Genomic DNA, 100,307 nt, shown 5'->3' on the forward strand with positions numbered 1-100,307 from the left:
CATCGCATACAAAGCGGACTGCGGATGAATAAGCCAGTTGAAGAACAACGCATCGAAGCCCGTCTTGTTCCCGAGATACTTGAATACGTCGGTAAAGATGAACTGCCAGATGTAGCCCAGAATAAGGCCGCCGATCAGGTTCGGCATGAAAAACATCGTGCGGGCCGCGTTGCTCACGCGCAGCTTCATCGTGACGAGCAGCGAGAAGGCAAGCCCCAGCACGTTGACCAGTATAAGCGCCAGCACGGTAAACTCGATCGTATGCCACGCGGAGTTCAGGAAGCGGTCGTCATGAAACAGCGTCACATAGTTGTCCCAGCCCACAAATACCTTCGGATTGGCCGGAATGCCGTCCCATGTAACGAAGGAATATCCGATCCCGATAATAAACGGGATGATGACCACCGTCGTGAAGACGAGCAGCAGCGGGACGGTAAATAAGGCAAACCAGGCCTTGTTGCTCTTGGTCAATGGAATCACCTCGGTTCAATGAAGTAGGCGGCTAATTGATCGCCTTGTTTGAAAAGCGAAAGCCTAACGCCAATTTCAGGGTTAGGCTTTCGGCTGTTGCTTGAGGAAATGTCAGGCGCGCGCGGTTTACTTCGCGCCTTTCGCCCAAGCGGCATCCAATTTTTGAAGGAACTGCTCGCCCGTCATGTCTTTGGAGAGGAAGAAGTCCTGCGTCGCCGGCGCCAGGTCGTTGACGATGATGCCCTGCGGGAAGTAGCTGTTCGCCCAAGGAATCGTCTTGCCGGCCTTCGTCGCCTCGAACACGACCTGGGACAGCGGATCGAGGTTCGCAGCTTCAATGTTGGTCATCGCCGGAATGAACTTGAACTCGTCAACGATCGCCTTTTTGCCGGCATCGCTCGTGAACATCCAGTTGAGGAACGCCGAAGCGGCCTTGATCTGGTCGGCGTCCGCCTTGTTGTTGACGACCCAGTTGCTCGCCACGCCTACCGCGATCTTGTCGTTGCCGGACAGCGGCAACGCCATCATGCCGACGTCGAAGCCGAGATCACCGTAATCCTTCAGCATGCCGTAGCTCCAGTTGCCCTGGTGAACCATCGCCGTCTTGCCGGTCGCGAAGTCGCCCATTTGCGAGTCGTACTTTACTTCCATCGGGTTAACCGTGTTGGCCTTGATCGCTTCCATGAACTTGGCGAATTCCTGGAACTCCTTGGTGTCGGCCATCTTGACTTCGCCTTTGTTCAGCTTGTCGATGAAGCCCTGCGGATCGGACTGCAGCGCGAACGGCGTATTGATGATATGTCCGATCAGGAAGTAGGCTTCCTGCGAAAGGCTGAGTCCGTTTTTGCCTTCGGCCTTGAACTTCTCAAGCGTCTTCGTGAACGAAGCGAGGTCGGTGACGTCCTTCGGGTCGACCATGTTCTTGTTGTAGACGAGACCGAAGCCTTCGACGCCGTACGGTACGCCTACGACCTTGTCTCCGTCCTTCAGCGCCATATCGGGCGCGATGTTTTTGGCGAACGCTTCGTTCGAGAGGTCCGCATAATACGACTTGAATTTCTCGGCCTCGGCCCCCGTCCCTACGCTGAAAATCGTAGGTCCTTCGCCCGCAGCGAGCTTGGCCTGGAGCTGCGTCATGTAGGCGTCGCCCGCCGAGCCCCATACCTCGACTTCGTTGCCGGTTTCCTTCTTATAGGTTTCTGCCAGCGCCTCCAGCGGTTCTGCAATCTCGACCTTGGATTGGAACAGGGAGATTTTTTTCAGCTTCTCGGCGCCGGACGAGCCGCTTGCACCTTTGTTGTCATTGTCGTTGCCGCAAGCCGCCAGCATACCTACAACAGCCGTAGCCGCCAGTAAAACAGAAACATTTTTTACTAACTTCAAATAAAACGCCCCCTCAAATCATGTTATTTAGTAAATTCAATAAAACTTATTGTTCATATACCCAATATATAAACTATTGAAACCGCTGTCAACCTTATTATATGCGAAAATCAAATAAAAATCGCAATTTATTTAGTAAAATCAAGTAAAATAAGTATTTGCTTTATTTGACGGTGCTTCTCCACTTGACTGTCGCCCCAAGTTTGAACGGCTCTTGACCGCGGGATTCGCCGCCGATCAGCTCCAGCATTTTTTTGGCTGCCAGGTACCCGCTCTCGTACCGCGGTATCGCGACCGTCGTCAGCCCCGCCATCGCTGCGATGGCCGAATCGTCGAAGCCGGTCACGGAGATGTCCTCCGGCACCCGAATCCGATGTTCCTCGAACGCCTTGATCGCGCCCAACGCCATATTGTCGTTCGCGCAGACGATTACCTCCGGGAGATCGTTGCTCAGCAGCATGAGCTTGGCCGCTTGATAGCCGCTGTTTTCCCTGTAGTTGCCGTGATAGTAATATTTCTGGTCAAAAGGAAGGTGATTGCGCGACAGCGTATCGGCGAAGCCTGCGAACCGCTCCTTGTTATCCAGCGTATAACCGAGTCCGCCGATATAGCCGAAGCGCTTCATGCCGCGGTCGATCAATGCTTGTACAAGCTCGCACATGACCGGATAATTGTCGACGATCACGCTTTTAGCATTTCCCTGAACGCCTTCCATTACTCGGTCCATCAGCACGAGCGGCATCTCGCTGGCTGCCACGTTCGCCAGAAATTCGTCGGACATGCTGCCGTCGAGGCAAATGGCGCCTCTTGCAAAGCTGCCCTGCATAAATTCGGCGCTCGATTTGTTCGTGCAGACGACGAGATTAAACCCGTTTTCCGTCAGGCAGTCGCTGATGCCTTGAATAATTTTCAAATAAAAATCGCGATCGAAATCGCTAAAAATAAACAGAATTGTACGATTATGATCGGCTCTTGATTTTTTACCCGCGCCGTTTATCTCATAACCATGCTCCTCGCATATCTTTAAAATCCGTTCCCTCGTCTTTTGTCCGACGTTTTTGCGTCCGTTCAGCACGTTGGACACGGTCGATATGGATACGTCCGCGATCTGCGCAATCTCCTTTAAGCCGATCATCGATGCTCGCCCTCTCCAGCATAGGTTTACTACACCCATCATATCGTATACAAATTTTTTTGTAAATTTTACTTAACTAATTACTTTGACACTACCCATTCCGGGAATAGCTATCCATATCGGTTCAACAAAAGCATACAGAATCATATATTGACTTGATATATATCAAGTCGATATAATGACATTGATCAATGGACATTGAATTGAATAAATCGAAGTTATTCAGGTTGGAGGTTTTTTGCCGATGAACAGTCAGGATGTCATTTTAGGCTTGCTCCATCGCGAGTCCCTCTCAGGTTATGAGATTAAGCAAAAGCTGGAGATGCCACTGTCCTTTTTTTTCGATGCAAGCTTCGGAACGATCTACCCTACGCTATCGAAGATGGAGGCCCTAGGCTATATCGTGAGGGAAAGCGTCATGCAGGAAGGACGCCCGAATAAAAACATGTATTCGTTGACCGCCGAGGGCAGGGCACAATTCGAGCGATACTTGCAATCGCCGGTTGAGAAGGACAGCTATCGCTCCGATTTTCTCGTGCGGATGTTCTTTGGAGAGTATTCGGATGAAGATACGCTCGCCGACTGGATTCGTGACGAGGTCCGCAAAGCGGAAGCGGCCACAACGCAGCTCGACCGGATGAAAAGCGAGTGGGCCAAGGACATGCCGGCATCGAAAACGCTCTGTCTGGACATCGGCATCGAGCTGAACGAGTCTAAGGCCAAGACGCTGCGCGAGGCGCTAAAGCGGCTGACGGGATCGGCAGATATGTAACGCCGGAGCCTGCTGCTGCGGCATCCACGCGGGGACAATGAACAATGGAAGGGGATCATGAAGAAATGTCTACTACGTCCAAAAAAACAGGACTTATCGTCTTGTCCATGGCACTCGGTCTGCTGATGGCTTCGCTGGACAACACAATTGTGTCTGCAAGCATGAACAAAGTGATCGAAAATATCGGCGGGTTCGAGAAAGTATCGTGGGTGTTTACAGCCTATATGCTCGCGTCGACGAGCACGATGCTGATCTTCGGCAAGCTGTCTGATATGTTCGGCCGCAAACGGTTTTATCTGATCGGCATTAGTCTGTTCCTGCTCGGCTCGGCGCTGTGCGGAACGGCGCAGACGATCGATCAACTGATCTGGTTTCGCGTTGTTCAGGGCATCGGCTCCGGCTCCGTGTTCCCGATTTCGTTTTCCATTATCTTCACGCTATTCGCCGATCCGAAGCAAGCGGCGAAGCTGTCCGGCGTCATGGGCGCCGTGTTCGGCCTGTCCTCCGTGGCCGGCCCCCAGCTCGGCACGCTGATCTCCGAGCAGATGAGCTGGCGTTGGTGTTTTTACGTCAATGTGCCGATCGGCATCGCTTCCATGCTCGTGCTCGTTTTCTCCCTGCGTGAATCGAAGGCGGAAAAAAAGCCGCGGATCGACTATTGGGGCGCGATCCTGCTCGTCGCAGGTACGGTTTCCGTGCTGATGGCGCTGGAGCTGGGCGGCAAAGACTATGCATGGGCGTCCTGGCAGATCATCGGATTGTTTGCTCTCGGCGCGGTGGCAGCCGCCTTTTTTATCGGCGTCGAGCGCAAAGCCGAAGAACCGATGCTCCCGCTGACTATTTTCAAAAACCGCCTCGTCCTCGGCATTAGCCTGCTCTGCTTCTGCCAAGGTGTCATCATGTTTTCCGCGATCGCCTACCTCCCCTTGTACGCGACGGCCGTTCTTGGCAAAACGAATGCAAACGGCGTGTTGACGCCTATGATGGCTTCCTTGATCGGCGGCGCGATCATCTCTGGTTTTTTTGTCGCCCGCTTTCGATTCCGCACGATTCTGTTCGCCAACATGGCGTTCGGCATCCTCGCCGCCGTCCTGCTGATGAACCTGTCGCCGGATATGCCTTACTGGCAAGTCATCGCCATCATGATCCTGCTCGGACTCTGCGTCATCGGCCCGCTCATGAGCCTCGGCCAGACCGCGGTCGCGATGTCCGTTAATCCGCGGTATATCGGCATCTCTTCCTCGGTCGTCGGCTTCTGGCGCAATATCGGCGGCGTGATCGGCGCCTCCGTCATGGCGGTACTCGTCAATGCGAGTCTAAAGGATAGCTCTCGCGAGGCCATCTCGAGGTTCAGCATTCCCGCGGATCAAGTCGGCAAACTGGCCAATCCCGAGACGGTCGTCAAAGGCGCGGCCGGCATGCCCGCCGATCTGCTGGCCTTCATGCGCGGGGAGATCGGCAGCGCCATCTCGCACGGCTTCGTCCTGGCTTTGTGCGTCATGATCGCAGGCGCGCTCATCGCGCTGACGGTCGGCAACGCCCGCTACCGCAAGCCGGACGATTCGAACGCAGCCTCGACAGAGGCGCTCTCGGCTTGAATCGAGACATGAGCCATCTGCCTGCGGCAATCGCGTCGATTAACCCTCGTAGTTGTCTGATCAGCGGGCAAGGCCGCCTTCTATTCGAACATTATAGGGAGACCTCCCTTGCGGATGAGCCTGCCGTCATCAACTCCTGCACAAAAAGCGTACTGTCCGCTTTGATCTGCATCGCCATCGGCCGCGGACTCCTTCCCGATCCCGCGAATACGCCGGTATCGACGTTTTTTCCGCAGCTGTTGGCCGACCCCGACATTCGCAAGCGGGATATGACGCTGCAGCATCTGCTGACGATGACAGCCGGTTATCGATGGGACGAATTCGGCGGATTGAACTCCTTTCCCCGGATGACACGTACGACGGATTGGATCGCTTATGTGATGGGGCAGCCGCTATCGGAGCAGCCGGGCGTGCGTATGACTTATAACTCGGGCGTCTCCCAGCTGCTGTCGGCGATCCTGTCGCAGGCCGCCGGCATGAGCGTCGCCCGTTTCGCCGAAGAGACGCTATTCGGCACACTCGGCATCCGCCGATACGAATGGGAGACCGATCCGCAGGGCATTCATACGGGCGGCTTCGGACTGCGTCTGCTCCCCGCCGATCTGCTTAAGCTGGGTGAAATGATGCTGAGGCGAGGAAGCTGGGGCGGCAATTGTCTGTTCCCGTCCGAATTGGCCGACAGGTCAGTTCGTCCCGTCGTCAGGGCGAGCCCGCCTTATGAGGGCGAATACGGATGGCATTGGTGGTGCGGCACTTATTCGCCTCGGCAGAGCGAAATTGTCGGCGCGTCGGACGGCGAGCGTACGAAGGCCGCCTTCTACTACGCACGAGGTTTCGGCGGCCAATTCTTGTACGTCGTGCCGGAGGATGAACTCGTCGCGGTCGTCACACAGGACAGCCGCAAACGCAAGCAGCCTGATCTGTTTTCCACGTTGATCGCGCCGATGATCGGCGGACGTTAAGCGGGAAATTGAGCATAGATTTGATTCTCTGAAGGCAGAAAAAACGCCAAGCAGCGCAGTGCGCATCGCTTGACGTTTTTTTTCATACTTTTCATACTTCCATTTCGTTATCAAGTCCGATGGATGCCTCTTGTCGCCGTCGGATCAGTGGTTCTTCGCTTCCTCGACGATCGCGAGGACCAGCTCGGTCACCTTGACGATGTCGTCGGCCTTGATCCGTTCCTTGGTCGTATGGATGTCCTCGTAGCCGACGGCCAGATTGACGGTCGGTATGCCATTGCCGTTGAACATGTTGGCATCGCTGCCGCCGCCGGACGCGAACAGGCTCGGCGTGAGGCCGACGCTGCGAATCGCGGCGCTCGCGATCTGGATGACCTCGTCCGTCTCGGTATAGCTGTACGCGGGATAGATCACTTCGCTGACGAACTCGAACGTCGCGCCGGTCTCCTCGCAGGCGCTGGCAACGGCCGCCCGCATCAGCTCGGCCTGCGCCTCGAGCTTCTCGTTGGACCGGCTGCGCACCTCGGCATAGATCTTGATTTTGTCGACGACGACGTTGACCTCGCCGCCGCCCTCGAAGCGCCCGATGTTGGCGGTCGTCTCCGCGTCGATCCGGCCGAGCTTCATTTTGGATACCGCCTTGGAAGCGACCTGGATCGCGCTGATGCCGTCCTCGGGATTGACGCCGGCATGCGCCGCCTTGCCCTGGATCGTAATATACTGGCGGGAATTGGTGATCGCCGCCGCGGCGATCTCTCCGATCTTGCCGTTGGAATCGAGCGCATAGCCGAACTTCGCCTTGAGACGGGAGCCGTCCATCGCGCGGGAACCGAGCAGGCCGGACTCCTCGCCTGTCGTGATGACGATCTGGAGCGGGCCGTGCTGCGCGTCCGACTCCTTCAGCACGCGCAGCGCTTCGAAGATCGCCGCCAGGCCCGCCTTGTCGTCGGCGCCCAGAATTGTCGTGCCGTCGCTGCGGATGTAGCCGTCGTCGTCGAGACGCGGCTTGACGCCGACGCCCGGCGCCACCGTATCCATGTGGGAGGTGAACAGCAGCACCGGCGCTTGCTCGGAGCCCGGCGTAGCAGGCAGCCAGGCGAACAGATTGCCCGAGCCGTGCCCGATCTTCGCGGCGACGTCGTCCTCTTCGACCTCGAGGCCGAGCGCCTCGAGCTTGGCGATGAGCACCTTGCGAATCTCCTGCTCATGCTTCGTCTCGCTGTCGATGCGCACCAGCTCCATGAATTCCTCTAGCAGACGTTCTCTTTGGACCACGGTGGAATCCTCCTCGTAAGCGTTGTTCAAATCGGTTAAAATAGAATCATATACGCGTCAAAGCGACTATTCAGCAAAGGGTGGTACAATCGTGAACAATAACCGCTGGTTCAAAATCGTCGTCTACGTCATGCTCATCGCCATGCTCGCCTCTACTGTGCTGCTGTCGATCGGATCGCTGCTTCAGTAACGTCCGCGACGGTCCCGTAGCCGAACACATCTCGAAAATGCGGCAGCAGACGGTCCGCAACACCCATGACGTCCAGCGTCAGCCCCGTCTCGGCTTCGAGGGAGGTCACGCCGAATTCCTGGATGCCGCAAGGCACGATGCCGGCGAATCCCTCCTGCTCGACGCCCCGCTTCACATTGAACGCGAATCCGTGGCTCGTGACGAAGCCCCGTCGGCCGCGCGCGCGGTTGAACTTGACGCCGATGGCCGCCACCTTGCGGTCGCCGATCCAGACGCCGGTGTACTCGGGCTTCCTGCCCCCTGTCAGCCCGAACTCGGCGAGCACGCGGATGAGCGCTTCTTCGAGATCGCGCAGGTACTTGTGCAGGTCGAGCCCCTCGGCATCCAGGTACAATAGCGGATACCCGACCAGCTGTCCGGGGCCATGATATGTAATATCCCCGCCGCGGTCGATCTCGAACACCGATATGCCGCGCCGGGAGAGCTCGTCCGGACTCATCAGCAGATGCTCGGGATGACGGTCCGTGCCGATCGTATAGGTCGGCGGATGCTCCAGCAGCAGCAGCGTATCCCGCCGCTCGCCTGCGCCGATCTCCCGGATCAGCGCCTTCTGCAGATCCCACGCTTCTCCGTACTCGATCCGGCCCACGCGGGCCACGTCCACAATGCTCATGATAGACTCGCCTCCATTAACCTCCCTATTGTAGCGCAAGCCCGAATCGCCCGCAAACCGGCTCCGCGCGTGTCTCCGCTTCGATAAGCGGTGAGAAGGCACGATGCCGGCCCTATCGTATCGCAGAACAAAAGACCGCCCGCGGCTGCGACCATGCGCAGCGCCGGCGGCCAGCTGCCGCGACAAGCGATCTAAATCAATACAGCTTCGTCTCCGGACCGTAGCTCTCCAGATTTTCCTTGACCCGCTGCAGGAAGCGTCCGCAGATGACGCCGTCGAGAATACGATGGTCGAGCGACAGGCACAGGTTCACCATCGAGCGGACGCCGATCATGTCGTTGATGACGACCGGACGCTTCACGATCGATTCGAACGTCAGAATCGCGGCCTGCGGATAGTTGATGATCGGCTGCGACAGAATCGAACCGAACGAGCCCGTGTTGTTGACCGTGAACGTGCCGCCCTGCAGATGCTCGAGCTTGAGCTTGCCGAGCCGCGCCCGGTTCGCCAGATCGTCGATCTCGTGTGCGATGCCGGCGATGTTTTTCTGGTGGGCGTTCTTGATGACAGGCGTGATGACCGAGTCTTCGGTGCCTACGGCGAGCGCCATGTTGATGTCGCGCTTCACGATGATCTTGTCCGTCGCCCATACCGAGTTCATGATCGGATAATCCTTGATCGCGTTAACCGCCGCCTTGACGAGGAACGGCATATACGTCAGGTTGATGCCTTCGGTGCGCTTGAACTCTTCCTTGAGCTTGCTGCGGAGCACGACGAGATTGGTGACGTCCACCTCGATCATCGTCCAGGCGTGCGGAATCTCGGTCACACTCTGCCGCATGCGCGTCGCGATCGTGTTGCGGATCGGGGTCACGTCGATAAAGTATTCGCCGCGGCCCGGCACTTCGTGGCCTTCGATCTCGATCGTCGGGATGCGCGGCGACTCGGACAGATGGAGACCGCCCGAACGCACCTGCACACGCGGGTCCATCGGCTCGACCGGCACGGGCGCAGGCGGAGCTGCGGCTGCCGGCGCTGCGCTAGGCGATGCCGTCGGCGCGTCGGAAGCGGCGGATGCGGCCGGAATGGCTGCCGCGCCGGACGCTGCCGCCGAGGTGACGGCAGCTGCGCCGCCGGCCGACGCCGCGGCCAGCACGTCGGCGCGCGTGATGCGGCCGCCCATGCCGGTGCCGGCGACGCGGGCGAGATCGAGGCCATGCTCTGCGGCCAGCTTCAGCACGGCGGGGGAATAGCGCTGACGCATCTCGCCGCCGGAGACGGGAGCGGATGCGGCCGCAGGCGCCTTGGGCGCCGACGCCGCGCTCGACTGCTGCGCCTCGCGCGCTGCCGCGCGCACGGCCTCCTCGGTCGGCTGCAGGCCTGCCGCCAGCGCGCCGCCGGGAATCTCGGCGTAAGCGTCCGCTTCCTCCGTCTCGATGAGGCAGATCGCGCTGCCGACGTTCACCGTCTCGCCGTCGCCCGCGAGCACCTTGACGAGTACGCCGCGCGCCGTCGAAGGCAGCTCGGCGCTCACTTTGTCGGTGATCAGCTCGCACAGCGGCTCATACATCTCGACATGGTCGCCCGGCTTTTTGAGCCAGCGGTCGACCGTCGCCGTCTCCAGCGATTCGGCCAGCTTCGGCATGATGATTTCGGTAATCTTTTTGCTCACGTCCTCATGTCTCCTTCCCTAAGCGATCTTAGTAACGCGCCAGCTCCAGCATGGCCGTCTTCAGCTTTTCTTTGTTCAGCATGAACAGCTTCTCGCCGATCGGATTGTAGGGCATGGCGGGCACATCCGGACCGCATACGCGGCGGATCGGCGCGTCCAGGTCGTACAGCAGCTCCTCGGCGATGATCGCGGCGACCTCGGCGCCGACGCCGCCCGTCTTGTTGTCCTCGTGAACGATCAGCACCTTGCCCGTGCGCGCCGCAGCCTCGAGGATGCCTTCGCGGTCGAGCGGCTGAATCGTGCGCAGATCGAGAATATGCGCCTCGATTCCTTCCTCGCGCGACAGCTCCTCGGCCGCCTGCATCGCGAAGTGCAGCGGCATGCTGTAGCCGATGACCGTAATGTCGGTTCCTTCGCGCATGACGTTGGCTTTGCCGATCGGCACCATATACTCGCCTTCGGGCACTTCATCGCTGACGAGCCTGTAGCATTTTTTATTTTCGAAAAAAATGACGGGGTCCGGGTCGCGGATCGCAGAGATCAGCAGGCCCTTGGCGTCGTAGGCGGTAGCGGGAGCGACGATCTTGAGGCCCGGCGTGCCGAAAAACACGGATTCCGTGCACTGCGAATGATACAGGCCGCCGAACACCCCGCCCCCGATCGGCGCGCGGATGACGACCGGACAGCTCCAGTCGTTGTTCGAACGGTAGCGGATCTTGGCGGCTTCGCTGATGATCTGGTTGGCCGCCGGGAACATGAAGTCGGAGTACTGCATCTCGGCGATCGGCTTCATGCCCGCCATCGCCGCGCCGATCGCCACGCCGGCGATCGCGGATTCGGCCAGCGGCGTATCGATCGCCCGATCCTCGCCGAACTGCTGCTGCAGCCCCTTCGTCGTGCCGAACACGCCGCCCTTGAGACCGACGTCCTCGCCGAGGACGAACACGCTGTCGTCTCGCTCCATCTCTTCCTTCATCGCCGTGCGGATCGCCTCGATATATTCGATAACCGGCATGGTTCAGCGCACCTCCCCGTTGTCTTCGGCGTACACGTAGCGGAAAGCATCCTCGGCCGCCTGATAAGGCGCCTGCTCGGCGTACGCCGTCGCCTCGTCGAGCTCGCGGCGGATGCGCTGCTGCAGCGCCTGCTCGCGGTCCTCGGACCAGAGCCCGAGCGCTTCCAGATAAGCCCGATAGGCCGGAATCGCATCCTTCGCCTTGTTCGCGTCCACCTCTTCCTTGGTCCGGTAGGCCATGTCGTTGTCCGAGGTGGAGTGCGGCGTGACGCGGTACGTCATGATCTCGATCAGCGTCGGGCCTTCGCCGGCCAGCGCGCGCTCATGCGCCTCGCGGAACACGCGGTACACCTCCAGCGGGTCGTGTCCGTCCACGCGGATGCCGGGGAAGCCATAGCCGAGCGCGCGGTCGCTGATGCGGCCCGCCGTCTGCTTGGAGAGCGGCACCGAGATCGCGTAGCCGTTGTTCTCGCAGACGAAGATGACGGGCAGCTTCTGCACGCCGGCGAAGTTGCAGCCCTCGTGGAAATCCCCCTGATTGCTCGAGCCCTCCCCGAACGAGACGAGCGCGACGGACCGTTCGCCGCGAATCTTCGAGGCGAGCGCGAAGCCGACGGCATGCGGCACCTGGGTCGTCACGGGGCTCGAGCCCGTCGCCATCCGGAGCCGGCGGCAGCCGAAGTGCGCGGACATCTGGCGGCCGGCGGAGTTCGGGTCCTCGCCCTTGCCGAACAGCGCCAGCATCAGCTCCTTGACCGTCATGCCGAGCGTCAGCACGAGCCCGTAATCGCGATAGTACGGCAGGAACCAGTCCCGCTCCAGGTCCATGGCGAAGCCCATCGCCACCTGCGACGGCTCCTGCGTGATGCCCGATATGTGGAAGTTGACCTTCCCCGCACGCTGCAGCACCTGTCCGCGCTCGTCGAACCTGCGCGCGAGCATCATCGTCTCGTACATGGCGACGGCCCGCTCGTCCGTCAGTCCGAGTTCGGCATGCAGAGCCTGCTTTTGTACGCTGCCTTTCTGGGTCATATGGCGTCCCTCCCGGCTTTTCGTTTTTTTAGAATTCCTATTGGCGCTAGTGTTATAACCTGGTCTTAATACTTGAACCTAGAACCTATTATACATTCGTGCGCCGCAAAAAGAAACTGCGGACTGCCGCGGGCGCACGGCACTCCCCGAACGCAAAACGGCCTCGCCGGCAAGCCGCGCGAAACCGCCTGTTGCGGGAGCGCCGGATCGTGTCGCGGCGCTCCTCGTCATGAACCGTGCGCGGCCGAGCCGGACACGGCTTGCATCACTTCCTGCATCGCCTCCGACAGCGTCGGATGCGGGTGGATCGCGCGGCCGATCTCCCACGGCACCGCGTCGAGCAGCTTCGCAAGCGAGGCCTCCGCGATCAGGTCCGTCGCATGCGGGCCGACGATGTGCACGCCGAGCAGGTCGCCCGTCTTGCGGTCGGCGACCGCCTTGGCGAAGCCCTCGGGCTCGCCCTGCACGAGGGCTTTGCCGAAGATGCGCATCGGCAGCTTGACCGTGCGCACGTCATAGCCCTGCGCCTTCGCGGCGGCCTCGGTCCAGCCGATGGCGGACGCCTCGGGCCGGCTGTAGATCGCCCGCGGCACGTCGCGGTCCGCGGTCCGCGGGATGGCCTGGCCGAGCAGATGCGCGACCGCCACCTCGGCCTCGTGCATCGCCGCATGAGCCAGCTGTATGCCGCCGATGACGTCGCCGATCGCATAAATATGCGGCTCGCCGGTCTGCAGGGTCGCCGGATTGACCGTCACGAAGCCGCCGCTCGTCTTGACGTCCGTATTTTCGAAGCCCAGCGTCTCTACATTGCCGACCCTGCCGACGGATATGAGCATGCGCTCCGCCCGCAGCGTCTCTGACTCGCCCGCCGACGTCTCGACGCGCACGGACACCTCGCCATCCGCGCCGACGCAGGACGACGCATCCAGCTTCGCCCCGAGCAGCAGCTTGACGCCGCGCTTGCCCAGCTGCTTGGCCAGCTCGGCCGAGATGTCCCGGTCCTCGCCCGGCAGCAGCCTGTCCGCCGTCTCGACGAGCGTCACCGCCGTGCCGAAGTCGGCCAGCAGCGAGGCCCACTCGACGCCAATGACGCCGCCGCCGACGATGATGACGCTATGCGGCCGCGACGGCCACGCCAACGCCTCGTCGCTCGTCACGACGCTGTGCCCGTCGTAGGGCACACCTTCGAGCCGCCGCGGACGGGAGCCCGTCGCGACGATCAGATGGCGGGGGACGACGGTCTCGGACTCGCCGTCCTCCAGCTCCACCGCGACGGCGCCGGCCCGCGGCGAGAAGATCGACGGGCCCATCAGACGCCCGCCGCCCCGCACGATCTGGATGCGGTTCTGCTTCATGAGCGCCTCCACGCCCTTGTGGAGCTGGCTGACAACCTCGTCCTTGCGGCGCATGACGGCCGTCCAGTCCACGCTCGCTTCCGCGGACGCCGGGAGGCTGATGCCGTAAGCAGCGGCATTTTGCACCGTCGCATATACTTCTGCGCTGCGCAGCAGCGTCTTGCTCGGAATGCAGCCCCGGTGCAGACAGGTGCCGCCCAGCTTGTCCTTCTCGATGATGGCGACGCTGCGCCCGGCCTGCGCCGCGCGGACGGCAGCCGTATAGCCGCCCGGTCCGCCGCCCAATATGGCGACATCGACTTCGATCGGCATATTCTATACCTCCGAATGGAAATGTAATGTTATGTATGCCAGGAAATCTGTGCGCTGACCCTCCCATTATAGCGTCTGGGCGAGCAATAATAAAACCTCGGCTGCCGGATTGCCAGGCATTCTCGTTTGCAATAGACATATTCTCAATAAATCGCTATCATAGAGAACATAGAACAGGAAGGTGGACAGGACCGTTGAAGCTCGTCATCTCGCGCTTGATCGCCATTCTCTTGCTCGTCGTGCCCGGCATTGCCGCCGCATGGGGCTTCCTGCTGATGAAGGACGCCTTGTTCGATTACTTCGCCCAATTCGGGAACGTCGATTTGCCTGACCCCCATTTTAACTTGCTATCCTTTTTATTAGGATTTCTGTTGTTTCTCGTCGGCGTCGGCTTCATCGGCGGCTGGATTTTTTTCCGGGACCGCAAGCACAACTACGTATCGCCCCGCTTCAGAGCGAAGCGTCCGCCCCGTCCCCCGCGCGACGGCAGCAGCACGGGCGGCGGCAGCAACGGCTAGTTATTCGGACAGCGACCATTGAAGATCAGGAGCAGCGCGGCAGCGCTGCTCCTTTTTAGTGCGATCGATGGGTGACAGCCGGCTGCGAGGGTGAATGAACACGCGCGCCTGGCGCGGCATCGGGTGCGGCAAGCGCGGATTGCGCCGATGCACACGCGCTCGAGCGCAGCATCCGGTGCTGCTAGCGCGGTCTGTGCTGCCGCATGAGCCGGCAGCCCCCCGGACCAGCCCGCCTACTCTGCGGCGGCGTCTTGCGACCGCTTGCGATACGCCCTCGGCGTACAGCCGTAAACACTGCGGAACAGCTTGATAAAGTAGCTGAAGTTGTCGAACCCCGCCTCAAGCGCGATCTCGGAGACGGCCATGTCCGTACCCGTCAGGCGGCCGGCCGCGTAGCGTATGCGGTAATGATTGACGTACTCGACCGGCGTCCTGCGCATATAGGCCTTGAACAGACGGCTGAAGTGTCCCTCGCTCATGCCGGCGACGTCCGCGAGCTCGCGCAGGCTTAGCTTGCGGGCGAAGTGAGTCTCCATATGGGTCAGCGCCTGCTTGAGCCGCTGCGCCGAATGGCGCTCGCCCTCTTCGCCCGGCGGGCGCGCCTGCCACTGACCCGCGCTGATCAGATCGGCGAACACGCCGAGCAGGCCGATCCTGACCCGCAGCTCGCGCGCCGGATCGCGGGCCCCTTCGAGCCGGTGGATCGATTCGAGCGCCGCGATGACGGACTTCCCCCAGTCCGTCCGGGGCGTCCAATGCGGAGGCAGGCCGGATTGTCCCCGCGCCAGCGGCCGAATGTACCGCGCCGATATCGGATCGGCAGGACCGCTATCCAGCCATTCGAGATCGCAGACGAGCGCTTCATAGGCGCAATCCTCTCCGCCGAGCGGGTACCCGCCGTGCAGCATGCCGCCCGGCACGAACAGCGCTTCGCCGGCGGCCACCTCGTAGGTTGCGAGCCCGATCTGGAACAAGGCGCGGCCGGCGGTGACGCGCAGGAACTCGATCTCCTCGTGCCAATGCGAATCGAGTATGCCCTGCTGCGCCGTCCGCTCCTGCCGGTAGAAACCTACAGGAAAGTCCGGCGTGCCGTGCTGACGGTCCTCTTTTAACAATTTGATATCCATGCCGATCCGCCCGTCTCAGAATTGTGTTATTAATAAGCATAATATTGCAAGTAAATCAATAATTCAATCGTTATCATGTTACTTGTAGAGAGCGGTTCCATCATCCATACGCAACTCGAACAGGGGGCCTGATTCCGTTATGAAATTCAGCAACGGCTATTGGATGACACGCGAAGGGTACGAGGTAATGACGCCCTATGAGGTTCACAGCATCGATACCGCACCGGGCAAGCTCACGATATACGCGCCGCACCGACATCTCGATCATCGCGGCAATACGCTGAACGAGGCGCTCACGACGATCGAATTCGACTCGCCGCTGCCCGACGTCATTCGCGTGAAGCTGTACCGTCACAAAGGAAGCAGGCGGCTCTCTCCCGGCTCGTTCCCGCTCGCAGTCCCGCATGACGGCTTCCGCGCAGAGATCGCGGATACGGCGGACAAGGTGACGCTGACGAGCGGCGATACGCGCGTGACCGTCACGAAGGCGCATCCGCTGCGCATCACCTATGATTACAAGGGCCGCAAGCTCACCGGCAGCGGCTTCCGCCAGACCGGCTTCGTGAAGGGCGCCGACGGCGTCCACTACTTCCGCGAGCAGTTGGACCTGGCCGTAGGAGAGGTCGTCTACGGACTCGGCGAGCGCTTCTCCGCGTTCGCGAAGAACGGGCAGAGCGTCGACATCTGGAACGAGGACGGGGGCACCGCCTCCGAGCAGGCCTACAAAAATGTGCCGTTCTACGTAACCAACCGCGGCTACGGCGTGTTCGTCAATCATCCGGAGCTCGTCTCGTTCGAGGTGGCGTCGGAAAAGGTGTCCAAGACGCAGTTCAGCGTACGCGGCGAGCAGCTCGAATATATGGTTATCGGCGGCAATACGCTGAAGGACGTGCTCGGCAACTATACGACGCTGACCGGCAAGCCGGCGCTGCCGCCGGCGTGGACGTTCGGCCTGTGGCTGACGACTTCGTTTACGACGAATTACGACGAGGACACCGTGAACAGCTTCGTCGACGGCATGGCGCAGCGCGATCTGCCGCTGTCCGTCTTCCACTTCGACTGCTTCTGGATGAAGGAGTACCAGTGGTGCGACTTCGAATGGGACGAGCGCGTGTTCCCCGATCCTGCGGGCATGCTGGCCCGGCTCAAGGCGAAGGGGCTCAAAATTTGCGTCTGGATCAACTCCTATATCGCCCAGCGCTCCAAGCTGTTCGACGAAGGCATGGCGCACGGCTACCTGCTGAAGCGGCCGGACGGCAGCGTGTGGCAGACCGATATGTGGCAGTACGGCATGGGTATCGTCGACTTCACGAATCCGGATGCCTGCCGCTGGTTCGGCGACAAGCTGCGCGCGCTCGTCGACATGGGCGTCGACAGCTTCAAGACCGACTTCGGCGAGCGCATCCCGACCGATGTCGTCTACTACGACGGGTCCGATCCGCAGCAGATGCACAATTACTACACGCAGCTGTACAACAAGGTCGTCTTCGACGTGCTCGAGGAGAAAAAGGGCCGCGGGGAAGCGGCGCTGTTCGCCCGGTCGGCGACGGCCGGCGGCCAGCAGTTCCCGGTCCACTGGGGCGGCGATTGCGAGGCAACGTTCGAGTCGATGGCCGAGAGTCTGCGCGGCGGACTGTCTCTGGGCCTGTCGGGCTTCGGCTTCTGGAGCCACGATATCGGGGGCTTCGAGCAGAGCGCGACGCCGGATCTGTACAAGCGCTGGGTCGCCTTCGGCCTGCTCTCCAGCCACAGCCGCCTGCACGGCAGCACGTCGTACCGGGTACCGTGGCTGTTCGACGAAGAAGCGGTCGACGTGCTGCGCCACTTCACCAAGCTCAAGCTGCGCCTCATGCCTTATCTGTTCGCCCAGGCCGCGGCATCGAGCCGCGCGGGCCTGCCGATGATGCGCGCCATGCTGCTCGAGTTCGGCGAAGACCCGGCCTGCGACTATCTGGACCGCCAGTATATGCTCGGCGACGCCCTGCTCGTCTCGCCGGTCTTTGGCAGCGACGGCGAATCGGCCTACTACCTGCCGAGAGGCAGATGGACACATTTCTTGACCGGCGAGGTCGTGGAGGGCGGCTCCTGGCATCGCGAGCGCTATGACTACATGAGCCTGCCGCTGTATGCGCGCGAAGGCTCGCTGATCGCCGTCGGCGCGGTAGACGACCGGCCGGACTACGACTATACGGCGGATGTCTCGCTGCATCTGTTCGAGCTGCGGGACGGCGCCAGCGCATCGGCCGATATCGTCGGTGCGGACGGCACGGTGCGGCTGACGATCACCGCGACGCGCAGCGGCGGCACGATCACGGCCGAGGCCTCGGGCGAAGCCGCGGCGGCTGCCCGCTGGTCGCTCGTGCTGCGAGGCATCAAGGCCGCGCGCATCGTCGGCGGCGTCGGCACGTCGGACGCTCACCCGGACGGCCTCTCGATCCGCACGGCGGACGGGTCGGATTCGATTATCGTCGAGCTGTGACCACTCCGCTTCTCCACGCCAGCCCCAACGCCTCTCGCAGTAGAGGCGTTGGGGCCATTCGCGGCCTCATCGACCCTATCTCCTCTCGTCGTACAGGCGATCCGCCCATCCGCAGCCTCACCAATCCCATCGCCTCTCGTCGTACAGGCGATCCATCCGCTCGCGGCCTCACCAACCCCATCGCCTCTCGTAGTGAAGGCGATCCGCACATTCACGGCCTCACTAACCCATCGCCTCTCGTGGTGAAGGCGATCCGCACGCTCACTCCTGAGACTCGGCGCGTAAATGCGAGTGAAACGGAAAACCGCACAAATCTGTGCGGTTCGAGACGTGCGCGGGCACGACAGCGAGTGAGCGGCGGGCGAAATGGCGCGGGTGAAGCGCAAGGTGACGCGGCGCGAAACCTAAATGCGAAAAAACCGCACAAATCTGTGCGGTTCGAGACGTACGCGGGCCCGGCAGCGAGTGAGTGACGAGCGAGATGGCGCGGATGGAGCGCAATGTGACGCGGCGCGCGGCTCGAATGCGGAAGAACCGCACAAATCTGTGCGGTTCGGGTGCGCGCGGGCGCAGCGGCGAGAGGAGGATGGTTGGCGATACGGCATACGCTCACTCGCTCACTTCGACGACAATCGTGTCCAGCAGTCGTCCCTGCACATAGGGCAGCAGCCGCCAGCGGCCTGCCTCGGGCAGCGTCATCGTCGTGACGGCGGTACGGTCGGCTCCGTTCAGCTTGCCGGACAGGGCGTTGGCCGAGCTCCACTGGGCTGAGCCGAAGACGTCGATCAACTCGTCCGAGCCTTGCTTGACCGCCTTCAACACGAACGGTCCGTTCAGCAGGGCGTCGTCACCCCAAAAATGCCACATGTACTTTTGGCCTTTCCCCGCCACAAAGCCCGCATCGATGAATCCGACCTCGCTCTCGATCCCGCGCATCATATATGCGCCCGACCGGAACTCGGGCGTAATATCCCACGAAGGCTCGTTCATCGACAACCGAACCTGGCCGTAGAGCTTGCCGTCCAGCAGCACGTTCAAGTCCCATAGCCCCGCCAGCGGCAGTACGAATCTAGCCGTATACCGCTCCAGGCTCGCATACCCCGAGCTTGGTTGTGCGATGACTTCAGAGGACAGCGCCTCCTTCGCGCCCGTAGCGGGATGGACGGCTTGAAGCGTCAGCGTTTTCCCCGCATAGGCGGCGAACGGCTCGTCAAAGTGAAACATGTAGCCCGCTTTTTTTCCCGCCTCCGCCTGCGGCTCCGGATAGACGGTGAAAAGTCGGCGTCCCGCAGCGTCGTAATACTTGTTCTGCACCGCCGGTACGCCGGACAATCCGCCGGGATTGTTTTGCCAGGGCAGCGCCCCGTCTTGGAACCGAAGCCAGCCGCCCCACAGGAGCGCTGCGATCAGGACAGGCGCGCATACGGCCGTCATAATGGACAAAAAGCTTCGTCCGTGCGCCGGACTACATGCTGCTTCAATTGCGGTGTGAACCGCAAACCGGCATAGGGCGGATCGGCCATCATTTTGGCCCAGACCGGTGTTTCCTCGTCCATCTTTATGCCTCCTCGCACGACAACAAGTCGTTCATCCGTTTTTTGGCCCGATGCAGCCGAGACTTGACCGTGCCTTCGGACACTTTCATAAAAGCGGCGACTTCCTTTTGCTTGAGTCCGTAATGATATTCGAGCACCAATACTTCCCTGTACTTGCGGGGCAGCTTCATGACTGCGGTCCATACGTCGCGATTATCGAGCCGGTCGAACACGACCTGCTCCGCCGACGGAGCGGCGCCCGCTCCGAGCTTGTCGGTCAAGGTTACTTTGCGGATGAAGGCGCTCTGCAAATAATGAATCGCTTAGTTTCTCGTTATCGTCGGCAGCCAGCTTTTGACGGAGCAGTCTCCCCGGAATGCGTGCAAGCCGTTATAGGCGGCGAGGAACACTTCCTGCGACAGATCGTCGGCGGTATCGTGGCGGCCCGTCAGAAAATAAGCGAAGTTCCACACATCGTCTCCGAACAAATCCATCAGGTCGCGCAGCACGGCACTCCGATCGTAGCCCTGTGTCAGATGCTTTAAGTACTCCCACTGGTCCGCCAACGCCTCCACCTCAATCAATAAGACCGCACAACCGCTCATAAGGTTCCATCCTGCCACAAAAAGACGACTTCCTCCCGTTCGCCGGGTGAAAGTCGTCATGTTTGCAGCGCTACGCTTGTTTGCCTGCCCCCGCCAGCTCCTCCAAAAGGCCGGCGATGATGCCTTCGTAGTCTTCGTCGTTCAGCGAGAACAGCTCTTCCCTCGTTTTGCGGGCGTCCCTGCTCAGCTCCTTTTTGTCGTTCCAGAGGAACACCTTGCCCAGCCGCCGCTCCAGCTGCTCCCGGTCGCCGCCCCGGCCGATATATCGTTGCATGATCTCGAAGTCGCGAATCCCCTTCTTCAGCAGCTTGTAGCGGAGGGACAGCATCGGCTTCCCGTCCCGGCCCGGATAGACGAAGTTCGTATCGCCGGCCGGGAAAAACGGGTAGTGGTACGAAATTTTGTTCAGCGGATCGTTCGGCCATACCGTGTAGTTCCAGCGGAGGAAGCCGTCCAGCCGGAACAGCCAGACGAGCCAGGGGATCGCTCTGCTCTCCAGCAGATGCGAAGCGATGAACGTGTTCGGGATTATGGGGTCGCAGGCGACGTAGAACAGGGTTCGCCCGCCCTTTTCCCGCTTCAGGGCCATCAGCTCATCATACTCGCAGGCGACGCAGCCCAGATAGGGCACATGGTCGATGAGGCCATCCTCTTTGATAAACTCCGCATGGTTGATCGCCACTTTGTACTGGAAGGAGGGCGCCATCGCCTGAAGCGTCTGCAGTCTCCCCCGGAACTTCTCGAGATCGGCCGGCTCGTCCGCGAGAATCCGCACCTTGTCGATCCAGCCCTTGGCGGTGAAGTTTTGTTCCAATGCGGCCACATAGCGCTCGAGCTCGCTTTTTTCCTTCATATACTTGAAGGTGCCGCTGTTCTCGTCGAAATATCGGATCCGGATGGCGTCGTCGATGTCCGGGATCACCCGGCCGTAGCCGGCTTCCTCGATCACCCAGATGTTGAGCAGGCCGAACACTTCGATCTCGCTGTCGATGCCGTACTGCATGCACAGCTCCACGTACCGGTTGAGCGCCGAATAATCGTACTTCCACTCGCCGTCCGACCCGCGTATCACCTTTACGATGTTGTACTCGAACATGTTGGCGGGATCGATCCGGTCCCAGAGAGAGCCCTGTCCCGACCACGGAATCTCGGAGACGACGACGGTTGCGGCTTTCTGTCCGAGCTCCGCCATAGACGCCACATAATTTTCCATAATGGCAAAATGCCGCTCGCTCCACAGTTCCACATCGTACTTGCGGGCGATATTGGAATTGTGCTGCCACAAGTCGAGGTAGAACGAATAGTCCGCCGGCTTCGGCAGGTCCACGTCCACCACCTTGACCTCGAAGCTCAGCGTTCCGACGATCTCCTCGTCGCCGAACATCCGGTGCTTATACACGGTTATCTCCGGCGTATACACGCCGGGCTTCGCGTCCGCGCCGAATTCGACTTCAATCCAGACCGGCTGCACCCGTTTGCTGTCGACATGCACGACGGACTGATCGAGGATCATGTCCGACTTGAACTGCCGGTCGTCGTCCTCGACGAGTCCGATCAGGCTTGCCTTGGCGCTCCCCGCCGCGAGACCCGGCACGTCCACGCGCACGCGGATGACATCGATCGGCCCGCGCTCATAGAACGCCGTATCGCCGCCTGCGCCCACCAGCATCTCGTCCTCCGAATAGACGAGCAGCTGCACAGCCGCGCGGTCGTTTTTGCCGCAGGTCAGACGAATCTGCTTCGGTTCGCCGAACGGCACCGTAAACTTGTGTATGACGCCAAGCACGTACTTGTAGCTCTCATGCTCCAGACCCAACGTAATTCCCATGGTCGCCCTCCGCTATCATTAATCCCTTCTTCCAGAGTATAGCTGCGCCGGATCGTTGAACCGTATGCAATTTTGCCGCGAGTATATGGATTATTCACGTATTATGATAGATTGGAATGAGGAAGCGCCATGGAGGATCCAGCGTCGGGGGGCGACACAAGTGGAGTTAGAGAGCTTCTACCGGGTGCCGGACGACGATGATCGCGGCAGCAGCGAGCCCGGCCATTATTTGCTGGTCAATTCGGCGGGCTACTACAAGTTCGAGTCCTTCTACCGCATGACCCGCCGCCAGCGCGGGCGTGAGGATTTTTACCTCTCCTACAATCATGCCGGACCGATGACGATCTACCTGGAAGGAACGAGACGGATGCTGGAGCCCGGCAGCTTCTTCGTGTACCGTCCGCACGAGGAGCAGCACTACGGCCATTGCCAGGAGCAGGAGTTCGTGGCCTATTGGGTCCACTTCACCGGCTATGGAGCCGAGGAGCTGCTGCGTCAGACCGGGCTGCTGGAATGCAATGCGTCCTTCATCGGCGTCGCCCAAGAGACGGCGGATTCGTTCGTGGGAATGATGAACGAGCTGCGCGACCGGAAGGCGGGATACGAACTAGCCTCCGCTTCGCTGCTGTCTTATTTGTTCTCGCAAATCTCACGCAAGCTGGACAAGCAGTCCCGATCGGAATCGGGCGGCCGAATCCGCAACGAGATCTACGATGCGATCAAATACATTCACGATCATTATGCGGAGCAGATATACGTCCGGGAGCTGGCCCGCCTGTCGCATCTCAGCGCGGACCGGTTCACGACGCTGTTCAAGCGCATTACGTCCACGACGCCGCAGCAATACATTCTGCGCTTCCGGCTGCAGCGGGCGGGCGAGCTGATGAAGCGCACCAGCCTCAGCATTCAGCAGATTGCCGGCATGACGGGCTTCGAGGACCAGCTGTACTTCAGCCGCATCTTCAAAAAGCATTACCGCCAAACGCCGTCCGATTACCGGTCGAGGTTCCATCATGAAGCCTGACGTTCTCTCTTCCCTGCTGGCCGCAGCCGAGCTGAAGGTGCTAGGCTTCGACAACCACCTGCTGCGCGCCAGCAATTACCGCAATCGCATATGAACGGACCTCACCGGGTCCGGGCGAGCAGATAGATGAAGTACGGCGCCCCGATCACGGCCGCGATGATGCCGGTCGGCGTATCCGACACGCGGCTGATCGTGTCCGCCGCGATAAGCAGCACGCTGCCGGACAATGCCGAGGCCGGCAGCAGAATCTCGTGCCGCGAGCCGACGAGCCGTCTGGCGAGATGCGGCCCGATCAGGCCGATGAAGCTGATCGCGCCGCCGACGGCTACGCAGCTTCCCGCGAGCGCGACGGCGGCGAGCAGCAGCAGCAGCCGCTCGCGGTGCAGGCGCGCGCCCAGGCCCATGGACAGATGCTCGCCGAGGCTCAGCACATTCAGCGTCCTCGCCTTGGCCATCACATACGGGATCAATACCGCCATCCAGGGCAGCAGCGTCAGTACGAACTGCCAGTTGGCGCCCCACAGGCTCCCGGCAAGCCAGGTCGCAGCGAACTGGTATTGATCCGGGTTGAGGCGCTGCGTCAGCACAATCGTGACGGCGCTGATGCCCGCCTGCACGGCAATGCCGACGAGGATGAAGCGCAGCACGGAGACGCCGTCCGACCGCTTGTACGCGAGAAAATAAACGATCAGCCCCGCAGCGGCGGCGCCCATAAAGGCGAGCAGCGGCAGCGTATACGGCGGCGAGGCGCTGATCGACGGCTTCAAGGCGACATAGGTGATCACGACGAGTCCGGCGCCCGCGTTGACGCCGATCAATCCGGGATCCGCGAGCGGATTGCGCGTGATGCCCTGCATGATGCAGCCGGCCAGCGCGAAGCCTGCCCCGACGAGTATGGAGATGACGATGCGCGGCAGTCTGAACTGGAACAGGATGAGCGATTGCTTGTCCGTCCCGAGGCCGAGCAGCGTCTTGCCGACGTCGAGCGGGCTGAGCCTTATGTAACCCGTGTTCATGCTGACGATAAATACCGCGACGACGAGCAAGCCCATGCCGATGACCGTCGACCAGGCCTTCGCCCTTCGTTTCGTGTCCGCGGCGGCGTAGATCGATTTGGCAGCCATCTCTACAGCCCCCTCCCTTCCCTGCGCGCCAGATACAGGAAGTACGGCACGCCGAGGATGGCGATGATGGCTCCGACCGGCGTCTCGGCGCCGGGCCTCACCATACGCGCGCCCAGATCGGCCAGCACGAACAGCAGCGCGCCGAGGATCGCCGAGCAGGGAATGATCCAGCGGTAGCTGACGCCGACGAGATAACGGGTAATATGGGGGATCATCAGGCCGATAAAGCTGACGAAGCCGACCACGGACACCGAAGCGCCCGCGAGTATGAGCACGACGACGGAACCGAGCAGCTTGATCCAGCCGACGCGCACGCCGATGCCCGCCGCGGTCTCGTCGCCGAGGCTCAGCAGCGTGATATAGGGCGCCAGCAGCAAGCCTGCCGCGAGCCCGCCCCCGATCCAAGGTCCGACGACGTCCACCTGGGACCACCTGACCCCCGCCGCGCCCCCGAACAGCCAGAAGTCCAGCCCCTGACCGATTCTGAACTTGAGCGCGATGCCGTCGCTCAGCGCGATCAGCAGCGCCGATATGGCGGAGCCGGCGAGCGCGAGCCGGACCGGCGTCAGACCTCCCCGCGACAGGCTGCCGATGCCGTAGATCAGGCCGGTGGCGCCAGCGGCGCCGGCGAACGACAGCCAGATCAGCTGATTGAAGGCAAGATGCGGGATAAAGGCGAAGCTGATCGCCAGCATGAAGCCGGCGCCCGCGTTAATGCCGAGCAGCCCCGGATCTGCGAGCGGATTGCGCGTCATGCCCTGCATAATCGAGCCCGCCACGGCAAGCGCCGCGCCCGTCAAGGCGCAAGCGAGCGTCCGCGGCATCCGCAACGCCCGGATGATCTGATGGTCGGTGAGGTTCGGGTCGAAGCGGACCAATGCCTTCCATACGACGGACAGCCCGATATCCTTGGCGCCGACGGAGATGGATAAGGCCATGCAAAATGCAAGTACGACGATGCCACCGAGCAATATGACGGATGCGGAGAGCGGGCGGGTCCGCGGCTTAGACGCCGCAGACTCCGCCATTTCCCCGTTTGATTGTACCTCCATGATCAGAACCTTCCTCGACCTGTAGTGGATGTCAGCGGGCTGCGCCGCTGAATTGCGCCTGGTGAAGACGACTGTAAATTCCGCCGGACGACACGAGCTCGTCGTGGCGCCCCTGCTCCGAGATGCCGTCCTCCGTGACGACGACGATCCGGTCGGCGTTTTTGATCGTCGCGAGCCGGTGCGCGATGACGAGCGTGGTTCTGCCGGCCGACAGCTCCGACAGCGACTGCTGGATCGCGGCCTCCGTCTCGGTATCGAGCGCGGAGGTCGCCTCGTCGAGGATGAGAATCGGCGGATTTTTCAGGAACATCCGCGCGATCGCGAGCCGCTGCTTCTGGCCGCCGGACAGCTTGACGCCGCGCTCCCCGATGATCGTATCGAGACCGAGCGGCTGGGCGCGGATGAACTCCTCGAGCTTGGCTCTGCGGGCTGCGGTCCAGATCTCCTCCTCCGTCGCGTTCAGCTTGCCGTAGGCGATATTCTCGCGCACGGTTCCGGAGAACAGGAATACGTCCTGCTGGACGATCCCGATCTGCCGCCGCAGCGAAGACAGCTTCATCCGCCGGATGTCGATGCCGTCGATCGTGATCGCGCCGCCGGTCACCTCGTAGAAGCGCGGCAGCAGGCTGCACAGCGTCGTCTTCCCGGCGCCGGACGGTCCGACGAAGGCGACGGTCTCGCCGGCATGAATGGACAGGTCGATGCCCGACAAGGCATTTTTGTGAGATTCATAGGCGAACGACACGCCGTCGTAGCGGATCTCGCCGGTCAGCTTGGTGATCTCGATCGCATCGTCGGCATCCGAGACGTCGGGCTCCGTCTCCATCAGCTCGACGTAGCGCTTGAACCCGGCAATCCCGCGCGGGTACAGCTCGATGACGGCGTTGATTTTCTCGATCGGCCTGAACAGTACGTTGGTCAGCAGAATAAATGCCAGAAATTCGCCGTAGTGCAACTGGCCGCGGATGACGTACCAGGCGCCCGCCACCATGACGACGAGCGACACCAGGCGCATCAGCATATAGCTGGCCGTGGAGCTGCGCGCCAGAATCTTGTATCCGAGCAGCTTTGCCTTGCGGAACAGCTCGTTGTTGACGCGGAACAGCGCCTTCTCGTGCTCCTCGTTGGCGAACGCCTGCACGACGCGGATGCCTCCGATATTATCTTCCACCCGCGCGTTGTAATCCGCGATGCCTTTGAACATCGCGCTCATCGCGCCCGTCATCTTGGCGTTGAAGAAGATGGACAGCACGATCATGACCGGCACGGTCGCGAACGTGATCAGCGCGAGCTCCGGGTGTATGAAGAGCATAAGGCCGAACGCCCCCGCCAGCGTCATGACGGCGATGAACACATCCTCCGGACCATGGTGGGCAACCTCGCCGATGTCCATCAGATCGGTCGACATGCGCGACATCAGGTGGCCTGTCTTCGTGTTGTCGAAAAATTTGAAGGAAAGCTTCTGCAGGTGATCGAACAAATTGCGGCGCATATCCGTCTCGATGTTGATGCCGAGCATATGCCCCCAGTAAGTGACGACGAACTGCATAAATGAATTCAGCACGTATACGGCCAGCAGCCCCCCGCAAGCCCACAGGATCAGTTCCCAGTCCTTGCCGGGCAAGAGCTTGTCGACGACCTGATTGACGGCCAGCGGGAATCCGAGCTCCAGCAGCGCGGCGAATATGGCGCAGCAGAAATCAAGGTAAAACAGCCCTTTGTACGGTCTGTAATAAGAAATAAAACGACGAATCAATGCATCTTCCTCCTAAATGGGGTCGGGTCACGCCTAGCGACCGAGTCGACGAAGCGCTCCGCCGACAGCCATAAGCTTGCCGCTACGCCTCGACGCGCTGCGCAGCCTCGTACGCCGCTCTTCTGGACGCCCGCTCCTCCTCACTGAGCTTCGGGCAGGCATAGCAATATTGACCGCCTTCGGTGCGATAGTACAGGCAGCAAGCGCTCTTCATCGCCGTCGTCCCGCCGGGCTCCGTCAGGGAAGCGATCTCCTTGATCCTGACAGACAGCGGGTGTCTGGTCCTGCCGAAGACGGCAGGCGGCAATCGGAGCAGGGCATCATAATCCGCGTCGATCCGCTGCCCGATCTCCGTCTCGCCCGCCTTCAAGCCGGATTTCCACACGTTCATATAATAGTTGTACTTGGACGGCAGCTGTCCCCACAGACTGCCGACCGGTGAAGCTGACGCCGCCGCGGCGGCTTCGATCAGCGGCCGTATGAGCCGGCCGTAAAAAGAGGTATAGACGCTCTCCAGCCAAAGCTTGCGATCCGCGGGCGATGCGGGCGCTACGTCGGTTTGCCAGCGCAGCAGTCTGAAGGCTACAATCGGATATTTGCCATCAAGATAACGAATGACGACCGTTATATGCTCCGGGGAAAAGTCGAAACTCCGGTTTGCGGCCGAAACGGCGGTCTGCAGCGCGACGCCGAGCGGTGCCAGGCTCCCGCAAAAATAAGCGGCCGGTACCTGCACGTCCAGCGCCCGGATATGCGTTCCGTAAGCCTCCAGCAGCCGCCTCATGCCCGCAGGGGCCGCAAGCTCGGCGCACGGGATCGAGAATACCGCTTCGTTGTGCTCAGCCGTATCGATCCAATATCGCTCGCGGCATATGTCCTTCAGCTGCGCTTCGTTCATCGAACGTCCTTCTTCCGTTTCAATCTGCCCTTCCTTCAATGATAATGAATCTCATTCTTGAATTCAATCTTTTTGTCGCAAATGCCGCTATAGACGAAAAAACCGCCCTTCTCCCGGCAGGAGAAGCGGCGGCTTCGAACGCAAGCTGCGAGGCTTATGATTTGGCTGCCGGCGAGGCGGCAGGCGAAGCCCCGGCGGAGGCGGCAGGCTCGTCCTCCTTCAGCAGCAGGTTCTCGTAGCCAGCATCCTTTTTGGCGGTCTCGATCCATTCGGAGGCGCCTTCGTTCACCTTCTCGTCGAGGTAGGCAGATCTCACCTTGTCCTTGACGCTGTCATACGTAGAAGCGACTGCTTCCTTGCGATCGGTAACCAATATGATGTGGAAGCCGTTGGGCGACTCGACGACTCCGCTCATCTCGTCTTTTTTGAGCTTGAACGCAGCGGTCTCGAACTGCTCGTTCATCACGCCTTTGCCGAAGAAGCCCAAATCTCCGCCGTTCGCCTGTGAGCCGGTATCGGTCGATTTTTCCTTCGCGACGGTCGCGAAGTCCGCGCCGCCCTTGAGCTGCTTGAGCACGGCTTCGGCCTCGTCCTTCGTCGCCAGCAAAATATGCGAGGCGCGAACCTGCTCGGGCGTATCGAAGCTTGCTTTGTTTTTGTCGTAATATGCCTTCAGATCTTCTTCTTTGGGCGAGAGCTTCTTGTCGAAGATCGCGCGCATCTCGACCTGCGGCAGAATCTGGTTCTTCTTGTAAGTGTCCAGCGTCATGCCGCTCGAGGACAGCGCCGCTTCGAAGTCGGCGTCGGTCGCGAAGTTGTATTGCTGCTTGATCTTGGCGACTTCTTGATCGATCGCTGCATTCGCGTTGGCTTCTTTAAAACCTGCCTTGTCCGCTTCGCTCGAGATGAGCTTGAGCGTCATATAATTGTCGAGCATCGATCCCGCTTGCGCTTTGCCGACCTGCTCGTACATGACATCGTAAAATTCGGTCTTCGAAATATCCTTGCCGTTGAGCGTGCCGACGGCACCCTTCAGGCTGCCGCCCCCGTCGTTCTGACGAACCAACACGACAACCAGCGCCACTACGGCGAGCGCTGCGACGATCCAAGGCACGATGACGGAAGCCTTGGGGCCGGTGCCCGCAGCTGCCGCAGCAGGCGTCTCCTCGAGCGCCTCAGGCGCAATATCGCCGAACGCCGGCTCGGTCGGCTCGATCCGTTCAACCGGATCGGTCGGCTCGCCTGCAGCGTTCAGCTCCTCGCGCTCGGCAGCGGCCTCGGACGCTGTCTCGTCTCCGCCGCCGGCCGCGATATTTCTTTCCTTTTCCAAATCGCTCATTGCTATAATTCCCCCTTGAATAATGTGCAGCTATTCATCCACTATATCAAATTGTGGACGAGATACCTTAAGCTAAGCTAAAAATTGAACCGCGATTGCATAAATTCGAGCGCCTTGCGATTCTGGTCGCCGCCGACCGCATGTCCCAGGAACGGGTACACCTCGATGCGCTTGTCCGATTCGATCCGGTTGTACGCCGCATAGATCGTCTCCGGCATCGTCACGGGGTCCTTCAGTCCGACCGATACGAGCAGCGGAATGCGAATCCGCCCGGCCAGATTCATGATGTCAAAGTAACTGAGTGTGCGCAGCACGTCGTCCAATCGCTCCGGGAACCGGTTGAGAAAATCGGCCGCCTCGGTCAGCGAGCTCGAGGAATTCAGGATGCCGAAGTCCATATGGCACATATTGGGGATGTGTGCGACCGCGATTGACGGCACGTCCGACAGCGCAGCCGCGATCAGCGCCAGGCCGCCCCCCTGGCTGCCGCCCTGCACGCATATCCTCCCGGCGTCCGTCTCCTCCTGCGCGGCTGCCCATTCGAGCGCCTTGACCGCATCCATCGTAATCGCTTTATAATAGCATTCGTCCTTGTCCAAAATGCCTTGCGTCATCCAGCCGCGCGTCATACCGTGCCGCTGTTCGAGCAGATTGCCCGTGTCTCCGCCCTGTCCCCGGACGTCGACGGCAAATACCGCCATTCCCATCATCGCGTATTGCGCATAATCCTCGGGATAGCCTCTGCTGCCGGTATAGCCGTGAAAGATGACGGTGCAAGGAAGCTGCTCGCCTGCCGTCCTGCGCTTCGGCAAAATGTACCAGCCGTGAATCCGCGTGCGATCGTAGCCTTCGTATTCGACCTGGTAAGCCAGCATATCGCGCAGCGGCGTCTCCGTCAGTACGCGGGTCGCGTTCAGCGGCTTGTCCTTGGCGCTGCGAAGCGTCTTGTCCCAAAAATCGGCGATGTCCGGCTCCGCTGTCGGCGCGGGCATGTACTTCTCCAGATCGGCTATGCGCCTTTTGATTGCGTCGCTCATTCGCTTTACCTCCGATTCCCCAGCTTGTCGTTCACCTTTTGGACACAACAGGCCTATCTTACCATCGATACCCAGGCGTGTCGACCATAAAAATGCCCGGCCTGTCGCAGGTTTGGACGCCACCATGGCGGTGAAATCAAACTACTCCCCAAGCCCGCGGCCGGACGATGAAGTCAGCAACTGCAATGTAAACGAGTCGGCAGGCGGAGTGGGTGTGAGCGGGCGTTATGTGAGGAGGGCGGGGCGTCACAGGACGCTGGCGTATAGACGATGACGTATATGCTGGCGTATATTAGATAACTGCAAGTGTGCAGTTATTTTCTCCCGAGCCACGACGCTTGGCTGCGATAGCTGCATTTATACAGTTAATTTTGATCCTGCGCCGGATATAAGCCACTTTCCGAGAAATTAACTGCATATTTGCAGCTATCGTTTCGAATATGTCGCAGTCTCGAGAAATTAACTGCATATTTGCAGCTATCGTTCCGAATATGTCGCAGTCTCGAGAAATTAGCTGTATATTTGCAGCTGCCATGGCCTTGGCGCGATCCGGTTTTTAACCAGACAACTTTGCACCGCCCCCAGCAAAACAGGGGGCTTCCCCCAGTCATTTTCATGACCGGCGGGAAGCCCCTGCTTGTTTGCTTGTTTAGTGCAAGCCGCTTACAGCCGCCCGAGCAGCCGGTACAGCGCCTGCGCGCTCTCCGCGCGGGTCAATCCGGCCTTGGCGTCGAACTTGCCGCTATCCCTTCCGCTCAGGAGACCGGCCTCGGCTGCGCGGGCGATCGAAGCGGTCGCCCAGCCGCTGAACGCGTCCGCATCGCCAAACGCGGCGCCCGCGCCTCCCGGCACCTCGCTTGCCGCGCCGCCGGCATAATCATAGGCGCGCATGAGCATCACGGCCATCTCCTCGCGGGTCACGCGCTCGTTCGGCGCGAAGCGATCGCTGCCGCGTCCGTTCACCAGCCCCGCCTCGACGGCGGCGGCTACATCGGCGGCATACCAGGCGCCAGTCCCGACATCGGCGAACGTCGCCCCGCCGTCCGGCGCCTTCAGGCCAAGCGCGCGGCTCAGCATCGCGGCGAATTCGGCGCGCGTGACGGCGGCGGCGGGCGCGTAGCCGCCCTCGCCCTTGCCGTTCACGATCAGCTTCGCCGCAAGCGACGTCACCGCCTGCGCCGCCCAATGTCCGGCCGGCACATCTGCGAACGACGCGTCAACCTGCAGCGCCGCGTACTTGCCGAAGTGCGACACGGCCGCCCGTAGACTGCCGTCCGCCGTCCACGTTCCGCGGACGTACGACAGCTTGCCGTCGGCGTTCACCTCGTAGAGATTCGTCGTCTCGCGGTCGGCTCCCGCGCCGACGCGCAGCACCAGCTCGGCCGGCTGAGCCGATGCGCCCACGAGGCGACTTCGGCCATCCTCGCCGATGACGGCCAGCGACAGCTCGTATATGTCGCCGGCCGCCTTGACGCTGCGGCCGCCGCCCTGGGCCTTGGCTGTCAGCCCAGTCGCTGCCGATGCATCCAGCGGCGCGAAGCCGATCGCGATCCCGGCGACAGCGTCGCCCTTGTCTACCGCTGCCGACAGCAGCGCCGCCGGCAGTGTCAGCGCAAAGCCTTGCTTGACGAGCATGAGCTTGCCGTCCTTCAGCAGACTGCCGGCATCGGCGGGCAGCAGCACCCGCGTCGTGCCGCTCGGCAGCTCGATCTTCGCGACACCTGCGGCATCCGGCACAAGCCGGTCCGCCGTGAGCTTAAGCTCTGCGGGAGCGGGTGTTGGCGTCGCGTTCGGCACGATGAATTCCGGCGTCGGCGTCGGGGTAGCTGTCGGAGTAGGCGTCGGGGTAGGCGATTCCGACGGCTTAGGAGACGGCGACTCCGACGGTCCCGGCGACGGCGATCCCGACGGCTCGGGAGATGATGTGCCGCCCCCGCCCGTCCGCGTAATTTTCAGCTTAATCGTCTTGGTTGCCTGGGATGCTCTGCCTTTATCCGTATAGAACGGCAGATTCAGCGTCGCCTCCGTCGGCTCGATGTGCAGCGCGAATTCGTTCGCCCCCTGAGCGAGCGGGATACGCTCCACCAGGACGTTGCCGTAGGCATCCATCGCGCCCTCCGGAATCGGCTGTCCGTTAATCGTGAACGCTACGCCGTAAGGCACGGCCGCCCGCAACGTAAAGCCGTCCTCCTCGGTCGTATACACGATATCGTCCCCGTACGATTTGCGCGGCTGGTAGATCGCCATCGGCATATCGACCCAGCGCAGCACATAATCGTCGACGATCATCTTGTTGCCGCCCTGATTGGCGATTCGCAGCTGCATGTTCGTATCGGTCGAGCTGTACGCCCAGTTGCCCGGGTCGGTCGTATCGTTGGGCTGATGGCTGTGGCTCGTGAACGCTTCCTTGCTCCATTCGCCCCGCGCATACTTGTACTGGATCGACTTGCCCGCCATCATTTTGAATTGATATTCCACCAGGCTGCGGTCCGTAGCCCCGCTCGGCACGGTCAGCTTCGTCGACGATACATTCCATCCATTAAAGTCGCCCGCAATCGTAATATCGTCGGTCGTCGGCGTATAATCCGGCAGATGCAGCCGCAGCGTAACCTCGATCATCACGAGCTTCGGCGTCACCGTCTGCGGTTCGGACCAGGCGCGGTTGTAGGCTGCGTCGAAAGCCGCGACCTTGTACGTGTAGGTCGTATCGTTGTTCACCGTGTAGTCGGTATACTGCCGCGCATCCTTGCCCGCGACTGCAATCTTGCGATAGACGGCCTCTGTCACCGACTGCCGGTAGATCTCGAAGCCCGCAATATCCGCGTCGTCAGCCGTCCAGGAGAGACTGGCGCGGCCCGACTCCTCCAGCAGCGTTCCGAGCGCCGGCGCGGCCGGCGGCTCCAGGTCGGTATCGGATTGCAGGACGTTTACCGAGTTGTCGGCGGAAGACGTCCAGGTTTGTTCGTTGTCGCTCGAAAAAGCGGCATAGTAGCGGTATACGCCAGGCGCGGTCGGCTCGAAGGTCGCGCGGTACACCTTGGCCCCGCCCGCGTCCTCCTTATACTTCAGCGTCACGCTCGCCGCGCTTTCCGGTCCCGATTGTTCCAGGTAAAAGTACAGCTTGCCCGGCAGGTTCGGCGCCGCCCGGCCCGCATAGACCGCATCGTCCGTCAATCCGGGTACGGATACCGATACCGTAATATCCCCGACCTTCAGGCCGACGCCGGCGTAGACGACACCGGTCACGGACGACGGCAGCGAGACTGACTGAATGGGATACGCAGGCGTCGCGGACACCATGCCGCCGAGCAGACTCTCGGACTGGCCGCTGTAAGCGGTGACGGCATAGTAATACTTGGTCGAATTCACGATTCCCGCCGTATCGCGGTAAGTCAGCGTATCCGCCCCGACGGTGCCGATCAGCGTCGGCGCGCCGCCTTCGATAAGCGCACGGTACACGCGATAGCCTGCCGCCCCGTTCACGGCCTGCCACGACAGCTCAACCTTGCCGTTGCCGCCAGCGGCCGCAAGTCCCTGCACCTCGCCGATCGTGCCGAGCTGACCTGCGGATACCATCATGACGCCCGACAATGCGGGCAGCGTGAGCTTCAGCTTGCCGCCTTGGACCGTCGCCTCGATCTCGCTGCCGAGCCGATCGACGAGCTTCAGACCGTCCGGCAAAAAGCCGGTCACATCGGCTTCGATCTCCTGTACAGTCGCCGCGCGATTGATCGCGACCAGGCCGCCCTTGTCCGCCGTTTTGCGCGCATAGGCGATGACATCGCCTTGCGCGTACGCCATCTTCAGCTCGCCGGTGCTGAACACCGCGTTATCGTGACGGACGGCCGCCGCGTCCTGATACATCTTGAACAGCTCTGCATACTGTCCGACTCCCGTGTAGCCGGCTCCCGTCTCCTTGACCCGTTCCCACGGGAACGTGCGCCGCGAATCGGGGTCCTTCGTACCCGTCACGCCGACCTCGTCGCCGTAGTAGATCGTCGGCGCACCCGGATAGCCGAGCTGGAACAGCGCGACCAGCGCCTGCTGCTTCAGCGCCTTGCTCGACGCCTCGGGGGCGATGACCAGATGCTCTTCCTCATAGTTCGGAAAATCGAGCTTGGTGATCGAGCGGGTCGTATCGTGCGAGTCCACCAGGTTCAGCATGACCTGCCAGGCTTCCTTCGGATAGTCTTCGCGGATCGATTCGAGCGTCTCGTTAAACGCCTTCGCGTCGCCGCCGATCATAAACGTCTGCAGCGCGCCGCGGAAGCGGTAGTTCATGACCGAGTCGAACTGGTCGCCGAGCAGATACGGCGTCGCAACATTCCATTCCTCGCCGAGAATGATCGGATCGTCGATCGCAGCTCCGTTCGCGTCCTTGCGGCCCGCCGTCGACTTGACGGCCTCGCGGAACTTTTTCCACGTCCCTGCGGATACGTCCGGCGCAACGTCGAGCCGCCAGCCGCTCGAGCCCATCCATTCCCAGCGCTGGGAGACGGTGCTCTGCATGGCCGCCGCGGCGTCCTCGTCGGAGCGGCCGGACAGATCGTGGCCGATGACCTCCTCGCGGTAGCCGACATTGTTCCACTCATGCGCTTCGTTCGGTCCGCCGATCGCGTCCGCATCGCCCGCCTGCGGCGTCTTGGCGTCCATCGCCGGCAGCGAGTCGTAGCCCCACCAGGCGTCGTACTTGTAATGCGTGTTCGTGCTGTCGCGGTCCGGCACCTTTTCATTTTCAACCGTAAACCAGGTCGTATAGCCGAAGTCGTCCGGATACTTGTAGTTCGTGCCCGTCTTCGGGTTCACCCGGTTCGTGTAAAACGACTGTGCCTCGCTCTCCGCTTGGGCCAGCGTCTTGCCCGGCGTCGCGTTTTGAATGTCGTACACCTTGGCCCAATATTCGTAGGCGCCGATCTCCGGATACTTCTCATAGCGGTCGAAATAGACGGAGTCGTCGCCGACATGGTTGAATACGCCGTCGGCGATGATGCGTATGCCCTCGGCCTTCGCCGCCTTGGCGAAGTCGATAAACACCTTGTCCGACGCAACCCGCGTCGCCTCGTAGTTCAGTCCCGACGCAGGATCGCCCGGCGTATTGTACACCGGCTCGCCGAACATCGGATCGAGATGCTTGTAGTCCGTCGCATCGTATTTGTGATTGGATGCCGCCCAGGCTACGGGATTGAAGTAGATCGTGTTCACGCCGATCGACTTCAGGTAGCCGAGCTTCTGCTGCACGCCCTGCAGGTCGCCGCCGTAGAACTCGTTTGTCCAGATGCCGTCGGACTTGGCATTCGGATAGTACGGCTGGTTCTCCGGCTTCACCCGGTCCGGATTTTCCGGCACATCGTTCCAGCTGCCCGCCACTTGACCCGGCGCCGGCTCGCCCGTCACGCCCCCGTCGAAGTATTGCAGCTTGTACGGCTCGATCACGCTCGTGTCGTCGGACTCGGAGCGGTTGCCCCGGTAGCCGTCCGCCAGCTTCGCGCGGTTGTTCGTTTTATCGCCGTCGAAAAAGCGATCCGGGAAAATCTGATAGACGACCGCGTTTTTCATCCAGTCCGGCGTATGATAGTCGGCGCTGTATACGGTCAGGTCGAACGGAACCGCACCCTCCTCCGATACGACGCCTGTACCGCCGCGGCCGATATTGCCGTTTTTATCGTCGCCCAGCTCCACCTTCGTAGAGCCGTCGATCAGGATGAACTTGTAGCCCCACACCCCGATCGGCGTGAAGACCGAGCTCGGGATCGTCGTCTCAAAGTAGTCGCTGCCCGCCACGGACGTCGTCTTGTGCATATCGTACGTCGTCGCCTGGCCCTCGCCGTTCGTCAGCTCCACCCGCGCGAGCTGCACATCGTCCTTGGCGGCGGCGACGCGAAGCGTCAGCGCCTCGCTCCCTTCCTTGATCGCGCCGAACGGCTTCTTGAACGTCAGCGAGCGGCTGTCGAACTTGACGCCCGACTTGTCGATCTTCCCGTCGAAGCCGCCGTTCAGCAGCACGGTTTTGGCGCCGAGCCGCTTGTCCGCATTGGCATAGTCGATCGTGAACACCGTATACGAATCCGCCTCGGCCGAGAGCGCCAGATTGCCGCCGCCGTCGCCGTAGCTCTCGCTCCAATCCGAGCCGAAGGCCACCTTCGCCTCGTAGCTGCCCTCGGGGATGCTTGCCTGATACTTGAAGACACTGCCGTTAAAATTGTAGTCCACAAAGCGCAGCGCGGACGTCGAGGGCGACCAGTCGGCGGCTTCGCCGAGCTTCTGCTGCAGATTGCCCACGAGCCGCGGCCATTTGCTCTCGTCCAGCGACGGGACGTACTGCGGCAGCCCTTCAACGCCCGATACCGAGATGCGGGCCGCCCCGAGCTCCTCGTTGACGTAGAAGTTGACCTTCTCCTCCTCCTGCAACGTCATCGAGAAATTGTTGCCGTCATTGTTGAAGCCGTCCCAGGTGCCGTTTTTGGTCAGCTTGAACTCATAATCCCCTGCGGTCAGCACGACCGAGTAAGCATAAAACCCGTCGACCAGATGCTTCATTTTGCCGGACGACGTAGCAGGCGTGTTGTCCCAGCCGGTGAACGAGCCCGCGACCACCCACTGACTGTCGCCGCCCGGCTGGTCGACGAACATGTCCGGCTGTGTGGCAGCGCTTGCATGCTGTGCCGCCCAGACGCCTGCCAGCAGCTGCAGAGCCAGCAATGAAGCGGTAAGCGTCGCGATTCCTCTGCGAATGCGGTGCCAAGCAATCGACTTCATCAGAACCAATCCTCCCGAATAATGAACCGAATAATGAATGCGCAAGCAAACAACATGTCGTGCAAAGAATGCTTTAAACTTGTGCAAACGTTTGCCCTGTTGCTCGTGGAAATAGCATATCATCCCGTAAAAAAGGCTGTCAACGGCTTTTGTAAGCGCTATACAAATAAATTTTTCGAGATTTTTTGTGCAAACGTTGCACAAACCATCCTTTATACAGTTCCGGACACACCTCGCTCGCGACAGTACAGCATTCGGAATCACCGGACAGGCTTGTTTTACCGCGAGTTTCGCCCTTCCGCGTGGGCCCGCAAGGTTCAGAATTCGTTCAACGGCGAGTGGTACTATTATCCTATTATTAAATGGACCAACAAGGAGCTGACCAGATGATTCGACAATCGTTTGCAAAAAAAGCGTTGTGCTGGGTGGCAGTCATGCTGCTGATCGTATCCGGCATCACATTCAAAGCCGAGCGGGCAGGCGCCGTGACTTACGGATCGACTGTACTCGGGGGGACAGGCGTTGCAGGCTATAGCGGCGACGGCGGACCGGCGACGGCAGCCCGGTTGAACGGCCCGTCCGGGATCTGGCGGGATATGAACAGCGGGGTCATATACATAGCCGACACGCTGAACAACCGAATCCGCAAGATTGACGCCAACGGCATCATCACCACGGTCGCAGGCACGGGGAGCGCAGGGTATGCCGGAGACGGCGGGGCGGCCACTTCAGCCAAATTGAATGAGCCGACAGATGTCATGCTGGACGGCAGCGGGAATATGTATATTGCCGATAAATCCAATCATCGCGTGCGGAAGGTGAGCCCCAACGGGATCATTACTACTGTTGCCGGGACGGGACAAGGCGGGTATAACGGCGACGGCATCTCTGCTCTCTCGGCCCGATTGAACGAGCCTTACGGCTTGGCGCTTGATCTTAACGGGAATTTGTTGATTGCAGATTCAGTCAATGCGCGGATTCGCCAAGTCAATGCTGAGGGCATCATCAGCACAATTGTCGGAACAGGAACTGTGGGCAGCTCGGGAGACAATGGAGCGGCGACTAGCGCCAGAATCAATCAGCCCTATCATCTCGCGGTGGACACCAACGGTACGCTGTACATTGTGGATGCCGGCAATCAGAACGCCCGCAAGGTGGATACAAACGGCGTTATAACGACGCTCAAAGGCAAAAATCCCCGGCTTCCCGCAAACTACCCGGCATCTGATTTATCTATTTATTTCCCGCAGGGAATTGCGGTGGATGGCCGAGGGAATGTGTACGTCCCCGATTCCCTCAACAGGGAGATCCGGAAGCTGGACAGCAACGGATATGTTTATGATATTAGCGCAGGAGACAGCTATGTTCATGGCCTGAAGGTCGACAGCAACGGAACGATTTATTTCGTGGATAACAATCAGCATAAATTAACCCGAATGACCCTTCTCTCAGAAAATGCCGGGCTAACTAGCGTCGCCGGAGCCTCCGCCAGCGCGCCGGGAGGCGGCGACGGCAGTACAGCGGGCAATGCGGTGACATGGGCGGTTAGCCTTCCGCATAGCAAGACCGCCATCGGGCGGGGAGATGTTGTTGCGGCTGCGGCCGCCACAGCCAAGCTGTATACGAACAGCTCCTTTTCAACCGAAGTAACGGGGAGCGGCTCGATTCCATTGGCCGAGACCGGCACTACGACCATTTATGTGAAGGTGACGGCCGAGGATGCCTTTACCACAAAATATTACGCAGTCAGCGTGACCCGCGCTCCTGCGCTCAGCCAGGATGCAGGCTTGACGAGCGTAGCCGGCCTGACAGACAACGCGCCCGGAGGCGGCAACGGCGCTGCGGCAGGAACAGCGGTAACCTTGAAGATCAACGTGCCCGACAGTCAGTCCGCTGTCGGACTGTCCGAGATCATTCCGAGCGCGAATGCCACATTCAAATTGTATACGGACAACGGATTTACGAATGAAGTGACGGGCAACGATTCCATCCCGCTGACCTCGAACGGAACCACGTATGTCTATGTGGCGGTAACGGCCCAAGATACGACGATCGTAAAATATTATGCGGTGGCCATTTTCAGGGCTGCTCCGCTCAGTCACGATGCCGGTCTCTTCAGCCTGGCAGGCCAGACGGACAATGCTCCCGCAGGCGGCAGCGGCGGTACGCCGGGCGATGCCGTGGCATGGTCCGTCAATGTGCCCAACGGCACCACCGCCATTAGTCGTGACTCGATCGTTGCGGCTGCGGACGCCAGCTTCCGGCTGTACACGGATAGCGCCTGGGTGCATGAGGTAACTGGCAGCTCCGCGATCTCATTGACCGAAGACGGAGCGACAACCATCTATGTGGCCGTTACAGCTGCGGACGCGACGACCGTGAAGCACTATGCGGTAACGGTCAATCGCGCAGCGCCGGCCAGCGCCGACGCAGGATTGGCCAGTCTCGCCGGCCAGACGGACGATGCGGTCGGAGGCGGCAATGGATCAGCTGCCGGAGAGGCCATCACATGGAAGTTAACCGTGCCCGACAGCAAATCCGAATTAAGTCGTACGGATGTCGTCCCGGCGGCAGGCGCTACCTTCAAGCTGTATAAGGACAACGAATTTACCGAGGAAGTGACGGCTTCCGGGACGATTCAACTGGCGGCCGGCCACAGGACGACCGTTTATGTGGCGGTAACGGCGGAGGATGCGGCGACTGTGAAATATTACGCCGTGAGCGTATTGCGCGAGGCAGGAGCTACGCCTACGCCCACGCCTACATCCACATCAACGCCTACACCCGAGCCTACATCTACAGCTACGCCCACACCTACGCCTACGTCCACATCAACGCCTACACCTGAGCCTACATTTACAGCCACGCCGACACCGATGCCCACGCCCTCAACTGCTGTGGAGTCCGAAAGCGTCGAGGTGTACATCAACGGCAAAGCGGAAAAGACAGGTAACTTGACCACAACGAAGATTAATAATCGAACCGTATCTACACTGACACTGGATCAGCAGAAACTTTCCGGGAAGCTGGCTGCGGAAGGACCGAATGCGCTCGTAACATTGGTCATCAACAAACAATCGGACGTTGTTGTCGCCCAATTGACCAGCGATAACATCGGAATATTAACGCAGTACGGTGCAACGCTGGAGATGAAGACGGCGACAGCCTCCTACAAGCTGCCGTCCAAAGAGTTGGATTCGGCCAAGCTGGCCGCTCAATTAAAAATCGATTCCGACCTGCAAAACATGGGGCTGCAAATCGAAATAACGAGCGGTGGAGCGGACAACGCAAAGCTGGTTGAGGACGCTGCACAAGCAGGCGGCTTTAAGCTCATCGTTCCGCCTTTGGACTTCGCAGTGAAGGTGATTCATCAGGGCAAGTCTTATGAGATTCCGCGCTATACTGCATATGTCGAAAGAACAATTGCACTGCCCGACGGCATTGATCCGAGCAAGGTCACAACGGGACTCGCGATTGAGCCGGACGGCACAACGCGCCATGTGCCGACTAAGGTTGAATTCATGGACGGCAAATACTATGCGAAGATTAACAGTCTGACGAACAGCGTCTACTCGGTTGTATGGAATCCGGTGACGTTCGCGGACGTGGAGCGGCACTGGGCCAAAGACGCGGTAAACGATATGGGTTCGCGACTCATTATTCAAGGCGTGAGCGAAAAGGCGTTTAAGCCCGACGCGAACATCACGCGCGCAGAGTATGCGGCAGTCATCGTACGCGCGTTGGGGCTGAAGCTGGGCGAAGGAGCCAACCCCTTCGGCGATGTTGCAGCCGACGCATGGTACGCAAGCGCGATTCGAACGGCGGTATCCTATCGCCTGATCGACGGCTTCGGGGACGGCACCTTCCGCCCGAATGACGAGATTACGTGGGAGCAGGCCATGACGATGATCGCCAGAGCGATGAGCGTTAGCGGTCTGAATAACAAGCTGCAGGGGCGTAAAGCGAGCGCAGCGTTCAGCCCGTTCGCCGATGCGAATACGGTTGCCGCATGGGCCAGGGATGGCGCGGCCGATACGCTGCTCGCGGGCATTGTAACCGGCCGTACCGGCAGCAGGCTGGAGCCTCAAGCGCACGCTACACGCGCCGAGACAGCGGTGATGGTTCGACGGCTGCTTGTACAGTCGGATTTAATTCAGAATTAAGCCGGAGCAGGCTGTCCCGATGCCATGATTGCATGGCTTCGGGCAGCCTGCCCCCGTTTTTTTTAGATAACCCCCCCCTAAATGCAGATCCTGCAGCTGGTTATCGCGCATATCTAAATAAAAAAGACGCCCGAAAGCGTCTTCTTCGTAAAGCTGCCGATAAATTCAACGTAAACTTCTTACGTAAATCCCCTCCGTCCTTACTCCCACGTGAAGATTATGATACCTTGTGCTCGATGCGCAGCTTGTCCGCCACCATGGCGATGAATTCCGAGTTCGTCGGCTTGGACTTGGCGATGTTGATCGTATAGCCGAACAGATGGCTGATGCTGTCGATGTTGCCGCGCGTCCAGGCGACTTCGATCGCATGGCGGATGGCGCGCTCTACGCGGGACGGCGTCGTCTTGAATTTCTCGGCGATGGCCGGGTACAGCGTCTTCGTGATCGCACCCAGGATCTCGATATTGTTGTAAACCATTGTGATCGCCTCGCGCAGGTACTGATAGCCCTTGATATGGGCCGGCACGCCGATCTCGTGGATGATGCTGGTGATGTTGGCGTCGAGGTTCTTGGGCTTGCCGATCGGGACGATGTTCGAGCGACCGCCGCTCGTGAATACCGATGAGCCCGACGAGGAGACGGAGACCGGAGACGGCGTTCCCGCCAGCTGACGAATCCGGTTGGCGAGCACGTCCATATCGAACGGCTTCAAAATATAATAGGAGGCCCCAAGCTGTACCGCCCGCTGCGTGATGTTCTCTTGGCCGAAGGCGGTGAGCATGATAATCTTGGGCATCGGAGACAGGTTGAGGTCCCGCAGCTTCTCGAGTACGCCGAGACCGTCAAGATGCGGCATAATGATATCCAGGATCAACACATCCGGAACGTTCCGGGTTTCTTCCAGCTGGCGAATGACCTCTTCTCCGTTGTACGCCACGCCGATGACGGTCATGTCCTCCTGTTCCTCGATATACTCGGACAGCAGGTTGGTGAATTCTCTGTTATCGTCTGCAAGAAATACTTCAATCCGCGGCAATGTTGTATCCTCCCTCACAAGCTTAAGATAATGTTAGAAACGCTCACCGTTTCCCTCATTATCCGAATTCGACAAAGCGTTGGCAATTCCTTCTTCGCATAATTTTTTTCTTTATTTTTTTATCGATATGACATATAATAAAGAATTTGCGTCATATGACGATGAATTTCTGTTTTTTTCGACAAAAAGATGTCGCAATAAAGTCCAAGGCGTTAAACCGCCTTGGACTTGTAGGGTGTAGGCTTAAGCATGATTCCCGCGTCTTGCAGCATCCACTCGATATAACAGCCATAACCGGATGTCGGATCGTTGACGAATACATGGGTTACTGCGCCTACGAGCTTGCCGTTCTGCAAAATCGGACTGCCGCTCATGCCTTGAACGATGCCGCCTGTCCGCTTGATCAACTCCGGATCGGTCACCTTGATGACCATTCCTTTGGTAGCGGGCGAATCCTGACGGGATACATGCACGATCTCGATCTTGAAGCGTTCCACCTTTTGTCCGCCGACAACGGTCCAGATTTCCGCCGGTCCTTCCTTCACTTCCTCCGCAAAAGCGACCGGTACGGGATTCGCTTCATAAGCGTGGCCGGGCAGCTCGTTCATCTGGCCGAAAATGCCGAAAGACGTGTTGCGTTCCACATTGCCGAGCGTTTTGCTGCCCGGTACGAATTCCGCCCGCTTCTCGCCGGGATCGCCGTTTTCGCTTTTGGAGATCGATGTGACGTTGGATTGCAAAATCTGCCCGCTGCCGATCGTGATCGGCGTCTGCGTGTCCATGTCGGTGATGACGTGACCGAGCGCGCCGTATACGCCTTGATCGGGCGCATAAAAGGTCAATGTGCCGACGCCTGCCGCCGAATCGCGAATGTACAGACCGATACGCCAGGCTTTGTCTTCGTTGTCGTAGACGGGCGAGAGCGTCGTATCGAACTTGGTCTTGCCACGCTGTACGACCAGCTTCAGCGGCTCACCGGATACGCCCGCCTGCTTGGCCAGCGGCGCGACCTTCTTCACGTCGTTGATCGATTGTCCGTTGATGGAGACGATCAGATCGCCGAGCTTGAGCTTGGCTTCTTCGCCGGGAGAGACCCGCGAATCGAGTCCGGTCTGCACCAGATGGTGTCCGACGACCATGATTCCCGCCGATTTGACCTTGACGCCGATCGTCTGACCGCCCGGAATGACTTTGAGATCGGGCACGACTTGAAGCTTAACCGTCTTGAACGGGATCCGGCCGAACAGCTTGAGCTTGAGCTCTGTCTGTCCGCTTCGCTTGGAATGGATGGACACCGGATGATTCAGGTCGATCTGTACGTTCGGGCTCGCCGATCCGTTGACCTCCGCTACCGTCGAGTCGAGCGTACCGTGCGCATGCACTGGCATGGCATAGTGAAGATGCTTGTCTTGTCCCTCGAACAACCGAAGCTGGTTCGGGAATGCGGCGTAATGCCGCATCGGTGCGGAACAGACGGCAAGGCCTAGAATAAGCGCTAGGAATAAAACAAAGACGCGACGCCGATCGGACTGTCCGTTCAAGTTCTCACACTCCCTTACAGTCTACGCCGGCGAACGCTGCGCTGCCGCCCGGCGACGTAACTATAAGTTAACCTCGGCCCTGTCCTTTTATGTCCCCAAAAACCTTCCTTGAATCAAAGGAATTACGCGTCCTGACGCGCTTTTTGGGCGGCCGCCAGCGTTAGCATTTCTTGTGCGTGATGGCGTGTCCGATCAGTTACTTCCACCCCGCCCAGCATCCGGGCCAGCTCTTCGACGCGCGCCTCCGCATCCAATGCGCGAATGCTCGTCGCAGTTCGCCCGTCCTCGGTGACACGCTTGCGGATCTCGTATTGATCGTCCGCCATGCAGGCCACCTGCGGCAGATGGGTGATGCAGAACACCTGGCAGTGCGAGGCGAGCCGCGACAGCTTGTCGGCGACCGATTGCGCAGCGCGCCCGCTGACGCCCGTGTCGACCTCGTCGAAGACGAGGACGGGTATCCGGTCGATCCGTGCGAAAATCGCCTTGAGCGCCAGCATGACGCGGGACATCTCGCCGCCGGAAGCGATGCGGGCCAGCGGCTTGGGCGGCTCTCCGGGATTGGTGGACAGCAGGAACTCGGCCGTATCGGTGCCGGTCGGCGTCAGCGTATCCGTGCTCATCAGCCGCACCTCGAAGATCGCACGCTCCATCTGGAGCCCCTTGAGCTCGGCCTCGATCTCTGCGGCCAGCAGCACGGCCGTATCCCTCCGGATCGCGCCGAGCTGCGCGGCCAGCTCGCGCAGCTCCCGCTCGAGACGAAGCTCGCGCTCGTTCAATTCCTTGAGCAGCTCGTCCCGGTTCTCCAGCCGCTGCGTATCTTCTTGAATTCGGGCATAATACTGTAAAATGTCCTGTACGCTCTCGCCGTACTTGCGCCTGAGTCCGAACAGCAGGTCCATCCGCGTCTCGATCTCGGCCAGCCGCTCGGGATTGAATTCGATGCCTTCCTTGTAGTCGCGCAGCTGGTAGGCGACATCCTCGGCGGCATAATAAGCCGATTGCAGCTGCTCGACCAGCGGACCGAGCGTGGTCGGATCGACCTTTACGATATCCTCCAGCTTCGCGATCGCCTTGGACAGAACGCTCAGCCCTTTGTTCCCGTACAGCAGGTCATACGCTTCCGTAGCCGATTCGGCCAGCTTCTCGGCATGGCTCAGCTTGCGCCGTTCCTCGGCCAGCTGTTCGTCTTCGCCCGGCTTCAGCCTCGCCTCGGCGATCTCCTCGAGCTGGTACCGGTACAGGTCGAGCATCTGCATCTGCTGCCGCGTCAGCTCGTCCAGCTCGCGGCGCTCGCGGCTGACAGCGGCGAATTCGCGGTACCGGTTCTGGTACTCGGCTTTGAGCGGGCCGACGGCTTCGCCCGCGAACGAATCGAGCCACTCGAGATGACGTTCCGTGCGGAGCAGGGACTGAGGCTCGTGCTGTCCGTGGATGTTGACGAGCGTCTCGCCGATCTCGCGCAGCATCGTCAGCGTCACGTGCTGACCGTTCACTCTGGCCGAAGACTTGCCCTGCATCTGGAGCTCGCGGCGTACGATCAGCGCCTCCTGCGTATCCGCATGAATGCCGTGGCGGTCGAGGACGCTCCATACGGGATGGTCGGGGACCATATCGAATACCGCCTCGATCTCCGCTTTGTCGCAGCCGTGGCGGATCATGTCCGCGGCTCCCCTGCCGCCGGCGATCAGACTGAGCGCATCGATGATGATGGACTTGCCCGCCCCGGTCTCCCCGGTCAGCACCTCGAAGCCTCTTTTAAAGGAAATACGAATATGATCGATGACCGCCAGGTGGCGAATGGACAGTTCTTGCAGCATATGGCGCTCCTCCTTCAAGCCGCGGACGGCCGCGGCCTATCGAATGATATCGAGTATGCGGGCGACGATGGCTTCGCCCTGCGGCTTGGTGCGGCAGATCAGCAGCGTCGTATCGTCGCCGCCGATCGTGCCGACAACCTCGGGCCAATCCATGCCGTCGAGCAGCGCCGCGATCGTGCCCGCCGTGCCGGGCAGGCATTTGACGACGACCAGATTCTCCGCCGCCTCCGCGTGGACAAAATGGTCGAGCATCGCCCGCTTCAGCTTGAGCGACGGATTAAACCTCTGGTCCTGCGGCATCGCATATTTGTATCTGCCGTCCTCGAGAGGCACCTTGATCAGCTGCAGCTCCTTGATGTCCCGCGACACGGTCGCCTGCGTGACGTTGAAGCTTTGTTCCCGGAGGGCTTCGACCAGCTCTTCCTGAGTCTCGATCTCGCGCGAGCCGATCAGCTCGCGTATTTTTCTCTGTCGCTGTCCCTTCATTCTTCGCCCTCCCCTATTTTGAATCGTACCGTCCTCAGCGTACGGTCCCGCATATCCGCCACAATGACGCCTTCGCACTCGGGAAAAAGCAGCGCATAGACGAGCAATCGCTCGCGCAGACCGCTCGCCGTCCAGTCCAGCGGCTGTCTGGGTCGCGCCAGCTTCACGAGGTAATATCGCTCGTCCAGGGCGGCCACATAATCGAAGTACAACCGCGTCGCCTCAAAGGCGCCATCGTCGACCGACACGCCGAGCGGTATGCGATGCTTGCCGGACAGCACCTCGAACCCGTGCTCGCGAAGCAACCCCGCCGTCTCGTCGTCCGCCTCCGGCGCGTTGTCGCGGGCAAGCTTGCGCAGCCGGGCGCTCGGAGGCTCGTGGAGCCAGTGCCTGAATCTGCGCCACAGCCACCACATTATCGCCGCCACAGCTACCGCGAATATAAGCCCGTCGCCGAACCGCTCCATCCTCCCGCCTCCTTTTGCGTCTTGACTCATTTCGCGGCGCGGGGGCGGGATTCCTCTATCGGAGCATGCAAAAAAACCGGTGCGGGAGGCACGCCCGTGCCTCCCGGCCGGCCGTGCTTCGGCAGACGCGGTTATAGGGATCGCTGCCGCTTCAGGCGCGATGCTTGAACTTGTCGGCCGCCTCTTCGACGACCTGCCGGAGCATGCCGTCCGGATAGGCCGGCGCTGCCGGCGCATCCTCAAGGCGCTCCGGAAGGCGCCAATGGGCGAGGAATTCGATATTCCCCTCGCCTCCCGTAATCGGGGAATAGGTGAGGCCTTGCAGCTCGAAGCCCAGCGCGGCGGCGGCGGACAGCACTTCGCGCAGCACGCTCAGATGCACGAGCGGATCGCGTACGACGCCGGACTTGCCCACTTGCTCGCGTCCCGCCTCGAACTGCGGCTTGATGAGCGCCACCGTGCGCCCGCCGGGCTCAAGCAGCGGCCGCAGCGCCGGCAAGATCAGCTTGAGCGAGATGAACGATACGTCGATGGAGGCGAACACAGGCGCGGGGCCGGTCAGCTGTTCCGGCGTCATATGCCGGAAGTTGCACCTCTCCATCACCTGCACTCTCGGCTCCTGACGCAAGCTCCAGTCGAGCTGGTTGTAGCCGACGTCGATCGCGTAGACGTACGCCGCGCCGTGCTGCAGCGCACAATCCGTGAACCCGCCCGTCGAGGCGCCGATATCCAGCATGACGACATCCTGCAGATCGATGCCGAATTCGCGGATCGCCTTCTCCAGCTTCAGGCCGCCCCGGCTGACATACGGATGCACAGCCCCCTTGACGGTGAGGACGGCATCTCTGGGAATTTTGGTTCCCGCTTTGTCCACCTGCTCCGTGCCGACCAGGACCAGGCCCGCCATGATCGCGGCTTTGGCTTTTTCTCTGCTGTCGTAGTAGCCCTGCTCCACGAGCAGCACATCCAGACGTTCCTTGGCGATGGTCGTCATATTCGTCAATTCGCCGTCTGCCGCTGACGCTTGAGCAGCGCGAACGACCGGATATGCTGAGCGGCTTCTTCGGCGGTCAGACCGACCTCTGCGCGCTGCTCCTTGATCGTCGCATGCTCGATGAACACATCCGGGATGCCGGCCAGCCTGACGATCGGGCGCAGATCATGCTGTGCATAATGCTCCAGAATCGCACCGCCGAGACCGCCGCTCACCGCCGCCTCCTCGAGCACGAGCATCGGGATGCGATCCTGGGCCAGCTGCGCGAGCATCGCCTCGTCCAGCGGCTTCACGAAGCGGGCGTTGACGACGCGCACGCTAAGGCCTTCGCGCTTCAGCAGCTCGGCCGCCTCCTCGGCGACCTGCAACATCGGGCCGATCGCGAGGATCGCGGCATAATCGCCCTCACGCACCGTCTCCCACGATCCGATCGGGATCGGCTGCGGATCGGCGTCAAGCGCGACACCCCTGCCCTGCTCGCGCGGGTAACGGATCGCGATAGGGCCGTCGTCGTAGGCGACCGCCGTCGCCATCATGCGGCGAAGCTCGTTCTCGTCCTTGGGCATCATCATGACCATATTCGGAATATGGCGCATGTAGGCGATATCGTATACGCCCTGATGCGTCTCGCCGTCCCCGCCGACGAAGCCCGCGCGGTCGATCGCGAAGATGACGTTGGCATTGTGGCGGCAAATATCGTGCACGACCTGATCGTATGCGCGCTGCAGGAAGGTCGAATATACCGCGTATACCGGCTTCATGCCTTCCATCGCGAGTGCGGCCGACATCGTGGCCGCGTGCTGCTCGGCGATGCCGACGTCGAACATCCTGCCGGGGAACCGCTGCGCGAACCCGAGCAGTCCCGAGCCGCCCGGCATGGCGGGCGTGATCGCGACGATCCGCTCGTCCTTCTCCGCAAGCTCGATAAGCGTATTGCCGAACACCTCGGTATACATCGGCGGACCGACCGGCTTGAGCACCTGGCCGGACTCGATCTTGTAGGAGCCGGTGATGCCGTGCCATTTGTGCGAATCGGCTTCGGCGGGCGAGTAGCCCTTGCCCTTGACGGTGATCACATGAACGAGCACGGGACCTTCGCAGTTGTCGGCCTGGCGGAACGCCTCGATCAGCTTATCCGTATCGTGCCCGTCGACCGGACCAAAGTACTTGAGTCCGAACTCCTCGAACAGCATGCCCGGCACGACCAGATACTTGAGGCTGTCCTTCAAGCGTTCGGCCGTGCGCGCCAGCTTGCCCCCGATCGCGGGAACTTTGCGCAGCAGCCATTCGAATTCGTCCTTCGCCTTGCGGTAGGTCTTGTCGCTGCGGACTTTGCCCAGATAGTTGTGAAGCGCGCCGACGTTGGGCGCAATCGACATCTCGTTGTCATTGAGCACGACGGTCAGCTTGCGCTTCTCGTGGCCGATGTGGTTCAGCGCCTCAAGCGCCATCCCGCCGGTCAGCGCGCCGTCGCCGATGACCGCGACGACCTTGTTGCTGCGCCCCTGGAGATCGCGGGCGAGCGCCATGCCCATCGCGCCGGACAGCGAGGTGCTGCTGTGTCCGGCTTCCCATACATCATGCTCGCTCTCCGCGCGCTTGACGAACCCGCACAGACCGTCCTTCTGACGGAGCGTGTCGAACCGGTCCATCCGGCCCGTCAGCATTTTGTGAACATAAGCCTGATGCCCTACGTCGAATATGAACTTGTCGGTCGGGCTGTCGTACAAATAGTGCATCGCCAGCGTGAGCTCCACGATGCCCAGATTGGGAGCCAGATGGCCGCCCGTGACGGACAGCTTCTCGATTAGGAACTGTCTGATCTCTTGAGCCAACTGAGGAAGCTCTGACATGGGCAGCCGCTTCAGGTCGGTTGGACTATGAATGCTGTCGAGCAGCAATAGGGATTCCCCGCTTTCCGGAACAATGGCTTCGTTGAATATAGTCGTCTCTTATCGAATCGCCGATTTTTAACTAACCGTATTATAGCATAATGGCGGCCTAAAAACTCTCCCGATCCCCTAAACCCATCCATTTGCATATTTATCGACAAGGACGACCGCCGCGCAGAACGGCGCATACAGCTATGTAAAGGTACAAATGACGCTGCTACCCCCTTACCCCGCAAGCCGATCCTTTAAACCGTTCAAAGCTCGGAAAGGAGACCGGAAAGAAAAAAAGCATTCCCGCGCCGTTCGTAAGGCGATTGCCTTGGCGGAAATGCTTGCTTGGGTCCGTATTCAATTGTCCCGATACACCAAATACTGGGCAATCTGCTCCAGTCGCCGGCAATCGGCCAGACCTGCGGCGCGCACAGCTCCGATCGCAGCCTCCGTCAGACTCGCGACGCGGCGCCGGCTCTCGTCCAGACCGATCAGATAAGGGTACGTAACCTTGCCCTGCCGCTCGTCGCTGCCGACGGGCTTGCCGAGCTTGTCCTGGTCGCCGGTGATGTCGAGAATATCGTCCTGAATCTGAAAAGCGAGTCCGACGTTCGTCCCGAAGCATTGAAGCGCTTCAAGCTGCGCGTCGGACGCCCCCGCCGCATGACCGCCGATGCGCAAGGAACAGGCGATCAGATCGCTAGTCTTGTGCAGATGAATATGCTCGAGCTGCTCGATGGACGTGATGCCCTGCTCGCCCTCCATATCGTCCGCTTGACCGCCCACCATCCCGGGCAAGCCGGCGAGCCTGGCCAGGTCGCGCACGGCCGCAAGCGTGCGATGCGCCGGCACGCCGAGCGCTTCGGCCTGCGTCGCGACATAGAAGGCATGGGTCAGCAGCCCGTCGCCCGCCAGTATCGCCGTCGCCTCGCCGAACACTTTGTGGTTCGTCGGCATGCCGCGCCGGTAATCGTCATTGTCCATCGCGGGCAGATCGTCGTGGATGAGCGAATACGTATGCACCATCTCGACGGCGACCGCGAACGGCATCGCGAGACCAGCTGCCGCTGCTTCCCCGGAGACCGCCTCCGCGGCAGCCAGCACGAGAATCGGACGAAGCCGCTTGCCGCCGGCCGACAGCGAATACATGGCGGATTCCTTCAGCCTATTGTTCACGCTCCAGTCCGCCGGGATCGCCTGCGCAAGCGCCTGCTCGATCAGCGCTCTGCGGGACTCCAGATAGACCGCTATGTCTTCCGTCTGCAATTCGTTACTCTCCTTTGCCGCCGGCCTCGCCTTGGCCCGGCGCGAAGGGCTTGCGCTGCAAGCCGTCGCCGTCTTCCATCAGCATCTCGATCCGGCGTTCCACCTGTTCCAGCTTCTGACCGCACAGCTTTGAGAGCGCCATGCCTTCCTGATACAGCTCGATCGCAGCCTCGAGCGGCACGTCGCCGCTCTCCAGCTTCGACACGATGCCTTCCAGCCGCTCCATGGCCTGCTCGAAGGACAACGCGTTTTCCGCTTCATTCGTCATTGATTTTCGCCTCCCCTTGCACGGCCGCCACGTCGCAGTCCAGCTTGCCGTCGGCCAGCCTGACGACGATCCGCTGGCCCGGCTTCGCCTCGCGGACGGAGCGCAGCAGCTTTTTCTCCTGTTGGTCGTAGGCCAGGCTGTAGCCGCGCGCCATGACCTTGAGCGGGCTCAGCGCGTCGAGCTGCCGGATCGCGGAGCCGAAGGCGCTCCGTCCGTCGCGCACGATGCCGCGCATCGCCGCCGTGAGCGCCTTGTCGGCCGCGTCGAGACGCCGCCTCGCATGCACGGCCTGCTCGGTCGGGCTGGCCCCGGCCAGCCTGCCCGCCAGCCGCGCGAGCCGTTCCCGGCTGCGGTCCGCCAGCGCGGATGTCCGGTAGCCGAGCCTGTCGCGCAGCCTGTCGAGACGCTCGGCCGAGGACAGCAGCGAGCGCCGCGGCTGCGTGAAGTACGGCGATCTGACGGCATGGCGATAGCGCTCGCGCGCCCGTCCGAGCTGTGCGCCGAGCGAACGCGCCATGCGCTGCTCGAGATGGCCGAGCCGCTCCTGCAGCTCCGCGATGTGCGGTACGGCCAGCTCGGCCGCCGCCGTAGGCGTCGCGGCCCTCAGATCCGCGACGAAGTCCGCGATCGTATAGTCCGTCTCGTGGCCGACAGCGGAGATGACCGGGATCAGCGATGCGCGGATCGCGCGCGCGACCGCTTCTTCGTTGAACGCCCAGAGCTCCTCGAGCGAGCCGCCGCCTCTGCCGACGATCAGCACATCCGTCTCGGCCAGGCGATTCATCGCCTCGATCGCGCGAACGATGGAGGGCGCAGCGCCCGTGCCCTGGACGGATACGGGATAGAGCAGGATCGGCACCGATGGATGCCTGCGCTGCAGCGTGATGATAATGTCCCGGACGGCAGCGCCCGTCGGGGAAGTGATAATGCCGATCGCTTTCGGATATTTCGGGATGGGCCGTTTGGCGCTGTCGTCGAACAGCCCTTCGTTTTGCAGCTTTTTTTTGAGCTGCTCGTACGCCAGGAACAGACTGCCGAGCCCGTCGGGCTGCATGGCCGTCACGTAAAATTGATACTGCCCGTCGCGTTCGTAGACGGATACGCCTCCGCGCGCGATCACCTTCATGCCGTCCTTCGGACGGAAGGGAAGGCGCTGATTGTGGGAGGCGAACATGATGCTCTTGAGCCGGCCGCTCTCGTCCTTCAGCGTGAAGTACATGTGGCCGCTCGAATGATGGGTGAAGTTCGAGATCTCTCCGCGCAGCCAGATGTCCTGGAGCTTGGGATCGCCCTCTAGCTTCATCTTGATATAACGGTTGACGTCCCGTACGGAGAGGACGCGGGCGGGTTGCTCCATCTGTAGCCGCCTCCGTCCTAGATGATGCCGTGCGCGCGCTTCGCCGCCTTCAGCGTGTTCAGCATCAGCATTGTGATCGTCATCGGACCGACGCCGCCAGGCACTGGCGTGATCCAGCTTGCTACCTGCGAGACGCCCTCATAATCGACGTCGCCGCACAGCTTGCCGTCGGGCAGCCGGTTGACGCCGACGTCGATGACGACGGCGCCCGGCTTGACCCAATCGGCCTTCACGAGCTTCGGCACGCCGACTGCGGCCACCACGATGTCCGCGCCGCGGACGACCGCCGCCAGATCCGGCGTGCGGGAGTGGCAGATCGTCACCGTCGCGTGCTCCCGCAGCAGCAGCATGGACACCGGCTTGCCGACGATATTGCTGCGGCCGATGACGACCGCATGCTTGCCGGACGGCTCGTTGCCCGTCCGCTTCAACAGCTCGATGACGCCGGACGGCGTACAAGGCTGCAGCGCATCGTCTCCGATGAGCAGATTGCCGACGCTGATCGGATGGAAGCCGTCGACGTCCTTGTCTACCGAGATCGCGTCGATGACGGCCTTCTCTGCGATATGCTTGGGCAGCGGCAGCTGCACGAGAATGCCGTTGATATCGGCTTGTCCGTTCAGACGCGCGATGAGCGCGAGCAGCTCGTCCTGCGTCGTCTCCGCCTCAAGCCGGTGCACCTCGGAGTAGAAGCCAAGCTCCTCGCAAGCCTTCGCCTTGTTCCTCACGTACACCTGCGACGCCGGATCTTCGCCGACGAGCACGACCGCGAGGCCGGGCTTCACCCTGCGCTCCGCGAGCGATTCGGTCTCCCGCCGGATCTCGCCGCGGATCTCGCCTGCAATACGCTTTCCGTCGATGATTTGCGCGTTCATGCCTGATCTTCTCCTTTCGCCGGGGCATCCGTGCCAGCGGCCGCCGTCTCGCTCTTCTTGTCCTTGTCCCCGCCGCGCTCGCGAATAAGCCGTCCGAGCACGCCGTTGACGAATTTGCCCGATTCATCCGTCCCGAAGTGCTTGGCCAGCTCGATCGCTTCGTTGACGGCGACCTTGGCGGGCACATCCTTGCGGTGGTTCATCTCATAAGCGGCGAGCCGCAAAATCTGCCGGTCCACCCGCGACAGCCGGTCGACCTGCCAACCCGTCAGATAGCCGGCCAGCTGGCCGTCCAGCGCCTCCTGGTTCGTCTTCACGCCGAGCACCAGCTCGCGCGTAAATGCGTCTACGGCCGCCAGCTCCGCTACCTCGGTCTCCATCTCATTATCGCCCTTTGCTTCTTCCATAACGGCATCGACGGCTTCTTGCACCGACACGCCGTTCATCTCCATCTGGTACAGGCTCTGTACCGCAATCTCTCTCGCCAATCTGCGCTTCATGAATCCTCCCGATTTAAGTCTTAACTACGACCGCCCGGCCACCGGTCGGACAGCCATTCCGTCAGCCTGCCCCAATGGACGAGCGGGCCCCGCCGTTCGTCGCGATGCTTGCCGACCGCGAATCCGATCGCGACGAGCAGCGCGCAGAACAGCATATCCCAAAAACCTACGATCAAATAAATAAGGCCGCACAACATGCCGGCGGCGACGCCGAGCGTCCGGCCCCCGTAAGTCTCCCACCATATCTTCCACATGGATGGCATTGCCTCCTATTCCACGCGGCTTTTGAATGTCGTCGGCGCCTGGGTCACATTGGCGATGTACACGGTCACGTCCGATACGGGGATGCCCGTCGTCTCTTCGATCTGCTGGGATACCGTGCGCTGCATGTCCTCCGACAGCGTCGGAATCGAGCCCTCGCCGTCGACGAAGGCGCGTACGGTAATGTGAAGACCCGCCTCCGCCACACGCACGCGGGCACGCAGATCCTTGACCCCTTTGGAGCGGGATGCCGCCTTGAGCGCCAGATTCTCGACGGTCTCGATGGAAATCTGAATGTCGCCGTGCTCGGTCCGTTGATTGATCGTAGGTGCCGTGCTGTTCATGCGTCCGACCGACAGCACGAGGAATCGCAGGCCGATGATGATGACGACGGCCGCGACCACGATCACACTGATCTGCAGCGGACGGTAGTCGCCTCTGGCCTGTACGAGCACCTCGGTCAGCCACTCGAGCGTAAACGCGCCTGCCGCGACGGCGATGGCAAATGCAGCCGCGACGATAATCGCCGCGGAAAAAATGAATAGCAGCAGCCTGTCCCATACTTTGAACACGTAAGCGACTCCTCCCGTCGTGAACCTATCTGAGCGATGCACTGCCTATATGGTCGAAAAAGCGCCCGATGAGCCCTACCTCGTAAGGTCGGGCCATCCAGGCGCCGTCACCCGCAATTCCAAGCGAGACGACCGCGCGTTGCCGGCGTCATCTCACCCGCAGATGCGCATCGTCTTCTTCGATCTTGTCCGCTGGCTTGAACAGCACATCGTGGACATGAACGTTAACCTCGATGACGGTAAGTCCCGTCATCGTCTCGATCGACCGCTTGACGCCCTGCTGAACCTCAGAAGCGATCTCCGTGATTCGCCTGCCGTACTCGACGATGATCGATACGTCGATGGCGGCTTCTCTCTGGCCGACTTCCACCTTGACGCCCTTGGACAGATTCTTGCGGCCGAGCAGCTCCGCGATGCCCGAAGAGATGCCGCCGCTCATGCCGGCCACGCCTTCGACTTCGACAGTCGCCAGCCCCGCGATGATCTCGATGACTTCAGGCGCGATCTGGATCGTACCCATATCGGTCCGCTCGTAGTCGGTCACCAATGCTTCCATTCCTTGGTCTACCTCCTCACGTGTTGTCGTCGGTCAGGCCCTCAATATTAATACTATAGCAAAGGCCGATAATTATGACAAACCTCCGGACCGTCGGATAAAAAGCGCTGCTACGCTTCTTGGCCGTACGGGGCGTCGATGTCATGCTCTTCGAGGAACTTGATGTCGAAGGTGCCCTTGTTGAATATCGGATGGCTCAGCAGCTTCAGGTGAAACGGAATCGTCGTCTTGACGCCTTCGATCATGAATTCGCCGAGCGCCCTGCGCGCGCGGGCGATCGCTTCCTCGCGCGTCGGGCCCCATACGATCAGCTTCGCGATCATCGAATCGTAGTGCGGCGAGATCATGTAGCCCGGATACGCACCGCTGTCGACGCGTACGCCCGGACCGCCCGGCGGCAGATAAAATCCGATGCGGCCCGGCGAAGGCATGAACCCGCGATCCGGATCTTCGGCATTAATCCGGCATTCGATGCTCCAGCCGTCGAAGCGGACCTCCTCCTGCTTGAAGCTGAGCGGACGGCCTTCGGCGACGGAGATCATCTCCTTGATCAGGTCCACGCCGGTGATGAGCTCGGTAACCGGATGCTCGACCTGAATGCGGGTATTCATCTCCATGAAGTAGAAGTTGCCGTCGGGCCCGAGCAGAAACTCGATCGTACCCGCGCCCGAATAGTTGACCGCTTGGGCCGCGCGCACGGCCGCTTGGCCCATCCGCTCGCGCAGCTCCGGCGACATGACCGGGCAAGGCGCTTCCTCGACCAGCTTCTGGCGGCGGCGCTGCACGGAGCAGTCGCGTTCGCCCAGATGGCAGACGTTGCCGTGCTTGTCGGCCATAATCTGAATCTCGACATGCTTCATGCCCGTCAGAAATTTTTCCAAATATACGCCGGCGTTGCCGAATGCTTTTTGGGCTTCCTGCTGCGCGGTTGTGATCTCGCGGACGAGCATCTCCTCGTCGTCGGCAAGCCGGATGCCCCGGCCGCCGCCGCCGGCCGTCGCCTTGATGATGACCGGGTAGCCGATCTCCCGCGCTACGCGCACGGCTTCGTCGATATCCTCGACGAGGCCTTCGGAGCCTGGAATGACCGGGACGTCGGCCTGCTTCATCGTCTGCTTGGCGACGGACTTGTCGCCCATCTTGCTGATCGCTTCGGCGGACGGGCCGATGAAGACGATATTGCAGGTCTCGCAAATATCGGCGAAGTCGGCGTTCTCGGAGAGAAATCCGTATCCCGGATGAATCGCGTCGCACTCGGTCAGCGTGGCGACGCTCATAATATTGGTCAAATTCAGGTAGCTGTCCTTGGAAGCGACAGGTCCGATGCAATAGGCCTCGTCGGCGAGCTTCACATGGAGCGCTTCACGGTCGCCTTCGGAATAGACGGCTACCGTGGAGATGCCCAGCTCGCGGCAGGCGCGGATGATGCGCACGGCGATCTCGCCCCGGTTGGCCACCAATATCTTGTGGATGTTCAAGTTAGCAGTCTCCCTTCGTAGTTCCGGCAGGCCGGGAGCTTGGACCGGCTGGCTGGAAAAAGCGGCGCATTATTCCGGCTTGACGAGGAACAGCGGCTGGCCGAATTCGACGAGCTGGCCGTTCTGCGCCAGCACTTCGACGATCTCGCCCTTCACTTCGGCTTCGAGAGGGTTCATCAGCTTCATCGCCTCGAGGATGCAGACGACCGTCTTGTCGTGGACTTTGTCGCCCTCGTTCACGAACGACGGCGCGTCCGGCGACGGCGCGCGGTAGAACGTGCCGACCATCGGCGACACGATCTGGTGCAGGCCCGACAAGTCTTTGCCGGCGGGCTGCTGTCCGGCGGAAGGCTGCTCGGCGGTCGCGACCGGCGCGGATGCCGGAGCCGGCGTCTGCGCCGGCAAGTATGTATGCGGGATAGCTGCGGTCTGCACGTTGACGACTTCCGTGCGGCCGGGTTTGCGGATCGCCAGCCTGGCGCCTTCGTTTTCGATCTCGAGCTCGTGTACGGAGGTTTGATCCACAAGTTTGATCAATTCTTTAATTTCGCTAAGTTTGAACATATTCGCCCTACACTCCTTGGCTGTCACATTTGCCGTATGAAATCCAAGCGGCTTCGCCGCCCTCGTCCAAAGGGCAATAACCGCAAGCCGCCGTTCATACAAAGCCGCTTGAATCGGCCCGTTACCTTATACGTATGAAAAAGCAAAGCTTGTACGTACCCATAACGGACTCATTATAACATAATCGAAAGAAATGGAAAGAGCCGGCTGTCGGCCGGCTCCTTGCCGGGACTCCCGGCGCTTATGCGATTCAAGGCACGTACTGGACGGCTACGGCGTCGGGCGCGACGCCCAGCTCCTTGGTGGCGAGCTTGACGATCTTGACCGCCTGCTTGGAATCCAGCTTATCCGCCTGTACGATAATTTCGTATTTGTTGTTGTCGACCGAGTTGACGACCGCGTTTTCGTAATCGAGCTGCAATTTGTCCTGCAGGCTGGTGATCCGCTCTTCGGTAGCGGTGATCCGGCCTTGTTCCTCTACGGCTGCGGCGGCTTCTTCCTGCGTCTTCGAGCTGTCGCCGATGACCTTGTTCAAATCTTCGTACGCCTTGGAAGCCGCCTGCTCGCGCTTCAGCTGAATGTCGTCGAAGTACTCGCGTCCGCTCAGATTGCTCATGCCTTTGAGCACTTCCTTATCCTCGGGCAGTACGGAGGAATCCGACTGCTTGCCGGCATCCGGCGATGCCGCCGTCTCCTTGTCCTTGCCGCCCGCCGCACTCGGCGAAGGGCTCGCCTGCGGGCTGGGCGAAGCGCCGCCCGCGCCGGAGGCCGCCTGATCCTTGGCGCCGGTCCCGTCCGAGATGCCGCCAGTGCCTTCTACTGCCGTGATCTGGACGCCGTCGTCGCCCTGAGCGCCTCCGGTCACGCCGGTCGCGTCCGTCGTGAGGCGCTGCTCCTGAGCTGTCTGATCGGGCTTGGATACATCTTCGGTGAACAAGTAATATGCCGAGAGAATAACCATGAGCGAGAGCATCGATACGAGCCAGATCGTTTGTCTTTTGTTATTCATTTTTTTGGCCTCCTGCTTTTAATGGTTATTGGCTTGCTGCTCTTGCAATCATTCGGCGGTGCGCGGCACGACCGATATGCGATGGATCGGCACGTCCATGCCCGCCGCGACCGCCTCGGCGATCATCCGGCGCACGGTCGCGTTCTCCGCCCCCTTCGCGACGATCAGGACGCCTCTTAAGCGAGGCTTGATTTTTTTGACGATGATCGGCGACTTGCCGCCGGACACTTCGTACAGCACGACCTGCCCGTCCTGCGTGATGTCGGTAATATGGCGCCTCGCGCCGTTTTTGTCCGTCTCGTCGGTAATCTGCTGCGAGCGGCTCTCGTTTTGCTGGACGACCGTTTCCTCCGTCGAATCCACGGTCACCATCACCTCCGCCGTGCCGACGCCAGCGATTTTCTCCAGCATCTCCTTGAGCCGCTGATCGAGCTGGTTCTCGATATCCGCGAACGGATCGTCATGGCTCTCTCCGGTGCCGAGGAAGGTCTCCTGCTGAGCCGGCTTGTCCCCGTCGCCGGGAGGGACGACATCGGCGGCGCCCGGCGGCGTCACCGGCTTCATATTGAGATAGGAAGCGGCCAGCAGGAGCGCTGCGCCGACCAGCCCGATCAATATGAGCCAGCGAAACGTCTTGATCCGCTTCGGACCGCCGGGTCCGCCTCCGATGTACGTCTCCAGCTTTTCCAGCCACTTGGCCACACCCTCAGCCCCTTCCTCCGCTCGGCGCCGCACTCGCGCTCTTAACCTCGATTCTGTCCGTGCCGATGCCGAATCTGCCGGCGATCAGCGCCGATATCTGCTGCGTCTGCCCCGCGTCCGCCGGCATGTCATCCTCGGCGGGACTGGCGGCAGCCGGCATGTCGCCGCCCGGACTGCCCCCGGCCGCATCGATGGCGATATCGACCTGCACCGGGGCGACCGGCTCCACCTCGGCGATCGGCGCGCGGCCGTCGGATGCGGATTCGGTGGACGCCGCCCCGCCCAGGCGGACGGTGACGCCGTCTACATCCATCGTCCCATCCTTCATGACGACGGCATCGACCGTCACGTCATCGACTGCGACGCCGGCCTCCCGCTCGACCGCCGCCTTGATCTGAGACTCCAGCTCCGCGACGGCCAGCTTCGCCGCCTGATCGTTCCTGGTGCCGCCGATGCGTTTTGCCTCTGCCATGATCTGCGCCAGCTCGCCCTCGCCCGATTCCCCGTACGGCTCGCGCTCCGCCCATTGAATGCCCGCCGCGACCTTGGCGCTCATATCGCCCTTGACCCAGGAGAGCAGCGGCGAAGCGAGCGTCAGCAGGATGAACAGACCGGCGACGAGCCGGACGTACCGCTGCATCGTGCGGTTCGGCAGCAGCAGATCGATGAGCGCCGCCAGCAGGACGGCCGCTACGACCTGGCGGAGCCAGCCGCCCAGCGCCTCCATCACCGTTCCTCGCCTCCCTTGAGCCGCCGCCGGCTCATCTCATCAGTATGGATGCATTGCCTGCGGTGAGCACGATCGTCACGGCCAGGAAAAACATCAGGCCTACGGATGCGAGCGCCGCGAACACATAGATCAGCGTCTTGCCGATGAGCTGGAGACACTGCACGATCGGCGTATCGCCGAGCGGCTGCAGGACGGCGGCGGACAATCTGTAGATCAGCGCGATCGTCAGTATTTTGACCGCCGGGAAGGCGCACAGGAATACGAGAATGACGACGCCGGCGATGCCGACCGCATTTTTGACCAGCAGGCTCGCCGAGAGCACGGTGTCCGCGGCATCCGAGAACATCCGTCCGACGACGGGCACGAAGTTGCCTGTGACGAACTTGGCGGTGCGGAGCGCGACGCCGTCCGCGACCGCCCCCGTGGCGCCCTGGATCGACAGCACGCCCAGGAACAACGTCAGCATCGCGCCGAGCAGGCCGATCGCGACCGTGCGGAGCAGATTCGCAAGCTGCGTCACCTTGAACCGCTCGGAGATCGTGCTGGCCAGGTGCAGCACCGCCGAGAAAAACAGCAACGGGAACACGGCGACATGGATGATCGTGCCGATCGAGTGGATCATGAACACGATGAGCGGATGCAGCACGGCGACCGTCGCCACGCCTCCGGTGCTCGCGAGCAGCGTCAGCAGCAGCGGCACCATCGCCAGCATGAACTGCACCATGCTCGAGATCGCCTCTGCCGCGTAGCCGGCTCCCGTGCGAAAGCTGTTCACCGCGATGATGAGCAGCACCATATAGGCGACGGCGTAGGCGACCTGGCTGACGGCCTGGCGCTCGAAGGCGCTCTGCATCGTCTCGAGCAGCATCGTGAATAGGGCCAGCAGTACGATGGTGACGATCAGCTTGCCGCTGTACAGCACCTCATGCAGGAAAAACCGCGCCAGACCGAGCAGCACATCCTTGACGCTCCAGCCTTGACCGTCCTTCGGGAACATCAGCTCCCGCAAGCCGGGGGCTTTTCCATCCGGAAAATATCCGCCGTATTCGTTCTTCAGCTTGTTCCAGAACTGTTCGATCTGCTCCAGCCGCAGATCGTCCGTCTGTGTCTCCGCCAGCTCGCCGGTCAGCGCGCGGGGGTCCGTGCCGTATGACCCGTCGGTGTCCGGCGCCGGGGTGGCAGCTGCGGCCTTCGACTGTGCTGCCGCCTCGGCGCTGATTCCGGTTCCCGATGCAAACGTCTGGCCCGGCCACAGCGTCAGCAGCCATGCGCTCGCCAGCAGCAGGAGCAGCGGCAGCCAGCTTCCCCCGCCGCCGCGCGGGGCTAACGTTCGCATCGTCAAGCGCCTCCTCCCGTCGGCAGCAGGCCGAGCACCGTCTCGATGATGACGCTGATGATCGGCACCGCCATGACGAGGATCAGCATCTTGCCGGCGAACTCGATCTTCGAGGCGATGCTGTCAAGCCCTGCGTCGCGCACGATCTGCGCGCCGAACTCGGCGATGTAGGCGATGCCCACGATCTTGAGCATCGTCTTCAGATAGACCGACTGGATGCCGGAATGATCCGCGAGCTCCTCGATCATCTCGATGACGCCGCCAATCTTGCCGATCAGGGCGAGGAATATCGCGATGCCGAAAAAGGCGGCCAGCAGAAAAGCGAACATCGGCTTCTGCTCGCGGATAACGAGAATCAGGATAGCCGTCAGGAGACCGACGCCGACGATCTGCAAAATATCCATGGCTGCCCCCTACTGGAACAGGAAGATCGTCTTGATCTCCTGAAACAGCTCGTTGAGCATGCGGATGACCATGAAGAGCACGACGACGAAGCCGATCACCGTCACCCAGTGCGCCATATCCTCCTTGCCCATCTGCTTGAGCATCGTATGAATCATCGCGACGATGATCCCGATGCCCGCAATCTGGAAAATCGTGCTCACATCGATGTTCATGAATACGGCCCCCTACTACATCATGAGAATGACGACCAGGGCGGCCGTGAGCACTCCCAGGCTTCGGCACAGCTTTTCGTATCGCCGTTGGTCTTCCCGCGCCGCCTGCTCCTCGGCCTGCAGCTGGTGCGCGGCCAGCTTCAGATGCTTCAGCTGATCGCTTGCCCCGCTGCCGCCCAGCGTCTCCCCGAGGCGAAGCAGCGTGTCCCGCTCCGGCTCCCGCATCGATGTGGCCGGCCAGCCGGCCCGAACGGCCCGCTCCCAGCAGTCCCGCACGGTCTCCCCGGACCCCGATGCGAGCCGTGCGGATGTCTCGGCGAACAGAGACGATACCGGCGCTGTCAGGGCGGATGCGATGCGGGCCAGCGCGTCGGGCAGCGGCGTCTGTCCATAGCCGATCTCGGTCTCCAGCCGCTGCAGCGCGTGGATCAGCTGCCTGATCTGGCGCGGCCGCTGGGCGAACCTGGCGGCCTGCACGAACCCGATCATCGTGCCCGCGAACAGGATGAGGGCGGCGCCGACGAGCTTAAGCATGGCGCGCTCCGCCTTCGTTCGGCGACCGGATGACGGGCACGGACCTGCAGCCGGCGGATTTGCGCGCCTCGGCCTCGGCTTCTTCGGCGCCGACGACGCGGTGCCTGACGATGCCGCCCGAGCGCGACAGCAGCACGTAGGCGCCGAACATGCCGTCTGCGGCGAGCTCGGCCAGCACCGGACGCGCGAACACGTCCCGCAGATCGATCGCATGCGCCGTCGCGACGACGCGAACGCCCGCATGGAGCGCCTCTCTGAGGGCGTACGCGTCCTCAGGCCGCCCGATCTCGTCCGCCACGACGACCTCGGGCGACATCGAGCGGACGAGCATCATGAGCCCCTCGGCCTTCGGACATGCGTCCAGCACGTCCGTACGCGGCCCCAGGTCAAAGGCGGGGATGCCCCGATCGCATGCGGCGATCTCGGACCGCTCGTCCACGATGCCGACCTTGCGACCGCCCCATCTCGACGCTTGAGGATGATGCCATTCTCCTGCGCTGATCGAACGGGCCAGATCCCGCAGCAGCGTCGTCTTGCCCTGCTGCGGCGCCGAGACGATCAACGTATGCCTGACCGTGCGGGCAACGGGGTCCAGCAGCTCCGGCAGCAGTGTGGCGGCACAGCCCTTCCTCGCTCTGGCGATCCGGATATTGAAGCTGGAGACGTCGCGCAGATGACGGACATGTCCGCCCTCCAGCACCGTTCGTCCGGCCAATCCGATCCGATGTCCTCCCGGAACCGTCACATATCCGCGCCGCAGCTCCTCCTCCACCGCATACAGCGAATGGTTGGTCACGCGCTCCAGCAGCGCCCTGCAATCTTCGCGGCTCGGGCGGTATGCCGACGCGCTGTCCGTACAGATGCTGCCATCCGGCCCGACGAACGACGCCCCGCCCCCGTAGCCGATCTCAAGCGGCCTTTCTTCTCTGACCCGGATCTCTTCCAGCGATAGCAGCAGCGTCTCCGGCAGTCTCTCCAGCCTGTCCCGGAGACTCGCAGGGAACAGTTCGAGCAATGACAGCGGCAAGCGGTCTCCCCCTCTCCGACAAGTTGTCCTTTGCTCTTCCAATCATATGCGCGGCCGCCTCTCATTTATGACAGCATGTCTTTCCTCTTTTTAATAGATTTGCGTTAGCGGCCGGCTACTTTTTAAGAATGCCGACGAGCAGGCAGGCAACGCCCGCCGCCACCCACAGCAGCTTGACGGGCGAGAGCTTGTCCGACAGGCCGACGAGACCGATCGTCGTCGTCGATATGAGGATGAGCGGGCCGACCAATGCCAGCATGGCATTGACGCTGAGCGCCTTGGTCACATCGTTGAGCTTCAGCATGACGAGCGCGGCGGTCAGTTCGATGCTGCCGGACAGAATCCGGAGCAGCGCCATACTGAATACGGATTTATCCAAGCCGTCATCGCCTCCTTTCGATTGTCGCGGATAAGGTGCGTGGTTTACGTTATGCGAGGCGAGGGGACAACTTGCATAGAAGAATAAATATTGAGAGATTTAAAGCGGAATTCATGTGGCGGGGGTAGATAGCGGTCATTGTGGCCGTTATGCCGTTATTACGAAGGATGGCTCCATTCGTACAAACAGCGTGGTCGGGGCAGCGTAGACGAATACCTGCGGATTTACATCCTTTTTCCAGCTATCGCATGTTTTGAACGATAAAAAATGCGCAGCTGCAGGCTTTTGCCTCTTTTCCTTCGATACTCCGGACTTCGCGGCTGAAAAGCTGCTGATTTGCAGGCTTTTCGTTTTGGGCTTGTCGGGATTGCAAAAAGCCTGCACGGATGCAGGCTTTTAAGTCGTCCCCATATAAAAGACCCGCCCGAAAAACCGGACGCGTCCAATGTTAAACTTACCTGTCTCATCGCAGTGTGCGTATATCCGTCTTATGCTCCCAAAACCCTTACGGCCTGCTCGCTCATGTTCCTTCCTTCAAATACGGCGAACGCCGCCGGGGGTGCAGCCTCCCTGGGTTCGGCGCTCGACAAGATCGGAGGCGAGATCGGCGCGAAGCGAAGACAACATAGCCGGGGCTGCGACGCAAAAAAAGCTGCCGGAAGCATCCGGCAGCTTCGTCCTGCTCGAGTTGTTATCTGCGATCCTGCGGACCGCCGACGAACACGGCATCCGCCGTATCGAGCCCGTACGCGGTATGCAGCGCGCGCACGACGTCGTTCAGCGGCTCTGCTGCGATCACGCAGGAGCACTTGATCTCGGACGTGCTGACCATCTTGATGCTGACGCTCGCCTTCGAGATGACGTCGAACATCTTGGCGGCTACGCCGGGATTCGATACCATACCTGCGCCGACGATTGATACTTTGACGAGATTCTCCTCATAGGCAGCTTCGTCGAAAGGCACCTCGCTGCGGATCCGCTCGATCACGGCGAGCGCGCGGGCGCGGTCGGCCAGCGAGACGGTGAACGAGAAGTCGGCCTTGCCGCTCGATATGCCGCTCTGGACGATAATGTCGACATCGATCGACTCGCTCGCCAGCGCTCCGAAGATCTTCGCCAGCACGCCGGGGATATCCGCCACGCCTACGATGCTGATGCGGGCTACATTTTTATCAAAAGCGATGCCGCTGACGACGACGCCTTGTTCCATTGCCGCTTCCTCCCTTACGAGCGTTCCTTCATTCTGGGTAAAGCTCGAACGCACCACGAGATGAACGTTGTAGTGCTTCGCGTATTCGACTGCGCGAGGGTGCAGCACCGCCGCTCCGAGATGGGCAAGCTCCAGCATCTCGTCGTACGAGATGACGTCCAGCTTGCGCGCGTTCTGGACGACGCGGGGATCTGTCGAATAAATGCCGTCCACGTCGGTATAAATCTCGCATACGTCCGCCTTGATGGCGGCCGCGAGCGCGACTGCCGTCGTGTCCGATCCGCCTCTGCCGAGCGTCGTAATCTCGCCCTCGTCCGTCATGCCCTGGAAGCCGGCGACGATCGCGATCGCTCCGCCGTCCAGCGCGGCCAGCAGACGGGTCGGCGTGATCTCCGAGATGCGCGCCTTGCCGTGCACCGCTTCCGTCACAATGCCGGCCTGCCAGCCCGTGAACGACTTGGCGTCATGGCCCAGCTTGTGAATCGTCATTGCGAGCAGCGCGACCGATATTTGCTCGCCGGTCGTCAGCAGCATATCCATTTCCCTGGCCGGGGGATTGTCGGTCAATTCCTTGGACTTGTCAATTAGATCGTCGGTCGTATCGCCCATGGCGGACACGACGACGACGACGCGATGGCCCTGCAGCTTTTTGTCGATAATCCGCTGCGCCACGCGCTGCATCCGCTCCGTGGTCCCGACGGAACTGCCGCCGAATTTCATCACGATTAAGGACAACGCGATTCCACTCCTCATCTACACTGTGCATACAGCAATATATTATAGCACAAGGCTATCGGCCCAGAAACGAAAAAAAAAATCCTCCGCGGATGCCCCAAGGCGTCCGCGAAGGATCGGGATCGTACTAAGCGCGCGAGATGTACTTGCCTTCGGTCGTATTGATGAGCAGCACGTCGCCTTCGTTGATGAACAGCGGCACCTGCACGTTGTGACCGGTCTCGAGCTTGGCGTTCTTGGTCGCGCCCGTCGCGGTGTTGCCCTTGATGCCCGGCTCGGTCTCGACGACCTTGAGGTCGACGTTGTTCGGCAGGTTGATGCCGAGAATCTCGCCCTGATAGCTCGTGATGTTGACCGTCATGTTTTCCTTGAGGAAGTTGATCTCCCATTCGAGCTGCTTCTTGTCCAGGTTGAACTGGTCGTACGTCTCGTTGTCCATGAACGTGTACTCGCTGCCGGAGTTGTACAGGTACTGGACGGCGCGGTTCTCGATATGGGCGCGAACGACGTTCTCGCCGGCGCGGAACGTCTTCTCGATGACGTTGCCGTTGCGCAGGTTCTTGAGCTTGGAGCGGACGAACGCGGCGCCCTTGCCCGGCTTGACGTGCTGGAAGTCGATGACGGTGCACAGATCGTTGTCCACTTCAATGGTAAGGCCTGTCTTAAAATCGTTAACGGAAATCACTGCTAGAATTCCCTCCTGTAGGAACGTGGCTCCTTACCCCAGAACGATCAGTTCCTTGGGGGAGCGCGTAAGTATTTTAATCCCGTCATCCGTCAAAACGACGTCGTCCTCGATCCGTACGCCGCCGAAGCCCGGGATGTAGATGCCCGGCTCGACCGTGACGACATGGCCCGGGAGTAAAATCGAATCCGGCGCCGAAAAGCTGAGCCGCGGCTCCTCGTGAATATAAAGCCCGATGCCGTGGCCGGTGCTATGGCCGTATTGATCTCCATAACCATACCGCGTGATGATATCTCTCGTCAAGGCGTCGCCTTCGCGGCCGTTCATCCCCGGCTTGAGATGCGCCAGCGCGTGCAGCTGCGCCTCGAGGACGATGCCGTAAATCTCTCTGTGACGGTCGGTCGGCGTACCGACGAACACCGTCCGCGTCAGATCCGAGCAGTAGCCTCTGTAGTACGCGCCAAAGTCCAGCGTGACGAACTCGCCCGTCCCGATGATCCGGTCGCTCGCAACGCCATGCGGCATGGCCGAACGCTCGCCGGATGCGACGATCGTATCGAAGGACGTGCCGGACGCCCCGAGCTTCCTCATATAGAACTCCATCTCGAGCGCGATGTCCGATTCCTTGGCGCCCGGTCTGATGAAGTCCAGGATGTGAGCAAACGTACGATCGGCGATATCCGCCGCTGCCTCGATGATCGCGATCTCCGAAGGCTCCTTGACGGCGCGCAGCTTCTCCAGGACTTTGCCCGCCGGCGCCAGTCGGACGGGAGCCAGCCGCTCGGCGAGCGTCGAATACGAGGCGTATGTGACGGCCCCGTCTTCGAACAACAGCCGCTCGATACCCGCCCGCCGCAGCCGCTCCGCGACCGGTTCATAGTAGCCCGTCGTCGGATGCTCTACGACCTCGACGCCGTCGGATTGCGCTCCCGCCTGCTCCGTATAGCGGAAGTCCGTGAACAGGACGGCTTCCGACGCCGTCACGAGCACGACGCCCGCGGAGCCGGTGAACCCGGTCAAATATCGCCGGTTGTGATCGCTCGTAATCAGCATCGCCGAATCCTGCAAGCCTGACAGCTCCGCTCGAAGTCGCGCGATTCTAGCTTCGCTCATAAACCGTCCACCTCGTTTTTCTCCATCTAATGCTGTGCGCCAATTGCAGGGCGGCCTTCGCCGGCTATCGCCCCGAAGACTGTAAATGACGAAGCAGCGCCAGCAGTCCGAGCTCGTACCCGTAGGCGCCGAATCCGGCGATCTGTCCGATGCACACGGGCGCCAGCATCGAAGTATGCCTGAACGATTCGCGCTTATGTATGTTGGACAGATGAACCTCCACCGTCGGCAGTCCGACCGACGCGATCCCGTCGCGCAGCGCGATGCTCGTATGCGTGTATGCGCCGGGGTTGATCAGAATGCCGTCATGGCGCCCGTAGGCGGCATGAATCTCGTCGAGAAGGGCTCCCTCGTAATTCGACTGATAGAAAGAAAGCGATGCGCCCGCCCTGGCCCCCGCTTCCCGCAGCTGCGTCTCGATATCGGACAGCGTCTGGCTGCCGTATACGCCCGGTTCCCTGATGCCGAGCATATTCAGGTTCGGGCCGTTCAGTACAAGAATACTGGACATGTCCGGCACACCTTCCTCATTTTTCAGGCTGCAAATCCATCAGTCATTGTATCACATCGGGCGATACAGAGGCTACAGAACCGCTTCGGGCAGCCTGGAGTATCGTCATGCGGGCTGGGGCTCCCCGTCGCCGCCTCCCCCGCCGGCCTGCTTGGGCTCGCGCGCCTGCTCGTCGTGATATTCGAAGGCGTACGAGAATCCGATGAACAGGCCCCATATCAGGTACAAGGCGCATTCCGTAACGATACTCGACAGCCCGATCTCGCGCAGCGGCGGTACCGCGCCCGTGAGCGGTCCGATCCAGAAAAATAGCAGTCCCCACCACAATGCCCCGAACAGCAGGCCTGGCCACGGTCCGCCAAGCCTGCCGAGCAGCGCCCAGTATACGTATGCCGCGACGATCGACATGAGGATAAACAGCACATAGCCCATGCAGTGCCAAAAAATCGTATCCAGTTGGCCTCTTTTCACGAACGGATCCGCCAAAAAAGCTTGCGGAACTTTTGTAAAGTTGAGCGCGATCCACAGCCACCTGACCGCTCCTCCGATAACACCGGCAAAGAAGCCGATCAAAAGGCAGTATACAGCGGGATGCCTCGTCTTGCCCTGCCGCCTGCGCTCGTCTCGTTGCTTAACCGCGTCCAATTCGCGCGCCCCCTTCCGGCAACCTTAGATTGTACGGACATTAGTATGGGCCTCCGCCAGGCTCGCTAATCGCCGGGCTGCGTTAACTGTGGCAATAGCCGTCCCGATCTTGTAAAATAAGAACCATACGTGAAGCGTGTCATGCTTCAAGAGATCGAGCGAGAGATGGTGAATGGTTTGGCAGAACAACCGACCTCCATTTACGGAGGACAGGCTGTAATTGAAGGCGTGATGTTCGCGGGACGCAACGTTCATGTGACCGCGGTACGACGCAAAAATCAAGAGATCGCTTTTTTCGAGGTTCCCCGCAAGCAGCAGCAAAACCGCCTTTTGTCCATATTGAAACGCATTCCTTTCGTTCGCGGCATCGTCGGTATCGTCGAATCGTCCGCCAAGGGCTCCCAGCATTTGAACTTTTCGGCTGAGACTTATGCGGAGGACGAAACGGATCAGGGCGGCGCCGACAAGCCGAAGGAGAAATGGAGCCTGTCGATGGTGCTCGGCGTTGCAGTCGTCGGCGCACTCTCATTCGTATTCGGAAAGCTCGTCTTTACGACGGTGCCTGCCTTCCTCGAAGGCGTGCTGTTCGAGGGCGTATTTAACAGCATGATCCTGCATAACCTTCTGGAGGGCGTCATCAAGATCGCGCTGCTGCTCTTTTATTTATGGTTCATATCCAAGACGCCATTGATCAAGCGGCTGTTCCAGTACCACGGCGCCGAGCACAAGGTCATCAGCGCCTACGAAGCGGGCGTCGACCTTACCGTCGAAAACGTACAGCGCTTCACGCGTCTGCATTACCGCTGCGGGAGCAGCTTCCTTGTTTTTACCGTCATCGTAGGCGTCGTCCTGTATTCGTTCCCGATCTTCCATTGGGACACGATCTGGGAGCGCATCTGGATCCGCATCGCCTTGCTGCCCGTCGTCATCGGCATCTCCTACGAGGTGCTCCGGTGGACGAATGCCGCTCGCGACATTCCCGGGCTCCGCGTGCTCGGCTATCCGGGACTGTGGCTGCAGCTGCTCACGACCAAGGAGCCGACCGACGACCAGGTCGCCGTCTCCATCGCTTCTTTTAACCGGATGCGCGAGCTCGACCGCGAGCTTCGTCCGGTCTAATATCAACAGAACGAGGGAGGGACGTTATGCGCTATCGCAACCGAATGCCAACGTGGTTTTTCATATTGGTCGTTCTGATCGTCATCGGCATCGCTTCAACGATCGTGAACGGCGGTCGGACGCTGATCGTGCCCGTCGTCCTCATCGCGATCGTGTGGCTCTTGTACAAGTTTCCGCCCAACCGCTGGGCGAAGGGCGGCTCTCCTGGCTCTTCCTACAGCCGTGCAGCGGCACAAAGCAAAAAACGTCAGCAGGCCAAAGAAGCCGCATCCGCCAAGCAGCGCAGAAGCGCCTCCCCTTTTCGCGTGATCGAAGGCAGCAAAGGACGCGACGACGAGCCGCCAACCTATCATTGAAGCGCTGCTTGATTTAAAAAGACTGAGGGATTTGCGATTTGCTCCCTCAGTCTTTTTTGTTGTCATTCGGCAGTAGCGTCATTCCAGCGGCTTCACTCCGGACGCCTCGGCGGCTTGGCGGAGCCCAGACGAACGATGGGCGTCCCGGCGGCCCCAGGAGACTTGCGTTCGGGAAGCTCGATTCCCGTACGATAGTCGAACCGGTCGAAAAATTCGTTGCCCGATTCCAAGCCGGAACGATACAGCCCTTCGCTCTGCTCCTCCGACAAGTGAAAATCTGTCGTTTTTACGCCCAAGGTCGGTATTTTAATCGTCCGCACACGATTGTTTTTCTCGATATACCGTTCGTCGTGGGCACTCAGCATCGTCTCGAACATGGCATAGAACATCGTAAACGGGCCGTCGATCCGATGCCCTGTAGGATTCGGCCTGCCGACCATCTGGAAGCCGACGACAGGGAGCGCGGGCGGCGAAGCTTCGGGTTCCTCGAACAGCCAGAGCGGAAAATTGCTCAACAGCCCGCCGTCCACAACGTACGAGCTGCGCACTCCCAGCTTGCGCCTGGCGTGTCGGATGCGCTTGAGCGGATGGTAGACCGCCGAGCTGCGGATGATGACGGGATCGAAAAAATAAGGGATGCTGACGCTCATTCGGATAGCCTGGGCCACGCCCAGAGCGGACGGGTCCATCCCGTAGTCGGCGATGTCGTCCGGCAGCACGAGCAGCTTGCCGTTCGTTATATCCGAAGCGATGATGCGCAGCCGACCCGGCGGCAAATCCTGGAACGTCCTGATGCCTTTGGCTGCGAGCAGCCGCTCGGCCCACGCCTCGAGCGCATCGCCGCTGTACAGTCCCTTGAACATGAGAAGCCGCACGGCGGGACCTATCAGCTTCAAATTAAATATGGGCGCACGCTTCAGGAATGCGGAAAACGGCGTGTCGTCGATGATCATCTTCATCTCCGACGCATTGTATCCTGCGGCGATCAACGCCGCCACGATGCTGCCCGCCGAGGTTCCCGCCACCTGGTGAAAGCCGTAGCCGTGCAGCTCCGCGGCCCTCACCGCACCTGCTAATGAGATCCCCTTTACGCCGCCGCCCTCGAACACGGCATTGATCATTTTAAGCTGCGTCATACGCATGCCTCCGTCCGCATGAAGCCCGAATATTGCAAGCTTATGCGGCGGACCGCTTGTGCATGACGATGTCGCGGCACTACAGCGGCACAGACGGCTGCGACGATCGTGCACCGGCAAACAAAAGGGAACGCTGCGCGCGTCCCCTGCTCACCTTATAATTCCGTATCCAACTCGTCGCGAATGCGCAGCAGCTCCTGCCGGCGCGTATCGTCCCGATTGAAATATTCGACCAGCGTCTCGATGCAAGTAATCGAGTCCCAGCTCAGATGATGCTCGATGCCTTCGACATCCCGATAAATATTTTCATGCTGTACGCCGATGACGCTCAGGAACGATTCCAGCAGACGATGGCGGTCCACGAGCCGTTTGCCGATTTTTTTGCCTTTGCTCGTGAGGATCAGTCCCCGGTACTTTTCATAAATCAAATATTGATCCTTGTCCAGCTTCTGAATCATCTTGGTCACGGACGAGGGGTGCACCTCCAGACCTTCGGCGATGTCGGATACGCGGGCGTATCCCTTCTCGTCGATCAGTCGGTAGATGCGTTCGAGATAATCTTCCATACTGGGCGTCGGCACCGAACTGTCCCCTTTCCCGACGGTTAATAACACCTTAGTATCATACAACGCACGCTGGACGAGGGCAAGCCAAGGTTCGTCCGGCAGGAGCGCGATATCCATAAGTTAGCGGAGTCCGGCAAGCGGCGGCGAAGCATAATATCATCTGAAAGGAGGCGTCGCATCATGAGCCCGAACCTGACGGAGAGACCGCGGCAAGACCGCGCGACCAAACTGTTCGTTCCAGAGCTTGTCTACTTCGAACCGGATGCATTGAACTATCCGATGGGCCGGCGGATCGAAGCATGGGCGATACGCGAGGGCATTCCCCATCGCATGACGACCTCGCACAACCGGATCACCGACCTGCCCGGCAATAGCGAGACGGAGCAGTACAAGATCGCCAAGCGCACGCTTGTCGTCGGACTTCGCAAGACGCTGAAGTTCGATACGTCGAAGCCCTCCGCAGAGTACGCCATCCCGCTGGCGACCGGCTGCATGGGGCATTGCCACTATTGCTACCTGCAAACGACGCTGGGAGCCAAGCCTTATATTAGAGTGTATGTCAACGTCGACGACATTCTCGCTGCTGCCCAAGGCTATATTGAGGCGCGAAGTCCCGAGATCACGCGCTTCGAGGCGGCCTGTACGTCCGATCCGCTCGGACTTGAGCATATCACCGGCTCGCTCGCCGAGACGATCGCCTTCATGGCGAGGCAGCCGCTCGGCCGGCTGCGGTTCGTGACGAAGTTCCATCACGTCGATTCGCTGCTCGGTATCGCCCATGGCGGCCATACGCGGATCCGGTTCAGCGTCAATGCAGATTATGTCATCCGCAACTTCGAGCCCTCCACCTCCAGATTCGCGGAGCGCATCGAGGCGGCCGGCAAGATCGCCGTAGCCGGATACCCCCTCGGCTTCATCATTGCGCCGATCATCTGGTTCGACGGTTGGCAGGACGGCTATGCCGAGCTGCTGACGAGGCTCGCCGCCGAACTGCCGCCGGAAGCCGGCCGCGACCTGACGTTCGAGCTGATCCAGCACCGGTTCACAAAAACGGCCAAAACCATCATCGAGAAACGGTATCCGAAAACGAAGCTCGAGATGGACGAGGAAAAGCGCAAAAAGAAATGGGGCCGCTGGGGTCAAAACAAGTACGTATACCCGGACGAGCAGGCCGAGGCGCTGCGCATGTTTTTGTCGGAGCGGATCTTCGAAGCTTTTCCCGAAGCGCGAATCGAATACTTCACCTGAGGCGAACGAGGCGAACGGACTGCGACGCTAGAAAAGCAGCCAATCCGGCGTAATCCGGTTAAGCCAGATCGTGATCTCGGTCATCCGGTCGGTGAACAGCAGGATGCCCATCACAATCATCAGCGCGCCTCCGACCTTCATGAGCATGCTGGAATACTTCAATATCCAGCGGGCTGAACCGATGAAAAATGCGAGCACGAAAAACGGCACGCCAAAGCCCAGCGAATAGGCGGCCGTCATGCCCGCCCAAGTGCCCGGCTCGCTCGCCGCGAGCGCCAAAATCGCGGTCAGAATCGGTCCGACGCACGGCGACCAGCCGGCCGAGAAGCCGATGCCGAATATAAACGAGCCGACATACCCGGCCGGTCGCCAGCCGACGTTCATCTTGCGCTCCTTGAGCAGCAGCTGGGGCTGGAAAATGCCGAGCAGGAACAAGCCCATGAGGACAATCAGAACAGCCGATATTTGCCGGATAAGCTCCTGATATTCCCGGAACGTATACGCAAAAGTGTTGGCCGTATAACTAAGCGTAAAGAAGACGGCAGAAAAGCCCAATATGAAAAAGAAAGTATGGGCCATCGTTTTTGCGCGAATATCTTTGCTCGTCTCGGTCTTCAGCCTGCTGACGGAAATACCGGTTATGTAGGATAAGTATGAGGGATACAAGGGCAAGCAGCACGGGGAAATAAAAGAGGCCAATCCGCCGGCAAAAGCAATTCCGATATTCAGCTGACTCATCACTTTCACCTCGCAAGAAAAGGGGGCCGGCTAACCGGCCCCACCGCATTATGCTTCGACTTTCATCTGGGCAACCATGATCGATATGAGCTGCTGGACCTGAACCGGCTTGCTGATATAAGCGTTCGCGCCGGCCTCCAGACATTTGTCCCGGTCTTCCTTCATCGCCTTGGCCGTCACTGCAATGATCGGCGTGCTCAGCTGCAGCGTATGCCGGATCTCGCGGATTGCCTGGAACCCATCCATATCCGGCATCATAATATCCATCAGGATACAGTCGTAAGTGTCGCCGCTGCGCAGGCGATCCATACATTCGAGACCGTCGTGCGCAATCGTAAACGACATCTCGAGCGATTCGAGCACATGGGACAGCGCAAACAGATTGCGGGCGTCGTCATCGACGAGCAGCACATGACGTCCCTTGAGCTTCGCCGTGCTGAGCGGCATCTCGCTCGCGGCAACGGATACCGGATCCGCCGCCGACAGCGAGTTGCCGGTGGCCAGCTGCTTGGCAGCGATCGTCTCGTCGAGATGGCTGAGCGAGCGCTGCGCCGGCAGGTAGAGCGTGAACTCGCTGCCCTTGCCGTCTTCGCTCTGCACCTCGATTCTGCCGCCGAGCATGTTGGCGAGCGACGAGGAGATCGTGAGCCCCAGGCCCGTGCCTCCGAACTTGCGGGCGGTGCCGCTGTCGGCCTGCGTGAAGGCTTCGAAAATGAGGCCAAGCTTGTCTCTGGCGATGCCTCTGCCCGTATCCGCGACTGTAAACGTAATCTCCTGCTCTCCCCAGGCGTTGGTCGATTGCACGCTGATTCGCAGATCGACCCTGCCTGCCTCGGTGAACTTGAAGGCGTTGGACAGCAGATTTTTGAGAATCTGCTGCAGCCGGAAGCCGTCCGTCTCCAGCCAGGCCGGCGTCTCGGGGGCGATATGGACCGAGAAGCCCAGATTTTTGTTGGCCGCGATCTCCTGGAAGCTGCTCTGAATCGTGAGCTGCAGATCGGCGAGAATGACGTTGCCCATCTCGATGTCCAGCTTGCCTGCCTCGACCTTGGACAGATCGAGAATATCGTTGATCAAGTTAAGCAGGTCGTTGCCGGCGCCGTGAATCGTATTGACATAGCTGATATCGTCGTCGTTCAGGCGGCCATGCCGGTTCTCGGCCAGCATCTGCGACAGAATGAGCATGCTGTTGAGCGGCGTCCGCAGCTCATGCGACATGTTCGCGAGGAATTCGCTCTTGAAGTTGGAGCTGCGCTTGAGCTCGTCGTTCATCGTGAGCAGCTCGAGCGACTGGGCGTTGAGCTCCTCCGATTGAACCTGCAGCTCCTCGTTCGCCGCCTGGGCTTCGGAATACAGCTGCTCCATCTCCATACGGCTGTTCACCGACTGGATGGAGACGCCGAGCATGGAAGCCAGCTGCTCGAGCAGCTCGATATCGCTTCTCTTGAGCAGACTGAACGACCCGATCTCCAATACGCCCACCACGGTGCGTTCAAAGCATACCGGCAGCAGGATGAGCTGCTTCGGCGAGGATTGGCCGATGCCGGACTGGATATAGACGTACCCTTCCGGAATCTGATTGACAACCATCGTACGGGCTTCGGACGCGCATTGCCCGATCAAGCCTTCGCCGATCTGGAATTCTTTGCGCCCGAAGTTCTCCGCGGAATCCGCAAAAGAGGCGTTCTTGACCAAATGATTCGACTTATCCCTCACGTACAAAATCCCGTACGGAATATCGAAAACCTGAACCATGTGATTCATGAAAGTGCGGCCGACCGAATCGATATCGTTCTGCTCCTGGAGCAGTGTGGCGATCTCGGCGACCTGATCCTTGCGGAGGTTCTGGCGCTCGATCGAATCCAGCAGCGCATTGGTCGAATCCCCCAGCTCCATCATCTCGTCCCGGGTGTTGATCTCGATCCGCCGGTCAAGCTTCCCGTCCTGGAACGCGATCTGGCGAATCGTCGAGCTGACCATCCGAATCGTCTTGATGACGGAGCCCGACACGAACCAGGCCATGGCGATGGCGATGATCGCCACGAACAACCAGAGCAGATAGAGGAAAAAGATCAGCGAGGCGTTTCTTTCCCTGAGATCCTCCACCCGTTGGTTGGTCAGGCTCATTTCGGTGTCTTTGAAGCTCTGAAGCTGCTGTCTGATCGCATCCGTTTTCGTCTTTCCGATTTTCTGCTCGAAAAAGCGGTCGAGACTGGCCGTATCCCCGCTTCGCTTGTAATCGATCGCATTCTCCGCCCCGGTCTCCGTCCAATCCTGAATATTGGAATTGATGCTGTCCAGGTTGCGCAGCTGCGCAGGATTGTCGATGACAAGTGCGGCCAAAGCATTGACGTCCGTCTGCCAGCGGGCCTTGCCTGTATCGTAAGGTGCCAGGTATTCTGCGCTTCCGCTGATCACGAAGCCTCTCATGCCCGTCTCCATATCGAGCAGATCCTTCTGAATTTGATCGACGGACTCATGAACCTGGATATCATGTGTGCTGATGAATTGCACTTCTTTTTGCATGGACGCAATTCGTATGGTCAATGCGACGATGGCGAGGCCCAAGAATATCATCACAATAATATTGCCAAACAGAATCTTGGTCCGAATGGATACTTTTTTCCTTCGCTCCGGGACGCTGTGCACGACTTGCTCCTCCTTGTTGCTTAGCTATATTAGTTCTATCATACAGAAAATGAAGTGTATTTGAAATAAAAAACCCGCGAATTATAAAATTCGCAGGTTTTTTCAAAATAGAAAATCTCTTTTGAAGCCTTATTCTGGAGGCCGTTATTTGACGACCGCGCCGCTTGGCATGCCGTCCGGCACGGTCGCGAGCTTCAGCTGGCCGCCTTCGGAGGCCGCCAATATCATGCCGTGCGACCACTCTCCCCGCAGCTTGACCGGCTTCAGGTTGGCGACGCAGATCACCTTGGCGCCGACCAGCTCCTCGGGCTTGTAATATTGGGCGATGCCGGAGACGACCTGGCGCGACTCGCCGCCCAGATCGAGCTGCAGCTTGAGCAGCTTGTCGGCCTTCGGGATCGGCTCGCACGCCGTCACCTGTGCGACGCGAAGCTCGATCCTGGCGAAGTCGTCGATGCCGATCTCGTCCTTGGCGTCCGCCTTCGCCGTCTGCGCGGCAGCGTCGGCGGCAGGGGCGCTGCTCGCCGCGGCAGGCGCGTCCGCCTCTCCCTGGGCGGCCGGCTTGGCACCGCCGCCCATCATGTCCACGATCCACGCGACTTCGCTCTCCAGGTCCAGCCGCGGGAAGAGTGCCTCTCCCTTGTCGACACGCGCCCCGGCGGCCAGACCGCTCCACGCGCCGAGGCTGTCCCATGCGGTCGCCTCGCCTTCGCCGATGCCGAGCTGGGCCCAGATCCGCGCAGGCGCATGCGTCATGAACGGCTGCAGCAGGATCGAGACGATCCGCAGGCTCTCCGCGAGATGCGCCATGACCGATGCGAGCGCGGCGCGGCCCGCCTCGTCCTTGGCCAGCACCCACGGCTGCGTCTCGTCGATGTACTTGTTCGTGCGGCTGACGAGCGTCCAGATCGCCGTCAGCGCGACGGAGAACTCCATCGCCTCGATCGCTTCCTCCGCCTTGCGCACGGCCGCTGCCGCCACGGCCTCCAGCTCGGCGTCGAAGGCGGTGCTGCCTGCAGCCTCGGGCACGACGCCCTCGAAGTACTTGCCGATCATCGCGACCGTGCGGCTCAGCAGGTTGCCCAGATCGTTGGCCAGATCGTAGTTCAGCCGCTCCGCGAAGTTCTCCGGCGTGAACGTGCCGTCGGAGCCGAACGGCACCTCCCGCAGCAGATAGTAGCGGACGGGATCGAGCCCGTACCGGTCGATGAGCTTGACCGGGTCCACGACATTGCCCTTGGACTTGGACATCTTGCCGTCCTTCATGAGCAGCCAGCCGTGCGCGAACACCTTCTTGGGCAGCGGCAGGTCCAGCGCCATCAGCATGATCGGCCAGTAGATCGTATGGAAGCGCACGATCTCCTTGCTCATCAGATGCACGTCGGCAGGCCAGAACTTGTCGAACAGCGACGGATCGTCCGTCCCGTAGCCGAGCGCCGTAATATAGTTGCACAATGCGTCGATCCACACGTAGATGACATGCTTCGGATCGGACCGCACCGGTATGCCCCAGTTGTACGTCGTGCGGGACACCGCCAGATCCTCAAGCCCCGGCTTGATGAAGTTGTTGATCATCTCGGTCTTGCGCGACTCCGGCTGGATGAAGTCCGGATGCGCCTCGTAGTGGGCGAGCAGCCGGTCCACATAGTTGCTCATTTTGAAAAAGTAGGATTCTTCCTTGACCAGCTCCACCGGATGCCCGCTGTCCGGGCTTTTCCCGCTCACAATGTTCCCTTCGCCATCCTTGACGACATCGACCAGCTGCGTCTCCGTGTAGAACGTCTCGTCCGGAATGCTGTACCAGCCCTCGTACTCGCCTTTATAAATGTCGCCCTTGGCCAGCAGCCGCTCGAAAATCTCCTCGACGACCTTGGCGTGCCTCGGCTCTGTCGTGCGGATGAAGTCGTCGTTGGTGATCTCGAGCTTCTTCCACAGCTCCTTGATGCCCACGACGATATCGTCGACGAATTGCTGGGGTGTCTTGCCCGCATCCTGCGCCTTGCGCTCAATCTTCTGGCCGTGCTCGTCCGTCCCCGTCAGGTAGCGCACCTCGTACCCGCGCAGCCGCTTGTACCGGGATATCGCGTCGCCCGCGACGGTCGTGTAGGCGTGCCCGATGTGCAGCTTGTCGCTCGGATAGTAGATCGGGGTTGTGATATAAAAGGTTTTGCCAGCTTCGCTCATGCTCGTCAGCTCCCGTAATCGATATGGCGCAGAGTGGTACGGAAGCGCAAAAAGACTCCCGTCCGCCATGGGACGAGAGTCTGCGCTCACGTGGTACCACCCAAATTCCCCCCGGCCGCGGCAAGCGGACGAAGGCTCATTCGCACCGATCCGTCGGATCGGCCGTTCTCCGTTAACGCCGGAGCGCGCGTCGCATCCTCGTCGCTGCGCTGCGGCTGCAGCGGCGCTCGAATGCAAATCCTCCATGACCATCTTCCGAAGGCGATCTATGCCGGCTCGCAGCTGTGCCCGGCTCTCTGGGATAGATCCTCGTCTTCGTACTCATCGCTTCATCGGATCGGTATACGATTGTATTGGCCAAAATATAACGCAGCGTCCGGGCCATGTCAAGCGGACGGACGTCCCTGCGCGCGCTTGCGTCCCGGCGGGGGCACCGGGTCGAACCCGCCGGGGTGAAACGGATGGCACTTGCAAATCCGCACCGCGGCCAGTCCCGCGCCCTTGAGGGGGCCGTGCACCTCGATCGCCTCCAGCGCATAGGCCGAGCAGGTCGGCGCGAAGCGGCAGGTCGGCGGCTTCAGCGGCGAGATGAACCGTCTGTAGAAGACGATCGGCAGCCGCAGCGCGGCAACCAGCATCCGTTGCATTCCGATCCGCCCCCCTTCGCTTGCCGTGTCGTCTGTCCTTATCTTGCCGCAATCGCCTTATCCAAGTCAAATCGCCGCAGGCGTCAGTCGAACCAACGCGTCACCACGAAGATGAAGGCGATCAGAGAGACGACCGAACCGGCCATATAACCCCAGCCTTGTCCTTTTTTCCCTTGAAAAAAACGGAGTATGCTCATGCTGAGCAACCCCCCGACCAACAAAATAAAAATAACGCCGACCACGAACAGACCCGCGGAAACCTCCGATACGTCCACCAGCTCCAAAACGCTTTCCTCCCCATCCTCTGACGCATCCGCACGGGCTGCCGCCCGCGAATGCCGCTGTAAAGCATTATAGCGAATCCGGACGGGATTGAACATCATTCACCGACAAACAGCTCGACTTCCCCCTGTCTCGACGGCCTTCTGCGGAAGACGACAACCCACTTTCCGTTTTTCCATGTCACCCTGCCCGATCTCGGGACGACGAGGCAAGGCAGCTTGAGCGACGCCGTGGCGGCGCCCGGCAGTCCCGATACGCGAAGGCAATCGGCCGTCGCATGCAGCCGGATGTCGCGCCTGTTCATGCCCGGCGGCGGCTTGATCGTAGCCACTACCCGCTTCGGCTCTTTGCGCGCCTCCATCTGCGGAATCGCGGACACCGTCGCGCCCGGACGCTCGGCTTTGCCTTCGCCGGCGCCGCCCCCGCCCCCCGTTCCGACTGCGAGCTTGCTTATATATTCGTTCAGCCACGAATCGTCTTTGTGATTCCACTGCTTGATCAGGTCCCACGGCAAGTCTTTGCCGATCAGATTGCGTATCGCGCTCCAATTCGGCAGCGGGCCTTCGTCAAAAAAAGACATAGCAACGCCCCTCTCGCAACAAAGCCCCGGCTGTTGGTCTACAGCATCGTATGCCGGGCCGGTCTGCGGAGTGCGCGCCGAAGTAGGCGGCTGCGGAACCTCTGGGCGCCTGCCTTCATAGGATACGGTATGACAAATCGCTGAAGGAGTCGTTGCGCTATGCCCAGCATCGTAGGCGCCGTCAAAATATTGAGCGTCGGCTCCAGCGGAGTCGTCCAGTTCGGAGACTGCCTGCAAGTATCTCCCTCCAGCTCGACCAAGACGTTCGCGGGCGCAGGCTCGTTCGTCACAGGCGATCTGCCGCGCACGAATTCGATCAGTTCAACGAATACCAACGATCCGGATCTCATAGATAACTCGGGAGAAACACAGGTCGGCGGCAACTCGGGGATACTCTGATGGCTTGGACGATCTATCAGCAAATTACGATCGGACAGCTGCGTGTAGATGCCGTATCCAACTCTTCGGTCCTGCAGATCGGCAGCGCCGGGAGCATCCAGTCGCTGTCCCAGCTCTACAATACAGGCGGCTTCACGGAACCCGCCGCCGAGCTGACCGAAGGCGCGATCACGAATGCCGTATCGCCGCTGTCGTTCGTCCCTCTGCCAAATCCGACTACTTGACGCGGCCGCCGCGGCGGGGCTCCCGCCCGCCAGGTGCCGCCCCCCGGAAGGAGGAGTCCCATTGAACGCTGTGTGGCATTACCCGTACGGACAGGCGGGCGACGATTGCACGAGCCGATTGACGGCGCTGGCGGCGCAGGTTCAGGCGGCCGAGGCGCAGATCGCCGCCCTGCGGCAGCAGATCACGGCATTGACGCAGCAACAAGAGCAGACGCAGGCCCAGGTCGCACAAATGCAGACGCGTGTCGAGGACCTGCAGCGCAAGCCTCCCGTGCATGTGGAATATCACTTCGACCAGCTCAAGGTCAGCCGGCTTGACGGCACGCTCAACATCGGCCTCAGCCCGAACGCCCAATCCGGCGTCGATTCGTTCGACGTGCCCGTGCCGGGAACATGGCAGACGCCGGCCGTCGGCTCCGAAGGCGCCGAACCGTTCATCCCCGGGCTCATGCAGCAGGGCAACGACTTCATGAACACGAACGCGCCCGCGGATCTGTCGGCGATCGCCTCGCAGAACGGGATGTCGCTGCAGCCTGCCGAGCTGCGGGCGGTATTGGGCGACGTGACGGCGCAGCTCGGCGCCAGAATTCAGCATTACGCCCGCACCGTGCCGCTGCCCGCGAACGGCGGCGAGGACGAACTGAACGCCTGGAGGCAAGGCATCATGAATAAAGTCAAAAAAGACATTCGCACCGCCTTCGAAAACTATGTGAACAGGCGAGCCGCGGAATCCGGCGGCCAAAAGGGGCGTTGACATGGCCGTCCTCGAGCAGATGAACGTCTACAACAATCCGGTCCAGATCGGCTCCATCCGTATTCTGGGCGTCTCGAGTTCGAGCTCTCTGCTGATCGGCGACACGCAGAGCATGACGCTCTACTCCTACTTCGATACGCCGCCCGAGTCGGTTATCGTCGGTCCGCTGGCGCCGCTGCCCGAGCTTGCCGGCGACGAGGATACGGAATGAGCTGCCGCCCATCCGTCGTCGGCCGCATGTACGTCAACACCGTGTCGAATGGATCCGTCCTGCAATTCGGCGACAACCGCGACGGCGCCAAGCTTTTCACGCGCGTATTGGCCGTCCAGCGGAGCATCGCCAGCTTCGGCAACAACGAATTCCGCTTCTCCTTTTACAGCCTCTTCGCCCGCCCGCTTCCCGTCGCGCCGCAGCCGGCCGGTCCGCAGGCTTACTTCTATTCCGAAGGAGCCCCGATCGAGATCGGAGAGCTGACTATCACAGGCCTCACGGCCGCATCCCATGCGCGGATCGGCTGCGGCGGCCCGGAGACCGCCGAGACGCGGATCGTCAACATCCGCAACGCGATTCCGGGCGTCAAGCCGCTCGTGGACGTCGACTTCGAGTGAAACTCGATTGCCAAAGAAGGGCGAACGCACAAGCGGCCTCCCGCCATCCGCATATGATGACTGTGTGATCGCTCATCACATAACTCATAACGGGAGGTTGTTACTATGGGATACGGAGTAGCAGGCGCAGGTTGCGGATACGGCGGCGGCATGGGCGGCGCAGCGTTCGCGCTGGTGCTGTTCGTACTGCTCGTCATCATCCTCAGAGCCGGCTGGGTCTAATCGACTGATCGGCGCGGTACCGCCAGACCGTTAGAAAAAGCCTCCGGTTCGCTGTCGCCAGCGAGCCGGGGGCTTTTGTCCGGTCGAACGCATTCGCGCGCCGCCGCTCATCTGCGATCGGCCAGCAGCTGACGCAGTTTGATGGACAGCTGCAGCTGCAGCCGGTCCTCGGGGTCGTCGAGCGATACGCCCAGAATCGACTGCACTTTGTCCAGCCGGTACACGATCGTGTTGTAATGCGCATACAGCTTTTCCGAAGTCAGCTTGATATTGCCGTTGCACCGGAAAAACATCTCAAGCGTCTCGGTCAGCCGCCCGCCTCCCTTGCGGTCGGCACGTTCGAGCGGGACCATATATCTGTGCAAAAACCGCTCCCGCTCCTCCCCGCCGGGAATCAGATAGAGCAGCGCATATACGCCGAGCTTGTCGTAGGTGACGACGCCGTCGGACATGCCGCTCACCTCCGCCACCCGCTGCGCCCGCTGTGCCTGGGACAGGCTGTCCGGCAGCCGCTCGGCTTCGGCGGCTGGCCTGCCTGCGAACAGCCGCATCTGCGGCTGTCCGAGCAGCGGCCGCAGCTTGCCGAGCAGCCCGCGAAGCGCCGCCGTCCGGGCGGCATCCGCGCTCTCGCCGTCCGCGTCCTCCGCATCCGGCACGATCAGCACGAGCGACCGCTCATGCTGCACGGCCAGCAGCTCGCCTCCGAGCTTCGGCCGTGCCGCGAGCAGCGCCCGGGAGAGCTCCGCGAGCCGTCCCGCATCCGGCCCGCTCTCCCCGAAGCTCGCGACGACCGCATAGCGCGGCCGGGTCATGGACAGCTCGCAGCCGCACGCCGCCGCACGCAGCTTCCAATCCCGCTCGGACACAAGCTTGCCCGACAGCCAATCCTGCAGGAACAGCTCGAGATATTTGTCCTCAACCTCGCGCACGGCTTCGATATTGGCCAGCTCCAGTCCGACGAATGCGGACATCCGTCCCAGGCTCAATGCATCGACCGGCAGGATCGGCCGGTACCGTTCGAACAGCACGACCGCATACGGCCTGTCGGGATCTCCCGGCATCCGCCACATATACGCCCGTTCCTTGGCACCGATCGCGGCGAAGGAACCGCCGTCCGCGCCGAGGTCGTCCCGCCCTGCGAGCGACGCGGCGGCTTCGGCGGCCAGCGCGGTCTCCGCCTCCCCTGCGCCGGCAGACCGCCAGGCTCTGCCGCCGGCACCGACGACGGCGACCGGATTGCCTAGCGCCTGCTCCATCGCATCCAATACTTGGCGCAATTCGGCGCCGCCCAGCAGCAGCCGCGATACGCGGTCTACGGAGGACTTGATCTCGGTCAGCATTCGGTGCTCGTCGGCGCGCGCCACGGCTTCGGCACTGTCCGGATACATCCGCTCGTCCCCGAGGAGAGACAATTCTTCCTTAGGCTCTATGATCGGAAAGCTTATACGTGCAGACCTGCTCTCGGACTGGGTATCCTTGCGGGACATTGCGGTCACAGTACCCCTCCTCGCCATGCGCAGCTTATCAGCGCTATAATCATCAATTGTTATGTTATATTTTATAACATAAACAAGCGAATGTCTTCAAATATTATAGAAAAGGCGCAATATTTTTATGATTCCTCATAATTTACGTCACATTCCATCACGTAAATCGAATGAAGTTACATAAAACGGCACAGCAAAAAGGCTGCAATGAGCGCGCCTATCTCGCGCTTATGCAGCCTTCGCCATTTGCTTTTCAATCCCGCTACGCCGTCGCCGGTTAAGGGTACATCGGGTTGCCGCAATCCTGGCAGAACCGCGCCTCCTCCGGCATCTCGGCCTGGCAGGCCGTGCAGATGTGTACGACAGGCTCCTCCGGCTTGCTCTCAGGCTGAGCCTGCCTCACGCTCGCGTCGTCCCCATCGATGTCCGGTTGCTCCCATGCACGCACGTCCTCTTCCTCGCCGGGGAACACTTCGATCGCACGCTCCGCGTCGGTCGGCGTCTCCTGCAGCACGGACAATTCGCCCTCGTCAACCGCAGGCGGGGGAGCCTGCTCCGGGAACGGCTTGCCGCAGGCCGGGCAGAACCGCGTCTGGAACGGCACGCGCTGTCCGCACTCGCATTCCTTTTCGTTGCGCAGCTCGCGAATCCGATCCTCGAGCGCATCGATGTCCCGTTCGCGGTCCGCGACCTGCTGGCACGCGGGAATGACGTCTACCTCCGCCGCGGACAGATCGCCGCTCAAATAGGCCTTGTACACGGCTTCGCCGATCTCGGCATACTTGCGGTCGATCTCTTTGCGCTTGCCGGATATTTGCGAGTGAAGCTTCGTGATCTCAACCGTCTGCTGCGCCTTCTCCGTGGCAGAGGAGACGCCCTTGCTCACTGTTTCCGTCAACTTTTTGAAAAAACTCATGAATTCCGCCTCCCAGCATCTGCCTTAACTATTATGATAACTCGGCGGACCGTTCCCGACAATGTCGTGCGGGCGGAATCCTCCCATGAATCGAAGGCAATATAACGACAAATACACGATCAGGATCAGCACCCCGAACAGCATCGTAAATATGAAGCCGTTCGCATTGATGCCGCCGAGCACGCTGTCCAGCAGCCGGAACGGACTGAAGATGACATCCCAGCTGTTAAGGCGGATCACGCGGCCTAGATAGACGCCGAAGCCGCCGAGAAAGGAAACCGCAACGATAAACAGCCAGCCCGCCGCAGCGCCCAGATGGCTGCCGACCAGACGATGGAACTGACGCATCGATTCATAGCCAAGCAGCAGGCCGCACCAGGCAAACAAAAAAAATACGACGAGATCGTACCATACGAGCAGCGAACCTGTCGACTGTCTCCAACTGTAGACCGGATTCATGATCAAATGAATAAAATCCGTCGTCAGATAAGGCGCGTTGGGGTACAGGAGCAGCCAGCCGACGCCGAGCACCGCCAGCACCAGGCCTCTGGCGGACGGCAGTCCCGACAGCAGCCGGTCGGCCCCGGACGCGGCCATCGATACGATGAGCGGGAGCCAGGCCAAGAACAGATTCCAGAGCAGGAACCGGTACCGGTCGTCGCCGATCTGGGCGGATCTCACGACGAGCATCATCAAGCACAAAAAGGAGGTGAAGCATAGGACTAGAAATATCGGCGTAAACAACGGTTCGGACTTCGGCTGCGCGCGGCTCCTGGTCATAGGCGAACAACTCCTTCCAAATCCAATCACTATTACTACACCGATTCGGGGGAAAAAGTTGCGGATGAGCGCCGCAAACAAACAGCCACCCCGCCGACAAAGGTCTCGGGATGGCTGCCTATCACGTCCAACGGGCCTGCCCTATGCTGCCTGCCGCGAGGCCGCGATCGCTCTAGGCTCTGGCGGCAAGCTCCTCGTGCTTGCGCACGTACAGGCATACGGTCTTGACGTACGTCGCATGGGACCAGGTCAGCGGCGCCACCGAGAGCGGCGTGCCCTGCGTCGGATGAATCTGCTCCGGCATGTTGCCGCCCTCGAGCGTAGCGTTCACGATTTTCTCGAGCGTCGTGCGGGGCGCTTCGAGATCGGCCAGACTGGTCGCCGTCTCGATCTGGAAGTACGCGACCCACAGCGTACAGATAATCCACGGATTGCCGGGGATGCGCTCGAGATCGTCAGATTGCTGGAAATAATAATCGTTGGTGTATCTGGCGATGCCGCCTACGTCCGTCTTGATCGACAGCCCCTGCTGAATCGCCTGCATCGTCCGGACGACACGGTCGTCGCTCGCAGGCAGCACGCCGAACTCGAACAGCCCGAACACGCTGCTCTCGATCGTCATGTCCTTCTCCCACTTGCCGTCCCGCAGGGCGAGTCCGCGCGCGAAGCGGCCGGATTCCTCATCCCACAGATGCGTCAGCATCCCGAGCTTGATCCGCTCCGCAACGTTGCGATAGCGGTCGCTGCGCTCGTAGTCGCCGAACAGGTCCGCGAAGTATGCGGCGCCCATCAGGCCGCCGTAGACGGACGATGCCGTGTACGTCCAGATGCCGTAGCGCTCCTCCCACAGATCGTAGCTGGGCAGCGGCAGGCCAAGCGAAGGCTCGATATAGTCGCACAGGAAGGAGGCCGCCTTGCGCACGAGCGTCGGATACAACGATTGGGGCAGCTCGATCTCGCCGTGACGCTCGTAATCCTTCCAGAGTGCGAACAGCACGAGCGCCGTCTCGTCCTCCTGAATCGGCAGCCGGGGCAGGCCGTGCACGACGTACGGATGCCAGCTCGAGCCGACGGTGCCGTCCGGGTTGTACTTGTGGTACAGGTACCCTTCGGGCGCGAGCGCGTCGTTGCAGAAGTGAAAAAACGGCGCGATCGTGCCGTGATAGCCGGCCAGCGACATGGCGTCCGCGATCAGCGCCCCGTCGCGCGGCCACATATAGCTGTAGTGGTCGCGGTTGTACTGGAGGATGTCGGTGTCGTTGGCCGCCAGAATCGCGCCCCGCTCGTCGATCTGCGTCCGCACGATGAGCAGGCTGTGCTTGAACAGCCGCACCACCTCCGGCGACAGGTCGCCGAAGTGGTATTGCGTCCCGACCTTCGTCAGCCAATGATTCCAGTAGATGACGATGCGGCTGAGCAGCTTCTCGGGATGGCTCTCCAGCACGTACTGGTCGAGCCGCTTGACCTCCTCCAGATCGCTGCCGACGGACATCCAGTAATACAGCGAGCTCTCGGCATTGCCGGGCAGCTCCAGCCTGAAGCTGATCGTGCTGTCGACAGAGCCCTGCGCGATCGCATTGCCCATGAGCTCGCCGTCCTCGGCGTCGCGCCAGGTGCCTTCGGCCGAATGGAACCGCTTGATGCCGGTGGTGAACTGGTAGATGCCGCCCCCCGCCTGGGAGCGGCCGTTGAACATAAAGTAGGAGGACCGCTTGTAGTGGAACACGGTGCGGTTCATGGGGTAGTATGCCGCCGTGTCGCCGACCTCGTTGCCGTCGATCATCAGATCCTGGTGGAAGAACACGCGTACGTCCTTCGACTCCCCCGTCAGATTGCGAACGACGACCCGCTTCATATAGATGCTCTCCCGCTGATGTATCCCGTCGTTGACGTACAGCTCGAGTCCGAGTCCGTCATGTCTGGCGATCACGTTCGTGACGAGCGAATTTTCAATATAACCGAGCTCGATGCGCCAGGAAGGATCGTCGAGCCAGACAAAGGAGCCGTTGCACCAGATGCCGAACCGGCACTGCTGGCCGCCGATATGGTTGAGCTGGCCTACGAACGGGAAATAAAGATCGCGGATGAAACAATGATCGTCGAGATTGATGAGCATCTTGCCGTTGCCGATCACGAGATGTCGGGCCATGCCAGCATTCCCCTCTCCTATTGGACCGTCCTGCTGCGGACCGTCCTCTATTTAACGAGCTCTCTATATAGTAGTTCGTACTGCTTGGCCGAGCTACCCCAGCCATAGTCCCGCTTCGCGCCGTTGTTCACGATGCGCTTCCAGACCTCGGGCTCTTCCCGGTAGAAACGCAAAGCCCTGCGCACCGTGTACATCATATCGTGCGCGCTCGCAGGACCGAAGGTGAAGCCCGTCCCTTCGCCCGTGAATTCGTTGAACGGCTCGACCGTGTCCTTGAGACCGCCTGTCTCCCGCACGATCGGCACCGTCCGGTAGCGAAGCGAGATGAGCTGGCTAAGTCCGCACGGTTCGAAGCGGGAGGGCATCAGGAACATATCCGAAGCGGCGTAGATGCGCCTCGCGAGTCCTTCGTTGAAGCCGAACCATACGGCCACCTGTCCGGGATAGCGGTGGATGGCTTCACCGAGCAGATGCTCGTAATGCGGATCGCCGGAGCCGAGCACGGCGAGCTGGACGCCCTCGCGCATCAGCCCCTCCAGGCTGTCCAGAATCAGATCGAAGCCCTTTTGTCCGACCATGCGGGAGACGACGCCGATGAGGGGGACGCCGGCGTCTTCGGCGAGACCGAGCTCGCGCTGCAGCGCCGGCTTGTTCAGCCGCTTTTTGGCGAGGGAGTCGCGGTAGCGCACCTGCAGCGCCGGGTCCTTCATCGGATCGTAGGACACCGTGTCGATCCCGTTCAGGATGCCGACGAGGTCGCCCGCGCGCTGACGCAGCACGCCGTCAAGCTTTTCGCCGTATTCGACCGTCTGAATCTCGAGCGCGTAGGTGGGACTGACCGTCGTCAGCTTGTCCGCGAAGCGAAGCCCCGCCTTCAAGCAGTTGGCCGCGCCGTAGAATTCGAGACTGTCGCCCGTGAAGGCGTCGTCGCCGACGGAGAGCAGGTCCTGCAGCACCGCCCGCGAGAACACGCCCTGATACTGCAGGTTGTGGATTGTAAATACCGTCTTCACGCGCTGTATGGCGGCATCGTAGGCATACCGGGTTCGCAACAGAAATGGCACGAGTCCCGTCTGCCAGTCGTGGCAGTGCACGACATCGGGCAACTGCGGCTCCCGCAGCATCGCCTCGACGGCCGCGAAGCTGAAAAACGCGAAGCGCTCCGCATCGTCGCCGTAGCCGTACGGAGATTCGCGTCTGAAGTAAAATTCATTGTCGATGAGCAGGAAGCGGACCCCGTCCGCCACGACCTCGAGCAGTCCGCAATATTCTCTGCGCCAGCCCATCGTAATATAGTAATAGCCTTTGAACACCGCATTCTCCAGATAGGCGCCGGAAATGCTGCCGTACTTCGGCAGCACGACGGTGACGTCGATGCCGCGTCCGGCAAGCGCCTTGGGCAGAGCTCCGATGACGTCGGCGAGGCCTCCCGTCTTCACGAGAGGCACGCCCTCCGACGCCACGAACCAGACATTCATGCAACAACCTCCAACCGCTTGATTTCTATCTTTATTATCGATATCTATCGCTTGGACAAGCAGCCGACGCTAGATGACTTTGCGCTTGAGCGCGATATAAGGCAGATCGGACGCGCCCATCAGCTGCCGGTCGCTCTGAATCTCCACTTCCTTGTCGAGAATGCAGTTGGACAGCAGGCCGCGTTCGCCGATGACCCCGTTCTGCATGATGATCGAGTTGCGCACGACCGCATCCTTGTGCACCTTGACGCCCCGGAACAATATGCTCCCCTCGACACGGCCCTCGATGTCACAGCCGTTCGCCACGAGCGAGCCCGTGACGGACGAGCCCGCGCGGTAGCGCGTAGGCGGTTCGTCCTTGACCTTGGTGAAGATCGGACCCGGCTCAAAAAACAGCTCGTTCCACACCTTCGGATCAAGCAGCTCCATGCTGTGCTTGTAGTAGGACGGGATATTGTTCACGACCCCGAGCACGCCTTCGTGCATGTAGGCGTCGACCTTCAGCTCGCCCAGCCGGGGCATGACCGCATGTCTGACGAAATGATCCTTGCCCTGGGCGAGCGAGGTGTCGACCAGGTCGAGCAGCAGCTCCTTGCGCAGCACGTACATCTCCATCGACACGACGTCGCTCGCGAGCCTGCCGAAGTGGTCCTGCATATCCGTGATCCGGCCGTCCGCATCCAGCTTTGCCTTGCGCGTCAGCCCGGTGTGCGCATCCGGCCAGTCCTTGCATACGACCGTGATGTCCGAGCCGCGGGCCTGGTGCTGCTCGAGCACCTTGGCAAAGTCGATATTGCATACCATGTGGCTGCGCGCGATGACGACGTACTCCACCGGACTGCGCGCGAAGTAGTCGCGGTGACGGTAGAACTGATAGAGATCGCCCTTGCCGAAGTCGGATTGATCCTCCATCGACGGCGGCAGCACGAACAGGCCGCTCTGCTTGCTGTGCAGGTCCCAGTTGCTGCCCGAGCCGAGATGGTCCATCAGCGAGCGGTACTTGGTATGGGCGAACACGGCGACCTTGTGGATGCCGGAGTTCACCATCGAGGAGAGCACGAAGTCGATCAGACGGTAGCGGGCGCCGAACGGCACCGTCGCGAGGCACCGCCCGCTCGTGAGCGGGCCCATGTCCTCCGTCTCGTGAATCAGGTTGATGACGCCCATCAGCGGCAGCTTCATACGGTCTCTACCTCCTCGCGTTCGGTCTCTGCTTCGATATGGTCGCCGCTGCCGACGACGGCAATGTCCTCGGAATCGACGCTGCCGATGACGCAGCCGTCGCCGACGATGGCCCCGTCCCCGACGATGGCGCGGATGATACGCGCACCCCGGCCGATGGTCGCATTCGGCATGATGACCGAATCCTCGATGAAGCTGCCTTCGCCGACGGTGACGCATTGGAACAGCACCGAGCGGTTGACGGTGCCGCGGACGACGCAGCCCTCGTTGATGAGCGAGCTCTGCACGGTCGATTCGGGCGACAAATAATGCGCCGGGCGGTTCGGATTGACCGAGTAGATGCGCCACTCGCGGTCGTTGAGGTTCAGCGCGGGCTGCTCGTCGAGCAGGTCCATATTGGCCTCCCAGAGCGAGTCGATCGTGCCGACATCCTTCCAGTAGCCGTCGAACCGGTGCGTGAACAGGCGCGCGCCGTCCTTGAGCAGCGTCGGGATGATGTCCTTGCCGAAGTCGTTGGAGGAGCCGGGCGTCGCTTCGTCGCGGACGAGCGCTTCCTTGAGCACCTTCCAGTTGAAAATGTAGACGCCCATCGAGGCGAGATTGCTGTTGGGCTGCTTCGGCTTCTCCGCGAATTCGACGACGCGGTCCTGCTCGTCGACGCTGAGAATGCCGAAGCGGCTCGCCTCCGCCCAAGGCACGGTGATGACGGCGATCGTAGCGTCCGCCCGGTTGCGCTTGTGAGACTCGAGCAGCTCATCGTAATCCATCTTGTAAATATGATCGCCGGATATGATAAGGACGTACTCGGGATCGTAGCCTTCGATGAATCCCATGTTCTGATAGATGGCGTTGGCGGTGCCTTTGTACCATGTGCCGCCCTTGGAACGGACGTACGGCGGGAGAATATGCACGCCCCCGCTTCTGCGGTCGAGCCCCCACGGGCTGCCGATGCCGAGATATTGATTAAGCACGAGCGGCTGATATTGCGTCAGGACGCCCACGGTATCGATCCCTGAATTCACGCAGTTGCTGAGCGTAAAGTCGATGATTCTGTACTTGCCCCCGAAATGCACGGCGGGCTTGGCAAGATCCTTGGTCAATACGCCGAGCCGGCGGCCTTCGCCGCCGGCAAGCAGCATGGCAATACATTCGCTCTTAGCCATCGTGCTCTCCCCGCTCTCCTGGAATTGTGCTGCGCGTTAGACCTCTACGGACGGATCCGGCTCGAAGAGCAGGAACGTCAGCGGAGGCAGAACGATCTCCATGCTGAAAGGCTGGCCGTGCCGGGGCGATCGCTCGGCTTGGTAACGGCGGGGCATCTTCGCACCCGAGCCGCCGTAATCGGCGGTGTCGCTGCTCAGCGCCAGCCGGTAGACTGCGCCGTCCGGCACGCCCATTCGGAATACCGGATACGCCGTCTCCGAGAAATTGCACACGGCGACGAGATGTGATTTCTTTTTCTTGCCAAACCGGATATAAGTAAGCACGCTCTGGGCGGCATTATCCGCATCGATCCATTTGAAGCCTTCGGGCGAGTGGTCCAGCTCCCACAGGGCGGCCTCGGACCTGTACAGCGAGCCCAGATCGCGGGTGAACCGCCTCATCGAATCGTGCAGCGGGTAGCGGAGCACCGGCCAGTCGAGCTCGCCCATATCCTTCCATTCGTCGAACTGGCCGAATTCTCCGCCCATGAACAGCAGCTTTTTGCCCGGATGGGTCATCCAGTAGCCGTAGAACAGCCGGAGGTTCGCGAACTTCTGCTCGTAGCTGCCCGGCATCTTGTTCAGCAGCGAATGCTTGCCGTGCACGACTTCGTCATGGGACAGCGGGAGCACATAATTCTCGGCGTAAGCATACATCATCGAAAACGTCGCGAGATTGTGCAGCTGCGGCCGGTTCGGCGGATTCGTCTCCATGTACTTCAACATGTCGTTCATCCAGCCCATGTTCCACTTGTAATTGAAGCCCAGCCCGCCCAGATAGACGGGCGAGGTGACGCCGGGCCAGGCCGACGAATCCTCCGCAATGACGAGCGCGTCGGGATAATAACGGAACACGACCTCGTTCAGCTTGCGGATCCAGGCCAGCGCGTCCAGATTGTCCGTGCCGCCGCGCTTGTTTCTCGTGTGCATCTCCGGCGGCTTGTCGAAGTTGAGATCGATCATGCTCGCCACCGCGTCTACCCGGATGCCGTCGATGTGATACACGTCCATCCAGAACAGCGCGTTCGAGATGAGGAAGCTCTGCACCTCGGGCTTGCCGAAGTCGAACGCCAGCGTGCCCCACAGCGGCTTCTCCGCCAAGCGCCAATCCTGCGGCTCGTAGAGCGGCTGCCCGTCGAATCGTCTCAGTCCGTGATCGTCCTTGCAAAAGTGGCCCGGCACCCAGTCGAGGATCACGCCGATCCCGCGCTGATGACAGCGGTCCACGAGCTTCTTGAGGCCGTCCGGATGTCCGTAGCGGCTGGTCGCGGCGTAGTACCCGGTTGTCTGATAACCCCAGGATCGATCGAACGGATGCTCCGTGAGCGGCAGAATCTCAATATGTGTATACCCGTTATCCGCGACATAATCGACGAGCTCGTTTGCAAGCCTTTCATACGACCGGAACTGCTCAGGACCGTCGATCCGCCACGAGCCCAGGTGGACCTCGTAGATGAGCATCGGCTTCTCGTAGGGCTTGCTTCGTCGTCTCCCCTCCCGCCATGCATCGTCTTCCCAATTATATTTATCCAGATTCGCTACGATGGAAGCGGTTCCCGGCCTTAACTCCGAACGGAACGCGAACGGATCGGACTTGAGGAACATGTTCCCGGCGGCATCGACTAGCTCGTACTTGTAGGCCTCTCCTTCGCCGATGCCGGGCACGAAGGCCTCCCACACGCCCGTCGTGCCCGCAGCCCGCAGCGGATGTCCGCCTCCGCTCCAGCCGTTGAAGTCGCCTGCGACGCGAACCTCTCTCGCGCGCGGCGCCCATACGGCGAACCGCGTCCCCCGCGTACCGTCCCGCTCCGTCTCATGCGCGCCGAATGTCCGATAGGCGCGGAACAATTCGCCATGGTTGTACAAATACAAATCGTGCATCGATAGCGATGCCGTATCGGCTGTCATGCCCACTCCCCCTACAGACGGCGCGGCGCAATCGCCAAAACGCGTCAAAATTCTGTTACTTTTCCTCACATAAGACTATTGCTTTACGTCTATTATAGTGGAACTCTCTTTTTATTTCACCCGGGATTTTTACATTTTAACGGAAATTGCCGCAAACAAAATAACCTCCCGCGTCAGTCCGATAGAACCGATGCGTGAGGTTGTTCAAAATCGGGCTATGCATTAAAAAAGGACGCCTGCGACTTGAGCGTCAGCGACTTGGCGCGCAGCGACTCCGAGGAAGCCGCGATCTCCTGCATGACGGCCGTCTGCTCCTGCGATGCCGACGATACTTGCTCGGCCCCCTCGCGGATGGCGCTGGCCACGTCGGCGACGCGGCGCGCCTCGCTGAGCGCCCTGCCGACCTGGTCCGCCTGCTCGGACATGCGCTGGGCGATCTGCTCCACGAGCCCGCCGACCTCGGCGGCTTCCTTCGCCACGACGCCGAACGCCTCGGCCGAAGCTTTGCCCTGCTCCGATTCGCGCTCGGCCACGCCGGCCTGGCGCTGGATATGCTGGACGCAGGCGGCGACCTCGGATTGAATCTGCGCGATGAGCTGCCGGATATCCTTGACCGCGCTGCCGCTCTGTCCCGCCAGCGTCTTCACCGCCTGGGCGACGACGACGAAGCCTCTGCCTTCTTCGCCGGCTCTGGCCGCCTCGATCGAAGCGTTGAGCGCGAGCAGGTTCGTCTGCTCCGCGATATCGCCGACGACGTTCGAGATCGAGCCGATCTTGTCCGCATTGTCGCTCAGACGCTTCACGATCTCGAGCGCGGTACGGTTCTGCTCGGCCAGCTGCTCCATGCCCGATACCATGGAGCCGAATACCGCCTCGCTGTGCGCGACGGTGTTGTTCATATGCTCCGCCTTGTCACGCGCGGCGGCTGCCTGTTCGTCGGCCAGCCTGGCCGCGATCGCGAGCCGCTCCACCGACTCCTGCATCGACTCCGCCGACGCGAATTGACGCTCCGTGCCCGCCGTGATCTCCTCGGCATGCCGGGACATCTCTTCGATCCGCTGCGCCGCCTCGGAGATCGCGGTCTGCAGCTCGCCGATATGCTGATCCGTCTGCGCCGAGTTGTCCGTGATGCCGCCGGTGATCGCCTTGAGCCGGCTGAGCATGCACTGGAACGCTTCGCCGAGCTGTGAGAGCTCGTCGCCGGTCGGCGATATGTGGACACGGACGCCGAGGTTGCCGCGCTCCGCCTCCTTGGCCGCGCCGGTCAGAGACAGCAGCGGCTTCAGCAGCCATCTGGCGGCAAAAAATCCGAACAGCCCCGTCCAGAAAACGCCCAGCGCCAGCGTCAAAAGTACGAAAACCCAAGAGGGCATAAAATCAAACCAGGTTTTCAGCTTCAACAGCACGAGAGCGCTCGTGGCATAGGTGATGCCGGACACCAGGGTGATGCCGATAACCATTTTAGCGACGATGCCCAGTTTCTTTTCCATTGTCTAGTCCTCCGCTTTTCGATTATCCAATCAGACTATCTAATAGACAAAATTCGACTCCGCCGTCCCGCTTCCTCTTGTCCAATTTGTGACATTAAGACGCAATCACGCGTCGAAAAAGTGTCGAATCGGTGTCCGTTATGTGAAATATGGCTGATTTCCAAGCCCTGCTGCTCCTGAAATATCCGCTCCATGACAAGCGGTCATATGCTTTCCAGGATGTCAAAAAGCCGCCTTTGCGCAAGGCGGCTTAGGCGGCTTAGCAAGCAGGAAGCATGAAAAGGAACGAGGTGCGCTTATTTATTCCACGCGATCTGGCCGAAGCGCAGGTCGTTGGCAAGCTGGCGCATACGGGTCGAAGCGTCGATGACGACGGCCTCGATGCCGGCCAGCTCGGCGAAGTCGAGCAGCTGTTCGGTCGTCACGACGAACGAGTAGACCGTGTGATGCGCGCCGCCAGCCCTAATCCAGGCTTCGGCGCCTTCTGCGAGCGACGGCTCGGGCTTCCACAGCACGCGGGCCACAGGAAGCTTCGGCATCTCGCGGTCGACGGATACGCCCTGGACCTCGTTCACGATCAGCCGGAAGCGGTTGCCCAGATCGATGATGGAGGCATTGAGCGCCTTGCCGCCCTTGCCGTCGAAGACGAGACGGGCCGGGTCCGCCTTGCCCCCGATGCCGAGCGGGTGGACCTCGATGCGCGGCTTCGCGGCCGCAAGGGTCGGGCATACCTCCAGCATATGGGCGCCCAGCACCAGCTCGTTGCCCGGCTCGAAGTGGTACGTGTAATCTTCCATAAACGAGGTGTCTTTGCCGTCCGCGATAATTTTCATCAGCCGCGTGAGCGCAGCGGTCTTCCAATCGCCTTCGCCGGCGAAGCCGTAGCCTTGCTCCATCAGACGCTGGACGGCGAGGCCGGGCAGCTGCTCCAGTCCGTGCAAGTCCTCGAACGTCGTCGTAAACGCGGTGAAGCCGCCTTCGTCCAGCATACGCTTGAGCGCGATCTCCAGACGCGCCTGGTAGGCGATCGCCCGGCGTACGGCGCCTTCGCTCTTGCCTGCTTCGGCAATCTCGTACCGCTCCTCGTACTCCCCGAGCAGCGTGTCGACCTCGGCGTCCGTGACCGCCTCAACGTATTGCACAAGGTCGCCTACGCCATGCGTATTGACCGACCAGCCGAACTTGATCTGCGCTTCGACCTTGTCCCCTTCGGTCACCGCGACCTGCCGCATATTGTCGCCGAACCGGATGACCTTAAGCGTCTTGCTCTCGCACCAGGCGACAGCGGTCCGCTGCCAGGATTCGATGCGCGCCTGCACGGCGCCGTCCGACCAATGGCCGACCACGATCTTGCGGGCGATGCCGAGCCGGGCGCCGATGAAGCCGTACTCGCGGTCGCCATGCGCGGCTTGGTTCGTATTCATGAAGTCCATGTCGATCGTATCCCATGGAATGTCGCGGTTGTACTGCGTGTGCAGATGCAGCAGCGGCTTGCGCAGCTCGGTCAGGCCCGCGATCCACATCTTGGCCGGGGAAAAGGTATGCATCCACGTGATGACGCCTGCGCAGTGCTCGTCCGCATTCGCCTCGTTCAGCACGCGGCGGATCTCATCGGATGTCGTGACGACCGGCTTGAACAGCACCGGGTACGACACCCGTCCCGTCAGCTCCGCCGCAATCTCGCGGGAATGCGCGGCGACTTCCTCGATCGTCTCGGGTCCGTAGAGATGCTGGCTGCCGGTAATGAACCAAAAGGTGTAGGGCTTCGTTTGAAGCATGTGACGGCCTCCCTGGAATGAACGGAATATGAAGCGAATGATAAGCGATGCAACTTGTACGTACCTTTACGCTAATATTAGCTTGAAACTCAAAAGAATTCAACGTAATTTTCGTGTGCCAGCTTAAAATCGGACAAAAGTTGTATGTACATGTGGTGACGTGCAGGCATACGCAAAACGCCGCCCGACCGTTAGCCGGTCAAGCGGCGTCTAATGCGCGCTGCTGTCAGAATAGAGGCAAGTTGTCGAGGTTGTTGTCTTCCCGCCCGTCCGGATTGGAGCGAAGATGCTCGTCGCCGTCGCGGCCCCGGAACACGTTGACGTTATCGATCTGATCGTTTTTGGCCATCTGCTGCGCTTCCTTGTAACCGACCACCTGGCCCGAAGACAGCTTCAGCTCCACGATGTCGCCATCGCCGTTTTTGCGTACGGCAACGACCTGTTCACGATCCGCCATATCTTCCACCTCCTGTCGGACATTAGAATGCCCGTGCCGCTCACATGCTATTCATGCTCAGGGAGAAGTTATGACCGCTGCGCGATGATCGCCACGCCTTTCGAAGGTATCCGGACCTGCCCCGCAGCTTCTTCTCCGGACAGCAAGTCAATGCCGCCCGTATCGAACCTGACCGAAGCTTCCTCCGAACCGTGATTGAGCAGGAACAAGAAGCGCTCCTCCCCTTTGACGCGCACGGTCGCTTCGACGTCTGCAGGCGCGCTGACGAGCGGCAGAATCCCTCTGTCTTCGCAGAGCTGGCCGAGCAGATCCTCGAGGAAAGCCGGCTCTGGGCTGGAGGCAACATACCAGGCTTCGCCCTCGCCGAACCGGTTGACTGTGACGCACGGCATGCCGGCATAGAAGTCAGAGCCGTACTCGGCGACCACGTGGGCGCTCTCGGTGTGCAGCAGGTCGCACAGGATGCCGCAATCGTAGCTGCCGGACAGCCTCCCCTGACCCTTGTCCTTGACGACGATCGAATTTTTCTGCTCGGGGAACAGCGCATCGATCTCCTCCGCCCACACGCCGAGCAGCTTGCGCAGCTCGCCCGGGTAGCCGCCGAGCGTCACGATATCGCTCTCGTTCACGATGCCGCTGAAGAACGTGGTGACGAAGGTGCCGCCCGCCGCCGCGAACGCAGCCGCCCGCTCGGCAAAGCCCGGCTTGACCATGTACAGCACCGGTGCGATCACGATCTCGTATTGGCCGAGTTCGTCCTCCACGCCGATCATGTCGACCGGAATATGCTGCTTGAACAGCGCATCGTAATACTTGTGAACCTCGTCGACATACTTGAGACGGACGGTCGGACCGCTCGACAGATCGAGCGCCCAGCGGTTTTCCCAATCGAACAAGATGGCGACGCGGGCCCCGCTTCGGGCATCGAGCAGCCGGTCGCCGAGCCTGCCGAGCTCTGCGCCCAGCGCCGCGCATTCGCGGAAGACGCGGGTATGCTCATGGCCGACATGCTCGATCACGGCGCCGTGATACTTCTCGCATGCCCCCACCGAGCGGCGAAGCTGGAAGAACATGACCGTATCCGCGCCGCGGGCGACCGCCTGGTAGCTCCACAGCCGCATGACGCCAGGACGCTTGAGCGAGTTGATCGGCTGCCAGTTCTGCTGGCTCGGCGTCTGCTCCATCAGCATGAACGGCTGTCCCTGACGCAGGCCGCGCATCAGATCGTGCGTCATCGCCGTCAGGCTGACCGGCGTATCGAACGACGGATAGTTGTCCCAGGAGATCACATCGAGATGCGGAGCCCATTTAAAATAATCCAGCTCCGGGTACAAGCCCATCAGGTTCGTCGTAATCGGGATATGCGGCGTATGCTTCTTGATCTCGTCGTACTCGAGCTTGTAGCATTCGAGCAGGCTGTCCGACATGAAGCGGCGGAAGTCGAGCGAGATGCCCTGAAAATTCGTGCGATTGCCGTCCCACTCCTCGCTCAGCGCATTCGGCAGCACGATCTCCTCCCAGTCGTAAAACGTATGGCCCCAGAATCGCGTATTCCACGCCTTGTTGAGCGCCTCAAGCGTGCCGTACCGCGCCTGCAGCCATACCCGGAACGCCGCTTCGGACTGCTCGCTGTAGTCGTATCCGCCGTATTCGTTGGAAATATGCCATATGAGTACGGCAGGATAGTCCTTGTAGCGTTCGGCAAGCTTGCCGGCCAGCGTCTTCGCGAAGCGCCGGTATACGTCGCTGTTCGGATTGGAATTGTGCCTGCCGCCGAACTTGCGCTTGCGGCCGTGATAGTCGGTGCGCAGCACTTCCGGGTACCGGCGGGCCATCCAAGCGGGATGCGCGCCTGTGCCTGTCGCCAGACATACATACACGCCGTTGCGGTAGAGGCGCTCGATCGTCTCATCAAGCGACGTAAAGTCGTAAGTATGCTCGTCGGGCTGAATCAGCGCCCAGGAGAAGACGTTAATGGTGGCGATATCGATGCCGGCCAGCTTGAACATGCGATCGTCTTCGGCCCATATATCCGCGTCCCATTGCTCGGGATTGTAGTCGCCTCCGTACCAGATCTTAGGCAGCTTGTCATTGATCATCTCGCGGCACATCCTTTAGAATATAATAATATGTTTATTCTAACTCGCGATCACTTCCTGCTGAATATAATCTTTTCCCGGACATATATAAGAAAACAACGAAGGAGAAAGGTTCGGATGCAGGCTTACAGAAGATTCGCGATCCCGTACGGGCAAGCAGGCATGCTGCCCCTGTCCGTCGAGACGATCGGCATCGTGCGCGAGGATCGGCGGATCGGCAGAGCGGATGGCTACCCATGGTACCATTGGCTGCAGACCGTGAGCGGGGAGGGCGTCTTCACCGTCGGAGGGCACAGCTTCGCCCTGCCCGCGGGCACAGGCATTCTCGTCGCGCCGGAAGTGCCGCATGCCTATGAGCCTGTCTCCGAGCTATGGGAGACCGCCTATCTCACATTCGGCGGACCGGCTGCAGGCGCCATGCTGCTCGCGCTCGGACTGATCGAGCCAGCCCCGATTCGCTGGACGCCCGACTCCCCGCTGGAGGGCTACCTCCATGCGATGCTGGACCGCATCGAAGCGGATGATGATCTGTTCGGTCTGGATGCGTCGGCGGACGCTTACCGGTTCCTGCTCATGCTCAAGCGCCACGGCACATCGGGCCGCCAGGACTCCGTCGATCGCGCCTCGGCGAAGCTGAAGCCGCTGATCGAGTGGATGGAGCAGCGCTACGCCGACCCGGACGCGGGCCTGGCCGAGATGCGCGAGGTGCTCGGCATGCCGGCCAGTTCGATGAACGAGCTGTTCCGGCGTGCGTTCGGGCAATCGCCGTATCATTACCTCATCGATCTGCGGATGCGCAAAGCCAAGGAGATGCTGATCGGCACGCCGCAGGTGACCGTCGCCCGAATCGCCGCGCTCGCCGGGTTCCGGGACGCCAGCCACTTCGTGGCGACGTTCAGGCGCAAGACCGGGATGCCGCCGGACAAGTTCAGACGGCTCTATGAGTGACGGGATAACCAGGGCCGCGCACAATAATAAAGCACGGCATCCCTGTCTGCCCCCGTATCGGGCGTACCAGGATGCCGTGCTTGCTTGATTTTATGGTGCTGCAGGCGATTTTCCGGCACATAACGATGTCGCACATCGTTATTCCAGGCCGCGCGCCGGGTTTCCGGCACATAACGATGTCGCACAGTTACTACTTAGGTGTTCAAAAAGAGAAATGGCCGCGCATGGCAGCTGCGAGAGAGGCGTGAAGCGGAAGGTTCTGCTTGAGAAGAGTAGAAATGAAACTACGGATGGTTGCGAAAATATCGCCGCCTTCATTTGTGCGGAAGGCACCGGACACTTTTTGTTTTACCTTGTTCATGCGGATATCACGCTCGGCCTGGTTGTTATCGAATGGAACGATGGCATTGCGAAGAAAACGAAGAATGGGCCCCTTGTGTTGGGCCAACCGTTCGCCTAGATTGGCTGCTTTGCTCT

The 100,307-nt window shown here is 60.7% G+C and carries 92 protein-coding genes (1 of these 92 cut by a window edge); 18 read left to right on the plus strand and 74 right to left on the minus strand.

Annotated elements, in window-relative coordinates:
- From VQ071_RS10220 to VQ071_RS10230, 3 genes are all read right to left on the minus strand, one after another.
- A protein-coding gene (locus VQ071_RS10220) for a carbohydrate ABC transporter permease (protein ID WP_340513884.1) crosses the window boundary here: on the minus strand, nucleotides 1-471 show its 5' portion. The gene continues 402 nt to the left of window position 1, outside the view; the window shows 471 of its 873 coding nt (coding positions 1-471); the start codon lies at nucleotides 469-471; its stop codon lies off the left edge, out of view.
- 126 nt (nucleotides 472-597) lie between these two features.
- Nucleotides 598-1,854 (minus strand): sugar ABC transporter substrate-binding protein, encoded by a 1,257-nt coding sequence (locus VQ071_RS10225; RefSeq protein ID WP_340513885.1) that lies wholly within the window; start codon nucleotides 1,852-1,854, stop codon nucleotides 598-600.
- A gap of 163 nt (nucleotides 1,855-2,017) precedes the next feature.
- Nucleotides 2,018-2,989 (minus strand): LacI family DNA-binding transcriptional regulator, encoded by a 972-nt coding sequence (locus VQ071_RS10230; protein ID WP_340513886.1) that lies wholly within the window; start codon nucleotides 2,987-2,989, stop codon nucleotides 2,018-2,020.
- A 244-nt stretch (nucleotides 2,990-3,233) separates the two neighbouring features.
- Between VQ071_RS10230 and VQ071_RS10235 the strand changes: the two genes are divergently transcribed.
- The 3 genes from VQ071_RS10235 (at nucleotide 3,234) to VQ071_RS10245 (ending at nucleotide 6,321) form a co-directional block, all read left to right on the plus strand.
- Entirely contained in the window at nucleotides 3,234-3,761 is a 528-nt protein-coding gene (locus VQ071_RS10235) for a PadR family transcriptional regulator (RefSeq protein WP_340513887.1), read from the plus strand.
- Between the two features lie 65 nt (nucleotides 3,762-3,826).
- Nucleotides 3,827-5,359, plus strand: a complete 1,533-nt coding sequence (locus VQ071_RS10240; RefSeq protein WP_340513888.1) for a DHA2 family efflux MFS transporter permease subunit — start codon at nucleotides 3,827-3,829, stop codon at nucleotides 5,357-5,359.
- Nucleotides 5,356-6,321, plus strand: a complete 966-nt coding sequence (locus VQ071_RS10245) for a serine hydrolase domain-containing protein (RefSeq protein ID WP_340513889.1) — start codon at nucleotides 5,356-5,358, stop codon at nucleotides 6,319-6,321. The genes VQ071_RS10240 and VQ071_RS10245 overlap by 4 nt, the downstream gene beginning before the upstream one ends.
- A gap of 144 nt (nucleotides 6,322-6,465) precedes the next feature.
- Here the strand turns inward: VQ071_RS10245 and VQ071_RS10250 are convergent, their stop codons facing one another.
- The gene (locus tag VQ071_RS10250; RefSeq protein ID WP_340513890.1) at nucleotides 6,466-7,596 is read right to left on the minus strand and encodes a M20/M25/M40 family metallo-hydrolase; all 1,131 of its coding nucleotides are present in this window, start codon (nucleotides 7,594-7,596) and stop codon (nucleotides 6,466-6,468) included.
- A gap of 91 nt (nucleotides 7,597-7,687) precedes the next feature.
- Between VQ071_RS10250 and prli42 the strand changes: the two genes are divergently transcribed.
- The gene (prli42, locus tag VQ071_RS10255; RefSeq protein ID WP_340513891.1) at nucleotides 7,688-7,786 is read left to right on the plus strand and encodes a stressosome-associated protein Prli42; all 99 of its coding nucleotides are present in this window, start codon (nucleotides 7,688-7,690) and stop codon (nucleotides 7,784-7,786) included.
- On the opposite strand, the gene lipB is transcribed toward prli42, so the two are convergent.
- The 5 genes from lipB to lpdA form a co-directional block, all read right to left on the minus strand.
- A complete protein-coding gene (gene lipB / locus VQ071_RS10260) occupies nucleotides 7,749-8,459 on the minus strand; it encodes a lipoyl(octanoyl) transferase LipB (protein ID WP_340513892.1) in 711 nt (236 codons plus the stop codon). The two genes, prli42 and lipB, sit on opposite strands and share 38 nt — an antisense overlap.
- 196 nt (nucleotides 8,460-8,655) lie before the next feature.
- Nucleotides 8,656-10,104 (minus strand): dihydrolipoamide acetyltransferase family protein, encoded by a 1,449-nt coding sequence (locus tag VQ071_RS10265; RefSeq protein WP_340513980.1) that lies wholly within the window; start codon nucleotides 10,102-10,104, stop codon nucleotides 8,656-8,658.
- A gap of 55 nt (nucleotides 10,105-10,159) precedes the next feature.
- Nucleotides 10,160-11,146 (minus strand): alpha-ketoacid dehydrogenase subunit beta, encoded by a 987-nt coding sequence (locus tag VQ071_RS10270; RefSeq protein ID WP_340513893.1) that lies wholly within the window; start codon nucleotides 11,144-11,146, stop codon nucleotides 10,160-10,162.
- Between the two features lie 3 nt (nucleotides 11,147-11,149).
- Nucleotides 11,150-12,178 carry a thiamine pyrophosphate-dependent dehydrogenase E1 component subunit alpha gene (locus VQ071_RS10275; protein ID WP_340513894.1) on the minus strand — a complete coding sequence of 343 codons (1,029 nt, stop codon included), beginning with the start codon at nucleotides 12,176-12,178 and terminating at the stop codon, nucleotides 11,150-11,152.
- A gap of 227 nt (nucleotides 12,179-12,405) precedes the next feature.
- Nucleotides 12,406-13,845, minus strand: coding sequence for a dihydrolipoyl dehydrogenase (gene lpdA, locus VQ071_RS10280; RefSeq protein WP_340513895.1), 1,440 nt, complete (start codon nucleotides 13,843-13,845; stop codon nucleotides 12,406-12,408).
- A 194-nt stretch (nucleotides 13,846-14,039) separates the two neighbouring features.
- Between lpdA and VQ071_RS10285 the strand changes: the two genes are divergently transcribed.
- A complete protein-coding gene (locus tag VQ071_RS10285; protein ID WP_340513896.1) occupies nucleotides 14,040-14,363 on the plus strand; it encodes a DUF2627 family protein in 324 nt (107 codons plus the stop codon).
- A gap of 233 nt (nucleotides 14,364-14,596) precedes the next feature.
- Here the strand turns inward: VQ071_RS10285 and VQ071_RS10290 are convergent, their stop codons facing one another.
- Complete coding sequence (locus VQ071_RS10290) at nucleotides 14,597-15,490, minus strand: AraC family transcriptional regulator (RefSeq protein WP_340513897.1); 894 nt, start codon at nucleotides 15,488-15,490, stop codon at nucleotides 14,597-14,599.
- Nucleotides 15,491-15,629: 139 nt separating this feature from the next.
- On the opposite strand from VQ071_RS10290, the gene yicI reads away from it, so the two are divergent.
- Nucleotides 15,630-17,969: an alpha-xylosidase gene (yicI, locus tag VQ071_RS10295; RefSeq protein ID WP_340513898.1), complete on the plus strand. Its 2,340-nt coding sequence runs from the start codon at nucleotides 15,630-15,632 to the stop codon at nucleotides 17,967-17,969.
- A 609-nt stretch (nucleotides 17,970-18,578) separates the two neighbouring features.
- Here the strand turns inward: yicI and VQ071_RS10300 are convergent.
- The 5 genes from VQ071_RS10300 to VQ071_RS10320 all read right to left on the minus strand — a co-directional run bounded on the left by VQ071_RS10300 (nucleotide 18,579) and on the right by VQ071_RS10320 (nucleotide 21,937).
- On the minus strand, nucleotides 18,579-19,403 hold the full coding sequence (locus tag VQ071_RS10300) for a DUF4871 domain-containing protein (protein WP_340513981.1): 825 nt from the start codon (nucleotides 19,401-19,403) through the stop codon (nucleotides 18,579-18,581).
- On the minus strand, nucleotides 19,400-19,525 hold the full coding sequence (locus VQ071_RS10305) for a hypothetical protein (RefSeq protein ID WP_340513899.1): 126 nt from the start codon (nucleotides 19,523-19,525) through the stop codon (nucleotides 19,400-19,402). The genes VQ071_RS10300 and VQ071_RS10305 overlap by 4 nt, the downstream gene beginning before the upstream one ends.
- Before the next feature lie 2 nt (nucleotides 19,526-19,527).
- Nucleotides 19,528-19,815, minus strand: a complete 288-nt coding sequence (locus tag VQ071_RS10310; RefSeq protein ID WP_340513900.1) for an RNA polymerase sigma factor — start codon at nucleotides 19,813-19,815, stop codon at nucleotides 19,528-19,530.
- A 12-nt stretch (nucleotides 19,816-19,827) separates the two neighbouring features.
- Entirely contained in the window at nucleotides 19,828-20,109 is a 282-nt protein-coding gene (locus VQ071_RS10315) for an RNA polymerase sigma factor (RefSeq protein WP_340513901.1), read from the minus strand.
- Between the two features lie 70 nt (nucleotides 20,110-20,179).
- Nucleotides 20,180-21,937, minus strand: a complete 1,758-nt coding sequence (locus tag VQ071_RS10320) for a DUF4091 domain-containing protein (RefSeq protein WP_340513902.1) — start codon at nucleotides 21,935-21,937, stop codon at nucleotides 20,180-20,182.
- 160 nt (nucleotides 21,938-22,097) lie between these two features.
- Here VQ071_RS10320 and VQ071_RS10325 point away from each other — a divergent pair, with 160 nt between their 5' ends.
- Entirely contained in the window at nucleotides 22,098-22,961 is an 864-nt protein-coding gene (locus VQ071_RS10325; protein WP_340513903.1) for an AraC family transcriptional regulator, read from the plus strand.
- Between the two features lie 101 nt (nucleotides 22,962-23,062).
- Here VQ071_RS10325 and VQ071_RS10330 read toward each other — a convergent pair whose 3' ends face one another.
- From VQ071_RS10330 to VQ071_RS10360, 7 genes are all read right to left on the minus strand, one after another.
- On the minus strand, nucleotides 23,063-24,085 hold the full coding sequence (locus tag VQ071_RS10330) for a FecCD family ABC transporter permease (RefSeq protein ID WP_340513904.1): 1,023 nt from the start codon (nucleotides 24,083-24,085) through the stop codon (nucleotides 23,063-23,065).
- A gap of 2 nt (nucleotides 24,086-24,087) precedes the next feature.
- The gene (locus tag VQ071_RS10335) at nucleotides 24,088-25,137 is read right to left on the minus strand and encodes a FecCD family ABC transporter permease (RefSeq protein WP_340513905.1); all 1,050 of its coding nucleotides are present in this window, start codon (nucleotides 25,135-25,137) and stop codon (nucleotides 24,088-24,090) included.
- Between the two features lie 31 nt (nucleotides 25,138-25,168).
- Nucleotides 25,169-26,893: an ABC transporter ATP-binding protein gene (locus tag VQ071_RS10340; RefSeq protein ID WP_340513906.1), complete on the minus strand. Its 1,725-nt coding sequence runs from the start codon at nucleotides 26,891-26,893 to the stop codon at nucleotides 25,169-25,171.
- 82 nt (nucleotides 26,894-26,975) lie between these two features.
- Nucleotides 26,976-27,791: a (2Fe-2S)-binding protein gene (locus VQ071_RS10345; RefSeq protein ID WP_340513907.1), complete on the minus strand. Its 816-nt coding sequence runs from the start codon at nucleotides 27,789-27,791 to the stop codon at nucleotides 26,976-26,978.
- Nucleotides 27,792-27,945: 154 nt separating this feature from the next.
- The gene (locus VQ071_RS10350) at nucleotides 27,946-29,130 is read right to left on the minus strand and encodes a peptidylprolyl isomerase (protein ID WP_340513908.1); all 1,185 of its coding nucleotides are present in this window, start codon (nucleotides 29,128-29,130) and stop codon (nucleotides 27,946-27,948) included.
- 77 nt (nucleotides 29,131-29,207) lie between these two features.
- Nucleotides 29,208-30,167 (minus strand): acetylxylan esterase, encoded by a 960-nt coding sequence (locus VQ071_RS10355; RefSeq protein WP_340513909.1) that lies wholly within the window; start codon nucleotides 30,165-30,167, stop codon nucleotides 29,208-29,210.
- A 663-nt stretch (nucleotides 30,168-30,830) separates the two neighbouring features.
- Nucleotides 30,831-36,923: an alpha-amylase family glycosyl hydrolase gene (locus VQ071_RS10360; protein ID WP_340513910.1), complete on the minus strand. Its 6,093-nt coding sequence runs from the start codon at nucleotides 36,921-36,923 to the stop codon at nucleotides 30,831-30,833.
- 386 nt (nucleotides 36,924-37,309) lie between these two features.
- Between VQ071_RS10360 and VQ071_RS10365 the strand changes: the two genes are divergently transcribed.
- Nucleotides 37,310-41,086 carry an NHL domain-containing protein gene (locus VQ071_RS10365; RefSeq protein ID WP_340513911.1) on the plus strand — a complete coding sequence of 1,259 codons (3,777 nt, stop codon included), beginning with the start codon at nucleotides 37,310-37,312 and terminating at the stop codon, nucleotides 41,084-41,086.
- 217 nt (nucleotides 41,087-41,303) lie between these two features.
- Here VQ071_RS10365 and spo0A read toward each other — a convergent pair whose 3' ends face one another.
- The 31 genes from spo0A to VQ071_RS10520 form a co-directional block, all read right to left on the minus strand.
- Nucleotides 41,304-42,122 carry a sporulation transcription factor Spo0A gene (gene spo0A / locus VQ071_RS10370; RefSeq protein ID WP_340513912.1) on the minus strand — a complete coding sequence of 273 codons (819 nt, stop codon included), beginning with the start codon at nucleotides 42,120-42,122 and terminating at the stop codon, nucleotides 41,304-41,306.
- A gap of 212 nt (nucleotides 42,123-42,334) precedes the next feature.
- Nucleotides 42,335-43,663 (minus strand): SpoIVB peptidase, encoded by a 1,329-nt coding sequence (gene spoIVB / locus VQ071_RS10375; RefSeq protein WP_340513913.1) that lies wholly within the window; start codon nucleotides 43,661-43,663, stop codon nucleotides 42,335-42,337.
- Between the two features lie 122 nt (nucleotides 43,664-43,785).
- Entirely contained in the window at nucleotides 43,786-45,483 is a 1,698-nt protein-coding gene (gene recN / locus VQ071_RS10380) for a DNA repair protein RecN (RefSeq protein ID WP_340513914.1), read from the minus strand.
- A gap of 36 nt (nucleotides 45,484-45,519) precedes the next feature.
- Nucleotides 45,520-45,969: a transcriptional regulator AhrC/ArgR gene (gene ahrC, locus VQ071_RS10385; RefSeq protein WP_340513915.1), complete on the minus strand. Its 450-nt coding sequence runs from the start codon at nucleotides 45,967-45,969 to the stop codon at nucleotides 45,520-45,522.
- Complete coding sequence (locus VQ071_RS10390; RefSeq protein WP_340513916.1) at nucleotides 45,966-46,436, minus strand: hypothetical protein; 471 nt, start codon at nucleotides 46,434-46,436, stop codon at nucleotides 45,966-45,968. The genes ahrC and VQ071_RS10390 overlap by 4 nt, the downstream gene beginning before the upstream one ends.
- Before the next feature lie 151 nt (nucleotides 46,437-46,587).
- Nucleotides 46,588-47,430 (minus strand): TlyA family RNA methyltransferase, encoded by an 843-nt coding sequence (locus tag VQ071_RS10395; protein WP_340513917.1) that lies wholly within the window; start codon nucleotides 47,428-47,430, stop codon nucleotides 46,588-46,590.
- Nucleotides 47,431-47,435: 5 nt separating this feature from the next.
- Entirely contained in the window at nucleotides 47,436-49,283 is a 1,848-nt protein-coding gene (dxs, locus tag VQ071_RS10400) for a 1-deoxy-D-xylulose-5-phosphate synthase (RefSeq protein WP_445293275.1), read from the minus strand.
- A 387-nt stretch (nucleotides 49,284-49,670) separates the two neighbouring features.
- Complete coding sequence (locus VQ071_RS10405) at nucleotides 49,671-50,579, minus strand: polyprenyl synthetase family protein (protein ID WP_445293276.1); 909 nt, start codon at nucleotides 50,577-50,579, stop codon at nucleotides 49,671-49,673.
- A gap of 4 nt (nucleotides 50,580-50,583) precedes the next feature.
- Entirely contained in the window at nucleotides 50,584-50,847 is a 264-nt protein-coding gene (xseB, locus tag VQ071_RS10410; protein ID WP_340513919.1) for an exodeoxyribonuclease VII small subunit, read from the minus strand.
- Nucleotides 50,837-52,204 (minus strand): exodeoxyribonuclease VII large subunit, encoded by a 1,368-nt coding sequence (gene xseA / locus VQ071_RS10415; protein WP_340513920.1) that lies wholly within the window; start codon nucleotides 52,202-52,204, stop codon nucleotides 50,837-50,839. Before xseA ends, xseB begins: the two co-directional genes overlap by 11 nt.
- Nucleotides 52,205-52,221: 17 nt before the next feature.
- The gene (folD, locus tag VQ071_RS10420) at nucleotides 52,222-53,079 is read right to left on the minus strand and encodes a bifunctional methylenetetrahydrofolate dehydrogenase/methenyltetrahydrofolate cyclohydrolase FolD (protein WP_340513921.1); all 858 of its coding nucleotides are present in this window, start codon (nucleotides 53,077-53,079) and stop codon (nucleotides 52,222-52,224) included.
- Nucleotides 53,076-53,579, minus strand: coding sequence for a transcription antitermination factor NusB (nusB, locus tag VQ071_RS10425; protein WP_340513922.1), 504 nt, complete (start codon nucleotides 53,577-53,579; stop codon nucleotides 53,076-53,078). The genes folD and nusB overlap by 4 nt, the downstream gene beginning before the upstream one ends.
- A 20-nt stretch (nucleotides 53,580-53,599) precedes the next feature.
- A complete protein-coding gene (locus VQ071_RS10430) occupies nucleotides 53,600-53,833 on the minus strand; it encodes a DUF2273 domain-containing protein (RefSeq protein ID WP_445293277.1) in 234 nt (77 codons plus the stop codon).
- A gap of 15 nt (nucleotides 53,834-53,848) precedes the next feature.
- Entirely contained in the window at nucleotides 53,849-54,412 is a 564-nt protein-coding gene (gene amaP, locus VQ071_RS10435; RefSeq protein ID WP_340513924.1) for an alkaline shock response membrane anchor protein AmaP, read from the minus strand.
- Nucleotides 54,413-54,560: 148 nt separating this feature from the next.
- Complete coding sequence (locus tag VQ071_RS10440; RefSeq protein ID WP_340513925.1) at nucleotides 54,561-54,968, minus strand: Asp23/Gls24 family envelope stress response protein; 408 nt, start codon at nucleotides 54,966-54,968, stop codon at nucleotides 54,561-54,563.
- Nucleotides 54,969-55,078: 110 nt separating this feature from the next.
- A complete protein-coding gene (accC, locus tag VQ071_RS10445) occupies nucleotides 55,079-56,446 on the minus strand; it encodes an acetyl-CoA carboxylase biotin carboxylase subunit (protein ID WP_340513926.1) in 1,368 nt (455 codons plus the stop codon).
- Between the two features lie 69 nt (nucleotides 56,447-56,515).
- Entirely contained in the window at nucleotides 56,516-57,010 is a 495-nt protein-coding gene (gene accB / locus VQ071_RS10450) for an acetyl-CoA carboxylase biotin carboxyl carrier protein (RefSeq protein WP_340513927.1), read from the minus strand.
- A 250-nt stretch (nucleotides 57,011-57,260) separates the two neighbouring features.
- Nucleotides 57,261-58,019 (minus strand): SpoIIIAH-like family protein, encoded by a 759-nt coding sequence (locus tag VQ071_RS10455; RefSeq protein ID WP_340513928.1) that lies wholly within the window; start codon nucleotides 58,017-58,019, stop codon nucleotides 57,261-57,263.
- A 48-nt stretch (nucleotides 58,020-58,067) separates the two neighbouring features.
- On the minus strand, nucleotides 58,068-58,721 hold the full coding sequence (spoIIIAG, locus tag VQ071_RS10460; RefSeq protein WP_340513929.1) for a stage III sporulation protein AG: 654 nt from the start codon (nucleotides 58,719-58,721) through the stop codon (nucleotides 58,068-58,070).
- Nucleotides 58,722-58,725: 4 nt separating this feature from the next.
- Nucleotides 58,726-59,448 carry a stage III sporulation protein AF gene (locus tag VQ071_RS10465; protein WP_340513983.1) on the minus strand — a complete coding sequence of 241 codons (723 nt, stop codon included), beginning with the start codon at nucleotides 59,446-59,448 and terminating at the stop codon, nucleotides 58,726-58,728.
- A 34-nt stretch (nucleotides 59,449-59,482) separates the two neighbouring features.
- Complete coding sequence (spoIIIAE, locus tag VQ071_RS10470) at nucleotides 59,483-60,787, minus strand: stage III sporulation protein AE (RefSeq protein ID WP_340513930.1); 1,305 nt, start codon at nucleotides 60,785-60,787, stop codon at nucleotides 59,483-59,485.
- A 2-nt stretch (nucleotides 60,788-60,789) separates the two neighbouring features.
- Nucleotides 60,790-61,191 carry a stage III sporulation protein AD gene (spoIIIAD, locus tag VQ071_RS10475; protein WP_340513931.1) on the minus strand — a complete coding sequence of 134 codons (402 nt, stop codon included), beginning with the start codon at nucleotides 61,189-61,191 and terminating at the stop codon, nucleotides 60,790-60,792.
- A gap of 9 nt (nucleotides 61,192-61,200) precedes the next feature.
- A complete protein-coding gene (spoIIIAC, locus tag VQ071_RS10480; RefSeq protein ID WP_340513932.1) occupies nucleotides 61,201-61,404 on the minus strand; it encodes a stage III sporulation protein AC in 204 nt (67 codons plus the stop codon).
- Nucleotides 61,405-61,419: 15 nt separating this feature from the next.
- Nucleotides 61,420-61,938, minus strand: a complete 519-nt coding sequence (spoIIIAB, locus tag VQ071_RS10485; RefSeq protein ID WP_340513933.1) for a stage III sporulation protein SpoIIIAB — start codon at nucleotides 61,936-61,938, stop codon at nucleotides 61,420-61,422.
- Complete coding sequence (gene spoIIIAA / locus VQ071_RS10490) at nucleotides 61,931-62,965, minus strand: stage III sporulation protein AA (protein WP_340513934.1); 1,035 nt, start codon at nucleotides 62,963-62,965, stop codon at nucleotides 61,931-61,933. The genes spoIIIAB and spoIIIAA overlap by 8 nt, the downstream gene beginning before the upstream one ends.
- 115 nt (nucleotides 62,966-63,080) lie before the next feature.
- Entirely contained in the window at nucleotides 63,081-63,344 is a 264-nt protein-coding gene (locus tag VQ071_RS10495) for a YqhV family protein (protein WP_445293278.1), read from the minus strand.
- Nucleotides 63,345-64,035: 691 nt separating this feature from the next.
- The gene (locus tag VQ071_RS10500) at nucleotides 64,036-65,289 is read right to left on the minus strand and encodes an aspartate kinase (protein WP_340513935.1); all 1,254 of its coding nucleotides are present in this window, start codon (nucleotides 65,287-65,289) and stop codon (nucleotides 64,036-64,038) included.
- A gap of 127 nt (nucleotides 65,290-65,416) precedes the next feature.
- Nucleotides 65,417-65,974 (minus strand): elongation factor P, encoded by a 558-nt coding sequence (gene efp / locus VQ071_RS10505; RefSeq protein WP_090113107.1) that lies wholly within the window; start codon nucleotides 65,972-65,974, stop codon nucleotides 65,417-65,419.
- A gap of 33 nt (nucleotides 65,975-66,007) precedes the next feature.
- On the minus strand, nucleotides 66,008-67,087 hold the full coding sequence (locus tag VQ071_RS10510) for a M24 family metallopeptidase (RefSeq protein ID WP_340513936.1): 1,080 nt from the start codon (nucleotides 67,085-67,087) through the stop codon (nucleotides 66,008-66,010).
- Between the two features lie 64 nt (nucleotides 67,088-67,151).
- The gene (aroQ, locus tag VQ071_RS10515; RefSeq protein ID WP_340513937.1) at nucleotides 67,152-67,598 is read right to left on the minus strand and encodes a type II 3-dehydroquinate dehydratase; all 447 of its coding nucleotides are present in this window, start codon (nucleotides 67,596-67,598) and stop codon (nucleotides 67,152-67,154) included.
- Nucleotides 67,599-67,703: 105 nt separating this feature from the next.
- Nucleotides 67,704-68,243 (minus strand): YqhR family membrane protein, encoded by a 540-nt coding sequence (locus VQ071_RS10520; RefSeq protein ID WP_340513938.1) that lies wholly within the window; start codon nucleotides 68,241-68,243, stop codon nucleotides 67,704-67,706.
- A 165-nt stretch (nucleotides 68,244-68,408) separates the two neighbouring features.
- On the opposite strand from VQ071_RS10520, the gene VQ071_RS10525 reads away from it, so the two are divergent.
- Together VQ071_RS10525 and VQ071_RS10530 are read left to right on the plus strand one after the other, a co-directional pair.
- Entirely contained in the window at nucleotides 68,409-69,362 is a 954-nt protein-coding gene (locus tag VQ071_RS10525) for a DUF1385 domain-containing protein (RefSeq protein ID WP_340513985.1), read from the plus strand.
- A 26-nt stretch (nucleotides 69,363-69,388) separates the two neighbouring features.
- Complete coding sequence (locus VQ071_RS10530; RefSeq protein ID WP_340513939.1) at nucleotides 69,389-69,718, plus strand: hypothetical protein; 330 nt, start codon at nucleotides 69,389-69,391, stop codon at nucleotides 69,716-69,718.
- Nucleotides 69,719-69,810: 92 nt separating this feature from the next.
- On the opposite strand, the gene VQ071_RS10535 is transcribed toward VQ071_RS10530, so the two are convergent.
- Nucleotides 69,811-70,854 (minus strand): patatin-like phospholipase family protein, encoded by a 1,044-nt coding sequence (locus tag VQ071_RS10535; RefSeq protein WP_340513940.1) that lies wholly within the window; start codon nucleotides 70,852-70,854, stop codon nucleotides 69,811-69,813.
- Between the two features lie 155 nt (nucleotides 70,855-71,009).
- Entirely contained in the window at nucleotides 71,010-71,435 is a 426-nt protein-coding gene (mntR, locus tag VQ071_RS10540; protein WP_340513941.1) for a transcriptional regulator MntR, read from the minus strand.
- Nucleotides 71,436-71,600: 165 nt separating this feature from the next.
- On the opposite strand from mntR, the gene splB reads away from it, so the two are divergent.
- Nucleotides 71,601-72,668 (plus strand): spore photoproduct lyase, encoded by a 1,068-nt coding sequence (gene splB, locus VQ071_RS10545; protein ID WP_340513942.1) that lies wholly within the window; start codon nucleotides 71,601-71,603, stop codon nucleotides 72,666-72,668.
- A 27-nt stretch (nucleotides 72,669-72,695) separates the two neighbouring features.
- Here the strand turns inward: splB and VQ071_RS10550 are convergent, their stop codons facing one another.
- The 6 genes from VQ071_RS10550 to VQ071_RS10575 all read right to left on the minus strand — a co-directional run bounded on the left by VQ071_RS10550 (nucleotide 72,696) and on the right by VQ071_RS10575 (nucleotide 79,748).
- On the minus strand, nucleotides 72,696-73,406 hold the full coding sequence (locus VQ071_RS10550) for a cytochrome c biogenesis CcdA family protein (RefSeq protein WP_340513943.1): 711 nt from the start codon (nucleotides 73,404-73,406) through the stop codon (nucleotides 72,696-72,698).
- Between the two features lie 48 nt (nucleotides 73,407-73,454).
- A complete protein-coding gene (locus VQ071_RS10555) occupies nucleotides 73,455-76,055 on the minus strand; it encodes a CHASE3 domain-containing protein (RefSeq protein WP_340513944.1) in 2,601 nt (866 codons plus the stop codon).
- A 144-nt stretch (nucleotides 76,056-76,199) separates the two neighbouring features.
- Nucleotides 76,200-78,239, minus strand: coding sequence for a methionine--tRNA ligase (metG, locus tag VQ071_RS10560; RefSeq protein ID WP_340513945.1), 2,040 nt, complete (start codon nucleotides 78,237-78,239; stop codon nucleotides 76,200-76,202).
- A 386-nt stretch (nucleotides 78,240-78,625) separates the two neighbouring features.
- The gene (gene yidD, locus VQ071_RS10565) at nucleotides 78,626-78,886 is read right to left on the minus strand and encodes a membrane protein insertion efficiency factor YidD (protein ID WP_340513946.1); all 261 of its coding nucleotides are present in this window, start codon (nucleotides 78,884-78,886) and stop codon (nucleotides 78,626-78,628) included.
- Nucleotides 78,887-78,969: 83 nt separating this feature from the next.
- Complete coding sequence (locus VQ071_RS10570; protein ID WP_340513986.1) at nucleotides 78,970-79,161, minus strand: hypothetical protein; 192 nt, start codon at nucleotides 79,159-79,161, stop codon at nucleotides 78,970-78,972.
- 104 nt (nucleotides 79,162-79,265) lie between these two features.
- Nucleotides 79,266-79,748, minus strand: a complete 483-nt coding sequence (locus VQ071_RS10575) for a hypothetical protein (protein WP_340513947.1) — start codon at nucleotides 79,746-79,748, stop codon at nucleotides 79,266-79,268.
- A 159-nt stretch (nucleotides 79,749-79,907) separates the two neighbouring features.
- On the opposite strand from VQ071_RS10575, the gene VQ071_RS10580 reads away from it, so the two are divergent.
- The 6 genes from VQ071_RS10580 (at nucleotide 79,908) to VQ071_RS10605 (ending at nucleotide 81,956) form a co-directional block, all read left to right on the plus strand.
- Nucleotides 79,908-80,147 (plus strand): spore germination protein, encoded by a 240-nt coding sequence (locus VQ071_RS10580; RefSeq protein WP_340513948.1) that lies wholly within the window; start codon nucleotides 79,908-79,910, stop codon nucleotides 80,145-80,147.
- On the plus strand, nucleotides 80,147-80,371 hold the full coding sequence (locus VQ071_RS10585; RefSeq protein ID WP_340513949.1) for a spore germination protein GerPB: 225 nt from the start codon (nucleotides 80,147-80,149) through the stop codon (nucleotides 80,369-80,371). Before VQ071_RS10580 ends, VQ071_RS10585 begins: the two co-directional genes overlap by 1 nt.
- Nucleotides 80,372-80,441: 70 nt before the next feature.
- A complete protein-coding gene (gene gerPC / locus VQ071_RS10590; protein ID WP_340513987.1) occupies nucleotides 80,442-81,125 on the plus strand; it encodes a spore germination protein GerPC in 684 nt (227 codons plus the stop codon).
- 1 nt (nucleotide 81,126) lies between these two features.
- Nucleotides 81,127-81,336, plus strand: a complete 210-nt coding sequence (locus tag VQ071_RS10595; RefSeq protein ID WP_340513950.1) for a spore gernimation protein GerPD — start codon at nucleotides 81,127-81,129, stop codon at nucleotides 81,334-81,336.
- Nucleotides 81,333-81,734, plus strand: coding sequence for a spore germination protein GerPE (locus VQ071_RS10600; RefSeq protein WP_340513951.1), 402 nt, complete (start codon nucleotides 81,333-81,335; stop codon nucleotides 81,732-81,734). The genes VQ071_RS10595 and VQ071_RS10600 overlap by 4 nt, the downstream gene beginning before the upstream one ends.
- A gap of 105 nt (nucleotides 81,735-81,839) precedes the next feature.
- Nucleotides 81,840-81,956: a sporulation protein YjcZ gene (locus tag VQ071_RS10605; protein ID WP_340513952.1), complete on the plus strand. Its 117-nt coding sequence runs from the start codon at nucleotides 81,840-81,842 to the stop codon at nucleotides 81,954-81,956.
- Nucleotides 81,957-82,063: 107 nt separating this feature from the next.
- Here VQ071_RS10605 and VQ071_RS10610 read toward each other — a convergent pair whose 3' ends face one another.
- The 12 genes from VQ071_RS10610 to VQ071_RS10665 form a co-directional block, all read right to left on the minus strand.
- Nucleotides 82,064-83,443 (minus strand): PucR family transcriptional regulator, encoded by a 1,380-nt coding sequence (locus VQ071_RS10610; RefSeq protein WP_340513988.1) that lies wholly within the window; start codon nucleotides 83,441-83,443, stop codon nucleotides 82,064-82,066.
- A gap of 277 nt (nucleotides 83,444-83,720) precedes the next feature.
- Nucleotides 83,721-84,359 carry a zinc ribbon domain-containing protein gene (locus tag VQ071_RS10615; RefSeq protein ID WP_340513953.1) on the minus strand — a complete coding sequence of 213 codons (639 nt, stop codon included), beginning with the start codon at nucleotides 84,357-84,359 and terminating at the stop codon, nucleotides 83,721-83,723.
- Between the two features lie 24 nt (nucleotides 84,360-84,383).
- Complete coding sequence (locus VQ071_RS10620) at nucleotides 84,384-85,139, minus strand: DUF1361 domain-containing protein (RefSeq protein WP_340513954.1); 756 nt, start codon at nucleotides 85,137-85,139, stop codon at nucleotides 84,384-84,386.
- 172 nt (nucleotides 85,140-85,311) lie between these two features.
- On the minus strand, nucleotides 85,312-87,288 hold the full coding sequence (locus VQ071_RS10625) for a glycoside hydrolase family 15 protein (RefSeq protein WP_340513955.1): 1,977 nt from the start codon (nucleotides 87,286-87,288) through the stop codon (nucleotides 85,312-85,314).
- 47 nt (nucleotides 87,289-87,335) lie between these two features.
- Nucleotides 87,336-88,766 carry a glycogen synthase GlgA gene (glgA, locus tag VQ071_RS10630; RefSeq protein ID WP_340513956.1) on the minus strand — a complete coding sequence of 477 codons (1,431 nt, stop codon included), beginning with the start codon at nucleotides 88,764-88,766 and terminating at the stop codon, nucleotides 87,336-87,338.
- A 69-nt stretch (nucleotides 88,767-88,835) separates the two neighbouring features.
- Nucleotides 88,836-89,948, minus strand: coding sequence for a glucose-1-phosphate adenylyltransferase subunit GlgD (gene glgD, locus VQ071_RS10635; RefSeq protein ID WP_340513957.1), 1,113 nt, complete (start codon nucleotides 89,946-89,948; stop codon nucleotides 88,836-88,838).
- On the minus strand, nucleotides 89,945-91,111 hold the full coding sequence (locus VQ071_RS10640; protein WP_340513958.1) for a glucose-1-phosphate adenylyltransferase: 1,167 nt from the start codon (nucleotides 91,109-91,111) through the stop codon (nucleotides 89,945-89,947). The genes glgD and VQ071_RS10640 overlap by 4 nt, the downstream gene beginning before the upstream one ends.
- 36 nt (nucleotides 91,112-91,147) lie before the next feature.
- Nucleotides 91,148-93,058: a 1,4-alpha-glucan branching protein GlgB gene (glgB, locus tag VQ071_RS10645; protein WP_340513959.1), complete on the minus strand. Its 1,911-nt coding sequence runs from the start codon at nucleotides 93,056-93,058 to the stop codon at nucleotides 91,148-91,150.
- Between the two features lie 215 nt (nucleotides 93,059-93,273).
- Complete coding sequence (locus VQ071_RS10650; protein WP_340513960.1) at nucleotides 93,274-94,548, minus strand: methyl-accepting chemotaxis protein; 1,275 nt, start codon at nucleotides 94,546-94,548, stop codon at nucleotides 93,274-93,276.
- 296 nt (nucleotides 94,549-94,844) lie between these two features.
- Nucleotides 94,845-96,326 carry an L-arabinose isomerase gene (gene araA / locus VQ071_RS10655; protein WP_340513961.1) on the minus strand — a complete coding sequence of 494 codons (1,482 nt, stop codon included), beginning with the start codon at nucleotides 96,324-96,326 and terminating at the stop codon, nucleotides 94,845-94,847.
- A 226-nt stretch (nucleotides 96,327-96,552) separates the two neighbouring features.
- Nucleotides 96,553-96,783: a DUF3892 domain-containing protein gene (locus tag VQ071_RS10660; RefSeq protein ID WP_340513962.1), complete on the minus strand. Its 231-nt coding sequence runs from the start codon at nucleotides 96,781-96,783 to the stop codon at nucleotides 96,553-96,555.
- Nucleotides 96,784-96,851: 68 nt separating this feature from the next.
- A complete protein-coding gene (locus VQ071_RS10665; protein WP_340513963.1) occupies nucleotides 96,852-98,882 on the minus strand; it encodes a beta-galactosidase in 2,031 nt (676 codons plus the stop codon).
- A gap of 117 nt (nucleotides 98,883-98,999) precedes the next feature.
- On the opposite strand from VQ071_RS10665, the gene VQ071_RS10670 reads away from it, so the two are divergent.
- Nucleotides 99,000-99,830 carry an AraC family transcriptional regulator gene (locus tag VQ071_RS10670; RefSeq protein WP_340513964.1) on the plus strand — a complete coding sequence of 277 codons (831 nt, stop codon included), beginning with the start codon at nucleotides 99,000-99,002 and terminating at the stop codon, nucleotides 99,828-99,830.
- A 202-nt stretch (nucleotides 99,831-100,032) separates the two neighbouring features.
- Here the strand turns inward: VQ071_RS10670 and VQ071_RS10675 are convergent.
- On the minus strand, nucleotides 100,033-100,307 hold a 275-nt coding region (locus VQ071_RS10675; RefSeq protein ID WP_340513965.1), incomplete at its 5' end, for an IS66 family transposase.

Origin of the sequence: Cohnella sp. 56 (genome assembly GCF_037963805.1) — a bacterium.
In the GTDB taxonomy this organism is placed as follows: Bacteria; Bacillota; Bacilli; order Paenibacillales; family Paenibacillaceae; genus Cohnella.

Bases quoted from the DNA above. Each gene is read 5' to 3' on its own strand.
- VQ071_RS10390 (WP_340513916.1), bottom strand. From the start codon at position 46,436: ATGGAGCGGTTCGGCGACGGGCTTATATTCGCGGTAGCTGTGGCGGCG.
- VQ071_RS10315 (WP_340513901.1), bottom strand. From the start codon at position 20,109: ATGAGCGGTTGTGCGGTCTTATTGATTGAGGTGGAGGCGTTGGCGGAC.
- VQ071_RS10350 (WP_340513908.1), bottom strand. From the start codon at position 29,130: ATGAGCGATTTGGAAAAGGAAAGAAATATCGCGGCCGGCGGCGGAGAC.
- metG (WP_340513945.1), bottom strand. From the start codon at position 78,239: ATGAGCGAAGCTGGCAAAACCTTTTATATCACAACCCCGATCTACTAT.
- VQ071_RS10395 (WP_340513917.1), bottom strand. From the start codon at position 47,430: ATGACGACCATCGCCAAGGAACGTCTGGATGTGCTGCTCGTGGAGCAG.
- glgA (WP_340513956.1), bottom strand. From the start codon at position 88,766: ATGAATGTCTGGTTCGTGGCGTCGGAGGGCGTGCCTCTCGTGAAGACG.
- VQ071_RS10300 (WP_340513981.1), bottom strand. From the start codon at position 19,403: ATGACGGCCGTATGCGCGCCTGTCCTGATCGCAGCGCTCCTGTGGGGC.
- VQ071_RS10275 (WP_340513894.1), bottom strand. From the start codon at position 12,178: ATGACCCAGAAAGGCAGCGTACAAAAGCAGGCTCTGCATGCCGAACTC.
- VQ071_RS10550 (WP_340513943.1), bottom strand. From the start codon at position 73,406: ATGAGTCAGCTGAATATCGGAATTGCTTTTGCCGGCGGATTGGCCTCT.
- VQ071_RS10670 (WP_340513964.1), top strand. From the start codon at position 99,000: ATGCAGGCTTACAGAAGATTCGCGATCCCGTACGGGCAAGCAGGCATG.
- lpdA (WP_340513895.1), bottom strand. From the start codon at position 13,845: ATGCCGATCGAAGTCGATGTCGCCATATTGGGCGGCGGACCGGGCGGC.
- xseA (WP_340513920.1), bottom strand. From the start codon at position 52,204: ATGGAGCAACCCGCCCGCGTCCTCTCCGTACGGGACGTCAACCGTTAT.
- VQ071_RS10575 (WP_340513947.1), bottom strand. From the start codon at position 79,748: ATGTCTTTTTTTGACGAAGGCCCGCTGCCGAATTGGAGCGCGATACGC.
- xseB (WP_340513919.1), bottom strand. From the start codon at position 50,847: ATGACGAATGAAGCGGAAAACGCGTTGTCCTTCGAGCAGGCCATGGAG.
- VQ071_RS10605 (WP_340513952.1), top strand. From the start codon at position 81,840: ATGGGATACGGAGTAGCAGGCGCAGGTTGCGGATACGGCGGCGGCATG.
- folD (WP_340513921.1), bottom strand. From the start codon at position 53,079: ATGAACGCGCAAATCATCGACGGAAAGCGTATTGCAGGCGAGATCCGC.
- VQ071_RS10660 (WP_340513962.1), bottom strand. From the start codon at position 96,783: ATGGCGGATCGTGAACAGGTCGTTGCCGTACGCAAAAACGGCGATGGC.
- VQ071_RS10230 (WP_340513886.1), bottom strand. From the start codon at position 2,989: ATGATCGGCTTAAAGGAGATTGCGCAGATCGCGGACGTATCCATATCG.
- VQ071_RS10625 (WP_340513955.1), bottom strand. From the start codon at position 87,288: ATGGCCCGACATCTCGTGATCGGCAACGGCAAGATGCTCATCAATCTC.
- dxs (WP_445293275.1), bottom strand. From the start codon at position 49,283: ATGTCAGAGCTTCCTCAGTTGGCTCAAGAGATCAGACAGTTCCTAATC.
- VQ071_RS10265 (WP_340513980.1), bottom strand. From the start codon at position 10,104: ATGCCGAAGCTGGCCGAATCGCTGGAGACGGCGACGGTCGACCGCTGG.
- recN (WP_340513914.1), bottom strand. From the start codon at position 45,483: ATGCTGCAAGAACTGTCCATTCGCCACCTGGCGGTCATCGATCATATT.
- VQ071_RS10455 (WP_340513928.1), bottom strand. From the start codon at position 58,019: ATGAATAACAAAAGACAAACGATCTGGCTCGTATCGATGCTCTCGCTC.
- spoIIIAD (WP_340513931.1), bottom strand. From the start codon at position 61,191: ATGGATATTTTGCAGATCGTCGGCGTCGGTCTCCTGACGGCTATCCTG.
- VQ071_RS10360 (WP_340513910.1), bottom strand. From the start codon at position 36,923: ATGAAGTCGATTGCTTGGCACCGCATTCGCAGAGGAATCGCGACGCTT.
- glgB (WP_340513959.1), bottom strand. From the start codon at position 93,058: ATGACAGCCGATACGGCATCGCTATCGATGCACGATTTGTATTTGTAC.
- VQ071_RS10510 (WP_340513936.1), bottom strand. From the start codon at position 67,087: ATGAGCGAAGCTAGAATCGCGCGACTTCGAGCGGAGCTGTCAGGCTTG.
- ahrC (WP_340513915.1), bottom strand. From the start codon at position 45,969: ATGAAGGGACAGCGACAGAGAAAAATACGCGAGCTGATCGGCTCGCGC.
- yidD (WP_340513946.1), bottom strand. From the start codon at position 78,886: ATGCAACGGATGCTGGTTGCCGCGCTGCGGCTGCCGATCGTCTTCTAC.
- lipB (WP_340513892.1), bottom strand. From the start codon at position 8,459: ATGAGCATTGTGGACGTGGCCCGCGTGGGCCGGATCGAGTACGGAGAA.
- VQ071_RS10580 (WP_340513948.1), top strand. From the start codon at position 79,908: ATGCCCAGCATCGTAGGCGCCGTCAAAATATTGAGCGTCGGCTCCAGC.
- VQ071_RS10600 (WP_340513951.1), top strand. From the start codon at position 81,333: ATGAGCTGCCGCCCATCCGTCGTCGGCCGCATGTACGTCAACACCGTG.
- VQ071_RS10530 (WP_340513939.1), top strand. From the start codon at position 69,389: ATGCGCTATCGCAACCGAATGCCAACGTGGTTTTTCATATTGGTCGTT.
- spoIIIAB (WP_340513933.1), bottom strand. From the start codon at position 61,938: ATGCTTAAGCTCGTCGGCGCCGCCCTCATCCTGTTCGCGGGCACGATG.
- VQ071_RS10650 (WP_340513960.1), bottom strand. From the start codon at position 94,548: ATGGAAAAGAAACTGGGCATCGTCGCTAAAATGGTTATCGGCATCACC.
- VQ071_RS10345 (WP_340513907.1), bottom strand. From the start codon at position 27,791: ATGAACGAAGCGCAGCTGAAGGACATATGCCGCGAGCGATATTGGATC.
- VQ071_RS10290 (WP_340513897.1), bottom strand. From the start codon at position 15,490: ATGGATATCAAATTGTTAAAAGAGGACCGTCAGCACGGCACGCCGGAC.
- aroQ (WP_340513937.1), bottom strand. From the start codon at position 67,598: ATGTCCAGTATTCTTGTACTGAACGGCCCGAACCTGAATATGCTCGGC.
- nusB (WP_340513922.1), bottom strand. From the start codon at position 53,579: ATGAAGCGCAGATTGGCGAGAGAGATTGCGGTACAGAGCCTGTACCAG.
- glgD (WP_340513957.1), bottom strand. From the start codon at position 89,948: ATGAAGCTGCCGCTGATGGGCGTCATCAACCTGATTCACGAGACGGAG.
- VQ071_RS10585 (WP_340513949.1), top strand. From the start codon at position 80,147: ATGGCTTGGACGATCTATCAGCAAATTACGATCGGACAGCTGCGTGTA.
- VQ071_RS10665 (WP_340513963.1), bottom strand. From the start codon at position 98,882: ATGATCAATGACAAGCTGCCTAAGATCTGGTACGGAGGCGACTACAAT.
- spoIIIAE (WP_340513930.1), bottom strand. From the start codon at position 60,787: ATGCGAACGTTAGCCCCGCGCGGCGGCGGGGGAAGCTGGCTGCCGCTG.
- VQ071_RS10440 (WP_340513925.1), bottom strand. From the start codon at position 54,968: ATGGAAGCATTGGTGACCGACTACGAGCGGACCGATATGGGTACGATC.
- VQ071_RS10335 (WP_340513905.1), bottom strand. From the start codon at position 25,137: ATGGAGGTACAATCAAACGGGGAAATGGCGGAGTCTGCGGCGTCTAAG.
- VQ071_RS10330 (WP_340513904.1), bottom strand. From the start codon at position 24,085: ATGGCTGCCAAATCGATCTACGCCGCCGCGGACACGAAACGAAGGGCG.
- VQ071_RS10235 (WP_340513887.1), top strand. From the start codon at position 3,234: ATGAACAGTCAGGATGTCATTTTAGGCTTGCTCCATCGCGAGTCCCTC.
- spoIIIAC (WP_340513932.1), bottom strand. From the start codon at position 61,404: ATGAACATCGATGTGAGCACGATTTTCCAGATTGCGGGCATCGGGATC.
- accB (WP_340513927.1), bottom strand. From the start codon at position 57,010: ATGTTCAAACTTAGCGAAATTAAAGAATTGATCAAACTTGTGGATCAA.
- VQ071_RS10270 (WP_340513893.1), bottom strand. From the start codon at position 11,146: ATGCCGGTTATCGAATATATCGAGGCGATCCGCACGGCGATGAAGGAA.
- VQ071_RS10620 (WP_340513954.1), bottom strand. From the start codon at position 85,139: ATGACCAGGAGCCGCGCGCAGCCGAAGTCCGAACCGTTGTTTACGCCG.
- VQ071_RS10305 (WP_340513899.1), bottom strand. From the start codon at position 19,525: ATGGACGAGGAAACACCGGTCTGGGCCAAAATGATGGCCGATCCGCCC.
- VQ071_RS10615 (WP_340513953.1), bottom strand. From the start codon at position 84,359: ATGAGTTTTTTCAAAAAGTTGACGGAAACAGTGAGCAAGGGCGTCTCC.
- yicI (WP_340513898.1), top strand. From the start codon at position 15,630: ATGAAATTCAGCAACGGCTATTGGATGACACGCGAAGGGTACGAGGTA.
- VQ071_RS10365 (WP_340513911.1), top strand. From the start codon at position 37,310: ATGATTCGACAATCGTTTGCAAAAAAAGCGTTGTGCTGGGTGGCAGTC.
- VQ071_RS10535 (WP_340513940.1), bottom strand. From the start codon at position 70,854: ATGACGCAGCTTAAAATGATCAATGCCGTGTTCGAGGGCGGCGGCGTA.
- VQ071_RS10595 (WP_340513950.1), top strand. From the start codon at position 81,127: ATGGCCGTCCTCGAGCAGATGAACGTCTACAACAATCCGGTCCAGATC.
- splB (WP_340513942.1), top strand. From the start codon at position 71,601: ATGAGCCCGAACCTGACGGAGAGACCGCGGCAAGACCGCGCGACCAAA.
- VQ071_RS10465 (WP_340513983.1), bottom strand. From the start codon at position 59,448: ATGGAGGCGCTGGGCGGCTGGCTCCGCCAGGTCGTAGCGGCCGTCCTG.
- VQ071_RS10430 (WP_445293277.1), bottom strand. From the start codon at position 53,833: ATGTGGAAGATATGGTGGGAGACTTACGGGGGCCGGACGCTCGGCGTC.
- VQ071_RS10640 (WP_340513958.1), bottom strand. From the start codon at position 91,111: ATGGCTAAGAGCGAATGTATTGCCATGCTGCTTGCCGGCGGCGAAGGC.
- VQ071_RS10320 (WP_340513902.1), bottom strand. From the start codon at position 21,937: ATGGGAATTACGTTGGGTCTGGAGCATGAGAGCTACAAGTACGTGCTT.
- VQ071_RS10610 (WP_340513988.1), bottom strand. From the start codon at position 83,443: ATGTCCCGCAAGGATACCCAGTCCGAGAGCAGGTCTGCACGTATAAGC.
- VQ071_RS10240 (WP_340513888.1), top strand. From the start codon at position 3,827: ATGTCTACTACGTCCAAAAAAACAGGACTTATCGTCTTGTCCATGGCA.
- VQ071_RS10355 (WP_340513909.1), bottom strand. From the start codon at position 30,167: ATGAGCGACGCAATCAAAAGGCGCATAGCCGATCTGGAGAAGTACATG.
- VQ071_RS10525 (WP_340513985.1), top strand. From the start codon at position 68,409: ATGGTGAATGGTTTGGCAGAACAACCGACCTCCATTTACGGAGGACAG.
- araA (WP_340513961.1), bottom strand. From the start codon at position 96,326: ATGCTTCAAACGAAGCCCTACACCTTTTGGTTCATTACCGGCAGCCAG.